The organism is Elusimicrobium sp. (assembly GCA_015062115.1).
Taxonomy (GTDB): Bacteria; Elusimicrobiota; Elusimicrobia; order Elusimicrobiales; family Elusimicrobiaceae; genus Avelusimicrobium.
In genome coordinates this window covers 1-115,343 of record SUVG01000001.1, presented here as the reverse complement: position 1 = coordinate 115,343, position 115,343 = coordinate 1, and the positions used below count along the sequence as shown (strand labels likewise).

Annotated in this window: 98 protein-coding genes, 2 tRNA genes and 2 pseudogenes (1 of these 102 running past the window's edge); 68 read left to right on the top strand and 34 right to left on the bottom strand. The window is 46.6% G+C overall.

Features of this window, described 5'->3' with window-relative positions; genetic code table 11:
- The 3 genes from E7027_00510 to E7027_00500 form a co-directional block, all read left to right on the top strand.
- Positions 1 to 619 carry the final stretch of an efflux RND transporter permease subunit gene (locus tag E7027_00510; protein MBE6420623.1) on the top strand. 2,507 nt of this gene lie to the left of the window's left edge, so only the last 619 of its 3,126 coding nucleotides appear in the window; the start codon falls outside the window, past its left edge; the stop codon is at positions 617 to 619.
- 114 nt (positions 620 to 733) lie between these two features.
- Positions 734 to 1,315 carry an inorganic diphosphatase gene (locus tag E7027_00505; protein MBE6420622.1) on the top strand — a complete coding sequence of 194 codons (582 nt, stop codon included), beginning with the start codon at positions 734 to 736 and terminating at the stop codon, positions 1,313 to 1,315.
- Positions 1,316 to 1,593: 278 nt separating this feature from the next.
- Positions 1,594 to 2,091, top strand: coding sequence for a prepilin-type N-terminal cleavage/methylation domain-containing protein (locus tag E7027_00500; protein MBE6420621.1), 498 nt, complete (start codon positions 1,594 to 1,596; stop codon positions 2,089 to 2,091).
- 41 nt (positions 2,092 to 2,132) lie between these two features.
- Here the strand turns inward: E7027_00500 and E7027_00495 are convergent, their stop codons facing one another.
- From E7027_00495 to E7027_00470, 6 genes are read right to left on the bottom strand one after another with little or no spacing between them, the layout of a single operon-like run.
- The gene (locus E7027_00495) at positions 2,133 to 3,041 is read right to left on the bottom strand and encodes an RluA family pseudouridine synthase (protein ID MBE6420620.1); all 909 of its coding nucleotides are present in this window, start codon (positions 3,039 to 3,041) and stop codon (positions 2,133 to 2,135) included.
- On the bottom strand, positions 3,034 to 3,822 hold the full coding sequence (gene lgt / locus E7027_00490; protein ID MBE6420619.1) for a prolipoprotein diacylglyceryl transferase: 789 nt from the start codon (positions 3,820 to 3,822) through the stop codon (positions 3,034 to 3,036). Before lgt ends, E7027_00495 begins: the two co-directional genes overlap by 8 nt.
- Complete coding sequence (locus tag E7027_00485; GenBank protein ID MBE6420618.1) at positions 3,823 to 4,431, bottom strand: MBL fold metallo-hydrolase; 609 nt, start codon at positions 4,429 to 4,431, stop codon at positions 3,823 to 3,825.
- Between the two features lie 7 nt (positions 4,432 to 4,438).
- Entirely contained in the window at positions 4,439 to 4,741 is a 303-nt protein-coding gene (locus E7027_00480; GenBank protein ID MBE6420617.1) for a hypothetical protein, read from the bottom strand.
- Positions 4,742 to 4,743: 2 nt separating this feature from the next.
- Positions 4,744 to 6,012: a phosphopyruvate hydratase gene (locus E7027_00475; protein ID MBE6420616.1), complete on the bottom strand. Its 1,269-nt coding sequence runs from the start codon at positions 6,010 to 6,012 to the stop codon at positions 4,744 to 4,746.
- 35 nt (positions 6,013 to 6,047) lie between these two features.
- Entirely contained in the window at positions 6,048 to 7,535 is a 1,488-nt protein-coding gene (locus E7027_00470) for a hypothetical protein (protein ID MBE6420615.1), read from the bottom strand.
- A gap of 133 nt (positions 7,536 to 7,668) precedes the next feature.
- Between E7027_00470 and rlmN the strand changes: the two genes are divergently transcribed.
- The 5 genes from rlmN to E7027_00445 are packed head-to-tail and all read left to right on the top strand — an operon-like array spanning position 7,669 to position 12,097.
- Positions 7,669 to 8,691: a 23S rRNA (adenine(2503)-C(2))-methyltransferase RlmN gene (gene rlmN / locus E7027_00465; GenBank protein MBE6420614.1), complete on the top strand. Its 1,023-nt coding sequence runs from the start codon at positions 7,669 to 7,671 to the stop codon at positions 8,689 to 8,691.
- Positions 8,692 to 8,700: 9 nt separating this feature from the next.
- A complete protein-coding gene (locus E7027_00460) occupies positions 8,701 to 9,138 on the top strand; it encodes a hypothetical protein (GenBank protein MBE6420613.1) in 438 nt (145 codons plus the stop codon).
- Positions 9,119 to 11,095, top strand: coding sequence for a 7-cyano-7-deazaguanine synthase QueC (queC, locus tag E7027_00455; GenBank protein MBE6420612.1), 1,977 nt, complete (start codon positions 9,119 to 9,121; stop codon positions 11,093 to 11,095). Before E7027_00460 ends, queC begins: the two co-directional genes overlap by 20 nt.
- 9 nt (positions 11,096 to 11,104) lie before the next feature.
- Positions 11,105 to 11,611, top strand: coding sequence for a hypothetical protein (locus E7027_00450; GenBank protein MBE6420611.1), 507 nt, complete (start codon positions 11,105 to 11,107; stop codon positions 11,609 to 11,611).
- A 9-nt stretch (positions 11,612 to 11,620) separates the two neighbouring features.
- Entirely contained in the window at positions 11,621 to 12,097 is a 477-nt protein-coding gene (locus E7027_00445) for a prepilin-type N-terminal cleavage/methylation domain-containing protein (GenBank protein ID MBE6420610.1), read from the top strand.
- A 48-nt stretch (positions 12,098 to 12,145) separates the two neighbouring features.
- Here E7027_00445 and E7027_00440 read toward each other — a convergent pair whose 3' ends face one another.
- From E7027_00440 to E7027_00430, 3 genes are all read right to left on the bottom strand, one after another.
- Complete coding sequence (locus tag E7027_00440) at positions 12,146 to 12,556, bottom strand: hypothetical protein (protein MBE6420609.1); 411 nt, start codon at positions 12,554 to 12,556, stop codon at positions 12,146 to 12,148.
- 133 nt (positions 12,557 to 12,689) lie between these two features.
- Positions 12,690 to 13,475, bottom strand: coding sequence for an inositol monophosphatase (locus E7027_00435; protein ID MBE6420608.1), 786 nt, complete (start codon positions 13,473 to 13,475; stop codon positions 12,690 to 12,692).
- Positions 13,472 to 14,962, bottom strand: a complete 1,491-nt coding sequence (locus E7027_00430) for a TM0106 family RecB-like putative nuclease (GenBank protein MBE6420607.1) — start codon at positions 14,960 to 14,962, stop codon at positions 13,472 to 13,474. The genes E7027_00435 and E7027_00430 overlap by 4 nt, the downstream gene beginning before the upstream one ends.
- 96 nt (positions 14,963 to 15,058) lie before the next feature.
- On the opposite strand from E7027_00430, the gene E7027_00425 reads away from it, so the two are divergent.
- Together E7027_00425 and def are read left to right on the top strand one after the other, a co-directional pair.
- Positions 15,059 to 15,532, top strand: coding sequence for a PTS sugar transporter subunit IIA (locus tag E7027_00425; GenBank protein ID MBE6420606.1), 474 nt, complete (start codon positions 15,059 to 15,061; stop codon positions 15,530 to 15,532).
- Positions 15,533 to 15,563: 31 nt separating this feature from the next.
- Positions 15,564 to 16,088: a peptide deformylase gene (def, locus tag E7027_00420; GenBank protein MBE6420605.1), complete on the top strand. Its 525-nt coding sequence runs from the start codon at positions 15,564 to 15,566 to the stop codon at positions 16,086 to 16,088.
- Between the two features lie 57 nt (positions 16,089 to 16,145).
- Here def and gpmA read toward each other — a convergent pair whose 3' ends face one another.
- Complete coding sequence (gpmA, locus tag E7027_00415) at positions 16,146 to 16,898, bottom strand: 2,3-diphosphoglycerate-dependent phosphoglycerate mutase (GenBank protein MBE6420604.1); 753 nt, start codon at positions 16,896 to 16,898, stop codon at positions 16,146 to 16,148.
- Between the two features lie 284 nt (positions 16,899 to 17,182).
- On the opposite strand from gpmA, the gene lysA reads away from it, so the two are divergent.
- From lysA to E7027_00370, 9 genes and pseudogenes are all read left to right on the top strand, one after another.
- Entirely contained in the window at positions 17,183 to 18,433 is a 1,251-nt protein-coding gene (gene lysA, locus E7027_00410; GenBank protein ID MBE6420603.1) for a diaminopimelate decarboxylase, read from the top strand.
- A gap of 8 nt (positions 18,434 to 18,441) precedes the next feature.
- Positions 18,442 to 19,170, top strand: a complete 729-nt coding sequence (locus tag E7027_00405) for an aspartate kinase (GenBank protein ID MBE6420602.1) — start codon at positions 18,442 to 18,444, stop codon at positions 19,168 to 19,170.
- A gap of 214 nt (positions 19,171 to 19,384) precedes the next feature.
- Entirely contained in the window at positions 19,385 to 20,509 is a 1,125-nt protein-coding gene (locus E7027_00400; protein ID MBE6420601.1) for a F420-0--gamma-glutamyl ligase, read from the top strand.
- 41 nt (positions 20,510 to 20,550) lie between these two features.
- Positions 20,551 to 20,793 carry a hypothetical protein gene (locus tag E7027_00395; GenBank protein ID MBE6420600.1) on the top strand — a complete coding sequence of 81 codons (243 nt, stop codon included), beginning with the start codon at positions 20,551 to 20,553 and terminating at the stop codon, positions 20,791 to 20,793.
- A 38-nt stretch (positions 20,794 to 20,831) separates the two neighbouring features.
- Positions 20,832 to 21,269, top strand: a complete 438-nt coding sequence (locus tag E7027_00390) for a hypothetical protein (GenBank protein ID MBE6420599.1) — start codon at positions 20,832 to 20,834, stop codon at positions 21,267 to 21,269.
- Positions 21,270 to 21,579: 310 nt separating this feature from the next.
- A complete protein-coding gene (locus E7027_00385; protein ID MBE6420598.1) occupies positions 21,580 to 30,621 on the top strand; it encodes an SDR family NAD(P)-dependent oxidoreductase in 9,042 nt (3,013 codons plus the stop codon).
- Positions 30,622 to 30,633: 12 nt separating this feature from the next.
- Entirely contained in the window at positions 30,634 to 31,263 is a 630-nt protein-coding gene (locus E7027_00380; protein MBE6420597.1) for a 4'-phosphopantetheinyl transferase superfamily protein, read from the top strand.
- Between the two features lie 58 nt (positions 31,264 to 31,321).
- Entirely contained in the window at positions 31,322 to 32,929 is a 1,608-nt protein-coding gene (locus E7027_00375) for an acyl-CoA carboxylase subunit beta (GenBank protein MBE6420596.1), read from the top strand.
- 276 nt (positions 32,930 to 33,205) lie between these two features.
- Positions 33,206 to 33,310: pseudogene (locus E7027_00370) on the top strand (prepilin-type N-terminal cleavage/methylation domain-containing protein).
- Positions 33,311 to 33,702: 392 nt separating this feature from the next.
- Here the strand turns inward: E7027_00370 and recG are convergent.
- Positions 33,703 to 35,799, bottom strand: coding sequence for an ATP-dependent DNA helicase RecG (gene recG / locus E7027_00365; protein MBE6420595.1), 2,097 nt, complete (start codon positions 35,797 to 35,799; stop codon positions 33,703 to 33,705).
- Positions 35,800 to 35,861: 62 nt separating this feature from the next.
- On the opposite strand from recG, the gene E7027_00360 reads away from it, so the two are divergent.
- Complete coding sequence (locus E7027_00360) at positions 35,862 to 36,545, top strand: hypothetical protein (GenBank protein MBE6420594.1); 684 nt, start codon at positions 35,862 to 35,864, stop codon at positions 36,543 to 36,545.
- A 59-nt stretch (positions 36,546 to 36,604) separates the two neighbouring features.
- Here the strand turns inward: E7027_00360 and E7027_00355 are convergent, their stop codons facing one another.
- The 4 genes from E7027_00355 to E7027_00340 form a co-directional block, all read right to left on the bottom strand.
- A complete protein-coding gene (locus tag E7027_00355; GenBank protein ID MBE6420593.1) occupies positions 36,605 to 38,314 on the bottom strand; it encodes a sigma-70 family RNA polymerase sigma factor in 1,710 nt (569 codons plus the stop codon).
- 16 nt (positions 38,315 to 38,330) lie between these two features.
- Positions 38,331 to 40,109 (bottom strand): DNA primase, encoded by a 1,779-nt coding sequence (gene dnaG / locus E7027_00350; protein ID MBE6420592.1) that lies wholly within the window; start codon positions 40,107 to 40,109, stop codon positions 38,331 to 38,333.
- A 46-nt stretch (positions 40,110 to 40,155) separates the two neighbouring features.
- Positions 40,156 to 40,350 carry a 30S ribosomal protein S21 gene (locus E7027_00345; protein ID MBE6420591.1) on the bottom strand — a complete coding sequence of 65 codons (195 nt, stop codon included), beginning with the start codon at positions 40,348 to 40,350 and terminating at the stop codon, positions 40,156 to 40,158.
- Positions 40,351 to 40,449: 99 nt separating this feature from the next.
- The gene (locus E7027_00340) at positions 40,450 to 40,785 is read right to left on the bottom strand and encodes a histidine triad nucleotide-binding protein (GenBank protein MBE6420590.1); all 336 of its coding nucleotides are present in this window, start codon (positions 40,783 to 40,785) and stop codon (positions 40,450 to 40,452) included.
- Between the two features lie 274 nt (positions 40,786 to 41,059).
- On the opposite strand from E7027_00340, the pseudogene E7027_00335 reads away from it, so the two are divergent.
- Positions 41,060 to 41,125, top strand: a pseudogene (locus E7027_00335) (prepilin-type N-terminal cleavage/methylation domain-containing protein).
- Between the two features lie 76 nt (positions 41,126 to 41,201).
- Here the strand turns inward: E7027_00335 and E7027_00330 are convergent.
- The 4 genes from E7027_00330 to E7027_00315 form a co-directional block, all read right to left on the bottom strand.
- On the bottom strand, positions 41,202 to 42,203 hold the full coding sequence (locus E7027_00330) for an SPFH/Band 7/PHB domain protein (protein MBE6420589.1): 1,002 nt from the start codon (positions 42,201 to 42,203) through the stop codon (positions 41,202 to 41,204).
- Between the two features lie 94 nt (positions 42,204 to 42,297).
- Positions 42,298 to 42,723, bottom strand: coding sequence for an NfeD family protein (locus E7027_00325; GenBank protein ID MBE6420588.1), 426 nt, complete (start codon positions 42,721 to 42,723; stop codon positions 42,298 to 42,300).
- A 15-nt stretch (positions 42,724 to 42,738) separates the two neighbouring features.
- The gene (locus E7027_00320; protein ID MBE6420587.1) at positions 42,739 to 43,584 is read right to left on the bottom strand and encodes a hypothetical protein; all 846 of its coding nucleotides are present in this window, start codon (positions 43,582 to 43,584) and stop codon (positions 42,739 to 42,741) included.
- A gap of 125 nt (positions 43,585 to 43,709) precedes the next feature.
- Positions 43,710 to 44,342 carry an OmpA family protein gene (locus E7027_00315; GenBank protein ID MBE6420586.1) on the bottom strand — a complete coding sequence of 211 codons (633 nt, stop codon included), beginning with the start codon at positions 44,340 to 44,342 and terminating at the stop codon, positions 43,710 to 43,712.
- 355 nt (positions 44,343 to 44,697) lie between these two features.
- On the opposite strand from E7027_00315, the gene E7027_00310 reads away from it, so the two are divergent.
- The 39 genes from E7027_00310 (at position 44,698) to rsmA (ending at position 94,030) form a co-directional block, all read left to right on the top strand.
- The gene (locus tag E7027_00310) at positions 44,698 to 45,333 is read left to right on the top strand and encodes a site-2 protease family protein (protein MBE6420585.1); all 636 of its coding nucleotides are present in this window, start codon (positions 44,698 to 44,700) and stop codon (positions 45,331 to 45,333) included.
- Positions 45,334 to 45,345: 12 nt separating this feature from the next.
- Complete coding sequence (gene trpS, locus E7027_00305) at positions 45,346 to 46,401, top strand: tryptophan--tRNA ligase (GenBank protein MBE6420584.1); 1,056 nt, start codon at positions 45,346 to 45,348, stop codon at positions 46,399 to 46,401.
- 15 nt (positions 46,402 to 46,416) lie between these two features.
- On the top strand, positions 46,417 to 47,175 hold the full coding sequence (locus E7027_00300) for a segregation/condensation protein A (GenBank protein MBE6420583.1): 759 nt from the start codon (positions 46,417 to 46,419) through the stop codon (positions 47,173 to 47,175).
- Between the two features lie 15 nt (positions 47,176 to 47,190).
- Positions 47,191 to 48,144 carry an SMC-Scp complex subunit ScpB gene (gene scpB, locus E7027_00295; GenBank protein ID MBE6420582.1) on the top strand — a complete coding sequence of 318 codons (954 nt, stop codon included), beginning with the start codon at positions 47,191 to 47,193 and terminating at the stop codon, positions 48,142 to 48,144.
- 1 nt (position 48,145) lies between these two features.
- Positions 48,146 to 49,594, top strand: coding sequence for a glycogen synthase (locus tag E7027_00290; GenBank protein MBE6420581.1), 1,449 nt, complete (start codon positions 48,146 to 48,148; stop codon positions 49,592 to 49,594).
- A 9-nt stretch (positions 49,595 to 49,603) separates the two neighbouring features.
- A complete protein-coding gene (locus E7027_00285) occupies positions 49,604 to 50,980 on the top strand; it encodes a hypothetical protein (protein MBE6420580.1) in 1,377 nt (458 codons plus the stop codon).
- 1 nt (position 50,981) lies between these two features.
- A complete protein-coding gene (locus E7027_00280; GenBank protein ID MBE6420579.1) occupies positions 50,982 to 51,773 on the top strand; it encodes a hypothetical protein in 792 nt (263 codons plus the stop codon).
- Entirely contained in the window at positions 51,758 to 52,921 is a 1,164-nt protein-coding gene (locus tag E7027_00275; GenBank protein MBE6420578.1) for a hypothetical protein, read from the top strand. The genes E7027_00280 and E7027_00275 overlap by 16 nt, the downstream gene beginning before the upstream one ends.
- Before the next feature lie 17 nt (positions 52,922 to 52,938).
- A complete protein-coding gene (locus E7027_00270) occupies positions 52,939 to 54,318 on the top strand; it encodes a S41 family peptidase (GenBank protein ID MBE6420577.1) in 1,380 nt (459 codons plus the stop codon).
- 3 nt (positions 54,319 to 54,321) lie between these two features.
- The gene (tsaD, locus tag E7027_00265) at positions 54,322 to 55,344 is read left to right on the top strand and encodes a tRNA (adenosine(37)-N6)-threonylcarbamoyltransferase complex transferase subunit TsaD (protein ID MBE6420576.1); all 1,023 of its coding nucleotides are present in this window, start codon (positions 54,322 to 54,324) and stop codon (positions 55,342 to 55,344) included.
- 8 nt (positions 55,345 to 55,352) lie between these two features.
- Positions 55,353 to 56,558 (top strand): extracellular solute-binding protein, encoded by a 1,206-nt coding sequence (locus E7027_00260; GenBank protein ID MBE6420575.1) that lies wholly within the window; start codon positions 55,353 to 55,355, stop codon positions 56,556 to 56,558.
- 2 nt (positions 56,559 to 56,560) lie between these two features.
- Entirely contained in the window at positions 56,561 to 58,114 is a 1,554-nt protein-coding gene (locus E7027_00255; GenBank protein MBE6420574.1) for a sensor domain-containing diguanylate cyclase, read from the top strand.
- A gap of 260 nt (positions 58,115 to 58,374) precedes the next feature.
- A complete protein-coding gene (locus E7027_00250; protein ID MBE6420573.1) occupies positions 58,375 to 62,757 on the top strand; it encodes a hypothetical protein in 4,383 nt (1,460 codons plus the stop codon).
- 80 nt (positions 62,758 to 62,837) lie between these two features.
- Positions 62,838 to 63,821: a UPF0164 family protein gene (locus tag E7027_00245; protein ID MBE6420572.1), complete on the top strand. Its 984-nt coding sequence runs from the start codon at positions 62,838 to 62,840 to the stop codon at positions 63,819 to 63,821.
- Positions 63,822 to 63,824: 3 nt separating this feature from the next.
- Entirely contained in the window at positions 63,825 to 64,004 is a 180-nt protein-coding gene (locus E7027_00240) for a hypothetical protein (protein ID MBE6420571.1), read from the top strand.
- Between the two features lie 26 nt (positions 64,005 to 64,030).
- The gene (locus E7027_00235; protein MBE6420570.1) at positions 64,031 to 64,252 is read left to right on the top strand and encodes a hypothetical protein; all 222 of its coding nucleotides are present in this window, start codon (positions 64,031 to 64,033) and stop codon (positions 64,250 to 64,252) included.
- Positions 64,253 to 64,263: 11 nt separating this feature from the next.
- Positions 64,264 to 64,749, top strand: coding sequence for a pilus assembly protein (locus tag E7027_00230; protein ID MBE6420569.1), 486 nt, complete (start codon positions 64,264 to 64,266; stop codon positions 64,747 to 64,749).
- 41 nt (positions 64,750 to 64,790) lie between these two features.
- On the top strand, positions 64,791 to 65,546 hold the full coding sequence (cpaB, locus tag E7027_00225; GenBank protein MBE6420568.1) for a Flp pilus assembly protein CpaB: 756 nt from the start codon (positions 64,791 to 64,793) through the stop codon (positions 65,544 to 65,546).
- 17 nt (positions 65,547 to 65,563) lie between these two features.
- Positions 65,564 to 66,307, top strand: a complete 744-nt coding sequence (locus E7027_00220) for a type II and III secretion system protein (GenBank protein MBE6420567.1) — start codon at positions 65,564 to 65,566, stop codon at positions 66,305 to 66,307.
- Between the two features lie 584 nt (positions 66,308 to 66,891).
- Positions 66,892 to 68,640, top strand: a complete 1,749-nt coding sequence (locus tag E7027_00215) for a CpaF family protein (GenBank protein MBE6420566.1) — start codon at positions 66,892 to 66,894, stop codon at positions 68,638 to 68,640.
- Between the two features lie 17 nt (positions 68,641 to 68,657).
- On the top strand, positions 68,658 to 70,277 hold the full coding sequence (locus tag E7027_00210; GenBank protein MBE6420565.1) for a hypothetical protein: 1,620 nt from the start codon (positions 68,658 to 68,660) through the stop codon (positions 70,275 to 70,277).
- Between the two features lie 3 nt (positions 70,278 to 70,280).
- The gene (locus tag E7027_00205; GenBank protein MBE6420564.1) at positions 70,281 to 71,171 is read left to right on the top strand and encodes a type II secretion system F family protein; all 891 of its coding nucleotides are present in this window, start codon (positions 70,281 to 70,283) and stop codon (positions 71,169 to 71,171) included.
- Between the two features lie 10 nt (positions 71,172 to 71,181).
- Positions 71,182 to 72,621, top strand: a complete 1,440-nt coding sequence (locus E7027_00200; GenBank protein ID MBE6420563.1) for a hypothetical protein — start codon at positions 71,182 to 71,184, stop codon at positions 72,619 to 72,621.
- Between the two features lie 13 nt (positions 72,622 to 72,634).
- Positions 72,635 to 73,744, top strand: coding sequence for a HAMP domain-containing protein (locus tag E7027_00195; protein ID MBE6420562.1), 1,110 nt, complete (start codon positions 72,635 to 72,637; stop codon positions 73,742 to 73,744).
- A gap of 28 nt (positions 73,745 to 73,772) precedes the next feature.
- Positions 73,773 to 74,042 (top strand): hypothetical protein, encoded by a 270-nt coding sequence (locus E7027_00190; protein ID MBE6420561.1) that lies wholly within the window; start codon positions 73,773 to 73,775, stop codon positions 74,040 to 74,042.
- Between the two features lie 13 nt (positions 74,043 to 74,055).
- Positions 74,056 to 75,003, top strand: a complete 948-nt coding sequence (locus E7027_00185; GenBank protein ID MBE6420560.1) for a hypothetical protein — start codon at positions 74,056 to 74,058, stop codon at positions 75,001 to 75,003.
- A gap of 102 nt (positions 75,004 to 75,105) precedes the next feature.
- Positions 75,106 to 77,034: a HAMP domain-containing protein gene (locus E7027_00180; GenBank protein ID MBE6420559.1), complete on the top strand. Its 1,929-nt coding sequence runs from the start codon at positions 75,106 to 75,108 to the stop codon at positions 77,032 to 77,034.
- Positions 77,018 to 78,139 (top strand): response regulator, encoded by a 1,122-nt coding sequence (locus E7027_00175; protein MBE6420558.1) that lies wholly within the window; start codon positions 77,018 to 77,020, stop codon positions 78,137 to 78,139. Before E7027_00180 ends, E7027_00175 begins: the two co-directional genes overlap by 17 nt.
- A 28-nt stretch (positions 78,140 to 78,167) precedes the next feature.
- Positions 78,168 to 78,857 carry a response regulator transcription factor gene (locus E7027_00170; protein ID MBE6420557.1) on the top strand — a complete coding sequence of 230 codons (690 nt, stop codon included), beginning with the start codon at positions 78,168 to 78,170 and terminating at the stop codon, positions 78,855 to 78,857.
- Between the two features lie 182 nt (positions 78,858 to 79,039).
- A complete protein-coding gene (locus E7027_00165) occupies positions 79,040 to 80,176 on the top strand; it encodes a hypothetical protein (protein MBE6420556.1) in 1,137 nt (378 codons plus the stop codon).
- On the top strand, positions 80,173 to 80,730 hold the full coding sequence (locus tag E7027_00160) for a hypothetical protein (protein MBE6420555.1): 558 nt from the start codon (positions 80,173 to 80,175) through the stop codon (positions 80,728 to 80,730). The genes E7027_00165 and E7027_00160 overlap by 4 nt, the downstream gene beginning before the upstream one ends.
- 181 nt (positions 80,731 to 80,911) lie before the next feature.
- The gene (locus E7027_00155; protein MBE6420554.1) at positions 80,912 to 82,507 is read left to right on the top strand and encodes a hypothetical protein; all 1,596 of its coding nucleotides are present in this window, start codon (positions 80,912 to 80,914) and stop codon (positions 82,505 to 82,507) included.
- 18 nt (positions 82,508 to 82,525) lie between these two features.
- Positions 82,526 to 84,109, top strand: a complete 1,584-nt coding sequence (locus E7027_00150; protein ID MBE6420553.1) for a hypothetical protein — start codon at positions 82,526 to 82,528, stop codon at positions 84,107 to 84,109.
- A gap of 9 nt (positions 84,110 to 84,118) precedes the next feature.
- Positions 84,119 to 84,385, top strand: coding sequence for a hypothetical protein (locus tag E7027_00145; protein MBE6420552.1), 267 nt, complete (start codon positions 84,119 to 84,121; stop codon positions 84,383 to 84,385).
- A gap of 14 nt (positions 84,386 to 84,399) precedes the next feature.
- Positions 84,400 to 85,914, top strand: coding sequence for a hypothetical protein (locus E7027_00140; GenBank protein MBE6420551.1), 1,515 nt, complete (start codon positions 84,400 to 84,402; stop codon positions 85,912 to 85,914).
- Between the two features lie 104 nt (positions 85,915 to 86,018).
- Positions 86,019 to 87,515 carry a hypothetical protein gene (locus tag E7027_00135; protein MBE6420550.1) on the top strand — a complete coding sequence of 499 codons (1,497 nt, stop codon included), beginning with the start codon at positions 86,019 to 86,021 and terminating at the stop codon, positions 87,513 to 87,515.
- A 223-nt stretch (positions 87,516 to 87,738) separates the two neighbouring features.
- Positions 87,739 to 91,419 (top strand): hypothetical protein, encoded by a 3,681-nt coding sequence (locus E7027_00130; GenBank protein MBE6420549.1) that lies wholly within the window; start codon positions 87,739 to 87,741, stop codon positions 91,417 to 91,419.
- Between the two features lie 145 nt (positions 91,420 to 91,564).
- Positions 91,565 to 93,256, top strand: coding sequence for a tetratricopeptide repeat protein (locus E7027_00125; protein MBE6420548.1), 1,692 nt, complete (start codon positions 91,565 to 91,567; stop codon positions 93,254 to 93,256).
- A 3-nt stretch (positions 93,257 to 93,259) separates the two neighbouring features.
- Positions 93,260 to 94,030 (top strand): ribosomal RNA small subunit methyltransferase A, encoded by a 771-nt coding sequence (rsmA, locus tag E7027_00120; GenBank protein ID MBE6420547.1) that lies wholly within the window; start codon positions 93,260 to 93,262, stop codon positions 94,028 to 94,030.
- Here rsmA and ftcD read toward each other — a convergent pair.
- Positions 94,025 to 94,990, bottom strand: coding sequence for a glutamate formimidoyltransferase (ftcD, locus tag E7027_00115; GenBank protein ID MBE6420546.1), 966 nt, complete (start codon positions 94,988 to 94,990; stop codon positions 94,025 to 94,027). The genes rsmA and ftcD overlap by 6 nt on opposite strands.
- Positions 94,991 to 95,134: 144 nt before the next feature.
- Here ftcD and E7027_00110 point away from each other — a divergent pair, with 144 nt between their 5' ends.
- Together E7027_00110 and E7027_00105 are read left to right on the top strand one after the other, a co-directional pair.
- A complete protein-coding gene (locus E7027_00110; GenBank protein ID MBE6420545.1) occupies positions 95,135 to 95,338 on the top strand; it encodes a cold-shock protein in 204 nt (67 codons plus the stop codon).
- Between the two features lie 64 nt (positions 95,339 to 95,402).
- Entirely contained in the window at positions 95,403 to 96,770 is a 1,368-nt protein-coding gene (locus tag E7027_00105) for an MATE family efflux transporter (GenBank protein ID MBE6420544.1), read from the top strand.
- A gap of 66 nt (positions 96,771 to 96,836) precedes the next feature.
- On the opposite strand, the gene E7027_00100 is transcribed toward E7027_00105, so the two are convergent.
- From E7027_00100 to E7027_00065, 8 genes are all read right to left on the bottom strand, one after another.
- On the bottom strand, positions 96,837 to 98,081 hold the full coding sequence (locus E7027_00100; GenBank protein ID MBE6420543.1) for a hypothetical protein: 1,245 nt from the start codon (positions 98,079 to 98,081) through the stop codon (positions 96,837 to 96,839).
- 147 nt (positions 98,082 to 98,228) lie between these two features.
- Positions 98,229 to 98,906 carry a hypothetical protein gene (locus tag E7027_00095; GenBank protein ID MBE6420542.1) on the bottom strand — a complete coding sequence of 226 codons (678 nt, stop codon included), beginning with the start codon at positions 98,904 to 98,906 and terminating at the stop codon, positions 98,229 to 98,231.
- 154 nt (positions 98,907 to 99,060) lie between these two features.
- Positions 99,061 to 99,501, bottom strand: coding sequence for a hypothetical protein (locus tag E7027_00090; protein MBE6420541.1), 441 nt, complete (start codon positions 99,499 to 99,501; stop codon positions 99,061 to 99,063).
- 10 nt (positions 99,502 to 99,511) lie between these two features.
- Positions 99,512 to 100,180: a hypothetical protein gene (locus E7027_00085; GenBank protein ID MBE6420540.1), complete on the bottom strand. Its 669-nt coding sequence runs from the start codon at positions 100,178 to 100,180 to the stop codon at positions 99,512 to 99,514.
- 1 nt (position 100,181) lies between these two features.
- Positions 100,182 to 100,943 carry a nucleotidyltransferase domain-containing protein gene (locus E7027_00080; GenBank protein ID MBE6420539.1) on the bottom strand — a complete coding sequence of 254 codons (762 nt, stop codon included), beginning with the start codon at positions 100,941 to 100,943 and terminating at the stop codon, positions 100,182 to 100,184.
- Between the two features lie 49 nt (positions 100,944 to 100,992).
- Complete coding sequence (locus E7027_00075) at positions 100,993 to 101,748, bottom strand: guanylyltransferase (protein ID MBE6420538.1); 756 nt, start codon at positions 101,746 to 101,748, stop codon at positions 100,993 to 100,995.
- Positions 101,745 to 102,206: an ATP-binding protein gene (locus E7027_00070; GenBank protein MBE6420537.1), complete on the bottom strand. Its 462-nt coding sequence runs from the start codon at positions 102,204 to 102,206 to the stop codon at positions 101,745 to 101,747. Before E7027_00070 ends, E7027_00075 begins: the two co-directional genes overlap by 4 nt.
- Positions 102,207 to 102,560: 354 nt before the next feature.
- Positions 102,561 to 103,175, bottom strand: coding sequence for a hypothetical protein (locus E7027_00065; protein ID MBE6420536.1), 615 nt, complete (start codon positions 103,173 to 103,175; stop codon positions 102,561 to 102,563).
- 331 nt (positions 103,176 to 103,506) lie between these two features.
- On the opposite strand from E7027_00065, the gene E7027_00060 reads away from it, so the two are divergent.
- Entirely contained in the window at positions 103,507 to 104,706 is a 1,200-nt protein-coding gene (locus tag E7027_00060; GenBank protein ID MBE6420535.1) for an RtcB family protein, read from the top strand.
- A 34-nt stretch (positions 104,707 to 104,740) separates the two neighbouring features.
- Positions 104,741 to 105,661 (top strand): WYL domain-containing protein, encoded by a 921-nt coding sequence (locus E7027_00055; protein ID MBE6420534.1) that lies wholly within the window; start codon positions 104,741 to 104,743, stop codon positions 105,659 to 105,661.
- Between the two features lie 315 nt (positions 105,662 to 105,976).
- Here the strand turns inward: E7027_00055 and E7027_00050 are convergent.
- From E7027_00050 to E7027_00040, 3 genes are all read right to left on the bottom strand, one after another.
- Positions 105,977 to 106,052 (bottom strand) — tRNA-Pro (locus E7027_00050).
- A 15-nt stretch (positions 106,053 to 106,067) separates the two neighbouring features.
- Positions 106,068 to 106,142, bottom strand: a tRNA-Pro gene (locus tag E7027_00045).
- A 40-nt stretch (positions 106,143 to 106,182) separates the two neighbouring features.
- A complete protein-coding gene (locus E7027_00040) occupies positions 106,183 to 106,521 on the bottom strand; it encodes a MerR family transcriptional regulator (protein ID MBE6420533.1) in 339 nt (112 codons plus the stop codon).
- A gap of 165 nt (positions 106,522 to 106,686) precedes the next feature.
- Between E7027_00040 and E7027_00035 the strand changes: the two genes are divergently transcribed.
- Positions 106,687 to 107,139 (top strand): prepilin-type N-terminal cleavage/methylation domain-containing protein, encoded by a 453-nt coding sequence (locus E7027_00035; protein MBE6420532.1) that lies wholly within the window; start codon positions 106,687 to 106,689, stop codon positions 107,137 to 107,139.
- A 60-nt stretch (positions 107,140 to 107,199) separates the two neighbouring features.
- Here E7027_00035 and adhE read toward each other — a convergent pair whose 3' ends face one another.
- Positions 107,200 to 109,845, bottom strand: a complete 2,646-nt coding sequence (adhE, locus tag E7027_00030; protein MBE6420531.1) for a bifunctional acetaldehyde-CoA/alcohol dehydrogenase — start codon at positions 109,843 to 109,845, stop codon at positions 107,200 to 107,202.
- Positions 109,846 to 109,989: 144 nt separating this feature from the next.
- Between adhE and E7027_00025 the strand changes: the two genes are divergently transcribed.
- Entirely contained in the window at positions 109,990 to 110,673 is a 684-nt protein-coding gene (locus tag E7027_00025; GenBank protein MBE6420530.1) for a redox-sensing transcriptional repressor Rex, read from the top strand.
- Positions 110,674 to 110,729: 56 nt separating this feature from the next.
- On the opposite strand, the gene dacB is transcribed toward E7027_00025, so the two are convergent.
- Together dacB and E7027_00015 are read right to left on the bottom strand one after the other, a co-directional pair.
- On the bottom strand, positions 110,730 to 112,193 hold the full coding sequence (dacB, locus tag E7027_00020) for a D-alanyl-D-alanine carboxypeptidase/D-alanyl-D-alanine-endopeptidase (GenBank protein ID MBE6420529.1): 1,464 nt from the start codon (positions 112,191 to 112,193) through the stop codon (positions 110,730 to 110,732).
- A gap of 45 nt (positions 112,194 to 112,238) precedes the next feature.
- Positions 112,239 to 113,849, bottom strand: coding sequence for a hypothetical protein (locus tag E7027_00015; GenBank protein ID MBE6420528.1), 1,611 nt, complete (start codon positions 113,847 to 113,849; stop codon positions 112,239 to 112,241).
- A 145-nt stretch (positions 113,850 to 113,994) separates the two neighbouring features.
- Between E7027_00015 and E7027_00010 the strand changes: the two genes are divergently transcribed.
- On the top strand, positions 113,995 to 115,053 hold the full coding sequence (locus tag E7027_00010; protein MBE6420527.1) for an aminopeptidase P family protein: 1,059 nt from the start codon (positions 113,995 to 113,997) through the stop codon (positions 115,051 to 115,053).
- 3 nt (positions 115,054 to 115,056) lie between these two features.
- Positions 115,057 to 115,343 (top strand): hypothetical protein (locus tag E7027_00005; GenBank protein MBE6420526.1); only part of this gene is annotated, 287 nt, incomplete at its 3' end.

The following is a 115,343-nucleotide window of genomic DNA, read 5'->3' as shown; positions in this document are numbered from 1 at the left end:
AACCGAGGAAATCTTAAAATCTCTGCCCGGCGATTATGCCTACGAGTGGAGCGGTATGAGTTACCAAGAAAAACAAAACAAAGGGCAAATTAACATTTTGATTATGTTGGCTATTTTGTTTGCGTATCTGTTCTTGGTAGCCCAGTACGAAAGTTGGACGATTCCCGTGCCGGTGTTGATGTCCGTAGTAGCGGCCGTAGCCGGCGGTATGCTGGGGCTGTGGATTACCAACCTGCCGATGAGTATTTATGCTCAATTAGGGTTGGTGCTTTTGGTAGGTTTATCTGCCAAAAACGCTATTTTAATTGTGGAGTTTGCCCGTGATGAACACTCCCAAGGTGCGTCTGTTTATGATGCGGCCATGGACGGGCTTTCCCAACGCTTTCGCCCCGTACTGATGACGGCATTTACCTTCATCTTGGGTATGATTCCCATGATTATTGCCACCGGTGCAGGTGCGGCCAGCCGCCGTGCTTTAGGGGTGCCGGTGTTCTACGGTATGCTTTTGGGTACCATGGCGGGGTTGTTTTTAATTCCGTTGTTCTACATCTTGGTACAAACCTTGGTAGAAAAATGGACGAACCGCCACCAAAAGAAAGAAGAAGCCCCGCAAAATTAGTGAATAGTTTATTTCCTTCCCCCGACTGTTAAAAGTTGGGGGAATTTTTATGTAGAGAAGGGCCTTGTTAAACTGCTATAATATTAAAGAACTTATAGGAAAAGAGAGGAAAAGATGTTTGGTAATAATTTTAACCCGTGGCACCATGTATCGCCCGGAAAAAAAGAAACCTTGCCCGATATTGTAAACGGCATTATTGAAATCCCGAAAGGTACCCGCGCTAAATACGAATTGGACAAAGAAAGCGGCCTGTTGCGCTTGGATCGCGTGCTTTATTCGTCCGTGTATTACCCCGCCAACTACGGTTTTATTCCGCGTACTTACGGGGCCGATAAAGACCCCTTGGATATTTTAATTTTATCCCAAGCCGAAGTGGTGCCGCTGTGCATTGTGCCGGCTAAAATCATCGGTGTTATGCGCATGTTGGATAACGGCGAAGCCGACGATAAAATCATTGCCGTGGCCCAAGGCGACCCCAATGTAAGCCACTATACCGACATTACCGAACTTCCGGAACATTTGCTCGTAGAAACCATGAGTTTCTTTGAAGACTACAAAAAGCTGGAAAACAAAACGGTAGTGGTGGAAAAGATTTTTGATAAAAAAACTGCTATCAAAATTCTGCAGGAAGCCTTTATCGCTTACGAAGAAAAATTTGTGAACTACAGCAACTTTTCGTCTTGCTGCGACAAATAAATTTTTCCGTTGAATTAAACCCCGACCGCTCAAATAAGCGGTCGGGGTTTTTAATTTGTTGAGTGGCAGAAAAAGAAAAAGTTGTTTTTTAATTGAAGAAAAAAGAGCAACATTTCTAAAACAGTGTGGCTCTCTCCGTCGAAAGAAGGCGGAAAAGAAGGGGTTTCTCGCCCAAGGCTTGACCCGTTTTTTTTTTTTCTTACAATGTACCTAATCGGCAGGCAGGGAGAATTGTAGTGTTGTTTGTTTGCCGAAAACTTATTTATAAGAGGTTTTGTATGAAAAAGGGTTTTACTTTGATAGAACTTTTAGTTGTAGTGTTAATCATTGGTATCTTGTCTTCGGTGGCATTACCACAGTATCAAAAAGCAGTGGATAAGGCGAAGTACTCTCAACTATTCGTGTTGGCAAAAGGCATTGCCGAAGCCCAGGAACTATATTATTTAGCAAATGGGAAATATGCAAAGGAGTGGGACGAATTGGATATTGCCTTGCCCAACAGTTTTGATAGTTATACTGCACCTTGGATTCGGGACACTTCTAAAAATCTGGCTTTATCATTAAATCCGGACCAGAGTCTCGCGGTGATTGCTCAAGATTCTTCTATGGGGGTAAATCTTGTGATTTATTATCAACATACAGGAGAAAATCTTGGCGGGGAACGGCAATGTCGTGCTATAAGAAGAGAAGAAAGAGGTAAAGGAATTTGTAAGAGTTTAGGTGGTGTTTATAAAGAGGAAAATTCAAGCAATGGTACTATTTACAGATTGCCTTAATAAAGAACTCCCCAAGTTTTGCACTTGGGGGGTTTTTGAAATTATTTCTTTTCGGTTACGCGGTGCCAGGCTCTCATAAAATCATCAGGCACCGGGGCTTCAAATTTTAACGCTTTGCCCGTTAACGGGTGGTTAAACTCAATGCGCCGTGCGTGGAGCATCAGGCGGTCTGCCGTGGCCCCTTTATAAAGCCAGTCTCCCAGGACGGGGTATCCCAACCAACTTAAATGTACGCGCAACTGATTGGTGCGGCCCGTTTTGGGGTAAAGTTCAATGTAAGTAAAGCCGTTTTTGCGTTCTAATACTTTATAACCGGTAATGGCTTCGCGCCCTACTTCGGAGGCTTTTATTTTCCCTCCTGCCACGCGCCCGATCGGCACATCAATGGTACCTTCATTGTCCGGCACTTCTCCGCAGGCAATGGAGTGGTAGGTTTTGTGTACTTCGCGGTTGGAGAAAAGCGCCACCATTTCGGCTTGGAACTCTTCGTTTTTGGCAATAACCATCACCCCGCTTGTTTCGCGGTCTAAACGGTGCACCAAGCCCGCGCGGGGCATGGAGGTATCAAACCCTTTGGGCGGGTTTGCCAAAATAACAGACACCAAAGTTTCTTCGGAAGAGAAGACCGTTTCGGGGTGTTCTTCCCAAATGGGGCTTTGCGGGTGTACCAGCATACCGGCCGGTTTGATGATGACAAAAAAATCTTTGGCATCGTGAATAATTAAATCTTTTAATTGGGTTTTGCTTCCGGCTTGGGGAAGTTCAATTTCCACCACTTCGCCTTCGGCAAGAGGCCAAGAGGGTTTTACCTTCTTCCCGTTGACGGTTACTTTGCCGTCTTTAATCAGTTTTTGCACGAGCGAACGCGAAAAGTTTTCCAGTTCGTCGGAAACGAAAATATCCAGTCGGCGGGAATAGCCTGTAAATACAACGGTCTTTTTTTCAGCCATTTTTGATATCCTTTTTTCTAAGCCACAACCACCCGCCAAATGCCAGTAGCGAAATGATGACGGCGATTGTTTGCGAGGGCGAAAGCCCTAAAATATAGGCTCCGCGGAAATCCCCGCGGAAGAATTCAATCACAAAGCGGAGCAAACTGTAACACGCCACATACATTAACAGAATAGAGCCTTTTTTGTGGGGCTTTTTGTACAGTTTGTGTAATAAAAAGAACAAAAGCAAATTGGCGGCACTTTCGTAAAGTTGCGTGGGGTGAAGGGGGACGCCTAAAAGTTCTTGCGGAACGAGCGATTTGGCATGGGTAAAAGAAACTCCCCACGGCATTTGGGTGGGTCTTCCGTAGCAACAACCCGCCAAAAAACACCCGATGCGCCCCAAGGCATGCCCCAACGGCAGGGCTACAATCATAAAGTCAGAAGTCTTCAGTACATCAAGCCCTTTCTTTTTCATATAGAAAATAAGGGAAAGAACCGACACAATCATGCCGCCGAAAAATACAAATCCGTAGCGAAAATCTTTGATAATCGCGGTCAATTTATCCGCCAACGAATCTCCCAACTGGTGCCAAGAAACGATAATAAACAGCAGTTTTGCCCCGATAATCGCCCCCATAAAAGCGATAAAAATGAGGTTCCAAAAAGTATCTTTATCCAAATTGATTTTTTTAAGGCGCGGCAACAGATAAAAAGCCGCCGCCATGTAGCCCAGCGCCGTCATCGCGCCGTAACTGGCCAATTCAAAAGAACCTATTTGAAAAAGTACCGGGTGCATTTACAGGGTTTCCTCATCACGGATTGCATTACGCATAAAAGGGTTTTTGATGCGTTCGTAGCCAATGGTGGAACTGCATTTCCCGCCGTAACTGTGCCCGGCGAAAATTTGCGTATCTTCCGGCAGTTTGGACAGGGCCAGCAAACTCTGGCGCATCTGGCGCGGATTGGAAGTGGGCAAATCTACGCGTCCGCAAGCCCCGGGGAAAAGAGTATCCCCCGTAAAAAGCGCATTGCCGATTTGGATACACACGCACCCGGCCGTATGCCCGGGAGTGGGGAGAATATCGATATGAAAAGGGCCCAAGTCAAAGGTTTGTTTGCCGCAGTAGGGGTGCAGGTATTGCGCATCTATACCGGATAAAAGGATATCCTTTTCTTCTATATATGCTTTTACCCCGGTGCGTTGCAGTAAATCTTGGGCAAATTTAACATGGTCGAAATGTCCGTGAGTAAAAAACACCGCCAAAAGATTTAATTTTTTCTCTTTCAAGGTGTGTTCCAAAAAATTCATGTCCCAAGCCGGATCAATAAGTAGTGCACTATCTCCTTGTGTAACCAGGTAAGTGCAGTTATCCATGGGCCCTAAATTGATGACTTCTATATTCATAAAATTCCTATTTTTTGGTTTGAAAACGAAACTCTATTTCGTTCGGTTTTAACATGTGGTATTGCACGCGAGCGGTTTTTTCTATCAGTTTGGGGTCTTGCTTTTCCAACTGTTCCATTTGCTCTTGCAACTGTTTGTATTCTTTTTCCAGTAAAAGCAGTTGTGCATTAAGTTTGTGCATTTCCCGTTTGTTGTGAATTAAACTATGAAAACTGCTCCCCAAAAAAAGAAGCACCACCGCTATGGCGATGACAGCCCATAGCAGTGGTTTTTTATTTTGAAGAATTGTCTTTTTTACTTTATTTGCCATGTTTACTTAAATGCTTTGCGTTGGGCGTAAAAGGCTTTGCCTTTTAACTCGTGCTCTATTTGTAGCAAACGGTTATATTTGGCTGTTCGCTCGGCCCGTGCAGGCGCACCCGTTTTAATGGCGCCGGCGTTGGTGGCAACGGCTAAATCGGCAATAAAGGTGTCCTCCGTTTCGCCGGATCGGTGCGATACAATGCAAGAATAACCGTGTTGTTTGGCCAAATTCATCACATCAATTGTTTCCGTAACCGTACCGATTTGGTTGACCTTGATTAAAATGGAGTTGGCGGCTTGTTGCTCAATCCCTTTTTGCAAACGCTTTAGGTTAGTAACGAATAAATCGTCCCCCACCAAATTGATTTGTTGCCCCAATTTTTGGGTAATTTGTTGCCAACCGTTCCAGTCGTCTTCCTGCAACGGGTCTTCTATCGATAAAATAGGATAGGCTTGGCACCACTTGGCATAAATATCCGTCAGTTGGGCGCTCGTATAAGTTTTGCCTTCAAAATGATAGTTCCCGTCTTTGAAAAACTCACTGGCGGCACAGTCCATAGCCAGGCACATATCCGGGTGAGCGGCTTTTTCGGCGGCGGATAAAATTGTTTTCAGTACCTCTTCGTGCCGGGTAATTTTAGGGGCGAAACCGCCTTCGTCCCCCACGGCAATAACCATACCTTGATTTTTTAGAACTTCACGCAAGGTGTGGTACGTTTCGCAGGCTTGCCCGAGTGCCGAAGAAAAGGTGTGGGCCGAGGTGGGCACAATCATAAATTCTTGCACATCTAAGCCCGAATCGGCATGCTTGCCCCCGTTGATGATATTAAGCATCGGGGTCGGCAACAGGAAATCTTTTTCGTTTAGTCCGTAAACCGCGCGGATATGCTCGTATAACGGACGGCGGGCGCTGTTTGCGCCTGCACGCAAAACGGCCATGGATACGGCCAGTGTGGCGTTGGCCCCCAGGTTCGATTTGTTTTCCGTTCCGTCCAAGGCAAGCATTTGATTGTCGATTTCGCGCACCTCAAACGGGTTCAAGCCTGCCAAACGCGCGGAAATTTTTTCCACATTGGCTACGGCTTTCAGGACGCCTTTTCCTTTGTAACGGGCCCCGCCGTCGCGCAGTTCCAAGGCTTCGTGAGAGCCGGTAGAGGCTCCGCTTGGTACCGAAGCGGTACCGGTGGTTTGATCATCTAACAGAACATCTGCCGCCACAGTCGGATAACCGCGGGAATCTAATATTTCCCGGGCTGTTATTTTTTTAATGCGAACCATAATACAACTACCCCCTTGGCCGCAAAATGCGGCCGTTAAACAATACTGTCTATTATTTTTTTACCTTCTTTGATGAGCACAGCCGGCAGTTTTTCGTCCATAGATTCCGCGTACATACGAATTAACCGTTCCGTACCGGAGGGGCGAATTGCCAGCCAACTGCCACCTTTTAAGATAAACTTAAACCCGTCCGTAGAGTCGATACGCCATACGGAGGTTTTGTGTATGGAAAGCGGAGGGCGAATATCAAGCCGTTCCATGATGCGGTTGATCTCCGTTTCCGTTTTGGGGATACTGACTTTTTGGTCAAAAAGTTGTTTGTATTTTTTGTAAAATTCTTTTCTAATTTGTTTAAGCGTTTTGCCTTCTACCGCCAACATATCCACCACCAATAAGCATGCCAAAAGGCCGTCCTTATCGGGAATATGGTTGGCAATAGCAAGCCCGCCGGATTCTTCCACGCCCATTACATATTGGCCCGTAATCATCAGTTCGGTAATGTACTTGAAACCTACCGGGGTTTCGCGTAACATAAGTCCGTTTGCCTTGGCTACTTGGTCGATGAGGTTGGAAGTAATAACGCTTCTACAGACGCGTCCTTTTAATTTTTTGTTGCGTACCAAGTGGTCTAAAAGCATGGGGGCAATTTCGTTGGGGGAAACCCAGTTTCCTTCGGCATCGATGAGTCCAAATTTGTCGCAATCCGGGTTGCAGGCAATCCCCAAGTGCATTTTTTTACCGGTAACCAGTTTTTTAAGTTCGGTTAAACTGACCGGCCCTGCATTGGGAACCGCTCCGCCGAAAAGGGCATCTTCCCCTTCGTGGATACCTTCTACGGTAATGCCGTATTTTTCCAAGAAATCGCGGAAATAGTTTTTAGCCGTACCGAAAAGCGGATCTACCGCAATTTTTAGTTTGGCTTTCTTGAGGGCTTTTACATCTAATAATTTTTCCAAGTGGGCAAAATAGGTTTTGCGTAAGTCTTTTGTTACGCTGACGGCCGCGTTAAGGGTGCCAAATTCCGTAGAAGAGGCTTTTAAGATTTGGGCACTCGGGGAAGGAATACGCTTTTCGATATCCTGCACGATTTCATTATTGGCAATACCGCCGTAATAAGAAATCCATTTTACCCCGTTTACATAGTATTCGGCCTCACTGCCGGTTACCACTACGGCACCGACGGCACACTCGTTGCGAACGGCCCACTCGGCCACCGGGGTCGGAAGCGGAAGTTCCGCCATTTTTACCGTAATGCCGTTTTGCACCAAAGCATTGGCGGCTACATAAGCCAACTGTTTGGACAAAAAGCGGGTATCAAACCCCACAAGTACGAGGGGTTTTTTGGGTTTTTTGCCTTGTTCTTGGCAGTATTTGCGGTACCCGGTACCTTCAAATCCATAAAAAGGATGTTCCAAAATATGTTCGGAAATCCCGTAAGCCAAACGTTGCACGGACTGGGCGGTTAGCCCGTCTGCAGTAACGGCCCGGAAGCCGGCTGTACTAAATTTAATATCTTCACTCATCGTGCAGGTATTATACTAAAAAAGAGGTTTTTTTTCATCTTTAGGTAAAAACTAATATAAAATAAAGGGAAAAAGGGTGTCAGCCCCCTTGGAAAATGGTAAAATAGAATAAACCCATTATGAGGAAAGAAGTATGAATTTTGAGTATGTAAAACAGTATATTAAAGATGCCGGCCTTCCCAATTTTCGCATTGCTCAAGTGAAAGATGCTATTTTCAAACGCGGCATTTCTTCGTGGGAAGAGGCTTCTTCTTTGCCGGCTGATTTGCGCGCCAATCTGCAAAAGGATCGCCCTATTTTATCTTTCAAAGTAAGTAAAATCGTCTGTTCCCAGCAGGACAGAGTGGCCAAAGCCCTGTTAACGCTCAAAGACGGTCTGCAAATTGAAACGGTTTTATTAAAACCGCAAGATACTTGGAGCGTGTGCGTATCCAGCCAAGTGGGTTGTCCGCTTCGCTGTTCGTTTTGCAGTACGGGGAAAATGGGTTTTAAGCGCGACTTAACACAGGAAGAAATTACCGACCAGGTACTTATGTGGTATCAGTATGTGCGTAAGGAAAAACTGGGCGAACGAATTTCCAGCGTGGTATTTATGGGTATGGGTGAACCGCTTTTGAACTACTTAAATGTCATCAAAGCCGCCCGCGATTTGTCCAACCCGGACTATCTGAACATCGGTGCCCGCCATATTTCGGTTTCCACCTCGGGTATTGCCGATAAATTCCATAAATTGGCGGTAGATTTACCCCAGGCCAATTTAGCCCTGTCCTTGCATAATGCCGACAATGCCGAACGCAGCCAAATTATGCCCGTTAACCGCCGCTTTGATTTGGACGATTTGAAAAAAGCCTTGGAAGAATACATTGCCATGACGGGCCGCCAAGTATTTTTGGAATACTCGGTTATCGAAAACATCAACAGCCGCCCGGAACACTTACGCAAATTGGCAGACTGGATTTATTCCATTAAAGACAATTATTTGTTGCATGTGAACTTGATTGCGTGTAACTTGGGCCGCGGCGAAAAGACAGATGATCGCGTAGTGAAAGATTTTGCGGCCGGTTTGAAGGCCATGGGTATCGGTGTAACGATTCGTAAAAGCATGGGAAATGATATCCTGGCGGCGTGCGGTCAATTAGCCTCACAAAAAAGATAGGAGAAAAAGATGAAAAAATTATTGCTTTTAACTTTTGCTTGCATCGGCTTGGGGGCCTGCGCCACCTTGGATCAAACCAATGTAGATTGGATTCCGATAGGGCCGGATTTTCCGGCTACCAAAGCCAAAGATGTAGAAATTATCGGGGGGAGAGAAGATGTTTCCCGCCCGTACGGAAATTTGGGCTTACTTCGTATCAAGAACCTTAAACCGGATCGCCAAACGTTGCTTATGGGAGTGGAAAAAGGCCGTAAAATTGCTGCTTCCAAAGGGGCTGATGCTATCCAAATCGGCCAATATAACAGTGCCGAGGACGGCGCAAGCGAACCGCGTGTAACGCTTATCATTTATGCCATCAAGTATGTAGATAACTTGACGGAAGAAGATGAAAAAGCCATTGAAGATTTCAAAGTACTGGGGATTTTGAATGAACGTTCTGATAGCTAAAAACAAAGAAGAATGTAGTGCTTGGAAGGGTGTGAGTGTTGTTTTTGATTTGCTTTGCGGCTCCACAACGGCTTGCGCTCTTTTGGAAAAAGGGAAAAGTGATATTTTGCTTTTCCCCGATGTGGAAGGTGCTGAAAAATTCGCTCGCGAACATACCGATTTTGAGGTGTTTTCCGAGTGGAAGATGTCGGTTCCGTTTCAACACGATTCTCCTTTTTTGGCCGGTAAATCTTCCGCCAAAAAACCGGGGCTTTTGGTCAGCGGTGCTTCTTTAGCGGCATTTGCCTGCCATAATTCTTCCGTCGTTTTTTTGGGTGGTTTTTGTAACTTTTTTAAGTTGGCTAAAGAATTGTCTCGTATCGGGCAAGATGTTTTGCTGATTCCTACTTCTTTGTTCACTTCTCCCGATGATGTGGAAGATGTTTTGTGTGCCGAAGCCATGAAAGATTATTTGCAAGGAATCGGTCTGCCGGAACGCGCCGTAAGCGAAATCGGCAATACCTTGCGTTTGAACGAATACATTGAACAGGGATCTAAAACGGCTGCCAAAGATGCGGCCTTGGCCTTCAAAATAAATTGTTTAGATTCCGTGCCGCAAATTTCTTTCAGCTCACAACAAACTTTTGCCGCTATTCATCAAGCGGGAACCCCGGCCCCGGATAATTGGATTATCCAAACGGCCCGCATGGCCGAGGCGGGGGTGTCCACCACTTCTTACACGCCGGGAGAAGCCACCCAATTGATGGCAAATGTTTCTTTAGGCCAGTTGGGTGATGAGCCTTTTGCCTCTGTACCGGTTCCCAATCCCGCTAAAAAGGAAACGGGAAAGACCGAAAGTAAATTGACCGGTTTTCTAAAAGGCGTTTCCAGTTCCGTGCAAGGAAAAGCCACCGAATTTCATGAGAAAATATCCTCCGCCGAAATGCAAGAGAAGGCGCAGGAAGCCAAATCTAAAATAAAAGGGTTCTTTTCCAATATTGTGCGTTCCGTCAAAGAGGAAAAAGAAGAGTTGGAACAGGCTTTTTTCCGCAAAAATCAATCTTCTGCACAAGCCGCGGAACCTGCCCCCGTTACGGACGACCCGTTGGACAATATTTTGAAAAAAACCGCCGATGAGAAACCGAGTGAGGAAAGCCTCCCTCAGGCCGAATCCGCGGTGAAAGAAACTCCTGCCCCTCAAGAAACTGTAGCGCCAGCACCCGCTTCCGTTAAACTGGCCGAAGAAACGGCGGCCCCCGTTAAGGAAGCTCCTGCAACGGCAAAGGCGGACTCGTTCGGCGGGAAAAAGAATAAAAAAGCCATCGTGCTCTTTTCGGGCGGGCTTGATTCCACTACCTGTTTATATTGGGCGATGTCCCAAGGCTACGAGTGTGAAGCCTTGACCGTGTCCTACGGGCAACGCCACGACCGGGAAGTATTGGCCGCACAAATGATTGCCCGCAACTTGGGAGTAAAACATCATTTGATTACTCTAAATTTGCCGTGGCTTGCCACGAGTTCTTTGGTAGATAAAAACCAAACCATCCCCGATGTCGCGGTAGAAGATATCCCGAAAAACGGCGTTCCCAGCACCTATGTGCCGGGGCGCAACCTGATGTTTTTGTCTATTGCCGGTTCTTTGTTGGATTCCGTCGGTGCAGAAGCGATTGTCGCCGGGCCGAACGCTATTGATTTCTCGGGTTACCCCGATTGCACCCCTGCTTTCTTTAAGGCGGCCGCCGATGCACTTAACCGTGGGACGGTAACGGGTGTGAACGAAGGAATTGAAGTATTGGCCCCTTTGATGCGCTTGTCCAAGGCGGAAATTGTTAAAATGGCCGCCCAATTAAAAGTGCCTTTTGAATTAACTTGGAGTTGCTATGCCGGTGGTCAAAAGCCGTGCGGACGTTGTGATTCATGCAAACTTCGTGCGAAAGGTTTTGAAGAAGCGGGTGTGCGTGACACCGCTTTAGATTAAGGAGATTTTATGAGAAAATTATTGTGGGTTTTTTTCTTATTATGCGTGGCCGGTAGCCTGTGGGCGGGGGAAGAACAAAAGCAAGATTCCTCTGCTGTTACCGCCGAACAAGTAAAAGCGGAAGAACCCGCCGCCGCTTTGCCTTCTGCCCAAAAGGAATTAACCCCGGCCGAACGAAAAAAACAAGCCAAAGAACGCCGCAAACAAATTAAGAAACTGGTAAAAGCCTATCGCAAAGCCTCTTCGGCGGAAAAACCGGCTATCAAAGCACAACTGACGGAATTGGTATCCGTGGCGGTTGACAATGGGTTGTCTTACATGAAGGACCGTATCGCCGCCGAACGGGCCAATTTGGATAATTGGGAAGCCAAAGTGAAAGAGCAAGAGGCTAATTTAGATGAAGTAAAAACTTTGCGGGTGGAAGATTTGTTATCCGGTGCCGCCGAAAAGAAACACAAAGCCGCCAAAAAGGCTTGGAAGAAACAACTTAAAGAAGCCAAAAAGAAAGTGAAATAGGGTAGTAATATGAAAGGGTTTACACTGATAGAATTATTGGTAGTAGTTTTAATTATTGGGATTTTGTCCGCTGTAGCCTTGCCCCAGTACACCAAGGCGGTAGAAAAATCCCGGGTGGCCCAAGTAGTTAATCTTTTGAAGGCGGCCAAAGATGCCGAAGAAGTGTATTATATGGCCAACGGAGTCTATACGAGCGATAAGGAAAATTTAGACATAGATTGGACGTGCCCGGACGGCTGGACTTGCCTTTTGCGCGGCGATTCGCGGGAGCCCGGTAACACCTACGATAAAATGTCTGCCCACCGCACCGGAAATACTAACTGGGGAATTATTTATTCCTTCCAGCACCGTTCCGATAATACGGCTCTTGCAAACAAATTATATTGTTGGGCCATAACCTCCGATGCAAAAGCCGTCAACTTATGTAAGAGTTTGGGGCCGCATCTTTCAACCAGTTCAGGATATGCCCGCTACACTATTCAGTAATATAATAAAAACTCCCCGGTTCTAATCCAGGGAGTTTTGTTCTATATTCTAATTAAAAAGACCGCTTGCTTCTAATGCGTTGAGGGCTTTGGTAATATCGCTTACTACTACTATCCACCGGCTGGTATTACCCGGCCCCGCACTACCGTAAATGGTAGTAATGTTGATGCCCTGTGCAAACAAGGTAGCCCCGATATCCCGTGCCAAACCCACACGGTTGGGTGCATCAACACAAATAGCATCTGTTTTTACGCTGGTAAAACCTGCTTTGGTCAGCGCGTGGCTGATTTCTTCGTTATAGTTCACAGCCAACCTTACCACTGCCGCGTCGTAGCGGACATCTTGCGAAATAGCAATGATATCCACATTTTCGCGCACAAACAGTTCTGCAAAGTTTTTAAGCGCTCCCGGTTCGTTAATTAAGAATACACTGTATTGTTTTACTACGTTAATAGCCATGCAAACCCCTTTTTCGTCATGACATTTACGTCTTTCTCTTTATTATATCAAACCTTGCGAAAGAAGGCCTGAAAAAAACGGATATCCCCCGATAAAGGGAAGGAATCTGTTGAAAAATGTTTACAAAGAACAGTTATTTAATGCTTTGGCGGATAATGCCCAGCATTTGCTTGTGAATCTTACCGTTGCTGGCAAGCAATTTGCTGCCATAGTCTTTTATTTTTTTGTATTTTTTCCCGTTGTAATCGGTAACTTTTCCGCCGGCTTCCTGCAAAATTAAAGTGCCGGCCGAGGCGTCCCACGGGTTCAAATTATCTTCCCAATATCCGTCTGCCCGTCCGGCGGCTACCCAACATAAATCAAGTGCGGCCGAGCCTAAGCGTCGTACATCATGGGAGGAGGTTAAGAAGAGAGAAAACCGGTTAATAAGTTCTTCCATGCGTTCAAAGCGGTTGTAAGGAAATCCCGTAATCAGTAGGGAATCTTCCAGTTTTTTGGTTTGGGAAACATGAATTTTTTTCCCGTTAAGGGTAGCCCCTTTCCCTTTTTGGGCGAAAAAGAGTTCGTTGGAAATCGGGTTAAAAACCCCGCCTAAAACAGGTTCGTTTTTATGAAAAAGGGCCAAAGAAATACTGCATTGCGGAAACCCGTGGGCAAAATTGGTAGTACCGTCGATAGGGTCTAATACCCAAGTGTATTCGGCCCCTGTGTTTTTAAGGTCATCTTCTTCGGCCAGGAAATCGTGCCCCGGAAAATTCTTGCGAATCAGGGAAAGGACGGCCTTTTGCACGGCTAAATCGGCCATGGTTACCAGGTTGGCTTTGCTTTTGAGTTCGTATCCCACCTTGCCGAAATGGCGGCGGATAATACGGGCGGCTACCTGTAAACACTCTTGTAAGACGGCGCGTTCTTTTTTCATTTTTTCAGTTCCAAAATTTTGGCAGCTTTTAATTTTTCTTCCAAGTCGAGCATGGCTTTGCAATCGTCTTCGTTGTACATCAGTACTTTATCCAAAAGTTCTTGATTGCCCGTTTTAAGCCAGTTGGTAAAATAGACCATGCTGTCCATGGCGCCGCAATCGTCCTGGCGCCAATTAAACCCGAAGGCCGGCGCGGCGGCTTTAAGCGAAAAGCTGGGGGCCGGCAAATAGAAGGCTTTATTAACGGCTACTTTTAAGTCGTAGCAGATATTGCAAAGGGCTTTTAATTTGGCGGCGTCCTGCGGGTTTTTGCCTGCCAGATTTTTCATCTTTTTTACTTCATATTCCGTCCAGTGATAAAGGGCGGTATGTTCAAAATCTTTTATATAATCGTAAAACTGTTCAAAAATTTTGATTTCTTCTTCCGGCGTTTTGGCTACAAAACTGACATATTTGTTTTCTTCTTTATCCCAAATACCGATTAGGTAGACAAAGGAAGCATTGTCTTTGGTAAAAGTTTCGGTGGCTTCGAAATCAAAATACAGATTGTATTTTTTAACGGGAGGCGGAAAATGGCCTGCTTCGCGCAGTACCGGCTTATTGTGCAAATATGCTTGTGCGTTATAATAAGAATCGGTTGCGTGCGGTTCTTCCAAGATGCCCTGCAATTTTTCCAAGCCTGCACGGGCCACATCGTCCGTATTATAAATTCCGTTAATTTTTAAGCATTGGCGCATTTCGGTATTAAGGCCGGGAAGCATCAACAAATCTTTGGTCTGGGCCATGAGTTTGTTGGCATATACGCGCCACGGTGCGGCTGCGGCCTTGGGCGGTTTATGCGCCTCGGGCTTGGCTTGCCCGTCGCGGATTGCACGCCAATAGGCCAGTTCGCGGGCCAGGCGTTCCCCATGATCCTGGTACAGAACATCTATGTGGCGGTTTTTTAAGAATACGCGTGTGCTTTCGGGGGTAAAGTTTTGTACGCGGCCCAAAATGCGGCTTAACAGACAGACTTGCAAAGCATAATGTTCCTTCAAGTCGTGTGCGCGTTTGAATTGAAAAATATGATAGTGATACTTGCCGAAGACACTTTTGCCTTGGTCGGCACGTACCAATAAGTTTACGCTTCCGTAGCAGTTTTCGGGCAGGTTCCATAAGACGGCGTTGGCAATAGCACTTTCGCCTTTGGCCATAGCGGAGAGTGTGTTTTTGAACCGTTCACTTTCATTTTCTCCCGCCACGAATATCACCCCCGGAAATTCTTTTTTTATCCACTCGTCCCGGGTGTTGCGGTCTGTGCGTATCTTTAGGTTTTCGTAGCGGTTTGTTTCGTGGACGGCTTCCTCGCGCGGGGCATGGAAGGAACACCAAATGCTAAAAGGGTCTTCCAATAGAGAAAACATCTTGGAAGCATTAAAATCTTGCTTGTCGGGGGTGCGTCCGTCCGAAAGTTTTTGAAACAAAAGTTGCAGGTCTTGTTCTGTCATCTTATTAGTATTCTATCTTTTTTGAAGGGGGAATAAAACCGTTTTTTCTGCCTTGCCAATATACATTGTTTTTTTGTAGCATACCATTTATTGCTTATGTTAGAACAGACACCATGTAAACAAGGATTTTGCGGGTTGGTATCGGCCGAACAAGTGTGGCTTCCCAAAGAAGTACCTTCCCAAGCGGAACTGATAATGCGCTTAGCGCAGTTGGCCTGCAAACATTTGCCCCAACTGAACGCGCAGGAAGTGGCCGAGCAAGTATTAAAGCGCGAGCAAGGCATCGGTACTACTTTGGAAACGGGGCTCGGTATTCCGCATGCTCGCGTAGAAGAACTGGAAGATTTTGCCGCAGCCTTTGCGGTGCTGCCCGCACCGCTTATTACCCCGACGGGGGCTTCGGTACGGGTGATGTTTTTGCTTTTGTCCCCTGCGCAAACGCCTTTTTTCTCCAAACATTTGCAACTTTTGGCATCACTGGCGGAAAAGTTTACCCACCCGTTTGTGGAAAAACTTTGCGCACAAAAGGACGCGAGCGCTGTGGCCGCTTTATTAAACGACCGTTCATAAAAGCAACGGCACAATATGATAAAATAGATTTATGGCTATCTTACGCATTACGAAATACGGAGAGGATATTCTCCGCCAAAAATTAAAACCCGTGGATTTTAAGACATTGGAACCTATTCTTCCGCAGTTATTAAAGGACATGGAGGAAACCTGTTTGGCGGTGCGCGGGGTAGGTTTGGCGGCTAACCAAATCGGTTTGGATTACCGCCTGGCACTTATTTTAATTCCGGAATCGGACGAAGAAGATGCCCCTTTGAAACGCTATGTGATTATCAATCCCGAAATCATTGAAAAAAGAGGGGAAAAACTGGAAGAAGAAGGTTGCCTTTCTTTGCCCGGTTTATGGGCCGAAGTAAAACGCGCCACGGATGTAACCATTAAATATACGGATGAACACGGAAAAGAACAGGTCAAGCGAGCGCGGGGTCTTTTGGCTAAAGCCTTCCAGCACGAAGTTGACCATTTAGACGGTAAAATGTTTGTAGATTTGGTGGATCCGAAACTAAAAACCGAGGTTAAAAAAGCCATCAAAAAACTTCGCCCCAATTGGAACTGAATTTTGAAAATTCACAAAACCGCGCAACGGATAATCCCCAAGCGCGGTTTTTTATTTTTAATTGCTTGCTTTGCCCTGATTTTCCACCATTTTTATTTTTTGTTCAATTTCTGCCGTGTTTCCCAAAAAATAATCTTTTTGCAGTTTTCCTTGCTCATCAAATTCCAACACATACGGCACGGCGGTGGGCAAGTTAAAACGGATAATTTCTTCGTCCGTCATTTGTTTAAGGTGCTTGATAATACCGCGCAGGCTGTTACCGTGCGCCACGATTAACAATTGGTCTGCCGATTGCAGTTTCGGGAAAATTTCCGCTTGCCAGTAAGGAACAATGCGTGCGACGGTGTCCTGCAGCGATTCTGTCAACGGAAGAAGCGCGGGGGAAACTGCCCAATATCTCGGGTCACGCGTAGGGGCCCGCGGGTCGTCCGGTTGTAAAGCCGGCGGCCGGATTGTATAACTTCTGCGCCACTTCCTTACTTGTTCTTCCCCATATTTTTGGGCGGTCTCCTGTTTGTTGAGTCCCTGTAAAGCCCCGTAATGCTTTTCATTAAGGCGCCACGATTTGTGAACGGGTAACCAATCTAAGTTCATCTGTTCCAATACCGAATTAAGAGTTTTTATCGCCCGTTTCAAATAAGATGTGTAAGTTATATTAAAAAGGAAGCCCTCGTCTTTAAGAATCTTTCCCGCCTGCCTGGCTTCCTGCGTGCCCTGCGCTGTTAAATCAACATCTGTCCAACCCGTAAAACGGTTTTCTAAATTCCAAGTGCTTTGCCCGTGGCGTAGCAGTACAATTTTTTTGTTCATATTTGTTTCCCCCTTTTAGTTAGTATGCTTGCCCAAAGTGTCATTTCCCTGCAGGAAAAAAGGTTATAAGATTGTTGCGCAAAGATTTTTATTTATGTTATACTAAGCGTATGGCAACACAATTATTCGTTAAACGCGTAAGCAAACAAAACAAGAGCAAAAAACACTCTTGCGCTTTTGCTTACAATTTTGCGGATAATTAAAGCCACCTAAAATTTATAAATTTGCATGACCTCCGCTTAATTGTAAGCGGAGGTTTTTTTATTGCAAAAGGAGAAAATACTATGTGCTTTCATTACCAAAACGGAGAACTTCGCGCGGAGGAAGTTTCCATCAAAAAAATAGCTGAACAAGTCGGTACGCCCTTTTATTGTTACTCTACGGAAAAATTGACCCGCAATTTTGACGCTTACCGCCGCGCACTGGCCGACGAAAACGCCACCATTTGTTACTCTGTAAAGGCCAACCCCAATCTAAGCGTGGTGGCTGCCTTGGCCCGCCTGGGGGGAGGGGCCGATGTGGTGTCGGCCGGGGAAATGTATGTGGCGTTGAAGGCGGGTATTCCGGCGGACAAAATTGTTTTTTCCGGTGTGGGGAAAACGCGGGAAGAATTGGCGGAAGCAATTAAAATGAATATTTTGCAAATCAATGCCGAATCCGAAGCCGAACTGGAACTCATCAACCGCTTGGCTGTAGAACAAGGCAAAAAAGCCAATGTGGCCCTGCGGGTAAACCCCGATGTAGATGCGTTGACCCATGTAAAAATTACAACGGGTAAAAAAGAAAATAAATTCGGGGTGGCTTGGGAAGAGGCCCTGTCGCTTTACCGCCGTGCCGCACAAATGGAAGGAGTGCGTATCGCGGGGATTGCGGTGCATATCGGCTCACAACTTTTAGATGTGGAACCTTTCCGTCTGGCATTTACCAAAATTGCTTCTATGGTACAAGAACTGGAAAAGGAAGGTATTGAAATTAGCAATATCGACTTAGGCGGCGGTATGGGAATTAACTATAATGTGGAACTCCCGCCCACCTGTGCGGCCTATGCGCAAGTGGTCAAAGAAACGCTCGGGCACCTGAATAAACATATTATTGTGGAGCCGGGGCGCTCTATTGTGGGAAACGCCGGTATTTTGGTTACGGAAGTGGTGTATAACAAAACCAACGGGGAAAAGAATTTTATTATTGTGGATGCGGGTATGAACGATTTGATTCGTCCGGCCTTATATGATGCGTGGCACACTATTTTGCCCGTTACCAAACACGGCACAGCCCCCATCATTGCCGATATCGTCGGCCCGATTTGCGAATCGGGAGATGTTTTTGCCCATGCGCGTATTATTGAGCCTACCCAAGCGGGCGAACTACTTGCTATAATGTGTGCTGGGGCTTATGGCGCGGCGATGTCTTCCATTTATAATTTCCGCCCGTTAGTGCCCGAAGTGATGGTTCGCGGCGGCGAGTTTGCCGTCGTGCGGAAGCGGACTTCTTACGAAGAGATGCTTTCCGGCCACGCGGTAGCTCCGTGGTTATAGGACAAAATATGAGACAAATTTGCATCATGAAATTTGGCGGCAATACGCTGGCCAACAAACAAAAACTTTTAATGGCGGCGGAATTGATTAAGTCCCGCTACGAGGATAATTATATTCCGGTGGTGGTGGCTTCCGCTAACGGGAATTTAACCGATGTTCTTTTAGACCATGCCTACAGCATTGCTCCCAATCCGGATAAACGGGAATTGGATATGCTGGTTACCACCGGGGAGCGTGTCAGCGTGGCCCTTCTTTCCATTGCTCTGCGTGCCCAAGGGGTACCGTCCGTATCTTTAACGGGTTCCCAAATCGGCCTTATTACTACCTGCACGCATACGGGGGCCGATATTCTGTCCCTTAAAGGAGACCGTTTGGTAAAAGAAGTGCAAGAAGGCCATGTGCCGATAGTGGCCGGTTTCCAAGGGATTGGCGAAAACAAAGAAATCACCACGCTTAAGCGCGGCGGATCCGATGTGTCGGCCGTGTTTTTGGCCGCTCAATTAGGGGCTGACCATGTAGAAATGGTAAAAGATGTGGACGGCGTTTATTCCGCAGACCCCAACAAAGACACAAAGGCCCAAAAATACGAAGTTTTAGATTTTGACGAAATGTATAAGTTGGCCTTGAACGGTGCCAATGTGCTCCACCCCGATGCTGTGCGCTTAGCCAAAGAAAAAGGGGTGGAAATTCGTATCGTGCATTATCAAACAGGTCAAACGGGTACCGTTATTAAATAGGAAGAAATATGAAACTGAAATGGAATATTACAGGATTTATTACCTTTCTTTTGTTGGGTAGTGTTATCTACCTTTGGGGGCCGGGAGTAAACGGTCTGGTTCGTGCCGCTTGTACGGTGGGTATGTACGGTGCGCTTTTTTTCGCTTGCTTTGTAGTGGTAAGCCAACAGAAGTAAAAATTTGAACGGTTGTTAACTTATATTCAGGAGTTTTTATGCGTTATAGTGGTGTTGTTTCCCGCGGTATTCGTATGCCGCTTATTAAAGAAGGAACCGATTTAGTACCCGTGATTGCCGAAACTTTATGGCAAGCCTCTCAGGAAGAAGGTTTTGTTTTTAAGCCGCGCGGGGTAGTGGGGGTAACCGAATCTTTGGTGGCCCGCAGCCAAGGGAATTTTGTAACACTGGACGATATCGCCGCCGATACAAAAGAACTTTTCCCGCAAGGCGATGTAACTATTTTCTCTCCTATTTTCAGCCGTAACCGTTTTTGGCCCATGCTTAAAGGTATCGTGCGCGGGATTCAGGGAAAAGTAAACATTGTATTTACCTTGCCTTCGGACGAAGTGGGAAATCCGTCCTGCCAAGATGCCTACGCCTATAAGGAAGGCATCTTTGGCGAAGACAGCGAGTACTTCCAATTTGTGCACCCGATTACGGGCGCCAATTATGCCAAATTATATAAGGATATCGACCCGGACAAGATTTCCGTTTCATTTGTGTGGGGCATTGATAATTTTATCCGCGAACGCAAGGCGCAAGGCGGGCAAGTGCTGGTATGTACGGTGCATAACCGCCATGTATATGCGCAAAAATTTCAAGAAGCCGGTTTTACGGTTCACACTTTAGCCGATATCTGTGCCAAACCGCGCCGCGAAGGAGCCGGCTATAACCCGGATTTCGGCTTGTTGGGTGCCAACTATTCCAACGAAGACCGCGTAAAACTTTTCCCGCGCGACTGCCGCACCTTTGTGGAACGCTTGCAAGCCGCTCTCAAAGAGAAAACGGCCGTGGATACGGAAGTGTTTATCTATGGGGACGGTGCCTATAAAGACCCTGCCACCGGTATTTGGGAATTGGCTGATCCTCTTGTAAGCCCTGCCGCTACGGAAGGTCTTGGCGGTATGCCGCATGAAACGAAATTAAAATCGTTGATTGACTCCGGTGCAGATGTTCGTAAGGCGGTGGAATCTAACACGGGCGGACAAGCCTTGGGAACGACTCCCCGCCGGTTGACCGATCTGTTGGGTTCCCTGTGCGACTTAACCAGCGGTTCCGGCGACAAGGGAACCCCGGTTATTTACATTACGGGTTATTTTGATAATTACTATACGGAATAATCAAAAAAGACTCCCCCGTTGAAAGGGCAAGGAAAAAGGCAGTGAAACACACTCAAAACAAATTGATATATGCTGCGGTAGCCGTTGTTATTTTGGGGTTTATTGCATGGGGTTGGTTTGTGAGGTGGTACCATGCCCACCCCGCAGCGGGAAGATTTGTGGTGTTGGTAATGGTATTGTGGGGGGTGTGGTTATGTTCCCGCTTTGTGCGTGTTTTGCCTTCGAAGCTTGCTTCCATCTTCAAAGATCCGTATACCCGTATTGACAGGGGAGATGACAACTAAACCACAAAGTATAATTAAAAATATGCTAATATAAGAGTATGGAAACTACAATCATTTTACAACTAATCGGCTTTACCGTTTGTTTTATTTTGTTGTTTGTCTTTACGGCCAAATACCGTGCGGCGCTTGCCCATGAAACGGATTTTGAACCCGCCGTGGAAGATTTAACCGTGGTAACCGTTTCCCAACCGCCGGCTTTCAAACCGCGTGCCTCTATTTTGCAATCGTTGCAAGGGGGGGCTTCTATGGATGTGGCGGACTTGAAGGAAAAAACGAAAGAGTTGCACTACCGCTTAGAAGAATTGAAAATGGCGCATGATAAATCAAACGGAGATTTGGCTAAACAGTTGGCCCGTATGGAACAACGTATCAGCACTTTTGAACAAGAATACATCACAAAATTGCAGCCGACTTTGCTTAGTTTGATTGAAGAATTGGAAAAAATGAAAGTGGCCGAAAGCCACCCGGAAGAATAGAAGCACCCTTTTTTGTTTTTGAAAACCGTCGCAAAAATAGCGACGGTTTTGCTTTTTATGAAAAACAAAGACAACCAAAAAAGCAAAAAGGAGGGTAAATTTGCAAAAAACGCCATCTGTTTGATTTGTTGTTTTAGACGAGAAGGCAAAAAAACAAGGTGAAAAATAGTAAAAACCTGACAGACTGAATTAAATTTTGTCAACCCTAATTACAAAAAAATGTTCCCAAAATTTGTTTGCTCCTGCTTAATTTAATAAAATATATCTATATAGTTGCAAATTGAAAAGAGGATTTGCAGCAGGAGATCAAATGAAAAATAAGAACCTGGAACCTATCGCCATTGTTGGTATTGGCGCTATTATGCCCGGAGCGTTAACGAAAGACGAATTCTGGAACAACATTAAAGAAGGTAAATATTGCATCACCGAAATCCCCGCATCTTATTGGGATTACAAATTGTTCTACAGTCCCGATCACAAAGCCGAAGATAAATTATATTCCAAAATCGGCGGTTTTATTCCCGAAACTTTCAAATTTAATTCCTTAAAATATCGTATCCCTCCGCAAATTGCCAAGCAAATGGATACCGTCCAACACTTAGCCATTGAAACGACCCGTATGGCGTTGGAAGATTCCGGCTACGATAAAAAAGAGTTTGACCATAACCGCACCGCGGTCATTATCGGCAACTCTATGGGCGGCATGAAGAACGAAATGTCCAACACTCGCTTGAACCGCCCGTTCTTGTATGAAATTTTGAAAAATACCACAACCTACAAATCTCTTTCTCCGGTAGACGCCCAAAAAATGATTGATGAAATTGACGCGGGCGTACGGGAAAAATTCACTCCCATTACCGAAGACTCCATGCCGGGTGAACTTGCCAACGTAATTCCCGGTCGTGTAGCCAACCTTTTTGATTTGCACGGTACTAACTTTGCCGTCGATGCCGCGTGTGCTACCTCTTTGGCCGCCATCGACCAAGCCGTCAATGGTCTTCGCATGGGCAATTTTGATATGGCTATTGCCGGCGGCGTGGATCAAATGATGTCTCCCTCCGCTTACATTAAATTCTGCAAAATCGGTGCCTTGTCCGAAACGGGTTCCTATCCTTTTGATGCCCGTGCCAACGGATTTGTAATGGCCGAAGGCGCCGGTATGGTTATTTTGAAACGCTTAAGCGATGCCGTAAAAGACGGAGACAGAGTGTATGCCGTCATTCGTGCGGTAGGTGCTTCTTCCGACGGAAAAGGAAAAGGGATTACCGCTCCTAACCCCAAAGGTCAAAAAATTGCCGTGGAAAAAGCCTTCGAACAACTCGACTATACCCCCGGCGAAGTAGGCCTGGTGGAAGCGCACGGCACCGGTACCCGCGTAGGTGATGCCGTGGAATTGGGCGCGCTGAACGAAATTTTTGCTCCGTATGCTAAGCCCGGTACCATTGGGCTTGGTAGTGTAAAAAGCCAAATCGGTCACGCCAAAGCCGCGGCCGGTATTGCTTCGTTAATCAAAACCTCGCTGGCCTTATATAATAAGGTATTGCCGCCCTCTGTCAATTTTGAAACCCCGAACCCCATTGTGGATTGGAGCACCTGCCCCTTCCGCGTGATTACCAAAACGCAGGATTGGACGACCGACAAAGTGCGCCGTGCCAATGTGTCTGCCTTCGGCTTCGGCGGAACCAACTTCCACGTGGCAATGGAAGAAATGAACGACGGTTTACTCAAGAAAACCGAAGAAACCCAAGTTTGCCAATGTGCTGTACCCGCTACCCCCAAACAGGAGAATGTAAACATGAGCAGCAACTATACCCTTCATGTGCCCGGTGAAAAAATTCAAGGTGATGTATTAACTTTTTCTGCCGACACAAAACAGGAACTTTTTAATGTATTGGATAAAGCCGTCGTGGCTATTCAATACGATCCCACCTACCTCCCCAGCATTTCTTACAAAAACCACATTGCCAAGCCCGCCAAATTTGCGGTAACCATCAATGTGGAAAGCCCGGAAAAATTGAAAGAAAAAATTGAATTTTTCAAGAAAACGGCCTCTTCTCAAGATGTGTGGGAACAGGAATCTTTGTATTTGCGCATGAAAGGTATTTATCCGTTTACTCCTTCCGAAATTAAACCCAAAGTCTGCTTTATGTTCCCCGGTCAAGGTTCCCAGTATGTGGACATGATGAAAGACTTGGCCACCAAATACAAAATCGTACAAGATACCTTTGACGAAGCCGACCGCTTATTGACGGATATTATTGGCCAAACCTTAACGGAAACCTTGTGGAGCAAACCCGGCGAAACCAAAGAACAAATTGCCGAACGCGAAGCCGCCATCAAGAGAACCGAAATGACCCAACCCGCCATGTTAACGGCCGACATCGCCATGATGCGCTTGTTGTCCTCCTTCGGCATTAAGCCGGATGTGGTAATGGGTCACAGTTTGGGTGAATATGCCGCGGCGGTGGCTGCCGGTATTTTTGACTTTGAAAACGGTTTGAAAGCCGTTTGCACCCGCGGAAAAGTGATGAGCGAAATCAGAGTAGAAGATAACGGTAAAATGGCTTCTATCGCCGCGACGGTGGAAAAAGTAGAACCCGAACTCGCCCGCGTGAACGGTTATGTGGCCGTAGCCAACAAAAACTGCCCCACCCAAACCGTAATTGCCGGTGCTTCCAAAGCGATTGATGATGCCATTAAAATGTTTACGGATATGGGTATCCAAGCGGTACAAATTCCGGTTTCTCACGCCTTCCACTCCGCCATCATCGAACCGGCCATGCCGCAGTATCGTGCTTTCTTAGATACGCTTCAGTTTAACTCCCCCAAAATGCCGATTACTACGAACGTAACGGCGGAATTCTACCCGAACGATCCGGAAAAAATCAAAGACTTAATGGTCACGCAGATTTCTCATTCCGTGGAGTGGATTAAACAACTTAAAACCACTTACGATTCCGGCGTACGCTTGTTTGTGGAATGCGGGCCGAAACGTGTGCTTTCCGCTTTGGCTTCCAACACTTTAGCCGATAAAAAAGACATCAAAGTGTTGGCTTCCAATCACCCCAAAAAAGGCGGCATTGTGGAATTTAACGACTTGTTCGCCAACTTGATTTCTTCCGGTATCGCTTTGGATTGGACGGGTACCGATATGTTTGGTAACAATGCCACTTACAACCCCGCTTTTACGGGTTGGGTAACCGGCAACGCTACCGCAGTAGAAAAAACCGAAGGTACCGTTAAAGCGAATACTCCGTGCGTGTGTCAAACCGCTCCGGCTCAAGGAGTGCCTGCCACTGCCAAAAATGTAGTTATCAGCGGTATTGCTGCCGGCGGGCCCGGTTCTTGGGATAAAATCTTCCGCGAAGGGGTGCTTGATGAAATTCTTTCCGGGCGCAATATGATTGAACCCGTGGATGCCGCTACCCAACAGAAACAAATTGATAAACATGTAGAGTTTGTCATCAAATCTAAAGACGGTAACCACCGCTTTGAACGCTTAACCTCTGCCAGCCAGGCCATTAAACTCTCGGCTAAAGGCGGTGCGTTTGATTTGGAAAAAGAATTTGGCTTGCCTGCTAAATGGGTGAAATCCATGGATCGCAGTTTCCAATTGGCGATTGCTGCAGGTATGCTTGCGCTCAAAGATGCGGGTATTCCGTTGGTGCTTTATTATAAACCCACTTCTACAGGTGGATATTTACCGGATCGTTGGGGTCTCCCTGCCGACATGATTGACGAAACCGGTGTAATCTTTACCTCTGCCTTCCCGGTAGCCAATAGCATGATGGGCGATTTGACCAAACGCGTACGCGGTCTTTTGAACAACAAAACCGCTCAGGAAGTACGCGCCTTCTGCGACAAATTTATTGCCCAAATTTCCGACCCGGCCTTAAAAGCCGAAATTGAAGCCTGGTATCAGGAAAACTTCAAAGATAAAGAAGTGGAACCCGAAGCCTTTACTTCCGAATTTATCTTAAAAACCATTATCATTGCCCACTCCCATTTCTGCCAATGGATTCGTGCCCGCGGGCCGGCTACTGCCATGAGTGCGGCTTGCGCCTCTACCGCCCAAGCCATTGCCGTGGCGCAGGACTGGATTAAGTTGGGCCGCTGCAAACGCGTAATCGTTATCAGTGCTGATGATATCACGAACGATAATGTGTCCGAATGGATTTTAACCGCCTTCTTGGCCTCCGGTGCCGCTACTACGGAAGCCGATGTAACCAAAGCCGCGCTTCCGTTTGACCGCCGCCGCAACGGTATGATTGTGGGTATGGGCGCCGTGTCTTTGATTGTGGAAGATGAAGCCGAAGTGTCCAAACGCGGTATGAAACCGCTTGCCAAGTTGTTATCTGCCGAAATTGCCAACAGTGGTTTCCATGTAACCCGCTTAGATGTGGGCCATGTGGCTCATGTAATGAATCGCCTGGTGGCTACGGCTGAAAAACAATACGGCCTTAACCGCTCGGATATTGCCAAACAACTCGTTTTCATTTCGCATGAAACTTATACGCCTGCCCGCGGCGGTTCTGCCAGTGCGGAAGCGTATGCGTTGAAATCTACCTTTGGTGCTGATGTAAGCAGTGTTATTGTCAGCAACACCAAAGGTTTCACCGGTCACTCTATGGGTGCCGGTTTGGAAGATGCCATTGCCGTGCGCTGTTTGAACACGGGCCTTGTGCCGCCGATTGCCAACTTCAAAGAAGCCGACCCCGAATTGGAAGGTATTACTTTGAGTAAAGGCGGTCATTACAACTTCAAATATGCCTTGCGCTTAGCCGCCGGTTTTGGTTCCCAATTAGGTATGACTTTATTAGAAAAAGCCTGGCAAGAAGGCGAACCGCGCATTGCGGATACCGCCAAACACGAAGCTTGGTTGAAAGAAATTTCCGGGCAAGAAGCCCCTGTCTTGGAAGTGGTACAAAACACCCTTCGTATCAAAGACAACTACAAACACGGTGTAAAACCGGCCTTGGTGATGGAAGGTTCCCAAGCGTTTGTAGATAAAGTGAAAGCGATTCCTGCCGCCCAACCTGCGGTTGCCGCGCCTGTGCAAGCGCCTGTAGCGGCTCCTGCTCCCGTGGTAGAAACCCCGGTTGTGACCCCTGTGGCCGCCCCCGCGCCTGTAGCGGCTCCCGCCAAAGCGCTCGACGAAGCCACGGTTACCAAAGAAGTAGTAACCATGGTTGGCGAAAAAACGGGCTATCCGGAAGATATGTTGGATATTGATTTGGACATGGAAGCCGATTTGGGTATTGATACGGTAAAACAAGCCGAACTGTTTGCTTCGTTGCGCGAACATTACGGTATTGTCCAACAAGACGGTATCCAATTAAAAGACTACCCGACGATTCGCCACTGCATCAACTTTGTACTTTCCAATGCGGGCGCTTCCGCCCCTGCGGCGGCCCCTGTAGTAACTCCTGCTCCCGTAGTAGAAACCCCGGTTGTGACCCCTGTGGCCGCCCCCGCGCCTGTAGCGGCTCCCGCCAAAGCGCTCGACGAAGCCACGGTTACCAAAGAAGTAGTAACCATGGTTGGCGAAAAAACGGGTTATCCGGAAGATATGCTGGAACTTGATTTGGATATGGAAGCTGACTTGGGCATTGATACGGTGAAACAAGCCGAATTGTTTGCCGCGATGCGCGAACATTACGGTATTGCCCAACAAGACGGTATCCAACTTAAAGACTACCCGACGATTCGCCACTGCATCAACTTTGTACTTTCCAATGCAGGTGCTTCCACCCCTGTAGCGGCTCCTGCCCCGGTAGTGGAAACTCCGGTTGTTTCTGCTCCTGTGGTAGCCCCCGCGCCTGTAGCGGCTCCCGCCAAAGCACTTGACGAAGCCGCGGTTACCAAAGAAGTAGTAACCATGGTAGCGGAAAAAACAGGTTATCCGGAAGATATGTTGGAACTTGATTTGGATATGGAAGCCGACCTGGGTATTGATACGGTGAAACAAGCCGAATTGTTTGCCGCAATGCGCGAACATTACGGTATTGCCCAACAAGACGGTATCCAATTAAAAGACTACCCGACGATTCGCCACTGCATCAACTTTGTACTTTCCAATGCGGGCGCTTCCGCCCCTGCGGCGGCGCCTGTAGTGGCTCCTGTTCCCGTAGTGGAAGCCCCGGTAGCGGCTCCCGCTCCTGTGGTGGAAGCCCCGATTGTTTCTACTCCCGTAGTAGAAACTCCTGTGGCGCAACCCGCTTCCGTAGCTGTAACGACTGCTACCTCTAAAGCATTAGATGAAGCCACGGTTACCAAAGAAGTAGTAACCATGGTAGCGGAAAAAACGGGCTATCCGGAAGATATGTTGGAACTTGATTTGGATATGGAAGCTGACTTGGGCATTGATACGGTGAAACAAGCCGAACTGTTTGCCGCGATGCGCGAACATTACGGTATTGCCCAACAAGACGGTATCCAACTCAAAGACTACCCGACGATTCGCCACTGCATCAACTTTGTGCTTTCCAATGCAGGTGCTTCTGCCCCTGCGGCGGCCCCTGTAGCGGCTCCCGCCCCTGTGGTGGAAACCCCGGTTGTTTCTGCTCCTGTAGTAGAAACTCCTGCGGTAACCCCGGTTGAAGAACCGGTTGCTCCCGCCTTGGCTAAAAAACCGGCTCATGTGGTAACCGAAGATCATATTTCCGCGCCGACTGTCGATGCGTTGGAAACCAACCCGACGGCTCCCATTGTGCGCCGCGAATCTTTGGCTGAACGCCCGGAACGCGAAGGGTACCAAGGCGAACATTGCCACGAAAAGAAACTCCGCTTTGTTACCACGGTAGCCGATGCACCGCTTGCTCAACGCGAAAACAGACGTTTGTCCAAAGACCGCACCATCTTATTATTTGCGGATAACTCGCAGTTGATTAAAGCCTACACGGAAGAATTTAAGGAATTGGGCGTAAAATACCATGTATTCACCACGCTCAAAACCCGTAGCAAAAATACCAGCATCGTGAACTGGGAATCTTACGAAGAAACCGAAGCTGCCTTGAAAGATTATGCGGCCGAAGATCCCAATGTGCAAGGTATTGTGTACTTGCTTGGGGCAACTGTCAAAAAGTTTGACAAAAAAGTGAGCCCGCATAACGAACTTACCAAGTATGTCATGCCGCTGTTCATTGCCTTGCGTGTTTTTGAAAAGGGCTTGGCCAATCGTGCCGATGCCGACACCTTCTTTGCCGTAAATACGAAAGTGGACGGTAACTTCGGTTACAGCACCAAAGACGAATTCAACCCCATCGTGGGCGCCTTGACGGGCGGTACATCTTGCTATCGCAAAGATGTATACGAACGCACCGGTGCTATCGGCAAGCTGATGGATTTTGAACCCACCGCCACTCCGGACGAAATGGCCCAAAAAACCATGGACGAAGTTCTCCACGGAGATATGCGCTTGTTAGTAGGCACAAAGGACAATGTCCGTTCTACGATTTTGTCCTTGCCGGTTCGCTTAAACAAGAGCAAAAAACATTTCGACTTGGCCGGTAAAACCATTATCTTCACGGGTTCCGGTCGCGGTATCGGGGCGATGCTCAGCCAAAAAATTGCTGCGCAGTATCACAGCAAAATCATTGTGCTAGACATCATTGAACTCCAAGAAAAAACACCGCTCTGGGCTTCTATGAACGAGGCTGAACTCGCGGCTCTTAAAAAACAAATCTGGGAAGATTTGAAAGCCGACCCGACCCAAAAAGCCACTCCGGTGCTTTTGGAACGCGCCTTTGGCCGTGTGAAAGATTCTATTACGCTTTACAACAACTTGCAAAAACTGCGCGAGTTGGGAAGTGAAGTGGAATACTACCACTGCGACGTGATGAACTCCTCCATGATGAAGGAAGTTTGCACGAAAATCAAAGCTAAAAACGGTCGTGTGGACGGGCTTATCCACTTTGCCGGTTTGGAACGCTCCAAACTTATTTACGATAAAGACCCGGCCGAATACTACCGCATCTTTGATGTAAAGGCCACCAGTTTTATCTCCTTCTTGGCAAATAACATTGTGCGTGATGACGGCTTCTTCGCCTTTGCCTCCTCTATTGCCGGAAAATACGGTAACTTGGGCCAAAGCGATTATGCCTCCGCCAACGATTATTTAGCCAAGTGTGCTTTGATGCTTTCCAACCAAGGTTATCGCGCTATCAGCATTGCCATGAGTGCTTACAAAAATGTAGGTATGGGTGTGCGTGCCGGCGTGGAAACTTTCTTGCGCTCCAACGGAGTTGACTTTGTAGACCCCGAAGACGGAATGCAAATTTTCTTGGATGAAATCGTCTATGGCCAAGTGCCGGAAATTGTACTTACCGGTTCTTTGGGCAGACTGGACTGGGACAAACAATTGAAAATTGATTGGGACGAAATCGGAGCCGAAGAAGAAAACGGCTCCGACGACGCCCCCCAAGGCCCCGCCGCTCCGGCCACGCCCGAAGTTACCCCGGCCGCACCCGTTCCCGCGGCTACGCCTGCGGTAAATGCGGTAAGTGCCACTCACTTCTTGGGAAATGTAACTTCCTTGCAAAAAGGGAGTGAAATTCACTTGGAAAAAGAATTTAACTTAGATTCCGACCCCTACCTGGCCGACCATGCCATCGAAGGTACCCCGTATGTGCCGGGTGTAATGGGCATTGAAACCTTTATGGAAACGGCTACCGCTTTGACGGGTAATGTTCCGCAAGGGTTGAAAGATGTTCACTTCTACTTGCCGATTAAGTTGTTGCGCAATCGCCCGCAGGCTGTGCGTGTTATCGGTAAAGCCGCCGGTAATGAAGCGGATATGGAAATCGAGTCCGACTTTATTAACAGCAAAGGGGTGAAAATGGGTAACACCCGCCGTCACTTTACGGCAAAAACCTTGGGTGCTTTTACCTCCACCTGGAACAGTGTAAAAGAAAATGCCATGGCCGGGATTCATGCTCCGTTTACGGTCAGCAAAGATGAAATTTACCAAAAGTATTTCCATGGCCCGTCCTTCCAAGTGCTTGCCGGTATTGTACGCGTAAATAAAGAAACCTCTTTAGCCGTGTACAACACCACTCCGCGCCCGCAATGGAACGATGGCCCGCGCACGCTTTTGGCTAACCCGATGCTTATTGAAGCCGCTTTCCAATGCTGCGGTTTCCAAGACATGAGCGTGGAACACAAAATGACCTTGCCCGACGGTATCGCCGAAGTGGCCGTGCTTAAGAACCAAGTACCGCCTGCCCAGTTGTATTTGTACGGGGTAAACCGCGGTAATACGGCTGATGGAAAAACTTTGCACGATGCCTATGTGTTTGATGCTAACGGCGAAGTGTGGGTGGAAATCCACGGTTATCAGGCCATCGGCCAGTAATCACGGGGCGAAATGCCTTATCAAGTAAAAGTTGTAGATTTATCCAGTCTGCCTCCGGCTGACGGTATTTTAAGCGAACGGGAAGGAGCGTTTTACCAAACGCTCCGTTTCCCCAAGCGGCGTACCGAGTGGCTTGGAGGCAGATTTGCGTTAAAAACCCTAGTGGCCCAAATTTTACAATTAACGGACTTGCATGAGATAGAAGTGCTCCCGCAGGCGGACGGTAAACCCACCTTGGCAGTACACGGGCAAGAAAGTCCGCTTTCCTTTAGCATTACCCACAGCCACGGATATGCGGTGGCTGCCGTCAGCCAAACTTATCCGCTAATCGGTATTGATTTGGAACGCATCGAAAAGCGTATTGATGCGTGGGCGAGAGATTTTTTTCACTCTTCCGAAATAACGGGAGAGGGGGAAGAATTTTTAACCGCGTTGTGGACACAAAAGGAAGCCTTGGTAAAACTGTTAGGTACCGGGCTCTCGTTAAATAGTTATGAGGTGCGGTGCGTAAACGGTTCCGCACAGTTTTTTGACCGTGCCGCACAAGTATATAACCGGTTGGGCTCCCCGGAAATTACATTAAAAACCGAGGGTTTAGTGCCCGGGTTTATGTTTTCCGTGGCGTTAGGCAAGCCCCGTTAAGCGGGCGCAAACCGTACATATTTAGTAAAATATAAGTAATACAGATTTTGGAGGGAGTATGATAGAACTTTTTGAGGACCCGAAACAGGACAAACCGTCCGCCCAACCCGCTCCGGCGAGTTTAGTGAAGTTCAGACAAATTTCCCAAGATGCCTTAAAAGGTGCCGGCGAAGCCCGCATCAAAGCCCAGAAAGATAAAGGCAAGATGACGGCCCGCGAACGCATTTCCTATTTATTGGATACAGACAGTTTTTTTGAAATGAAAAGCCTGATGGAAAGTTCCTGCAGCGACTTTGGTATCAAAGATAAACATATCAAAGGGGACGGAGTTATCACAGGGTTTGGCCGCATTAACGGCAGAGAAGTAGCCCTTTTCGCGCAAGATTTTACCCAATTGGGCGGATCCCTCGGTTTGGCTCATGCCCAAAAAATTGCTACCTTGATGGACCGCGCTTTAGAAGCCAAAATTCCGGTTATCGGTTTGTTTGATTCCGGCGGCGCGCGTATCCAGGAAGGGGTGGATAGCTTAAACGGATATGGCGAAATTTTTTATCGCAATGTAAAAGCCTCCGGCGTGATTCCGCAGATTTCCGTTATCTTGGGCCCCTGTGCGGGCGGTGCGGCGTATTCTCCAGCCCTTACGGACTTTATCTTTATGGTGGAAGGCATCAGCCATATGTTCATCACCGGCCCCGGTGCCGTAAAAGCCGCCACGGGCGAAGAAGTAGATTTTGATACCTTGGGCGGCAGCCAACCTCACAGCGAAAAAAGCGGTGTGTGCCAATTTGTGGCCAAGTCCGAGCAGGACTGCTTCCGCCAAGTGCGCGAACTTTTGTCTTTCCTACCGCAAAACTGCGAAGAAAATCCGCCGTTGGATACCACCAGCGACGAAATCAACCGCAGTGTACCCGTGTTGGAACGCGTATGCGAAATGGATCCGAAAAAGGCGTTCCGTATTCATCACATCATTTGGCGTTTGGCAGACGATTTCGGTTTCTTTGAAATTCACCAAAATTTTGCCAAGAACATTGTTACCGGTTTTATTCGCTTAGGCGGACAGGTGGTGGGTGTAGTCGCCAACAACCCGGCCTGCTTGGGCGGTGCTTTAGATTGTGACGCCAGCGACAAAGCCGCCCGCTTTATTCGCTTCTTAAATGCTTTTAATATTCCGCTTTTGACTTTAGTGGATACCGGCGGTTATTTGCCCGGTGTTGCCCAAGAACATGGCGGTATTATTCGCCACGGTGCGAAACTCTTATACGCCTATTCCGAAGCGGATATCCCGAAAGTAACCCTGGTACTTCGCAAAGCCTACGGCGGTGCGTATATTGCCATGGGTTCCAAATACTTGCGTGGGGACTTTAACTTTGCCTTCCCCAGTGCGGAAATTGCCGTAATGGGCCCGCGCGGCGCGGTGGAAATCTTGTATTCGCGCGACTTAAAAGCCGAGCAAGACCCCGCCAAAAAAGAAGAATTGAAACAAAAAATGACGCAGGAATATTCCGATAAGTTTGCCTCTCCCTATCAGGCGGCCACGAACGGTTCTATTGATGAAATTATTGAACCTTCCGAAGCCCGCGGAAAAATTATCCGTGCGTTCCAAGTGCTTAAAAACAAACGCGACCCAAAACACAAAAACCCGAAAAAAGGGAATATCCCGTTGTAATGAGCACGGTTCAAAATTTAAGGCCTCCCCAAAAGGGAGGCTTTTTATTTGTTTTTCTGCTGGCAGAAAAAGAAAGAGTTGTTTTTTAATTGAAGAAAAAAGAGCAACATTTCTAAAACAGTGTGGCTCTTTCCGTCGAAAGAGGGCGGAAAAAAGGGGAGCCCGGGCGCTGGGCCTTGACCCGTTTTTTTTTTTTCTTACAATGTACCTAATCGGCAGGCAGGAAGAATTGTAGTACTGTTTGTTTGCCGAAAACTTATTTATAAGAGGTTTTGTATGAAAAAGGGTTTTACTTTGATAGAACTTTTGGTCGTGGTGTTAATCATTGGTATCTTGTCGGCGGTGGCACTTCCGCAATATCAAAAGGCTGTTGCCAAAGCACGGTTTGCAGCAGAGGTTATACCGGCTGTTGATGCTTTTAAGAAGGGGAGTGATGCTTTTTTGCTTGAAAATGGGGGATATCCTTCCGAACAAGTAAATTTTGAGGATTATTCTACATTAGAAATGCCTGATTTGTCCAAAAGTAAGTTTTTTGTGTTTGATTCCGCTTATTGTGCTTCCCATGGCTGTCATTTTGGTTTATCCCATACGGATAATGACCCTATTTATCAAATTAGTGTGGTAAAACCTGCGACAAAGGGAGATTTTGAACAAGATGTAGAAAATGAGTGGGTCATGCGGTGTCACACCGTTTATACCGATTCCGGACGCTCATTTTGTAAATCATTGGAAGGGCAAGGTTGGAAAACCTTAGAACACGAATTTTAATTGTATTAACTTAAATCAATCAAGTGCCAGTTCTTTTCGTATAGTTCGGCTAATTTGCGGCGGAAAAGGGCGTGCTCGGGTTGGATAAGCCCCGGGTCGGCGGATAAAAGTTCGTCGCGGTCTTCAATGGCCCAGTAAAGGATATCGCGGTCTTTGAAAATATCGCCGGCCTTAAATTCCAGTTCCCCGCTTTGGCGTGTGCCTAAAATTTCACCCGGCCCGCGCAGTTGCATATCTCGCTCACCAATCTTAAAGCCGTCTCGCGTGGCACAAATAATGTCCACCCGTTCCTTGGCTACGCTTCCTGCGTGTTGGGGTACCAAAATGCAGTAACTTTCGTGTTCGCCTCGGCCTACACGGCCGCGCAACTGGTGCAAACTGGCCAGGCCAAATCGTTCGGCATTTTCAATCACCATAACTGTAGCATTTTTAACATCAATGCCTACCTCAATAACGGGGGTGGCTACCAAAATATCAAGTCGGTGTGCGGCAAAATCGGCCATGACACTTTCCTTTTCGGCTTGGCTCATTTGCCCGTGCAAAATGCCCAATCGGTGTGACGGAAATACTTTTTTTAATTTTTCAAATTCTTCGGTAACGGCCTTGGCGGAAATTTTTTCGCTTTCCTCAATTAAAGGGAAAACAATATAGGCTTGGCGTCCTTTTTCAACTTCTTCCCGCACGCGCGCGTAAGCCAGTTTGCTGGTGGCGGTTTCTGTTTGAATCGGCTGGCGGCCGGGGGGGAGTTCGCTTAAAGTGGAAACTTCCAAATCGCCGTAAAAAGCGAGGGCCAGGGTACGCGGGATTGGGGTGGCCGTCATAGTCAGCAAATCTAATTTGGCGGTTTTTTCCTTTAATTTACTGCGTTGTTTTACGCCGAAGCGGTGTTGCTCGTCAATAACGGCTAAACGCAAATTGTTAAATTTTACATCGTCTTGAATCACGGAGTGCGTGCCTACCAAGAGGTGCAAAGTTCCGTCGGCTAATTCTTTTAAGATTTTCTTTTTGGCGGCGGCTTTGGTGCTGGAAGTAAGCACCGCTATATTGACGGGGAGCCCTTTTAAGATGCGCTTAAAGGTAAGGTAGTGTTGTTCCGCTAAAATTTCCGTGGGAGCCATAAGCGCGGCCTGATAGCCGTTTTCCACAGCCAGTAACATGGCACACAACGCTACCACCGTTTTCCCGGAACCCACATCACCCTGCAACAGGCGGTTCATGGGGCGGGGGGAACATAAATCCTTAAAAATTTCGTTAATTACTTTCTTTTGGCTGTTGGTAAACTCAAAACCCAGTTGTTCGCGGAAAGGGGTTAATAAATTTTTTTTGATTTCGTAGGTGTAGTCCTTATCCAGAATTTTTGTTTGGGTGCGTTTGATACCCCAGGCCGTTGCCAAGAGTAAAAATTCCTCATAGGCAAGGCGTCTGCGTGCGCTTTCCAACTCGGCGATAGAGTTAGGGAAATGAATTGCTTTTAAGGCTTGAGGCGCACTTAAAAGTTTGCGTTTGGATAATAAAGAGGGGGGCAGAATTTCCGGCTCGCGTGCCAAAGAATCGGTTTGTAAAGCCTCGTGTACAAACAGGCGAAATTGCTTGTTTGTAAGTCCTTCCGTGAGGGAATAAATCGGCGTTAGGCGCCCCGCGTGCAAAGCGGTTAGGGCATCTTCGGCCGGGTATTGTTCGTCCACGGTTACTTTGTTGCCGAAAAAATTGCTTTTGTCGTCCCGTTTGCCGATTACCCATACTTCGCTGTTCATGCGGAAATCTTTTTTCAGTTGCCCGAACGGGTCAAACCGAAACGCGCGGTACATGCGTTTTTTGAACCAGGTACACTCTATTTGTTGGCCTTTTTCATCTTCCAAAAATGCTTTGAAAATCAGCACGCTGCGGGCAGGTATTTCCTGCGTGCGAAGTACGCGGCCTTTGAATACCACCAAGGCGTCCGAGTTATACTCATTGGGGGGCACTCCCAGTCGGCGGTCTTGATAGGTGCGGGGATAATAATGGAGCAAATCTTCCACCGTGGAAACTTCCAAACGGTCGAAAAGTTTTGCCTTCGCGGGCCCGATGCCTTTTAGGTACTGAATTTGAGTGCTGTTTACCATAGTGCTATACTCTTATTTTACAAATAATATATGCTACAATTAAAAAAAAGGAGGAAGAAAAAATGGATTTTGAAGTTATCTCCCGTCAAATCAGCGAGCATTTGCTCGGGGTGGGGCAAAGCAGTTTGAAAGTGTTTTGTTCGTTACTGATTGCACTGCTTATTTTGGTGTTGGGGCTCTATCTTTCCCGTTGGGTGGGGGCTTTTATTAAAAAAGTGCTGAACAAGATTTCGTTTGATGATAAAACCGCCAAATTGGGTATTAACGAACTGTGTTTGCGGTTCGGGTTGGGGAAGTCGCCCACCTATATTTTGGCGTTTGTGTTGGCCTGGGCGGTTATTTTTTATGCGATTGTCCTGGCGGCCGATGTGTTACACTTAACTGCCATACGCGACCTGTTTACCCGCTTTTTGGAATTTATCCCCACGCTTTTTGTGTCGGTGGTTATTTTGTTTGCCGGGTTGTTGTTCGGCAAGTTGGTGGGGAACATTGTTGAAAACTCGGCCAAAGCCAATAATTTAACGGGGGGATTTGTTATCTCCCGCTGTGTAAATGCGTTTATTGTGTTTTTCTGTGCGCTTTTGGCTATAGAAAACTTGGGCTTTGCCTCGCAGTTGGTAAGCACGGTGGTAACGATTATGTTGGCCTCTTTGGGGCTTGCGTTTGCGATTGGGGTAGGGTTAGGCTCCAAACCTTTGGTGGAAGAATTTTTACGCGGTATGTTTGCCGAAAAGAAAGAAAAATAATTTTTCCGCGAAAACATTTATAAAACACCCCCGCCAATTTGGCGGGGGTGTTTTTATTTTTACTCTTGGTAATCTTTGAGCATCTTGGTGCGGCTGGGGTGGCGCAGTTTGCGAATAGCCTTGGCTTCAATTTGGCGCACGCGTTCGCGCGTTACATTAAACATTTTACCCACTTCTTCCAAGGTGCGGGGATAGCCCGAATCAATCCCAAAGCGCAGGCTGATGATTTTGGCTTCGCGTTCGGATAAGGTAGCCAACACATCGGCCACTTCTTGCTTGCGCAGGAAATCCACCGCCGCGCTGGTGGGGTTCGGCCCGTTCTTATCCTCAATAAAATCTTCCAGGTTGGAATCCTCGTCTTCGCCAATCGGGGTAGAAAGGGAAATAGGATCTTGCATGATTTTGAGCACGCTTTTCACTTTTTCCACAGACAGGCGGAGCGTTTTGGAATAATCTTCCAAGGTGGGCTCGCGGCCGTGTTCTTGGCGGAATTTGTTGGTTACTTTAGTGAGTTTGGAAACCAACTCTTTCATGTGCACGGGAATACGAATCGTGTTGGCTTGGTCGGCAATAGCGCGGTTGATGCTTTGGCGAATCCACCACGTGGCATAAGTGGAAAACTTAAATCCGCGTTTGTATTCAAATTTTTCCACGGCTTTCATCAGCCCCAAGCCGCCTTCTTGAATAAGGTCGGAAAGTTCCAAATTAGAGTTCACATGTTTTTTGGCGATAGACACTACCAAACGCAAGTTGGCTTTGATGAGTTTTAATTTGTCTTGCAAAATCATATCTTCAAAAAACACGATGCGGTCATTGAAGGAGAGAAATTCTTTTTCCGTCATGGGCAACATTTCCACCATTTGTTCGTGGCGGCGTTTTACATCTTCAATGTTAGCCAACGCGCGTTCCAATTCGGGCAAGGTAAATTTGGTTTGTTTTTTGAATTCTTTTTCGGTAATTTTTTTGTGGGTAACCTTATAAACCAATTTTTTTACATCGGCATAAGCACCGAAGTATTCGTCAAAACGGTTCATGTCGCCGCGGGTTTCGTTCAAACGGTTGGCCAAGTTTTTGATTTTGTTGGTTAAGCGTTTGATTTTGTTTTGGTTTAAGTTTAATTTGGTAATGGTGGTTACCACTTCTTTTTGTTTGGCTTCCAGTTTTTCAATGTAATTGTTGCGTTTTTTATCGCTCAGTTCGCCTTCGCGCAGTTCCTTCATCAGTTTGGTGATTTCTTGTTCGCGTTTGCCGATAAAGGTGGCGGCGTCTTTGAGTTTTTTGCGCATGTTGTTGAGTTCGCGCGTGGTGCGTTTACCGCGGGGCATAAGCTCTTTGGTGGTCATTTCTTCTTGATCCACCAATTCTTCCCAGTTGCAAATTTCGCGCATGGTGATGGGCGATTCCAACACCAATTTGCGAAGTTCTTTTTCGCGTTCGCGGATATTGCGGGCCAGGGTAATTTCTTCATCGCGGGACAAAAGCGGCACTTTACCCATTTCGGAAAGATACATGCGAATAGAGTTGGAAATATCGGGACTGGCAGACCAATCTTCGCTTAAGGCTTCTTTTTCTTGGGCGGCGACGGATTTGAATTTTTTCTGATCCACCACTTGGATACCCAAATCGTCCAAAGTGCCCATTACGCCGTCAATATCTTCGGCGCTCATGTCTGCTGCTGCGATAGAGCGGTTTAGTTCCTCCAACGACAGAAAACCGCTTTCTTTACCTTCTTCCAATAAATCTTTTAACGCTTTATTTCCGGTTGCCATAATGTCCTCAACTGCCTTATTTTTTTAATTTGGTTTGCAACTGCATATATTCTTTGAAAATTTCCGGCGGCACGTTGCCTGCGCCTAATTTTTTCATTTGATGTTTTATTTCGTCCAGTCTTTTTTGCATACCGGCCTGCGCCAGTTTGGCCGTGCCCGCCGCAATATCGCGCTGGGGGTCAAAATCGGCCGGCGTTTGCAATAACGCCAATTTGAAAATTTCGTTTTTGCACTCGGGGGCTTTTAACACCGCCCGCTCGGGCAAGGTTTGGGCTTCGGGGTCTTCTTGGGCGCAAGTAAGTACCGCCTCAAAAGTTCTCCAAGCCAAGGGAGAGGAAAAATCTCTCGCCGTCAGGCCCGCACATAAAGCCGCATATTCGGGCGAGCGCATCAGCCAAGCGGTCAATTCTTCTTCCGCCGGGGTAGCCGGGGGGGAGTTAACCGGGGCCGCTTGCGGACGGCGCACAAAAGGGGTAACGGGCTTTCTAAGCCGTTCCAGTACCAGTTGCTCATCTACGCCGATATGTTCCGCCACATATTTGGCCCACTCGCGGCGGACGATTTCGTCCGGCTGTTTGGCGATGGTTTCCGCCAGTTCGCTGATAATGCGGGTTTTATCTTGCGCTTGCAACGGTTTTTCGTACATTTCCAGTTGCAACGCCGTGTGAAAGGCAATTAAATCTTGCCCTTGGTCTAAAATCTTTTCAAAAGCATCTTTGCCGTATTTGGCGATGTATTCGTCCGGGTCAAGGCCTTCGGGCAGAGAGGCCACCTGCACAAAAAGCCCGCGTTCAATCAAAATAAGCGCCCCGCGCAAAGCCGCTTTGATACCGGCGGCATCGGGGTCGAAAAGGACGGTTACATTGTCCGTATAGCGCTTGAGCAGGCGCGCGTGTTCCTCGGTTAAACTGGTGCCGAGCGGGGCTACCGTGTATTCCACTCCCGCCTGGTGGCAGGCAATTACATCCATGTAGCCTTCCAGCAGAACGGCTCTGCCTGCTTTGCGTATGGCCGGGCCTGCAAAATTGAGCCCGTAAAGAACATGGCTTTTGGTAAACAAAACCGTTTCGGGCGAGTTTAAGTATTTGGGTTCGCCTTCTCCCAAAATGCGTCCGCCGAAACCCACCGTATCGCCCCGTTGGTTGATGATGGGGAACATAAAGCGGTTGCGGTAATAGTCGCGCGGGCCGAATTGAGTGCCCACGCATAAACCCGCATCTTTCAAATCGGCTTCGCTGTATCCGGCGGCCTTGGCCGCACGGGCGATGTTGGTGGCATCGTTTTTGGCAAAACCCAATTCAAACTTTTGGCAGGTTTCTTTGGTTAAGTTCCGCCCCTTCGCGTACGCGCGCGCGAATTCGCCTCCGGCGGACATAAGTTCTTTATGGTAAAAAGACTTGGCAAAATCTAACAAATGGCGCAAATTGGCGCGGCGGTGTTCTTCCCCGGTCATGGGTTTGACGGGCTTGTATTCTACGCCTGCCATGTCGGCCAATTTTTCCAGGGCTTCGTTGAAAGAAAGCCCTTCCATTTTCATCAAAAACCCAAAGATATCGCCGCCTTCCTGGCAGCCGAAACAGTAGAAAAGCCCCTTTTCGCTACTGCAAGTGAAGGAAGGGGTCTTCTCTTTATGAAAAGGACAACAGGCCTTGTAGGTTTTACCCGCGCGTTTAAGACTCGGTACATATTGCCGGATAAATTCCACAATGTCTATTCTGTCTTTGATTGCTTCGATGATATTGTTGTTCACGCCGTCCCGCCGAAATGCGCTTGGATTAAAGGCAAAGAAGGCAATAGCCCGATACTTGCGTAAAGGACTATTGCCTGTGGTGCTTCTTTAATTAAAAACGTCTGCGTTTGGTGCGTCTGGCGCGGCGTTGGGCTTCCTGCGATTTGATTTTGCGTTTCACGCTCGGAGGCATGTACGTTTCGCGTCTTTTGATTTCTTTCAAAATGCCGTTTTTTTCGCATTCTCTTTTGAAGCGTTTTAAGGCTTCTTCCAAGTGTTCGGCATCTCTGACTTTTACGAAAACCATTACGAATTTCACCACCTTCTACAGCTAGTAGTTCAAAATAAAAAAGTAAAAAATTACCTTATAGATATTATACCTTATTTTGCGTATTTTGGCGCAAATTTACCCGGCCGGCCACATAAAACGACGCCCGGCCATTAAGTGAAAGTGCAGATGATCCACGCTTTGCCCGGCCCCTTTGCCGTTGTTGGTTACAAGGCGGAAGTCCTTGATGTTAAACTGTTTGGCCAGTTTTTGCGCCACTAACAGAATTTTGCCCAAGAGGAGCGCATCTTGTTCGTCCGCTTCCGATAAGCGCGCAATGTGTTTGCGCGGAATAATTAACAGGTGGGTGGGGGCTTGCGGGTTTAAGTCTTTGAAAGCCACCACTTCATCATCTTCGTAAACGAGTTGGGTGTTTACGGAGCCGTCGGCAATGCCACAAAAAATACAGTTCATACCGTTATTATACATATTTATGATTTCTTTGAGGAAGAAAACAAGGAAAGAAAGGTTTGCGCATTATGACAGAAAAGAAAAGGTGTTTTTTAATGGAAGAAAAAAGAGCAATATTTCTAAAACAGTGTGGCTACTCTCGTTGAAAGAGGGCGGAAAAGAAGGGGTTTGTCGCCCAAGGCTTGACCCGTTTTTTTTTTACAATGTACCTAATCGGCAGGTAGGAAGAATTAAAATGTTGTTTGCTTACCGAAAACTTATTTATAAGAGGTTTTGTATGAAAAAGGGTTTTACTTTGATAGAACTTTTGGTCGTGGTGTTAATCATTGGTATCTTGTCTGCTTATAGAGCGTATGAATTGTAACATATTAAAAACCCCCGCGGTAAGCGGGGGTTTTTAGTTAATAAATTACTATTTTTTATTTGCCGGCTTGTAAGGAGCCTGCACCGCCGGTTAAGTCTTTAATGGCAGCTACGGCACCGAGTACATTGCTAGCTTCGTAAGGCATGTAGATAACTTTGTTATCTTTGCCTTCGGTCATTTTAGAAAGCGCTTCAATGTATTTAAGTGAAATCATATAACTGGCCGGGTTGGAAGACTGCGCTACCGTGCTGGCTACGATTTTGACGGATTCCGCTTCCGCGTTGGCTACTTTAATTTTGGCTTCGGCGATACCTTCGGCTTCTAAAATAGCGGCTTGTTTCAACCCTTCGGCTTTTTTGATTTCCGCTTCGCGGATAGCTTCCGCTTTCAAAATTTGAGCGGTTTTGGTACCTTCCGCTTCGGTTACCATGGCGCGGCGGTCGCGTTCGGCTTTCATTTGTTTTTCCATGGCTTCGCGAATAGCTACCGGGGGGATAATGTCCTGCAATTCCACGCGGGTTACTTTTACACCCCATTTATTGGAGGCTTCGTCCAACACGCCTTGCAATTTGCTGTTGATGATTTCGCGGGAGTTGAGGGTTTGGTCCAAGTCCATTTCCCCGATGATGTTTCTTAAAGTGGTTTGCGTGATTTTTTCAATAGCCGTCGGTAACGATTCCACTTTGTAGGCCGCATCTAACGGAGAAGTAATTTGGAAATACAAAACGGCGTTGATTTCGATACCGGCGTTATCTTTGGTGATTACGCTTTGGCGGGCAAAGTCAAATACGATTTCGCGCATATCAATGGTATCTTTCATTTCGGTAAACGGAATCGTGCGGGTGTGGCCGGCTCCGTCCAAATATTCACGGCTGTTGCGCCATTCCATCAAGTGCGGTTTATCCATAATCGGTACAATCCAGTTGATACCGGGGTTCAAAACGGTTAAATATTTCCCGAACCGTTCAATAATCATCACTTGCCCTTGTTTTACTACCACAATCCCTTTGGCAATGATGACAATAACAAAGAAAAGAAATGCAATCAAAAATACCATACTTAATTCCGTCATTCCTTCCATAGTAATCACTCCTTATTAAAATTACGCCCGAAGGCGGCCCTGCTTACAAATCGTTTCTGCCAAGATTGGCTTATTTTTGTTTGACGGTTAAAGTGACTCCGTCCAATTTTTCCACCACACACACCGTTCCTACAGGCAGGGCGGTTTCGGCGGTGGCCTTCCAACTTTCGCCCGCTACTTTTACGCGTCCTTCGTTTTTAACGGGATCGATGGCAATTTCCACCAAGGCTTCTTTGCCCAGTACTTCTTCGGCCGGGGTGGTGATGTGTTCGGCTTTATCGTATAAATGGCGCAAGGCAAACGGGCGGATACCCACCCAGCATACGGCGGCTACCACCGTAAAAATAAGGGCTTGCACCCATAGCCCGAAACCCAGCCAGGCCATAAGCCCCGCACCTAAAAGGCCGATGCCCATGCACGCCAGGGAAAATTCCATGGTAAACACTTCGCCTACAAAACAACCCACGGCCAAAATTAAATAAATATAGTAGTTCATTTTGTCCCTCCCGAGTTAGCCTTTAATAATTTCCAAATATCTGCGCAGATACGCCAAGCGGCGTTCGTCGCGTACTTTGTTTAACGCATAAATCATGTTGGCAATAAAGCGCCGAACAATCAAGCGGGAAGTGAGCGGAGTGAAAAACTCCTTGTTCCACTCAATGTTGCGGTCTTTAATGTACTGGCGGCAATCGTTTTCCGTTAGAATTTTGCCGTTATCTAACGGATCAATAAAAATGGTTTCGTGGCGGACATAATCATGTAGGCAAACTAAAATACGGCCGGCCAAATCGATGAGCCCCATATCCAGACCGTAACGGTGCGCGATAGTGGCATAAAGGCAAGCCACGCACAGGCTGGAACCGCGCCCCTTCCTGAGGAAACGGGCAAAGGAAATATCTTTTACATCTAAATTGGTTTGCAACGCTTGATACCCGCGCAAGCGGAAAAAGTAATGCCCTAAAATAGCGGCAATTTCCGCATGGTTTTTTGCATTGAGCAGTGCCGGGCGTAAATCGCGGGCCATTTCATCGAGCGGGGCGGCAATATCGCCGCGGGCACAAATGGGACGGGTGAATTTGGAAAGCAGGGTGAGGCCTTCTTCCAAATCCGGATTGATTTTAGCGGAAAATCGCGTTAAGGCAGTGGCTAAATCTTCCCAGCAAATTTCTTCCAACGCGTCTAACACCGGGCGCGGCGCGGAAGTCTTAAATTCTTCTTCGATAAAAGACTGTACCTGAAGCGGGTTTTCTTTAATGGCCGCGGCCAACTCTCCCTTCAAAACAGGGCCGTATGTTTCCGACTCTGTTTCCAAGAGTTTGATAAGGGCTTTGAGTTTGGCATTTTCCAATGTGTGCATATATGTAAAAGAATAGCAAATTAAAGGGCGATTTTCCAATAATTTTTTGGGTTATTTTAAGGAGTGAAAAAATAAAAAAACGGGGTTTGTGGTAAACCCCGTTTTTTTGCGTAAGAAAAAGTGAATTAAAGGTCTTTTTCGTTAGCGGTAATGGAGAGCACTACGCGGCGGTTTTGGGCGCGGCCTTCAGCGGTGCTGTTGGACGCAATCGGGTTGGAAGACCCGTAGCCGACATAGGAAATGCTCAAGGTTTTAAGGCCGGTGCCCAACAAATAATCGTACACGGCTTTGGCGCGTTGTTGGGAAAGGGGGATGTTGATGGCATCGCCACCGGTGGAATCCGTATAACCTTGTACCACAATGCGGTTTTTGGGATATTTTTTGAGAACTCTGTTCAAGTCCGTCAGCGTTTGGCGGGAAGCATCGGTCAGTTCCGCGCTGCTGGTGGCGAACAAAATGTCGTTTTTCAAGTAAACTTGAATGCCCGCATCACTTTTTACCACTTCGGCAATGGCGGCAAGTTCTTTGGCTTGTTTATCATAATAGTTGCCCAAAGCACCGCCGGCAGTGGCCCCGGCCAAAGCACCGTAAATGGCACCTTGGTGGCTTTGTCCGCCGGTGTTGTTGGCAATGATAGCCCCGGTGATAGCTCCTACGGCAGCGCCGCCGGCGGCTCCCCAAGCGGTGTTTTTACCGGGGGTGGTGCAGGCCGTGGCCAAGAAGGCACAAGCCATGCAAATTAAAACCATTTTTTTCATGTTGTGTGTTCTCCTTTTTGAAAATTGGTTGCAATTATTTTACTTTTTTTAAGAGTTAAAAAAAAGATTTTATTTTGCAAGATCTTTTTTCCTGCAAACAAGAAGGCGGCTGAACAACCAGCCGCCTTTTTTTCGGTTCCGCTTTGCAAAAAGGATGCGCGCTTTTTGCAAAGTTCCTCTGTTTTTGTTTTGTTATCAATCTTAATTATTTTAATATAGTTAATTAAGATTAAGTATATTTTAATCAATTTATACTAAATATACAAGTCTTTGTTTTTCTTCGGCCCAAAAAGAAGGAAAAAATAAAAGGGGAAAGTGTGCAGGAATCGGTATAAATTAGTAGAATACAATATATATGGAAATTATCATTTTTTTGCCGGTTTTATTTTTTTCTATTGTCTTGCACGAATTTGCCCACGGTTATGCCGCCTATCGCATGGGGGATAACACCGCTTATTACAGCGGACGCTTAACCCTCAACCCCATTAAACATGTGGATCCTGTCGGCACGTTGGCAGTTCCTCTTTTTTGCTATATCATGGGTTTCCCGCTTTTTGGTTGGGCACGCCCCGTGCCCGTTAACCCGATGAAATTTCCTTCTCCCCGCCGCGATATGGGCAAAGTGGCTTTGGCCGGCCCGCTTACCAACTTGGCTTTGGCGATAGTGTGTGTGCTTGTGATGAAGGTTTTGCTGATATTTCGCCAACAGATTCCTTACTCCACGTTGGAAACCTTATTTAGTTTATTGCAGTACGGCATGACAATCAATGTGATATTGGCCGTTTTTAATTTAATGCCTATTGCTCCGTTGGACGGGGGCAGAATCGTGGCGGCATTACTGCCGTTAAAAGCCGCCTATATATACGATGCTTTTTTGGCACGGTGGGGTATGTGGGTGGTTATCGGTTTGGTAGCCACCGGCGCGGTGAAATATATTTTGTTTCCGCCGGCCTCTTTTATCGTAGGTTTATTTTCTAAATTTTTAATGTAATTACGAGGAATTATGACGAACGAAAAAATTGTACTTTCCGGTATGCGCCCTACGGGCAAACTCCATTTGGGCAACTATCACGGCGCCCTTAAAAATTGGGTTTCTCTGCAGGATAAATACAACTGCTTTTTCTTTGTGGCAGATTTACACTCTTTAACTACCGCGTATGACAAAACGCAAAACTTGGCGGCCAATTCGCAAGCCATGTTAATCGATTGGCTGACCGCCGGATTAGACCCGAAAAAATGCACCATTTTTATTCAGTCCGATGTTCCCCAAATCAGCGAACTTAACACCTTGCTCGGCATGGTAACACCCTTGGGGTGGCTGCTTAGAAACCCGACCTACAAAGAGCAAATCCAGGAACTCTTAAAACAAAAATATGCCGGACAACTGGACGATAAATCTTTGGGTGAAAAATTAAACTCTATCGCAGGAGACGAAGAAATTTCTTCGTTCGGTTTTTTGGGTTACCCGGTATTGATGTCTACGGATATTTTGATTCACAAATCGGCCCTTGTGCCCGTGGGAGAAGACCAAACCGCCCATGTGGAAATCGCACGCGATTTAGCCCGCCGCTTTGCCGAAATTTACGGCGAGCAGGTGTTTGTAGAACCCAAACCGCTCTACACCACGGTGGCAAGACTGCCCGGCATTGACGGGCGGAAAATGTCCAAATCTTACAACAACTCGATCGCTTTAGGGGAAGATTTGGATAGTGTGCGCAAAAAAGTGATGGCGATGTTTACCGACCCCAACAAGAAAAAAGCCAACGACCCCGCCAACCCCGACGGTTGTGTGGTGTTCGCCTTCCACAAGGTCTATAATCCCGATGCCGCCAAGCGTTGCGAAGAATGCAAAGCCGGTGCGCTTGGGTGTGTGGCCTGTAAAAAAGAATTATTTGCACTCATGGAACCCGAATTAAACGCTTTTGTGGAACGCCGTAAAATTTTTGCGGCAGATCAAGCCCTGTTGGATAAAATTGTAGCCGAAGGGAAAGAACGCGCCTGTGCTTCTGCCGCACAAACATTGGCGGAAGTAAAAAGAGTAATGAAAATTACAAAATAAAAGGAAAATTTATTTATGAACCCCGCCCCGATCAATGTTCGTATCAATGTGTTTGAAGGCCCGATGGACCTGTTGTTGCATTTGATCAAAAAAGACAACTTAGACATTTGCGATATCAACATTGCCGAAATCACCCAACAGTACCTGGACTACTTAAATGTAATGCAGGAACTCAACTTGGAAGTGGCGGGGGAATTTTTGGTCATGGCCAGTACGCTGATGCAAATTAAGGCCAAGACGCTGCTTCCCTCTCAGGCACCTACCACCGAGGACGAAGGCCCCAACCCGGCCAAGGAATTGATTGCCAAATTGGTGGAATATCAAAAGTATAAGGAAGCCAGCAAATTCTTAAACCAAAAGTTGGAAGAAAACAAAGACAAGTTCTACCGTTCCGCTCCCATTTTTGATGCAGGGGAAAAAGTAATCAATCTGCAAATGTTTGATTTGCTTGCCGCGGTAAAACGCGCCTTTGACCGTTTAGACGAACGCAAACGCATTGAACTTTTGAAAGTGGAAGAATTTCCTATCGAAGTAAAAATGCAAAAAGTGGTGGATATGTTTACTCACCGCACTTGGGTTTTGTTAGATGATATTTTTGTCGGGGAAACTAAAAAACGCGGGGTAATTACCTGCTTTATGGCCTTGTTGGAACTGATGAAAATTAAAAAATTGCTTGCCCGTCAAGACGAAAAAGAAGGGCAAATTCGCATTTACCTAAACCCCGAAAATAAAGACAAAGATTTCAAAACCCTGATGCACGGCGAAACCAATTAACCGCCGGGAGGATTTATGCAAAGCGAAGAAGTGTTACAAACAACCCCCGCCGCACCCGAAACCGAAGAAAACACGGCCCCCGTGGCGGATACTTTGTTGGAAACGGAAGATTTGAAAAAAATTATTGAAACGCTTTTGTTTATTACCGATCGGCCCATTAAGCCCACCCGCATTGCCGATGTGGTGGAAGCCGCCGATGCGCGCCGCGTGCGCGAAATTATCCAAGAACTCCAAGCCGAATATGTGCGCGACGGCCGTGCCGTGCAGATTGTGGAAATCGGCGGAGGTTTTCAAATGGCCACCAAGCCCGAATACGGCCGTTGGGTGCGTCGTTTATATAACGAAAAAATGACCACCAAACTTTCCAACGCCGCGCTTGAAACATTGGCTATTATCGCTTACAAACAGCCTATTACCCGCGCCGAAATGGAATCTATCCGCGGGGTAGATGTGGCCGGGCCGCTTGAACGCCTGTTGGAGCGTTCTTTGGTGCGTGTGGTCGGCAAAAAAGATACCATCGGCCGCCCGATGGTGTATGGCACGACCGACGAATTTTTGAGATTGTTTGGCTTAAATAAAATTTCCGAATTACCGGACTTGCAGGTTTTTGCCGCCAAACAATTACACGAAAAACAAGAAGATTTGCCGTTCGGCGATCCGCTCCCGCCGCTCGCGGAGCCGGCTATTATTCCGTTGGAAGAATTGGAAGGGGAAGAAAAACTGCAAGCGTTGGATTCTTCGGCCGATCCGTTCTTTACGCGCAATACCTACAACCGCGCCGATTTCTTTTCGGACGATTTGCTGTCCCAATCTTTGGGGCAGGAGGCCGAAGTATCTGCCGATAATGAAACCGCCGCGGCCGCACAAACGGAAGAAACGGAAAATTCTTCCGTTGTTGAAGTTGCCGTTGATAATCCAACCGAAACAGAAACATCTGTTCAAGCCGATTTAACCCAGGAGGAAAAATAATATGAATATCGTTTTAGCCGCCAGTGAGGCCTTCCCTTTTTGTAAGACGGGCGGGCTTGCCGATGTAGTGGGAGCCCTTTGCCAACAATTCGCTTCCCGCAAAGGAAATAAAGTGCTTCTTTTCCTGCCGCATTACCGCAATATCGTGCGGGTTTCTTCCTTGAAGGTAGTACCGGGGGTGTTTTTAATCCCGATCGGAGACCGCATTGAACAAGTTTCCCTTTCTTATGTAAATTGGGGAAATGTACTCGTTTTCTTCGTAGGAAACCGCAAGTATTTTGACCGTCCCTCTTTGTACCACACCAAAGAAGGAGAATATGCCGATAACGACGAGCGGTTTATCCTTTTTAACCGGGCCGTATTGGAAGGATGCAAATTCATCGGCTTCCGCCCCGATTTGATTCACTGCCACGATTGGCAAACAGGCCTTATCCCGGCTTACTTAAAAACCGTTTACAAATTGGACGCGTTCTATACCCGCACCCGCTGTTTATATACGATTCACAACATCGCTTATCAAGGGCATTACTCTTATTCCTCTTTCCGCAAAGCCGGTTTCCACCCGGTTGATTATACGCCCGAAAAGTTTGAATACTACGGCGGAATCAGTTTCTTAAAAAGCGGTTTGGTTTTTGCCGATAACATCAACACCGTCAGCCCGAACTACGCGCGCGAAGTTCAAAACGACCCGGCCATGGGTTTCGGTCTGGAAGGGCTTTTGCGCCACCGCAGTGCTAATTTCTGCGGTATTGTAAACGGAATTGATACCGAAGTGTGGGATCCGGAACTGGATCCCGTGCTTCCCGTCGGTTACGATGCCAGCGAATCGGCTAAAGGTAAATTGGCCGCCAAACTGGCCTTGCAACAACAATGTAAATTGGAACAAGACCCCGAAAAACCGCTTATCGGTATCGTGTCCCGCTTGGATTATCAAAAAGGATTGGATATCGTATTAGATTTGATTGAAAAATACAAAAATCGCGCTCAATTTGTCATTTTGGGTATGGGAGACCCCATGCTTGAAAAAGCCTACCAAAGTTTAGCGCGCAATAACCCCGGAAAAATCAGTTATAACGGACGATTGGACGAAGAACTGGCCCACCGTATCTATGCCGGTTCGGACTTATTCTTGATGCCTTCCCGTTTCGAGCCGTGCGGGCTTTCGCAACTGATTGCCATGCAATACGGTGCTTTGCCGATTGTTTCCAAAGTGGGGGGACTTGTAGATACGGTGCGTGGTTATCACCCCGGAAACGAAGAAACCGCTACCGGATTTTTCATTGAAAAATATAGCCAAAAAGGTATTTGCGAAACCTTGGAATTTGCGCTTAGCGTGTATAACAACCGCACGGTTTGGACTCGCCTGGTAAAAAATGCCATGCGTCAGGACTTGTCTTGGGATAAATCGGCCAAGGCCTATTTGGAATTGTACAGCAAAACGATTGTATAAGGAGTAGTGATGAAACTTTTTCAAAAAATTCTGTGCGCGGGGTTCTGCCTGCTTTTGGCGGGCGGACTTTTTGCGGGAGAAGTAAAAAATGTAATTTGGGTAATCGGCGACGGCATGGGCCCGGAGTTAATGGGTTTCTTTATGCAAGGGGTGCGCTACGGAAATGTGCCCGGCTATCCGGAGAAAATTTCTCATTTGGAAAAATTGACCCAAGAAGGACAAATGGGAGTATATTTCAATAACACTTACGATACCGTCGTAACCGATTCGGCCGCTTCCGCTACCCAAATGGCGACGGGGGCTTTTACTCGGCCGGGGGTCATCGGGAAAGATTTTAATGATGCGCCCGTTTCCACCCTGTTGGAAATTGCCAAAGAAAAGGGAAAATCTATCGGTGTAATTACCGATTCGTATGTTACGGACGCTACCCCGGCAGGCTTTTCCGCTCATGCTTCCAACCGCGGGGAAAAAAGGGAAATTGCCCGTCAGCAAATTGATTTGGGATTAGATGTTATCTCCGGAGGCGGACTTAAGTATTTTACCACCGGCGAAAATAAAGGACTTCTCAATTATGCCAAAAAGAAAGGTTATCAGGTAGCCCGCAATAAAAAAGAACTGGAACGAGTGCAAAAAGGAAAATTACTGGGGCTTTTTTCCGAAGAAGCGATGCCTTTGTCCATCGAAATGCAAAACTATACGCATTTGCCTTCTTTAACCGAGCAGGTAAAAAAATCGATTGAACTGTTGGAAAAAAACAAAAACGGTTTTGTACTGATGGTAGAAGCCGGGAAAATAGACTGGGCCGCCCACGCCAACGATGCCGGAAGTGTATGGGCGGAAATGAAGGTGCTTGATGAGGCCCTGGCCTATATCAAGAAATATGCGGACGAGCATCCGGGTACCCTTATTTATCTTAATGCCGATCACGACACCGGCCTCGGTGCGTTTACCTATCAACATTTAGGAAAAGAACAAGTCCAAAAGAAAACCGCCCAGGGTGAAGCGCTCTACAGCGGAGACATGGACTATGCTTCCTTTAAGCAGTATGAACTGTTTGAAAAACAAAAACGCAGTTTGCACTATGTGCAAGAAGAATTGAAACGGATTCCCGCCGAACAATTAACAGCCGAATTGGTACAGGAAAAATTAACGGAAGCCTTGGGATATCCCGTAGATGTCAGCGGGTTTGAAAACTTACAAGATATTCCGGGAGTGATGCGTCAGTTCGACCTTTCCCGCGGCCTTGTGTGGGCAACCCCCACTCACTCTTCCTCCATGCTTTTAAGCGTTGCTTACGGGCCGGAAGCGGACGAGTTTACCGGGGTGTATCACAATACCGATATGTTGCCCCGTATGCTAAAAGCGTTGGGTTGGGATAAAAAATAATATGGAAGAATTTTTTGAAGAAAAACCTGGCAAACAAAAAAATCAGGTAAAACATATTTTTCATTTGCATCGCCGTTTGTTTTTGCTGGTGCTGGCAGTAGCCGTATTGGGACAAAGTGTGTTGTTTGTCAGCACGCGTTTGAACCGTTATTATAAGGAATTGGAAAATTCCTTTAAGATTATTTTTACGGTAAACACCAAAACCACAAACGATACCTTAAACCAAATCGGGGAATCGTTGAACCAAAAAACGGATATCACGGGTGTGCGGTTGTTTTCTCCTCAAGACGGACTGGAAGCCGTCCGCAAACAAAACCCGCAACTGGCGGAATCGCTCCTGTTGATGGGTAAGGATAAAATGCCTCCCTATTTTGAAGTAAAGGTGAACTTCCGTGCGTTAAACAATATTCGTCCGTTTGTGGATAATTTATCTTCGGAATATCCGCTTTTGTCGGCCCGTTATAATGTCGAACACGCCGATATGATTTTTTATGTGGGGTTGTGTGCCAAACTGTTGCGCTTGGCGGTATCGTTTTCGTTACTGCTCTTTTTGGCTTTTATGTTTTTGGTCGAAGCCTACCCATCTCGCGAAAAACGTTCGCATTATGTGGGGGGCGCCGTATCGGGCATATTAGCCGCGTTGTGTGCGTGCCTGTTTTTTGCGGGGCTTGTGTATCCTACCGGTTTTTTGGCGGAAGCCTTTGCCCAGTTTACAAATCCTTTTCTGCAAATCTTACTGATAGCCTTTTGCGGACTTTTCGGGTGGACTTTATCTAAATGGCAAAAATTCTAACGGTTTTACTGGCTTTGTTTTTTTGTGCTTCGCCGCTTTTTTGCGACGAGGCCGCCGATCGTAAGCGTGAAATCGAACGCTTAAAAAAACAAGCCGCCCAAAAAGAAAGCGAACTAAAAAAATACCGCGAGCAGGAAAAGAAAATTTCGCGGGAAATGACCGCTTTGGAAGACCAACGCGTGCGGGCTCAACGCAAGAAAAATCAACTGGAGTCCGACATTTCCTATGTGGAACAAAACATTTTATCCATAGAAGAAAAACGCGCCGCTTTGGAGCGCAGTATGCCTATGTGGAAAGGGGTAGTGGAAGAAGAACTTTTGGCCCATTATTTTACACCCGCTTGCCCGGCCTGCCCCGGCGGGTACAGTTTGGAAGAAGAAATTTTTGTGGAGCGTATGATTACCCACAAAGCCGCTTTTGCCGCAAAACTTAAAAAAGAAAATAAAGAAGCCAAAGAGCGTATCCACTCGTTTGAAGAACGCAACCGTAACCTCTTGGCGCAAACTTCCAAAATCAAAGAAGAGCAAGCCGTTATTTCACAATCTTTTAATAAAAAGAAAAAAGATTTAGATGTTACCAAACGCAAAGTGGCCGCGGTTCGTAAAGAAATTAACGAGCTGAACAAATCGGCCCAGGAATTAAACAATTTGCTTGCGTCGTTTGAACGCAAAAGAAAGGCCGCCGCCCAAAAAGATTCGTCTTCCAAAACGGCGGGCAAAAAAACGGACGGGCCCAAAATTGATGTGCCGGCCCACAGTTTGCCTTGGCCCGTAAACGGAAAAGTAATCAGTAAATTCGGTAAAGAATACAGAGCCGATTTGAATACTTGGATTTTCCGTGATGGTATTAAAATTGCCGCTAAATACGGCGAGCCGGTTAAAACGGTGGCGGCGGGAAGCGTAATTTACGCGGGGCCGTTCCGTTCGTACGGAAACGTGGTGATTGTGGACCACAACAAAGGATTTTTCAGTATTTACGGATTCTTGAGCGAAATAAAAGTATCCGTGGGGGATAAACTCCCTGTGCAGGGCACCTTGGGCTTGGCCGGCAAGGATACGCAATCGTCGTCCGGAACCGGGCAAAGTGCGGTTTACTTCGAAATCCGCCAAGGGGCGACTGCCGTTAATCCGCAAAATTGGTTACAATAGAGGGATAGGAAAGGAATATGAAAACAGAAAAATTAAATCGTTTTGTTATTGTTGCCGCGGTGTTGTTTTTTGTCGGCACGCTTTTTCCGTATGCTTATGCGGCGGCGGATAACAGTTTGAAACAGTTGCGTACTTTTGTAGATGTGCTTGAATTTGTAAAAGAAAACTATGTAGAAAAAACCGATACCGATGTGTTGATTAAAGGTGCTATCAAAGGTGTCATCGGCGAATTGGACGACTTCTCCCAATACTTGGAACCGAAGGACTATAAGTCCCTTAAAAACGATACCCGGGGGGATTTCGGCGGGGTCGGCATGCGTCTTCAAAAAATAGATAATTTCGTAACCGTGGTTACGCCTATGCCGGGCACCCCCGCTTACAAAGCCGGAATCATGCCGGGAGACCGTATTTTGTTTGTAGACGATAAAGACTTGGCCGGTATGAATTTGGACGAAGCGGTGGAACTTATGCGAGGTTCCGTAGGAAGCAAAGTGAAATTAACGGCCAGCCGCAAAGACGAAAAAACCGGTAAATATGTAACTTTACCCGATTTCAAATTAAAACGCGAACAAATCGTTCCGCAAGTGGTTTATTACCGTATGTTAAAGGATAAAGTCGGCTATTTGTATTTAGTTGATTTTTCCGGCCACAGCACGGAAGAAGTCAAAAAAGCCATGACCGATTTAACCGAACAAGGCATGACTTCTTTGGTAGTAGATTTGCGCTTCAACCCCGGCGGATTGTTAACAGGCGCGGTGGATATTGCCAAATTGTTTTTGGGTGAAAATCAAATGATTGTGTACACCCAGGGCCGCAAACAAGACTATTACCAAGAGTTCAAAACTTCTTCCCAAGGGGAATATCCTTCTATCCCGATGGTTCTTTTGGTAAATGGGGCTTCTGCCAGTGCCAGCGAGATTGTGGCCGGGGCCTTGCAAGATAACGAACGTGCGGTGGTAATGGGTCAACGCACCTTCGGGAAAGCCAGCGTGCAACAAGTGCTTCCTTTGGCGGGAGGAGCGGGCCTTCGCTTAACAATTGCCAAATATTACACTCCTTCGGGCCGTTTGATTCAACGCGATTACCGCGATAAAACCAAAGCGGAAGAAGGCGGTATTATCCCCGATGTGGAAGTATTCATGGACGCAGATGAAGAGATAAAGATTTTCCACCAATATAATGATATCGTCTATACTCCCGGGAAAGAAGAACCGAAAATGGAATTTAACGAAAAAGACCCGGTGCTCGACCGTGCCCTGGAACTTTTGACGGGCAAAGTTTCTTTGGAAGAGGCTAAAAAACAAGCGGACAAAGAATCGATGGAACGGAAAGTAAAAGAACAAAATCCTGGGAAAGATACCACCCAACAAGCCCCAGAAAAAACAGAAGAAAAATAGTATATGAAAAAAGATTTTACCATTTTGGGTATAGAATCAACCTGCGACGAAACTTCCGCTTCTTTGCTTAAAGGCGGAAAGGAGATCGTTACCAATGTAATTTATTCCCAAATTGAAGAACATAAAAAATATCACGGAGTCGTGCCCGAGTTGGCCAGCCGCGCCCATGCGGCCAAAATCGCTACCGTAATTAACGAAGCCTTGGGCAAACACCCGCTTGATTATGTGGCCTTTGCCAGCGGCCCCGGGTTGCCCGGCGGACTTATGGTGGGGCGTGTGGCGGCGGAAACCCTTGCAAATTTCAAAAAAGTGCCTATAATAGGAGTGAACCACCTAGAGGGGCATATCTTTGCCTGCGAATTTGAAGGTTCCCAGGTTAAAGAGCGCCTGCAATTTCCTCTGGTGGCTTTGGTCGTTTCCGGCGGACATACGGAACTGTGGTATGTGAAGAATTACGGAGACTATAAAATTTTGGGCCGCACGCGGGACGATGCCGCCGGCGAAGCTTTCGATAAGGTAGCCAAATTGTTGGGGCTTGCCTATCCGGGCGGGCCGCAGGTATCCAAGCAGGCTTTGTCGGGTAAGCGCGATGCTATCCATTTTCCGCGTCCGCTGTTGCCCGGCACGTGGGAATTTTCGTTTAGCGGGATAAAAACTTCTGTCAGTTATTATCTGCGCGATCACCAAAATTTCAGTATTCCCGATGTGTGCGCCAGTTTTGAAGAAGCCATGGTGGACACTTTGGTAACCAAAACCCTGTGGGCCGCCAAAAAATATAAGGTAAAACATATTGCCGTCGGCGGCGGAGTGGCGGCCAATGCGCTCTTGCGCGAGCGTATGGAAAAAGAGGCAGGCAAGTTGGGGGTAACGGCTCATTTTGTAGACCGTAAATTATCTTCGGATAACGCCGCGATGATTGCCTTGGCTGCTTATAAAAAATTAGAACACGCGCAAAAAACCGGTCGTCCGGTAAAAAAGAATATCAATGTTGACCCCAATATGAAGGTTCGCAATTGGGATAAATAGGAGTTTTCATGATTTTGTGGGTAATGCCCGATTCGGGTGCCAGAACGAAGGAAGATTACGCAACTTTAGTATCTCTTTTCAAGCAGGAAAATCCGTCCGTTGATGTAACGGTGCGCGTATTTACGCGTAACGTGCTTTGGCGGCGCATGTTTACTATCAAGCACCCCACCCACGAAGAAGAAATTCCGGATTTGATTCAAGTTCCCCATTATTGGACGGCTCTGTTGGTGAAGGAAGATGTAGCCGAAAATCTCTCCCAGTTGGATCCGGGGCTTTCCCTTTCCAACTGTTTAGTTCCCTTAAAAAAACATTGTTACCAACCCGGCACCAAGGATATTTATTCCTATCCGTGGTGGTTTGATTTAAGTGCGCTTCACTATCGGGCCGATCATCTTAAGTTGGTTACCGCCAAGCCCGAAGAAGCCCTCTCCACCTGGAAGGGGCTGTTGGATACCTGCGAAGCCCTGCGCGAGAAATTCAAAGATGTTCCCGGTTACTACCCCATGCAAAATAGCGACTGGCGCGGTTCTCTTTCCATGCGCAATGCCTTGCCGTGTATTTGGGGGCGCGGGAGTGATTTGTTGTCGGCTGACCGCGGCACTACTTTGGTAGGCACCAAGCCGTTTAAGGAAGGTATCCGCGATTATGTCAATTTGGCACTAAACAACTATATGCCTATTTTGCGTGAGAGAGGCTCGCTGGGAACCATGGTTTCCGGCAAAGCCAGTATGATGATTTCCCGCAAACAGGGTATCGGCACTTTCAATTTGCGTAAAGGCCTTAAGGTACGCACCTTGCCGATTCCCGCCACGGGGGAATCTTCCGTTTCTTATTTGGCGGGCATGAACCTGTTTGTTAACAAACTTTCCCAGCACAAAAAAGATGCGCTTAAATTTATTAAATTCTGCGCCCGCCCGGATATTCAAGTAAAATATGCCGGCATGATAGATGCCTTCCCCGCTTTTGAAGAATCTTTCGAAAAGTTTATTTTCACTTCTTCCCAACGCCTGCAAACCTACAGCACCATTTTATCTTCCGCACGCACTTTGCCCAATGTAATTATCATGGGTACGATTATGGAAATTCTAAAGCGTGTGCTTGCCGTGTGTGCTACCCAAATCGTGGAAGAACGCTTTACGCAGGCCTCCCTGGATAGAGAACTGGATCTTACCGCCAAAGAAATAGAGTATTTGCTGTCCGTGTATGAGGGGTAATTATGTTAGATAAAAAATCTTATACGCTTTATAAATTTCATAAACAGTTAAACCAATCTTTCCAAAACAAACGCTCTCTTTTGGAGTGTGCTCTTTCCACACTTCGCAATTTGTTTAAGTTGGATCGCGTTTACTTTTTCGATTGGCAACAGGAACGCGCACTGCTGTCGCTTAAAATGATGTGCAAAAAGGAATACTGCATGGATATGCAGGAAGATATTTCCGTCTTGCACGAGCCTGCTTTTCTCCGCCAGTTGTTGCAAACCGGTATTGCCGAAACGACCGATTTAAGTTACCCCGCCATTTATGTTTTGCTTAAATGGCAACGCCCCGGGGTGGAATTAAAAGCGGGGGAGGTGCATAACTACATGCAGGAAAAAGTAGGGGTGCTGCGTTTGGAACGCTTCCGCAAAAACCGTGTGTTTACGGAAGAGGAAAAAGGTTTGATTAAAGATTTGGGGCTCGAAATTTCCCACAACCTGCGCAATACGGAAATTGACCAAGCCAAAAACCAACGCTTAAGCGTTTCCACTGCCCTTAACGATTTATCCACCATTTTTGCTTCTTCCCTTCGCCTGAACGACGGGTTGGAACTTATCTTAAAAGGAGTACAAAAGTATTTCCGTTTTGACAGAGTCCGCCTGTATTTAACCGATGCGGAAGGCAGCAAAATCAAATCGGTGCTTGGGGTAGATGTATCGGGTAAAGTAACCCACCAGGACGGTTCTTCCCTAAAGGAAGATGAAGACCAACTGCTAAAAGAAGTGTTTGATTCCGCCGCCACCTACCGCGCCATACGCAGTGTTATCTATATTCCCTTAAAAGTACAGCGCAACAAAGTGGGGTTTTTGACCTTTGACAATATTTTATCCCGCCGCAAAATCGGGTATTTAGATTTTATTTCCCTGCAACAATTTGCCTCGCAAATGGCTTTGGCTATTGACAATGCCCGCCTGTTCGAACGCGTGCAGGAACTTTCCAACTACGACGAACTGACCAAACTTCCCGTTCGCCGTTATTTTAACGAAAAATTTGCCGAAGAAATTTACCGTTCCAAACGGTTTGATTTAACCTTATCGTTGATGATTATGGACATTGACTGGTTCAAACAAATCAACGACGGTTACGGCCACCAAATCGGCGACTGGGCCTTAAAAGAAGTCAGCAAAGTAATTCGCACCAGTTTGCGCCAGACGGACGTTCCCTGCCGCTTTGGGGGGGACGAAATGGTCATCATGCTTCCGCGCACCACGGGGGAAGAGGCCAAAATTATTGCCAAACGCCTAAAGGATCGCATCGGGGCTATCACCTTACCCAGTCGCTACACGGAAGGAAAGGAAGTCCACCTGAGCATCAGCCAAGGGATAGCTTCCTTCCCGTTGGACGGCTCCACCCCGGACGAACTCCTGGAAAAGGCCGACAAAGCACTTTACATTGTTAAGCAAAACGGCCGCGGGCATTTTGCGGTGTATCGCGAAGTGGCCGACCAAGTGCAAGCCGCCGAAGAAGCCGAGCGCTTGGCCGAAGAAGCTAAGAAAAACGAAAATACTTTATAAGAGGAAACGAACCCCCGGGTATATAAGCCCGGGGCTTTGTTTTTTCTGTTTCTTCTCATCTTTTTCAAAGCCTTCAATTTCTATCCCGTTTGTTAAGACGAAAAAAACAGTTGACATTTGCCCCAAAAGTTGCAAAAATTTAAGAGTACTGTATCGGCGACTATTTCAAAACATCAAGTAGCGCGCCGCTTTGCGCGTATTTTTTTATACGGGCAGACGATTTGTAAAAAAATAATTTTAAGACGGGAAATTTCCCCAAAATGGATACTTACACAATGAACAAACTTAAAAGTTTACTACGGGTTTTACCGGGTAAAGCGGTCGTTCGTGCCGTTTTAGCCTTGTTGTTTGTGGCGGCCTCGTTGCCGCTTTTTGCCCAAACGGCCGAAGTGCGCTACGCGGGTGTGTTTTATGCAGATAGCCAAACGGATATAAAAGGGGTTTATTGTGATTATACAGACCCTTCTGGTGCCAAGCCGTATATCTTTACGCCTAGTAAGGATGCCGTTGGAAACCGTAGTTTTTATGTGGATACAGTGCAACCCTCTAACAACGGAAATAAAAATGATCCGTGGGCCAGTTCCGCGTTGATTGAATACGACCAACCCTACCCGTCGCCAACTGCTGTGAACAACTATCCCAACCATTGTTTGGCGTTATGTATGAATGTGGTCTGTACGAATAGACCCATGTCCCAAAGTACCTATTCCATTTCCTTCCCGCTCCAACAAATCAAGTTTGATGTGGTGAAATACTACAACAACAAAAACATTGCCAACCCGGAAGAATCTCCCGCGGTGCGTACGATTGACTTGTACCCCGATACTGAATCTTCTTCTGCTAAATGCGGTTCTTACCACTGTATCGGTTCCGGCTCCGGAAATCCTTGCTCCGGGGCTATGTATGAATGTTCCGAGGGTTCTGTATGTACCGCAAAAAAAGATGATGATGCTTCCTGTAAACTTGATAGTGACGATAAAACTTATAAGGGCATGAGCAGCAAAAAATGTTGGAAAGTAGGAGATACCAACAAAACAAGTTTGGGTGCTCCTTCTACTACTCTTTGCGGTGAATATGGCGAACACTGCATGGTTTTTGATCAGAACGGGACGGAATCCGGTGTTAATATCCCGTTCTGTGCCGCGTGGGACGGTTCTTACGAAATTGCCGGTGAATTTGGGAAATCTAACGGACAATTCGGTTTCCGCGCATCCGTAGCCACCGATTTCCCCGGGGATAATATTATTACCGATAAAATTGAATTTAACTCCATTATTGCTTACCCCGGCGAAAACCAAATTCCCATGCAGGTAGATGTAACCAATGTGCACACGGTGCGCAGTACCCCTACGGTGGTGGGGAACATCACCGCCGTTTCCGCCCAACCTTATACGTACGCCTATCGCCTCAGTAAAGATGCCGATGTGCGTATCGCCGTTTTTGATGCATCTACGGGCGACAATTTAGCGTATGGTTCTGCCAGTACCTCTAACCCCACCGGGGATAATGAGGCTATTGTGCGCACTTTGGTAGATTGGCAACCGCGCTTGGGCGAAGGCATGAAAGGGCAGGAAAAAGATGTCCAAATTACGGAATTTGACTCTTGGGACGGCCGCAACGATGACGGATTATTCTTGCCGGCCGGCAACTATGTGGTAACCATTCAAGCCAAAACGCAAGACGAATGGAATGGGGTAGATTTCTCTCGCGCCGTTACGCGCCAACTTTCTTTAGACCCCCTTAAATTGACGGACGTAGTAGCCACCGGGCTTAACAAAAAATCCACGGCGTATGCATCTATTGCCTATGTGCCGACCGAAGCCGCCAAAGTGTATTGGAATATTTATACTCCCGGTACTACCTTTAATGACACCTTAACCGATTCTTCCACCCAAACGGGTACGGCCCCGACTCCTACGGGTGGTGCCTTGGTATATAGCCAAGTGGAAGATCGCACGGCCCGCATGAACTTTACCAATCGTTGGGACGGTTTATGCGGTATCCAAACCGGTTGTACCCGCACCTATGCCAAAGGTGAAAAATTATCCGACGGAACGGCTTGTACCGCTGCTACCTGTACAGAAAGCTTTGCTTATGGTGCCCCCTTACCGGACGGCAACTATGTGTATGCCTTGTGGGCGGAAATTCCGTACAATGGTTCTTACAAAAATCGTGCCGGTAATGGTGGATCTTATCCCGCTTATACTCCCGGCGGCACTTGTGCTACCGGGCAAAACGCCAAATGCTTTACCGGTGTAAAAACCTTAAATTACGAAGTAGGCCAAATTGCCATTGAACGCGGAGCGGTAGATATTACCATTCAACCGGTCAGTTACTCTACGGTAGGCTCCAGCCCCACGGCCTATGGGTTGGATCCGTTCATCTTCAAATACTCTATTGTGCGTGATGCCACCGTGGTAGCCAAAGTGACCAACTCCGCCGGGGTGCCTGTAAAACACTTAACCCCCGAAGTTGGTATCACACAAGTAGCGCAACAAATGAACACTTTGTCTTGGGACGGCCGCGATGACCAAGGCCGCATGGTCGCTCCCGGTACCTACATGTTTAGAGTAGATACCAAAGATGCCATGTTCCCGGCTATTACCAATACTGCCTCGGCTGTTTTCCCGGTGGATATGTACCGCGTGGTAGATGTCAGCACTACGGATGTGTATGGCGATAGCGAAGCCAAAGCCACTATCACCTATTCGCTTTCCAAAGCGATGAACGTGCAAGTGAACATCTATAATAAAGATGTGGTCATTCCCAACTATAACGATTTAGTAGGCAAGCCCGCCTCTTGGCCTCCGGTCGTGTGTAACACTACGGATCATAATGTTTTTGCTACTAGCGGTGCAGTGGACCCTGCCAAGTGGGCTGCGAACGGTGGTGCTTGTATCTATGTAAACGATACTACTTTTACAAACTATCCTGGTACCGCCACCGACCCGATAAATGCGCGCCTGCAGCCGATTAAAACCTTTGAACGCTCCGCCTTGCGCGTGGGAGACGGTATCCCGGTGACGGAAGAATGGGACGCCCTGTACTTTAACAACCCCACTTCCACTAAAGGTACTTGTACCACCGCAACCGATATTACCACCTGCCCGTACGAAATGGTGCCGGACGGTCAATATCCGTTCTACATTTCGGCCCAGTCCGAAGAGCCTTTCAACCGCTATTATGCCAATCTCGGGGAGGGGAGTTATCTGCAAGGGGCGCCGTTCAAAACTCCCAGTGAAATTAAACAGCAAAACGGCCTGTATGCAACGGAAAAACCGACAGGTAAAATTAACGTAACGCGCGGCCCGGTGTACTTCTTGGACGGCTCTGTGGTAGTGTACCCCAATGCGCCGCAGTTGTTTAATGCTTCGTCCGGCCCGGTGTTTATCCCGCCGTACGAAATCAACTTCTCCGTTTCCCGTGCTTCTACGGTAGCGGTGGATATTATCGCGCTTGAGGGCGATATGTGCTACGATCAAGTAGGTACATTGACGGCCCGCAATGCGGCGGCCGGTGCGGTCTGCAAACACATTGATCCGGTAACCTTCATCAATACCAGCAATTTCGACCCCAACATTGCACGCAAAGTGTATTGGGACGGTACCGATAACAACGGTATGTATGTAAAACCCGGTGTTTATGAAGTGCGTTTAACCGCCAAAAACTACCCCGATAATACCTTGTACCAAGAAACGGTCAAGAGCATTACCGTTAATGCCGACCTCTTAAAAGTGTTTGACCTCTTGGAAGCCGACGGGTATGCCATTTCTCAACGCAATACGGATATGAAGATTGGTTATCAAATCTCCGTACCGATGAAAGTGGCTCTGCAAATTTTCAAACCGGGTACCACCATTTACAATTATCAAAAAGGTACCTTGCGTAACCCCACCACGGGTACGGAAGTACAAGATATCCGCGAAGTACTGGTACGCGCGATTGTGGGTATCCGCCCGGCCACCACGCTTATCGAAGAACTGTGGGACGGCCGCGATTATGCCCAACAAGAAGTACCGGACGGCACTTATCCCTTCCGCTTCGTAACGGCTTTAGACTCGGCCGATATCGACAGCGTAACGGGTGAAATCATCGGGGATTATCTCTCTACTGATGGTAGTGCCACCCAAGCCGATTGGAAAATCAATAAAGTGGCCGATACGTACGAGTATCAAAACTTGCACAAAGCCACCATCGCCATCGGCGACGGCAGATTTGTCTGCGAAGATTGGGAAAAGACGGTATTCTTCTATCCCAACCCGCTCAAAGATGCCAGCAAAGGTACTTTGGAAATTACCAAAATGCCGGTGCCGGGTACAGTGTCTATTAAGTTCTTCAACTTGGCGGGCGACTTGGTGCGCGACGGCGGCTACACCTGTGTAGATGCCAACAACTACCAAATCTCCATGGGGGACAGCTTAACCTTTAACCCGGATAACAACCCCGTCGGTTCTACACAGATGACGGCTGCTCAGTTGGCGGCCTTCCCCAACGTGCGTAATGCTGCCTTGCGTTGCCGCTGGGATAGAACCAACCAACACGGCAAAAGAGTGGCCCGCGGTGTGTACTTCGGCTTAGTGGACTTCAAAGCCTCCAACGGTCGCGAACATTGTCAAAAAGTAGTGAAGATTTTAGTACCGTAATAAAAAGGGGGGAGAAACCCTCCCCCCGGTTTGTTCCCCGCATTTGCGGGTAAAGCCGTAAAAAACAGAGAAATCTATTTATGAATATAAAATTAAAAGTTTTAACCGCTTGTTTAATGGTCGGTCTTTTGGGTGCCAATGCTTACGCCGGGATTGATTCCGATGCCGGTACTAATGCGGCGGCCTTCTTAAAGATTGATGCCGGCTCCCCCAGAGCCCAGGCCTTAGGTAATGCCTATGTGTCTATCGCGGACGGCCCGGAAGCTTTGTTCTGGAACCCGGCCGGGGCGGCTTCCGCCACTACGCGCGAACTCCAATTTTCTTACTTGGATTATTTGCAAGGTTATAAAGCCCGCACCTTGGCTTACTTGCAACCCATTGGTAAAACTATTATCGGGGTAACCGTAAACTATATGGATATGGACGGTTTCGATTTCCGCGATGATTACGGCCAACTCCAAAGCGAATCGGGCACTCCCGTGCGCAACTTTGTCGGGACAGTTTCTTTAGCCCGCGGTTTTTTTGGCCAAAAACTCCAAATCGGCGGTACGGCTAAATATATTACGGAACGCTTGTACAACGGTACCGACTATAACAATTACGACAATGTCGGCTTTGATGTGGGGGCGAAATTGCGCCTCGTCAATTGGCTCGGTTTGGGCGGTGCTTTGGTAAACATCGGCGATAAGGGCGAAATGCCGCGCGGCCTTCGCTTAGGTGCCGATATCAACACCCGCTTTTGGACGATTTCCGGCGAATACATGAAATACCGCGACGATAAAGCCCGTTATGGGGTAGGGTTGGAAGTGCATATCCCCGAAGATATGCTCCAAGTGGCCCGCTTTGACTTGCGCGTAGGTTATTATAGCCGCGAAGATACGGGTATCAACACCGAAGACTCTTGGGTTGATTCGGTCGGTTTGTCCGAAACCTCTAAAGTCTCTTTCGGTTTTGGTATTTACAGTTCCGAACTGTTCGGTTACGGCGCTTCTATTGACTATGCCGTCACCCCGTTCGGTGCTTTGGGAACTTCGCAACAAATTTCTCTTGCGATTCAGTTCTAATGTATGAAAAAAAGGATATGGTCGCTTAATAAAAAAGGTCAAACCGCAGTAGAGTATATTGTTGTGGCGGCGGGGCTTTTTTCGGCCATTATTTCCTTTTATGTGCTGTATTCGCATTTAGTGCCCCAACAGTTCGACCAAGGGGCCAAAGTAATTTTGATGGAATACGATGGTAGTAGATAGTTTTAAAAAAATTAGGAGGACTCATTATGAAGTTTATCGTTGCTTTGCAAAACAAAATGGACAGCGTAAAAGCGCAAGCTTTGAACTGCCTGAAAAGAAAAGAAGGCCAAAACACGATTGAATACGTGCTTATGCTCGTAGTAGTCGTGGGTGTGGCCGGCTTGGCTGGTGTGCTTATTAAAAAATTCATGCCGGATTTGTTTGAACAAGTCAAAGCCAAAATCACCGGTAGCATGAACGAAATGTAATTTGAGGCCTTATGAACTTTTGTAAGAAGCGTGGCGGGCAGGTTACTGCCGAGTTGATGCTCATATTACCGGTATTCATGTTGATGATTTTTTTCGTCCTTGAATACGGCAATATCGCCTATCACTCCATTATTGCTACCCACGCTTCTTACGAGTTCGCCCGAATCGGTTCGCTGGTAGCCGTTAAAAAACCCAGTGGCCGACCGGATAGAAATGTAATTAGTCAAAAAATAAATCAAGCCAAGCAAAAAGTGTTTGGCAGCCGGGCGGGAAGCATCGGGGTAAGCATAAAAGTGGAAACCACCGGAACAGACCCGATGTACAAAAGACACCGCCATGAAGATGTAATCGTTACGGTTACTTATCCCGTACGACTGATGTTCCCCGGTACCAGTTATATTTTGGCCAGCGAGCCCCGCCGGGAAGGTATAAGACGCGTAAAAACCAGCGCGCGTATGCCGATTGAAAAAGCGTATTTGAGTTCCGATACGAAATAGATTTGAATTATAAATTTGCAGGTAGTACTTAAGGAGACAAAATGAAGAACAGAGGAGTTTTACTGCCGTTACTAGTAGCCATTGCGGCTGCTGTTGTGTACGCAATGATTGTCAGCAGCGCGGAAAAGAAATTGAACGCGTCCAAAAACATCAAACAGGTGTTTGTACCTATTCGCGATATTAAAGAACGCGAAGTCATCAAGCGCGACTTTGTAAAACCCGTGCCCGTACCGGCCGCGTATTTGCAAAAAGATGCGTTTACTTACACCACCGATGCGGACTTCCGTGCCATTGAAAACGCGGTAGCGCGTATTCAAATCCCCAAAGGAAACCAAATTTCTAAATATGCCATCACCTCGTTGTCTCCCGAGGCGGGGCTTTCCAGCAAAATTCCGGTGCAGATGAGGGGCTTTCTTATTAAAGTTCCCGTGGAAACAGCCGGTATGATTAAGCCGGACGATAACATCGACGTCCTGCTTACCTTCGAAGCCCAAATGAAGAGCGGTACCCGCCAAAAAGTGACGGTAACCCTCCTGCAAAATGTAAAAGTGTTGGGCGTCGGTTCCGATTTGGGCCAAGGCTTAGATGCCAAAACTGCCAATGCCATGAAGAACAAAGAGGAAGATGCTGCCGCCTATTCCGATAGTTCTGCCTTGTCGTTGGCTCTTTCCCCGCGTGATGCGCAGTATTTGGCGCTTGCCCAAGCGGAAGGGGACATTTCGGTCATCTTGCGTTCTCACGGCGATGTGACCAACTACTTGATGGAAATTGCCACTTTTGAAAAATTATTTCAATAATTAGCACAGGAATAACCATGAACATAAAGTTGATTACAAAAGTTTCTTTAGCGGTACTTCTTTTAAGCGTGCTGTTGCCGTCCGGCGCGTGGGCCAAAAAAACGCGTTTGGTGGCGGTCAGCGCCGATGTGGTGGAAATCAGCGGAACCATGCAGAGCGTAAAGGGTTTCTCGTGGAACCAATTGTTCGATTTCGAAGAAGCCACCATCGAAGGTATTTTATCCTTGGGTGAATTTGAACGCAAAACCGCGGTTACGACCCGTCTTCGTTTGATGGAAACCGAAGGCCGCGCCCAAGTACTTTCCAACCCTAAAATCGTTACCGCTTCGGGTAACAGTGCTAAAATTACGGTCGGCGGTAAAATCCCGATACCAATTGTAAACAATCAGGGGGTCGGTTCCCAATTGGAAGAATACGGTATTTTGCTTAACGTTCTTCCCACTATTATCCCGGAACGCAACAACATTATCGATTTGCAAGTACAGTTGTCCGTCTCCACCGTGGACTATTCCAGAACGGTTGTAATCGGTACGGCTACGGCCCCTTCGTTTACCAACCGCGATTTGGAAACCCATGTGGAACTTAACAGCGGAGAAACGTTGGTAATCGGCGGGCTCAAGAGCAGTGCCCGCAACGTATCCGAAGACCGCGTACCCTTCTTAGGCCGCATTCCGCTTATCGGTCTGTTGTTCAAAAACAAAGACGTTACGGAAGAACAACGCTCGCTCTTCCTGTTCATCACGGTTGAAATCGTAGAATAGTTTACATTATGGCAGAAAACGAACTCCAAAAACCAGATTCAAAAATTATCGCGTTTTTCGGCCCGAAGGAAGGCGCCGGAAAAACGACGCTTGTGCTGAATTTGGCCCTCGGTTGGGCCGGGATTCAAAAAAGACCGGTACTCATCGTGCCGTTGGATCCGCTTGCGCGCGAAGAACATAATTTCTATTTGGATATTAAAAAACCCGTAACGGTGGTGGATATTTTGCAAACCTTGGGTAATACCAACATCGCCGTAGTGGGGGGACTTCTCCGCGGTAAAATTTCCATGTCCCAATGGGGCGTGGGGATTTTGCCTTTGGGAAGAACTCATACGCAGATTTCTTCTTTGAGTCCCAAAATTTTAATTCCTATTTTGTCGCGTCTGTCGCAAACTTTTGATATCTTTTTGGATGTCGATTCTTCTTTTGCCATGCAATCGTTCGCGTTTGACTTGGCCGATAAAGTGTTTTGGGTGTCCAACGCTACTCGTACACATCTAAATTCTACCGTACAACTTTTTAACGACTATAAAGAAAAACTTTATCCCATGGATCGGGTGAGTGTCATTTGTAACTCGTATGATATGCCCGGCTCTATTCCTTACGAAGAAGTAGAACGCTTTTATTCCTCGTTAGGGCGCGAAGTAGATGTATTCTTGCCGTGGGACGAAAATGTAATGGCCACTTCCAATCGCAAGGAAGTGGAAATTATCGTTAATCCTCAATCCGAGTGGGTGAAAGGGTTACGCTTGGTGTTAGCCAAAATACGCGATTTGAAACCCGCTCCCAAAGATTGGACGGCTTCCGTAACGGACGAAGAGTTTACGCAAGCGGCCAAAGATGTGTGGAGCCCTGTTCTGTTTGACGATGGTAAGACCGGGGCCGCCAACGACCATATCGGCGCGCCGGAAGAAGAAGCCGGAAAGACCAAAATGTCTTTCTGGGACGATTTGAAACAAAAAATCCACAAAGAAGTGGTTCATACCCTGGAAATCGAACATATCGTCATCAGCGACGAAAGTTCCGCCAGCGAACAAACCCGCAAACGGGTGGCCGCCATTGTGGACGATATTTTGCAAAAACAACCCAACCTGCAGTTTTCGCGTGACCAACGCGCCCGCTTTACTTCGGAATTGTTGGACGAAATTTTAGGGTTAGGGCCGCTGGAAGTCTTAATGCGCGACCCGGCCGTAACCGAAATTATGGTCAACGCCTTTGACAAAATTTTTATCGAACAAAAAGGTAAGTTGACCTTAACCAAATACAAATTTAGAAATAACGAACAAGTGGTACAGGTAATTAAGCGTATTGTGGCCCCGCTCGGCCGCCGTATTGACGAATCTGTACCGCTCGTGGACGCCCGTTTGAAAGACGGTTCCCGTGTAAACGCCATTATCGCGCCGCTTGCTGTATCCGGCCCGACACTGACGATTCGTCGTTTCTCCTCCAAACCTTTCGGGCCCGAAGATTACTACCGTTTCGGTACCATCAGCCCGGAATGTATGGAATTTATCAAAAAATGCGTTAAGATTCGCAAAAACATCATTGTTTGCGGTGGTACCGGTACCGGTAAAACCACTTTCTTAAACGCTATTTCCGGTTATATTTCCAATAACGAACGTATCATCACGGTAGAAGATACCGCGGAACTTCGTTTGCAACAACCGCACTGGGTTTCTTTGGAAAGCCGTCCGCCGAACGTGGAAGGCAAAGGGGCCATTACGATTCAGGATTTGGTAAAAAACTGTTTGCGTATGCGTCCTGACCGCATTGTAGTAGGGGAGTGCCGCGGCGGAGAAGCCTTGGACATGTTGCAAGCCATGAACACCGGTCACGAGGGTTCGTTGACCACTATTCACGCCAACACGCCGCGTGACGGTCTGTCCCGCTTGGAAGCCATGTGCATGCAAACCGGGGCCGATTTGCCGATTTTTGCTATTCGCGAAATGATTTCTTCCGCCGTTAACATGATTGTGCAGTTGTCCCGTTTCTCGGACGGTTCCCGTAAGGTAACCTATATTACCGAAATGCACGGGCAAAAAAATAACGAAATTCAATCTACCGATTTATTCCGTTATGTACAAACGGGTGTAGATGAAAACGGCAAAGTACAAGGGGTATTTGCTCCAACGGGTAATTTGCCGACTTTCTTTGAAGATTTCGCCGCCAAGGGCCAACCTGTACCCGAAGAAGTATTTACCAAAGGGGCGGTGCCGCTTGATGAAAACGGCGAACCGGATTTGAACGCGGTTAAACGCATGAAGGCGGCCCAACAGGAGGCTGCCGCCGCGCCGCAAACACCGCCGGCTCCGCCTGCTGCACCGAAGGCTTAATTTTTACGGGATTTTACATGACGAAAAAAATTCAACTGATTGTACTGGTACTTATGATGTTGGGCATTTTTGTGCCTGCCACATTGGACGCGCGTGCGTTAAATTCCAACGACCGCCGTCGTATTCAATGCGCGCAGGATAAAATGCGTATTTTGGCTGAATTTTTTGATGTCCAGTTGCCTGCAGATAAAAAAGTGTATCAGTTGCCCAATGTATGCGGCCCTTCCAAAAAAGAAATCCGCATGCCGGAGTGGTTTGGGGAAGAATTGCCCAAGTTGGAAGCCAACAAAGTAGTGTATGTGCCCAATGAAGGAACCTACAGCGAGGCTGATTTGTGGCGCCAGGCCTTTTCCAACATTTATCTGTATTTGGATCGTGCCGATAAGTCGTTAGACCCCAACCAACCTGTAGTGCTTGAACAACTTTCCCGCGGATATGTAGGGAACCGCATTAACTTGATGGCCACTTTAGACCGCTTGAATAAAGACTTGTCCCGCGGAAACAAGATGGTTATTATGAAAGACAGCCTGGGCGGTCGTGCGCGCGGTATGTTGGCTACCATGGAAATGATGAACAACGAATTTTTCAGTACGATTGAATCTTTTTCCAGCCCGCAGGCCGTAAGAGACAACAAATACCGTCAGTCCGTTATGGCGGTGGTAACGCTGGCGAACCACTTGTTCTCTCAATTTAGAACGAGCCCGATTCCCGTTTATCCGCCCAAACCGGAAATCTACAAAACCACGCCGGCCGATCGCGCTTTTAGTTTATTTTTAACGCTCCTTGGCTCCGCTTTGGCCGGGTTTGCCGTCTATTCGTTATTGGATAACAAACGCGAAGATATTTTGCGTTTGACGGCTGACTATAAACAAAAAAGCATGGCTTGGGCGGAAGACTTCAACCGCCAGTTCGTTACCATTGATGTAAAGTATATTGTATTCGGTACGATAGGCGTGTTTTCCCTGTTGGGGTTAGCCCTGGGGGTGATGACCGGCGGATTTGGCGGTGTGCTGGTATTTTTGTTGGTTGTATTTGGCGGGGCGGTGCTCAGTATCCGTATGCCTGCTGCCGTGCTGGATACCTTAAAAAAGAGCCGCGGTAAAAAAATCAATGCCCAACTGATGGATTCACTGATTTTGCTTTCCAACTCGTTGCGCTCCGGTATGGATATTGTGCAAGGGTTTGAAATGGTTTCTAGAGATATGTTACCGCCTATTTCCGACGAATTTGGTTTGGTGGTTAAAAACTATCAATTGGGTACTCCTTTTGAAAAAGCATTGGACGGCCTTTCCGAGCGTGTGGACAGCCGCATGCTTGCTTATATTATCAAGGCTATTATTATTCAGCGTCAGGTGGGGGGTAACTTAACCGTCATTTTCTCCCGCTTGGTGGAAAATATCCGCGAAGAAAGTAAACTGGAAGAAAAATTGCAAGCCATGACGGCTCAACAGAAAATCCAGTCTATCGTGGTCAGTATCATGCCGTTTGTAATGATGATTGTTATGTTTATCTTCAACCCCAGCCAAATGATTGGTTTCTATACCAGCCCGATCGGGATATTTGTGTTTATGTTCTGTATCATTTGGATTGCTATCGGTATGAAAGTGCTGAAGAAAATGGGTGAGGTGCGGGTATAGCGTATGAACAGTTTAGCATTTACTTTAGGGCTTAACCTGTTGTTATCAATCGGTATTTTTGCCGTATTTGTTGCCGTATTCGGTTTGTTGGCCCCCAAAGATAAAAAAGAAGAGATTGTGGACGTGGCCGTTCGCCGTTTCAAATCTACTTCCAGTTTTGCTCGCTTAAAACCGGAAGAAAAGATTATGGACCGTTTGGCCGTTTTCTGTTTGCAGAACTTCCATTTGGAAAAAAGTTTGGAAGAAATCCATATGCAGTTGGGAAGCCCGGATAATCCTCAGCCGGTGGATATCTTATACACTAAAATTATCGCTTCCTTGGCTATTCCGGCGGCAATTATGCTTCTGTTTCAGTCTATTTGGCCGGTTTTGTTGGTGCCGTTGTGCTTTAATGTGCCCGATGTTCTCTTGAAAAGCAAAATTCAGCAACGCCAAGCGGAAATTTTGGGTAACTTTTCTACCACGGTGGACTTAGCCGCGCTTATTATCGAATCCGGTTTGGACTATTTAACCGCTTTTGAAAGAATTATTAAAATTGCCAAAGAAAAAACAATTTTGGAAGAAGAATTGGAAAAAACAATCAATGAAATCAAACTGGGGTATTCGCGTCGCGAAGCGTTGGAACGTTTCTCGGCTCGTACCGGGGTGCAGGAAGTTCGTTCTTTGGTCGGTCTTATTATTCAGTCCGATGAACTTGGTACCAGTTTGGTAGATTTGCTCCGCAACTTCTCGTCGGACTTGCGCTCCCGCCGTTTAAGCCGTGCCGAAAAGTTGGCCGCGCAAGCCTCTACGAAGATGTTGTTCCCGATGTTTATGTTCATCTTCCCGACGATTTTTATTTTAATTTTAGCGCCAATGATTATGGGCCTTGTCAGTGGCGGTATGGGCTTTTAGAGGATAAATTATGAAAAGATATTTTACTTTAGTATTAGTTTGTATGCTCGCAGCCGTGTCGGTGCGCGCGGCGGCTACTTTCCGCAAGGAAGTACCGGTTCGTCAGCATGGAAAAATGGAAGGAATGCTCCTTGATTTGGGCAAAATTTCCATGGGGACACTGAACGATGTGGAAGAAAAGAAACAGTATCTTTCTACCGTTCAATTGGAAAAACAACGCATACAAAACTATACCTTGCGTATGGTATACGAAAACGCCTACCAACTGTATAAATTGGGCGATTATCAACGCGCGCAAGAAATGGCCCAAACCATTTTAAGCATCGATCCTAACTTCAAACAAGCGCAAACGCTTGCCCAACAGGCCCAACACATGGGTACTTACGGCACGATTTCGGAATCGCAGGTAGTGGAAGCCAAATTCCAAGAAACAATTCGCCTGTATGATAGCGGCCGCTTGGTAGAAGCCAACGATAAATTAAATGAAATTTTAACGATTCAACCCGGCAATTCCAAGGCCCAGGCCTGGAAACGCAAAATCGATTACGATATTGCCAAAGAATATTCCCGCCGCGGGGAAGTAGCCTACAAGGACGGCGATTATCAAAAAGCGTTGGACGCTTGGTACAATGCACTTTTGATGCGCAAAGACGACCCCGATTTGGTAGCCAAAATTTCCGAAACGGAAAACAAATTACGCAAACAAGAAGTAGAATCTTCCATGAAACAAGCCTTGGAATTTTACAATAAAGGTCAATATGTGGAAGCCTATGCCGTATTTGAACGAATTACCAAAATTCAACCCGGCGATGCGCGCGTGCAGAAGTATATGTCGCAATTGAAAAATGAAATTGCCGCCGGTTACTATAATGCCGGTAATCGCTCTTACAATGCCAATCGTTTTGACCAAGCCATTTCTTATTGGACTAACGCCAAGAAATGGGGGGCTGATTCTTCCAGCATGGACGGCCTTATCAAGCGTGCCCGCAATGCCAAAGAAAATCGCTTGCGCGTGAAAAAAGAAGAAGCCGAGCGTGCGCAAGAAGCCGCTAAACAAGCCGAAGAAAAAGCCAAAGAAGCCGAAGCCGCTGCCGAAAAAGCCGCCGAAGAGGCTGAATTGGAACCGATCGAAACTCTTACTGTAGAAGGAAATGTTCCCGGTATGGTGGGGAGCACGGTTATCCCCGGCGCAATCCCCGGTTCCACAACAGGAACAGTAGCAGGCGGTTTGGAAACGAACGAAACTTTACCCACTTTGGGTGGCACGATGACCCGTGTTTCCGCCGAAGCCAGTGCGGCTTCCCGCGCTAAATACATTGAAGGATTAGACGCTTTTAACCAGGACGATTACGAACGTGCCCGCCAAGCCTGGATTGTAGCCAAACAATTGGACCCGGGTAATACCGATGCCGACTTGGGTCTTCGCAAAGTGGAAGAGTTAATGAAATAAGAGGGGAAACAGTATGAAATTAACTTCCAAATGGTTTTTATGGTTCGTATTGGTAACGGTGTACGCCTCTATCATTGGCGGACTGTTCTATTACAACCTGTTCAAATTTGTTTTTGATAAAAAACTCCAAAACGAAATGGTGGAAATGGTTCGTTTCCGTGCGCCGGCTTTGGTGCAATGGTTAGCCTCTCGCCCCACCGGGGAAGCCACTTTCCGCGAAGCGGAAATTATGAAGAGCCTTATGCGTAACGACGACCGTGTGAAAAGTTTGATTTATCTGAACGCAAACACTACCGTTCGTTGGCACGAAAACACCAAGTTTTTGGGCATGACCGCCAAAGATTATAACAATACCGTCGGTTTTGATACCAATGCCGTTTCCCAAGCCTATCAGGATCGTTTGCCCAGAGCCTTGCTCTTCGGGGACGGTAACCACTACGATATGGCTATTCCGCTTTTGGCGAAGGATAATGTGATTGCGGGTATGATAAACCTGACTGTTTCCCGTGAAAGTGCCCGTAAACTGATTCACTCCTCCATGATTCGCTATGCCTTCGGGGCGTTTATTATGATTTTGTTAATCGGCGGCGTGTTGTATCTGTTCTTGTTGCTTAAAATTATTCGTCCGCTGGGCAGTTTGAAGGATAGTATAGAAGCCGTGTCACTTAACAACCTGGTTTTAGCGTTCCCGGAACGTCGGGACGAAATCGGTGAAGTGGCGGGGGCCGTTACCGGGTTACTCGGTAAGATTCGCGAGGATATTAAGAGTTTGGAAAATGTAGAAATCATGTCCTTGGAAAAAGAACAAAAATGGTGGAAAACCATTTTGGCCGTTACGGTGCCGAAAGGCTCCCGTGCGCTTGTTATCGACGAAAACAACAATATCCTTTACACCAATTTTGAGTTAAAAATGCCGGGCAAAGAAAAAGTCCACCTATTGGATATTTTTGACGGACGGCAACAGGAAATTATTCAAGTAGTAGGGGAAGCGCTGGAAAACCCGACCAAAGTGTTGCGTGGAAGCGTGCTGAATAAAGATGTAAAATGTCTGGTAAAAGCCGTTCAATTGCCGGACGATGCCGGTAAAAACCGTATTGTTTTGGTGTTGGAACCTGAAAAATAAAAGAGTTTGAGGAGATTTAGGAGAAAATATGAAAATAGAAATCAAAAAAATTAACCTTTCGACGGTCTTGTTTTCTGTCTTTCCGCTGGCAGTATTCGTGGTAATGCTGTTGAGTGCATGTGTGGAAATTTTTAACCCCGAAGCCGCCATTTCCTTCGCTTATATTATGGGGCTTATTATGCGTGCTATTCAAGGCACTTTGATTGCCTTGGTGTCTGCGGTATTTTTTGTGTTGGCCTACAACGCTTTTTGTGCCCTCGGTATCCGCGGCGTTCGTGTCGATTTGGAAGATAAATAAGGAGATATTTTTAATGAGAAAGATTCTTGCACTTTTTGTGTCGTGTGTGCTCGCGGGTTCTGCTTTTGCGGCGCCTGCCAAAAAAACCACGAAAGCCAAAGCCCAAACTCCGGCTAAAGTGGAATTCGTAATTGTGGAATCGGACGAATACGAAGCCGGTAAAGAAGATGTCCAATTGACTGCCGGTATTGCCGGTTTTTTGGGTGGGGAACCGTCTGTTACCAAGGTATCTTACAAAGAAGCGTTGGCCGACCCGAAATTGGCCAATATGGATTACAGTTTTCTGCCTCTTTATTTGGTTAAAAAGACGGACGATATCCGCACCAGATTGGAAAGACATATCCAAGCCGGTTATGCTATCGAAAGCGCCGATTTTATTGCGCTTCCCCGTCAAACCCGCCAAGGGGTTCACAACGGCAAAGAAGCCAAACCCGGCGTGATGGAAATTTTTGTTATGTCCCAATGCCCGTACGGGGTAATGGCCGAAAATTTAGTTCTTAAAGCCCAAAAAGACGGCAAATTGCCGAAAGATAAAGAAATCAAAATTCGCTATATCGTGGACTATTCCGCCGAAAGAGGTTTCTCCAGTTTGCACGGTTCTGCCGAGTGGGAAGAAAATATCCGCCAACTTTTAGTGGCTAAATATTACCCGAACAAATACTGGAAGTACTTGGAAATCCGCAACAAAGATTACCAATCCAGCCGTTGGGATAAAGCCCTGGAAGAAGCCGGTATCAATGCCAAAAAAATCATGAAGAAATTTGATACCGAAGGCATTGAACTTTTGAAAAAAGAAGCGGAATATACGAAAGCTTATTCCATCAATGCTTCCCCGTCTTTCTTGTGGGAAGGGAAAGTGTTGCTTAACTTCGGCACCGCTTCCGAAATTGACGGGTTTGGATTCTTAAACCCCAATGCTACCGAAGAAGGTGCGGCCCCTGTTCCGGCCGGCAGTTGCTAACCTTCCGGCAGATTGATATTTTCGGGGGCTGGGAAGGTATCCCGGCCCCCATTTTCAAAATTTCGCTTTCCGGCGGAGTTTTGAAATCAAAAAAACTTTGAAATGGCCCCTTCTTTAAGAGGGCATTTGCAAAATATGAAAAAGAAATTCAGCGGTTTATTTTTCAAAGCGGTTTTCGTGTTGAGCCTCATTTCTATTGTGCCGGTGCTTATCGTCGGCTATCATGTGATGAGTGCCAATAGCCGCATTTTGCAAAACGAAATCCTGCAACGCGAACAGAGCGTTGCCGGCCGTTTGTCTGCCGTAGCCCAGCAACACATTACCCGCATGGCCCAGTTGTTTTCTGTTTTTACCGATTTACATACCGATTTGGGCGGCCACCAATTTTTGAATAAAACCGATTTAGATTATCTCCGTGCGCGTAATTCTTCCATTTTTTATTTATCCGTTTTGAACCCGCAGGGGGAAGAACTTTTTTCGTCCGGCTCCCCGGCAGACAGCAAAGCTACTTATCAAGAAAATCTTCCCGCTATTTTGAAAACCTGCTACCTCCAAGGGAAAGATTATGTGGGGCGTGTATACCGCATGAAAAAGGGGCTGTTTGCGTTAATGGCTTTCCCGGTGCGCCAACATTTGGGAGATACCCGTATCGAAGGCGTTTTGGTGGTGGAAATGGATTTGGCGGAAATGGGGAAATCTCTTTCCCGTGCTTATCCGCTTGATATGAACGCAGTGGTGTCTTCTTCTACCGGAGAAGTGATTTCCTATAACGGGGCTCCCGGCGGGTTAGCCCTTTCCGAACAACCGGAACTTTCCGCTAAAGTAAAGGCTGTAAATGAACAATTAGGCGACCGTTTAAGCGGAGAAGTCACCCTGCAGAACGGCGAAAAAATTTTGGTTGCTACCGCTAATTTGCCTATGCCCGGTTGGCGCGTGTATGTGGATCAGCCGGCTAATTTGGCAACTAAACTTTTTGTGGAAAGCACGTTACACTCTTTGTGGGATTTGTTGTTTATTATTATCGGTATGGCGGCTTTTGTAGTGGGGGTAAGTTATTGGGTAATCGTGCCCATTACGCGCCCCTTGGAACGCTTGCGCCGCGCCGCTTTGGCCTTAAGAGAAAATGCCGATGTGGTGTTTACGAAAAACGATTTAGAAATTCCCAACAACGAAATCGGGGATTTGGCCACCGTGTTTTTGGAAACGGTAGAGGCTTTGCATGTGCGTCGCCAGGAAGTACTGTCGGCCCAACGCCAACTGGCGCAAGTCAATCAACGCTTGGAAAAAAGAGTGGAAGAACGCACCCGCGAATTAAAGCAAGCCACCGGGGAACTGGTAAAGGCCGAACGGCTGGCGGCTATCGGGCAAATGGCCTCTATTATCAGCCACGAAATTCGCAATCCGTTGGCGGTAATCAGTAATGCTACACGCTTAATTAAAATGCTGGTTACTTCGCCGGATCCGAAATTGGCCAAGCAATTCGGTATTATCGAAGCCGAGATTAAACAGGCTAACAGCATTATCAGCGAAGTATTGGGTTATGCCCGTTCGCGCGAACTTATTTTGTCCACGATTGATGTAAACAGTTATTTGCGTGATATCTTAAATTCCTATCCTATTTCCCGTCAAATTACCCTGAAAATGGATTTGGAATCGGAAACGGTGCGCATTAAAATCGATGCCGAAGAAATCAAACAGGCTTTAAGAAATGTAATTTCCAATGCCGTGGAAGCGATGGCCAACGGCGGAACCTTAACGGTAGGAACCCGTGTGGGACGCAGAGCCGTCTGCATTTTTGTGCAGGATACCGGCCCGGGGCTTAGTGAAGAAGTCCGCCGCAAAATGTTCGCCCCGTTCTTTACCACCAAGGCCCGCGGTACGGGGTTGGGCTTGGCGGTTGTGGGGAAAGCCATTGCCCGCCACAAAGGAAAACTGTTTATTAAAAGCGAACTCGGAAAAGGTACCTGCTTTCAAATTTATCTAAAAATTTATAAGAAAACCGGAGACACGAACTATGGAGAAGCAAGTTAAAATTTTAGTGGTTGACGACGATAACAACCTGCGAGAAACTTTGGTAGATTTGTTGGAAATCGAAGGCTACCGGGTATATCAGGCCGGGTCTGCCGCGGAATGTTTGGAAATTTGCGCCAGCGAATTTTTCAGCATTATCCTGATGGATTATAACTTGCCGGACGAAACGGGCTTGGAACTGATTCGCAAAATTCGTTCCTTTAACCAAGATACGCAAATTATCATGATTACGGCCTATGCTTCCTTAAACGCTATTATGGAAGCTATGCAGGAATCTGTGTATGATTTCTTGATTAAGCCGGTAGATTTTGATTACTTAAAACGCACCATTAACCGTGCGTTGGACAAGTATTTCCTGGAACAGGACAACAAAGAGTTGGTTGCCCAGTTAAAAACGCGCAACGAAGATTTGGACCGCTTAAATAACATGAAATCCAAATTCTTCTCTATTGTTTCGCATGACTTGTCCAATTCGCTTATGACGCTTAAAATGAGTTTTGATATGCTTAAAAAGAAACTCACGCCGGACGACGACCAGAAAAAGAAAATGATGTTTATGGACGAGTCCGTCAGTCAAATTGAGCATTTGATTAAAGATTTGGTAGATTGGGCTGCTATCGAAAAAGGAAAACTTCGTATTGAAAAAGTCCGTTTTGAATTAACCGAAAGTTTGAAGAAAACTGCGGAAATTTTCCGTGCCAAAGCCGCCAAGCGCAATATCCGCGTAACCTTTGAAAGTTGCGGGGCTTTGCCGGTGGTGGCGGATGAAAAGCGTATCCGGCAGGTAATTTCCAATATTTTGGAAAACGCCGTGCGCCACACACCCGATAACGGAACGATTGAAATTGTTGTTAGCAAAATAGATGAGAAAAATGCTAAAGTGTCGGTAGTGGATTCCGGTGACGGTATCGACCCCGAGCAAGCACCCCAATTGTTTACCAGCTTTACGCAGGTAGGCGCGATGGATCGCGTGGGGCGCTTGGGGCTTGGGTTGTCCATTGCCAAAGATATTATTATCAATCACGGCGGGCGGATTTGGGCACAGAGCGACGGCCTTGGAAAAGGCGCCTCGTTCAATTTCACATTGCCCGTTGCCAATTCTTAACATTTAACAACGCTAGGGGAGTATTGCCATGAATAAAAAGAAAAAAGTAACAGTACTTATTGCCGATGACCAAACCCTGTTTAGAGAAGGTATCCGCGATATCTTAAACGGCGAAAAATGGGTGGAAGTCGTGGGCGAAGCCGCCGATGGCTTGGAAGCCGTTGCCAAAGCCAAAAAGTTGAAACCCGATGTGGTGTTGATGGATATTAAATTGCCGAAAATAGACGGTATTAACGCCACCCGGCAGATTCGTCAGTCTTGCCCGGAAGTAAATGTGCTGATGCTTTCCAGTTTCGAAGACGAAGCCCATGTTCTTGATGCTATCCAAGCCGGGGCTAACGGTTATTTGTCCAAAATGTTACCGGCGGCGGAACTGGTTAACTCCATTAAAACTTTTACTACGGAAGGCCTCATGATTCCGCAACAACTGATGGGTAAATTGTTGCATGGTTTGCGCAAAATGGGCGATGGCGGTATGCCTTCTCAAGCTACCCTTACCAAAACGGAAATCAAAGTGATGGATTATTTGGGTAAAGGGCTTAGCAATAAAGAACTGGCCAAAGAACTGAATTGCAGCGTAAAAACCATTAAAAATCACTTGAACAGTGCCTTCCATAAACTGGGTGTAAGCAGCCGCACGGAAGCGGTTGTAAAAGCCATCGAAAAAGGGCTTATCTCTTCGGAAGGAACCGTTATCCCGGACGAAGACGGAGAATAACTTTATGCGCTTAAAAAGGCTGGCAATGCGTTTCTTGCGCGCGCAACGGGGGCAGGCGACCATCGAATATGTGTTGATGCTTGCCACTATTGTGGTTATTTTGTCGGCCTTTTTAACGGCGTTTCACACGCATATCGTGCGTTTCTTCTTTACTTTTGTCGGAATGTTGCTTACTCAGTGATATGAACAACTTTATAGCCAAAACCGTATGGAAACTGAAAGACCGCAAGGCGCAAATTTTGTTGCCTTCGGTTTTGTTGGCGCCCATTTTTATTTTGGTTATTTATTTGTTGTTCGAAATGGTAAAAGTATCCGTTACCAAAATTCGTGAACAGTTTGCGCTTGATAATGCGGCCTACTCCCAAATGTCAGCCGCCAGCACCTATTTGAACGCCGTGGCAATGACCAACGGGCCGCTCCCGTACCGCGTAATGAAGTTCTATGAGAACAGAAAAATAACTGCAACAAACACAGCTATAGAAAACGGTATGCCTCCGCAAATATCGGTGTTTGATATTTTTTATAAGGGGGGCGGTGTGCCCGCTATCGGCCCGGATTATGAAAGCGGACTAAACCCTCCGCCCGCGCCGGAGTCAAACGATTGGGGCGTTCAGTATTATGAAGGCCCGATGCTAAACGCAAATGCCAGCCGCAAAGATTGGCAAAAAGAGCAACCTAACATAAATATCTCCGGGGACGACCCTTTGCCGATTATCAGCGAAGAGTTGGTAAAAAACTATTATTTTACTCACCTGGGGGAATTTGCTACAGGGGCTATTGCAGACTACTTACAAACTTACTTGACGGTAGGAGATATTTACGGGGCACAGCGTTATTCGTTTGAACAAGTCAGTAAGAACGCCATTATGTACCGCGAAGCGTACTACCTAAATGTGCGTAACTGTAAACGGGCTGATTGCGCACGCCAAAGTGCTTCTAAAATAAGACAATTTATCAATTTACAAACGGTTCCCGTGGAACTCAACAAGATAATGGTGTATATTTCCGACTCTAACGGTCCGAACAGCGCGCACGGTGGTGCGCTTTCTTTACCTTTGGAATCCAAAGACTGGAATGGAAAACCGCTTTTCCAATTTGCTTATGTTGCGCCGTCTTCCCGCACAAAACTCCGCACGCTTTCGCGCGGGATTATGCTGAAGCAAAATTATAAATTGCCGGCTAACCACTTTAATATTAATTTGGAACAAAAATATAAGCCGTATGTCCGTAACGAGGTTGTTTTATCCTGCCCACGCAACAATAATAACTGCGTGTGGCCTAATCCGTTGCCTAAATACAGCGTAACCTTAAATCCATGATGAACAAAATAGCAAACTTTTTTTCTTTTATCCGTTGTTGCAAAGGGCAAGCCACTACCGAAGTGGTGCTCTTGTTTCCGGTTTTTCTTATTTTCATTTTGTTTATTATCAAAATTTTCGGGCTTTTGGTGTTGGATCAAAAATTGGAAGTAGCCATGTTCTATGCGGCGCGTCGTTTTCAATTGCAATCGCACGAAACCGACTATTACGCCGATACCTGGGACAGGCGTTTTTTGGAAAAAGACATCAAGAAAAAAGTGGAAGATTATTTGGGTTTTAATAACGAAGGTATGCGCAAATTTTTAAGTTTGCGCGAAATTAAGCTGGATATTAACCGCTCCGGTACCTGGACGAAAATGGTGCTTACGGCCCGCACAAAGGCGCCACGTATTCGTTTTTTGTGTAATTATAATAAAGACCGCGTTTGCGAACGCGATGAAAAATGCTTGAAAGGGTACAATTTCTTGTGCGAGTCGGGGGAAGAAATTACACTGACCCGCTATATAGGTAAAAACGAGCGCCCGGCACCTTATCAACGCCCCGAAGGCAAATAAAAAGGCTCTTTATAAGACCACCGCCCAGCGGTGGTCTTTTTTCATCTTTTTTCTGTTTTCCCTTGACAAAATCCTTTTTTCTGCCTATACTAAAATAGAAAGCAACTAAACTCTGTGTTTGAGGTACCCCCCGGGTACGGTCAACAAGGGTAGTTTTTATTATTATGTAAACGAGGTTTTTATGTTCAAATTGAAACCGGGAAATGTATTCCAAAAACTGAACAAAATGGATAAAAAGCAAGCCTACACCTGGGGTGCCATTGTGTTGGTTTGTTTTATTGCGCTTATCACGCTGGCTTCCTTTATGGGCAAAGCTGATGAAGCCTCTTTTGAAGATTTCAACACGCGCGGGTACGATTTGGCGCAAATGCCGTTTTTGAACGACGAAGCGGAAGAATATCTGCTTGCTTCCAAATACCCGGATATGAAGGACAATAACTCCACCCTGCTCTACTCCGCGGCGGAAAAAGAAGCCCGCCAGGAAGAAGATGCCGCCAAAGCAGAAACGGAATCTTCCGGCCAAAGTGAGGAAAGTTATTCCTCTGACGGGGGATATTCCCGCGGCGGTTATTCGGGTGGCGGTTATAGCGGCCGTGGCGGCGGGAGCGGGGCTCCTACCGAAATCGGTCAATTAGGTTCGGCCAGTATGGGCCGTGCGGGCGGCGGTGGTGTAAATGCCACTTGGGGTGCCCCTCGCGGGGACTTTTCCACCTTCAAAAGCCAAGACAAAGGTACCGAAACGCCCATGGCTCAACTGAAAAACAAAGATGCCCGCCGTGCTTTGGCTCAATTTGCCCAAACCAGCCGTGCGGCCGCAGGCTTGCGGGACGGCAAGGCCGCCAATGCCAAACGCGCGCTTATGGGGGGGCATATTGAAGGGAGCGAAGCGTTTACGGATAACGGCATTGATTTAAGCAAAGCACAAGGGTTAGCCATCGACCCGAACGGCGATTTTTCCTCCGATTTTAAAGGAATTGCTGATGCTGTGAAAGATGCTGCTAATGCCGCTAAAGATGCTAAAGACGAGTTTAAGGAAGAAGCCATGGATCCCTTGTTGCAACAACTTTTAAGTGGTCTTATTAACTTGGGTATGAACGCCCTTGGTAACTTAATAAACACCGGTATAGATGCCGCGAAAGGTGCAATCGCTGCCAATTCTGCCATGAAACAACAAGCCAATCAATTCGCCGACGAGTTATGGGGCGCAACGGATTGGAGCAAACTAACGCCCGATCAACAGTCTTATCTTAGTAATTTAGGGATTGGGGAAGCTGATTTGGCAGGCGGTCAATCTGTCGGTACAGTTTTTACTAATAAGAAAATGGGTACTTCTTCTAATCCCGGAAGTACGAGCACCCCTTCTGTGCAAACGGGTGATGCAGGAGGCAATAATGGCGGTGCTACCCCGGCCACTACCTCAGCGGAAGCCCCGGCCTCGGAACAACCGGCGCAACCTTCTCAAAGAGATTTGCGAAGGCAACAAAAGGCCTTCCGTTCTGGATATAGAGATCACTTGAAGACTAATACGAATTTGCCACAATCTCAGGAAATGTTTGCAGCAGGTGACGCCGCACGTGCTTCATATGGTGGCTTTCGCAGTAGTTACAATTCTACTGATCCTGAAACAGACCAATGGATGGAAGAAAGAAAAAATGAATTTTATAATTCGCTAGATCCAAAGTATAAAACCAATCAATATGATCAAGAAGCAGTTAGAGGATGTTATGTCTACAATAATAACCAAAGACAGGCTTGTTTGAATCGAGCTAAACTTTAATTTTTTAGGAGGGAATTTATGAATATCTTTAAGTGGATAACCAGCCGGGCCGGAATGGCCACCTCCACCGTACTAAAAGCGGTGGGGATGACCACGGTTGTCGGTGTGGCAGGGGTTGCTGCCCTGCAGTTTTTGGACTCTCCCGCGGATAACACTTCGTTTAATCCGGCGGGTGAGTACGACCCCGGCGAAGTGGTGTATGTTGCCGGTGGCAGTGCCGGTTCTTACGGCTCCGGCGGGTACTCTATGGATGGGTATGGTAGCGGAGAGGTTGCGTCTTCCATGCGTATTTCTTCCGCGCAAATCAACCGCTTGGATCGTTTAACCCAAACCGCTCCGGAAGGTGAGGTGGCGGAGGATATTGTCGCTCCCAGTGACCCTCGCGCCTATCAAATGGGTGCATCGGAAGGGTTGGGTATGAACGCCAACGCCGGGAACGAAGCCGAACTGCAGAATAACCCCATGGGCATGATGGGGGATATGATGTCTAACATTTCTAACATTACCCAAGGTGTTCAAGGGGCGGCGGCAGGTGCAGCCCCAGCACAGCAAGGGGCACCCGCAGGGGCGCCTGCTTTGGCTTCTGCGCAAAAGAATTGGAGCAAAGGAGCGGCCACGGGTGGTAACGGTGGCGGAAATTCGTTTAATTCCTCTTTTGTAGTGCAGGATAGCGGCAAGTCCGGCTCTGACAAAGCTTCCAATGTTACTCCCGGTCAGGCGGCTGATGTGATGAAGCAATTTCAAGGCCAAATGGCTTCTATCCACGACGGTATGCGTATGCGTTCGCAGTCTAATTTCGGTAACACGGAAGGGTTCTCCGGCTCTTGGGACGCTTCCGTAGCCAATGCTCGTACCTCTAAAGAAGCAAACGAACTGAAGTTTATTCGCAAACGCTCTGCCGATGCGGCCGCTAACAAACACCGCTCGGCGAACGAAGGAGCGCGCGCTTTCTTGGCAAGTACCAAAATTTCCGGCGGTATGCGTATTACCGGCGAAAATGTGACCACCGGCCAAGGGCAAGGCTCTACCGATGTTAATAACGAATATGAAACCAATCTGCGTGGTATTAAAGACTGGGCCGATGCACGCGATGCGTATGAAGAAAAACGTCAACAGAAATTAAATGAGTTGAAAGGTTGGTTCTGGGGTGCGGTGGCCATTGCCATTGCGGCTATGATTGCCATTCCGTATTTAAAGAGACTCCCTGCTCCTTGGGGTTGGATTGCCGCTGCTGCTATGGCTGTTGCCGCCTTGGCCGTAATCGTAGTTGGTTTTGTGAAGTGTATGAAATTCTTTAAGGAATTCGACGATTATGGTTTCAAGGGTTGGCCTGCGGCGATTACCATTTTATTGCCTATTTTGGCTGCCGGGGTAGGAATATCTTTTATCAAAAAGGTTTCTGATTGGATTATCAAGCAGATGGATAAGATTCTTGGTCTTGGTGAAAAAACAACAATTTTTGCGAAAGGTGCGGCGACAGGTGCAACTGCGGAAGCCGCTGCCGCTGGTGCGGCAGCTGCAAAATCGGCGGCACTTGCTGCTACGGCGGCCGGTGCCGGTACCGGTGCCGTAGTCGGTGGAGTAGGCGGAGCTATCGACTAAGGATAATCTATGCAAATCGGAAACTTAATTATTTATCCTTGGAATCGTAGAAATGCGATACCCAGAATAATTGCGATAGGGCTGTTCTTGGCGTGGGTAGCGTGGGGAATAACCATTTTCCACGAAGGAGAAGTAATTAACCAACGCTTGCAAGCCGTTCAACAAGAACAAATGCAAAAAGAAGAGCGTGCCCGTCGGCAAGCCGCGTATCAGTATGCGCAGGAACAAGCCAAACAGCAACATCGTACACAAAACGCGGTAGATGCGTTTCAATAAATGGGAGAAAAAATATGAAATGGTTTAATTTGCTAACCAGTAAAGCGGGAAAGATCGTCATGGGCTCCGGCCAATTGATGGTTGTTTCCGCCGTAGTGGGCATCGGGGCTACTACCCTTATGCACAACACCGCATCTAAAATGGCAGAAGAGCGGTTGGCCGCCCGTTCCCTTTCCGGCATTTCCAGCCAGTATCAGTATGACGGGTTACAACAACGCGGCGGTATGCTAACTTCTATCAATGTAGGCGGTGGGGAAAATTTAGCCACGGCCGAAGAAATTGCCGCCCGCGAAGGTTATGCCGACTTTGGTGCTTCCACCGCGGACGATGCGGAAGCCAATTTGGCTTATTCCATTGGAAATGCGGCACAATTTAACTCCACCGAGGGTTTCGGGCAGGATAAAGATGTGGATGTGTCCTTTTCCGGTACTCGCGCTTCCGGGGCTTCCGGCGGAAACGGAAATAATGCAGGCGGTGTTTACACAGCGGCGGCTCCTGCTCCTGCTCCTGCTTCGGCTCCCTCCGAAGCGGCCGATCGCCCGCAACTGGCTGCTGCTCCTATGGCTCGCAGTAATGCCTCGGGCGGAACTTCCGGCAATGTGTTCAATACGGCTTCCAATGCTTCCGGCTCTCGTTCCGGGGGGGCGGGTACTCCTTCTCCTACCAGAAGTTCCGGTGGTAGCGGATATCAATTTTCCGGGGCCATGCCGTCCGGCTCTTCCGCTATGGGGTTAGGAGGTTCTTCTTCCTCTTCCGGTTCTACCTTCATTGCGGGTAGCCGTAACGGAACGGTGGGAAACGGTACTCGTTCTAATAGAGAAAAAAACGAACTCAAAGATATTGCCAAACGCTCTGCGGATGCCGCAAGCAATGCACATCGCTCCGCCAACGAAGGCTCCCGTGCACTTTTGGCCAGTTATACGAAATCCGCTGGGATTGACGTAGAAGAAGCAAGCGAAATGGAAACGCCTTCTTCTTCCGATTTGGCTAACGACAATAAACGCAAATTGAAAGCCGTTGGCGATTGGGCCCAAAAACAAGATGAAAAGGCTAAAAAACAAGCCAAAGATCGCAAAACCTTAACTTGGATGTTCTTGGGGTTGATCGCGGCTACTTTGGCGGTAATTCCCAGTGCCTTCTTGCTTATTGCTAACGGACGCAGAATAATGGGTTTCGGTGGCATAGCCATGATTATTGCCGGTTGTTTATTAGTGGCGGGTGTAGTTGTTTTGGCTAGTTTGTTGATTGCCAAAGCCGCTAACTACACGAAAGAATATCAATCTACTTTCATAACGGTGGCCTCATATGTAGTGTCTGGGGCAGCATATGCAGCTATGGCTTACACTTTGGCAAAAGCCTTTACTTGTGCGATGCCTGGGAAAGACGGAAAGATTGCCTTGGACGGCTTCTTCAAACTGGCTGCCGGAGGTGCAAAGAAAGTTGGTATGATGGCAGGCGGAACTATTCTTACCAATGAAGTGACGAAAGGCATGTCCGGTGCCGGCGAAGAAAGCGCCGCTAAGAAATAACTGATAAAAACAGTTTAATCGGGGTGCCTGTACAAGGCACCCCTTTTTTCTAAAATCTAAAACCTTTGTGTTTTCCGTCTTTAGTTGTGCTACAATAACCTTATATGCCCGATAAATTACCCATTACTCCCACTTCCCAACCCCAGCCTGCCCCTGTGGCAGAGCCGAGTGTTTGGGAACAATTAAGAGCCCCTTTCCGTTCTAAAAAGGGGTGGATTGTGCTGGTGCTTTGTTTACTCCTTTTTTTGACGGGAGCAGTTATCCCGGTGGGTTCTATTCCGCTTTTACGAAACTTGGCTTATGCTATGGGGTACTCTCCCGATGAGGCCAAGGAAATGTCTTTGTTGCGGGCGCTTCTTTCTTGGCATGATCATTCCAAACAAGTTACCCCGGATGCTATCGACCCGGACGAAGTATCCGTTTTCAGTTCCGGGGCTGCTGCCCAAAATGGCGCGCGCGTAGGAGGGCCGGAAAACCGTTTAATCAATATTCAAGCCGTTAATTCTTCCCTCGCCCGCCGCGGCAAACGCGTGGACAAAGTGACCGGGGTGCATTATGTACCGGGTGATGAAGACGGCCTTCAATCTTCCAAAGTAAATATCACTAAAAGTAATGTTTCCGCGGGTACCGAGGCAAACGATACACGCCCGAGCGAAGTATTTTTCGGGGAAGATGCCTCTGCGGTGACGCGCGACCCCAAAGACGGATTCAACAGCTCTGCTACTCTTAAAAAAATTGCCAATACCAACATTGCAGGCGCGGGGGAAGACGATTGGTTTATGAAAATGGTGGAAAAAGCCAAACGCAAAGATGTAGATGTGGAATCTCTTACCAAAAATTTGGATATGGGCACCACCTTGGCGCGCTTGCCCGATTCGATGGAAGTGGGTAAATCTCGGGCTTACAAAGATATGTACTATGCCTATTTTATGGGTAATGCCGCGCGGCGTACAAATATCATTCCGTTAAAGAAAACATTGGCGTCCGCCGGATTTAGCGGGGCGGAAATGCCTAAGTCCGTATTTGATTCTTCCGGCTTTTCGGGGGTGGGGATTGATAAAGATGCCGTCGTTTCGGATATAGAAAATGTTAAACTCCGTATTGAAAACGAGAAATTATGCGAAGATGCCACCAAAACTTCCGGGGCCCGTATCGATGATACATTAAAAGCCGCCCGTACCAATATCAACAACTTGCCGGGCTCTTTCCCGAAAAACTGTGATGAAGTGTCGGGCAGTAGTTTTACCAATTCTTTGGGCAATATCCAAGAACAATGTAAGTTGATTGTAGAAGATTACGGCCAACTGGATACTTACTGCGGAGTAAAAATAAAACAACAGGGCGAAGCCTGTACAACTGTTAAACTAACCGATGCGTACGATACTTATTCGTCCTATTGCTTAGACGCCGCCAAAGAGTGCTCCTCTATAGAAGATCCGGCGGCAATGGATAAGTGTATGGCAGAGCGCAAAACGGGTGACCAGCATGTAACCGACGAATATGGGAAAAACATTAAAGATTTGGTGGAAAACAGTTTTGAAAAAGGTAGCGGATTCTTCCCGGAGGAAGACTGGGCAAACTCCAATATCTTTTTGCTGTAAAATTTTTCAAAATACCCCTTGAAAAATTCATATTTAATGCTATAATAAATGTAAGGACGTATTGTAAAGAAAGTTGTCACGAAGTGGGGGACCATCTTCGAACAACGGTTTCTTTATTATGATAAAGCAGTAAAAAACGGAAAGTTTCTCGACGAGAGGAATTTCCACAGGGGCCCGAAAAATCCCCGCAAACAAGTCGTTTTAAGTTAAATAGGAGGCACTTATGCCAGAGGAAAAAAAGAAGGATAGTTTTACCTTTAGCGATAAGATTAAGAACAGTAAACAACCCGGTTCTAAATCTTTTGCTAATCGTATTTCCTCCAAAGTAGGGAGCGACGGCAAGCCGAAACGCACGCTGTTCGAAAGAACCAAACGCGATGCGCCGTTTATCATTGCCGCTCTTATTGCCTTGCTTTTGTTGCCGTTTTTGTATAAGTATAGCGGCCAAGTAAGCGAAGAACAAATTGTCGCCCCTTCGGTGGAGGATAGCGCTTTCGACCCCGAACGCTACGGTTTTGATACGGTAGGTGGGGATCCGGAAGGGCAAATCGCCCAGTTGGCCGGCCGCGACCCGTTGAGTTTAATCAAAGGGTTCGGCGGGGTGGAAGAACCGGAATCTTACGATTCCATGGCTTCTTTTGACCGCAGCGGTTTGGAAGATCGCTCTTATTCCGACACCACGGAAGAAAGAAACACGACCAACATCTATAAACGCAATGCTCCGGCTCAAACGCGTGCCTCTTTCAAGCGTGCGGCAACCAAAATCGGCAAGCTTTCTTCTGCCGGGTTGACCGGCCGTGGCGGCGGTAAGTTGGGTGTAGGTATGTGGGGCGGTGGTTTGAAATCTGCGGCCAAACGCGTGAAAGCCGAAACCCCGAAAAGCAGCCCTAAACCGGTTTCTTTGCAACCCTTGACAGCTGCTGGCAAACCTTCCCGCTCGTATTTCGGGCAAAATGCCGCGGAACAAGCGCGTCGTTCTAAAGATGCCATGTCTAAAGCTAATGCCCTGCAAGCCTTGGCCGATGCCCAATTTAAGCCCATTGAACCGGGCAAAATCGGCGGCATCGCCGGTGGCGATTTAGGCGGCCCCGGTGGCGGAAACGGCAACTTGGAACGCAACTTTGCCTTCAACGGCAAAGAACCCTGGTGGTGGGACATGATGAAACGCCGCTCCCAAATGGAATGGGAGAAAAAATTCAACCATAAATGGGGTTGGATTGATTTCGGCGTGAAACTTGCCCAAAACTTTTTGGATCCGTTCCTCTCTTGTTTGATGACGGGTACGGACGACTGGTCTATGGGTAACATGTTTGGTGCTGTGGCCGGTTCCGGCGATGAAGATGAATGTGCCGGCTTAAATAAAGAAAAATGGAAAGTTCAGCATCCGGAAGTTCCGTTTAGCAAAGATGACTGCCGTGCGTTCTTCAAATATAAAGTTGAAGAAGGTATTAAAGACCCGTGGGAGGGTGGTAATGTGGCCGGAGCCAATATGGGATTTGTTTCCCAACGCATTGACTGCTTGAGCAATGGTTTGGGGGCCAAATTGGCAACTAAGTGGTTTGGCAAAGAAAACGGTAGCATTACGGAAGCAGATGACTGCGCCCGTGTAATGATGGACGGCCATTATAAAGCGGTCTATAGCGCTAGTAAAGCCAAAAAACGCCGCATTTTTACCTATGTGGTGGGTGTGCCTACCAAGGATATTGCTACCTACTATAGCGGACACTTGCAACCGGAGCAACAACGCGACAAACTTGTTATCGGTTTGTTTAAGGAAGGCGGAGAACTGAACCTTAATGCGGTTAACAGATCGGGTTTTGTGCCTCTGTTTGTGGAAAGTGTTGCTATTAAGACCAGAAAAGTTAAAAAGACTGAGGTTCAACAAGCCACGGTTAAAGATTCCTCCGACAATGAAACGGTTGATACCTCGATTCAAGCTGATGATAATGACGGTTTTAGTGAAACCGAAATCAACAGTTGGTTAGCTACTACCGAGAAGGGCACAAAATACATGACCTATGGTACTTTCTTGGAGAAATTGAGAAAAGGCAGAGCTGTTATTACCGATAGTTATGCGGACTATAACCAAAACTATGGTGCTACTCCGGAAACGAAGGAAATGCAGTTATCCTTCTCTTCCAAGAAAGGCAAAAAAGGAAAAGGCTGGATTTTAGGTGCGCGTTGTAACTACCCGTTAGCGAGAATTTCGTGCGACTACTATGCCAATGTCGGTGCGCAAGACGGTGCAACGGACGAAAAAGGCATTCCTTATGCGCATGTACTGTTTGCTAATGGTATGGCAGACCAAAAAGCATATGACAAAATGAAGAGCAAGTTTGTCATTACTTACAGCGTACAGGGTGAGGACGAAGCCTTTAGCAATGTCTCCAGCACCCAGAATACCGGTGAAAAAGGCCAAGTGTATGTGGTTCGCCACTATGATGTGAGACCTTTTGACCATGAACCGTATGCAGATAGAAAATTAGGGAAGAATCAAAGAAAGCGGATCGCTGATAGTGCAGGCAATGCCACAGGATTCCAAGTGATAGCGGATAGAATTCCTGAAAGCATTAAAGGAAAACGCTTGGTTATCAACTGGACGATTCGTCAGTGCAATAGCGTAGATGTGGACGGCGATAGCGTCAACCAAGGCGGTTGCCATAGCGGAACTTCCTATGATATTAAGTATGACGCCAATGGAAATGCAACCTCCGCCCCTGCTAAAGGGCAAAGCTTGCCCGGTATTCCGGTCAGCACTGCTACCTGTGTGTACAACGATAATACTACGTTGTCCTACTCGGTAGAGGAAAACAAATGTCCGAATGGCCCTGATACCAGTGAGGAATGCTGTCTAGAGAAACACCCTACCGGCTATAAATACGTAGACGGAAAATGCGTTCCGGAAAACAAAGGTGGCGGTGGAAAAGAGCCGACTCCTGAAAAGGCGTATTTGGCCAAGTATTTCTCTTGGGTTCCCCAGGACGCCTTTAGCAGAAAGCCGGCGGCTAATGGTGGTACCCCGGATGCCTTTGAAGGTGCCAAACTGTTGACTGTTGTGGAAAATGTTCCCCAAAAATGTGGAGGGGATGCCGGTGGGCGATACGCAGACTCTCCTTCTGCTACGGCCTTCGTTAAAGATGTCGTAACGAAATATAATGCTAAAGCCCAACAGGAAAACAAACCTCAATTGGCCGAAGTTGGAGAAAAAGTAACCTCCGGGGAGTTAGTGGACGCACTTAACATCGCTCAATCCGTAGGGGTTAGCACTGTGAACGGTGCTGCCGTATGTGCCTTGGGCCGTGCCATGGTATTAACTTCGTTGGATCCTCATTTAAAGAACGAGGTGAAACGTGCCGACGGAAAACCTTATCACAATGAATTGGGTGCCTTCTTGGCCTATATCCAACCGGAAGCGGCCTTGTACCCTGCTCAAATGATTGACGGTAAGGACGAATGTGATAAGCGTTTCATGGCTGTTCAGGAAAGTTCTTGCCAGGCTACTCCACAGTTAAGAGGAGAAAGAAAGTACCATCATAACAATTACTTCTGGAACGGTTCTGATGGATTGGCATACCAGAGATATAAGGACTCTCTTTCTGCGGCCATGGAAAGATATCCGCTTAAAGCCTTGGCACTGGACATTACGGAGAATTGTAGTGGCAAGAGCGGACAAGGTGCTTGCAGAAAACAGTATACTGCGCTCAGCAAAACCTTGTTAGTTGATGATTGCGAAAACTTGGCGGGTAGATCTTTAAATGTACAACATGTACTGGATTACGTGCAGGGTGCCTGTAAAGACGGGTTAGACTATAAGCCCTATGGTGCCGCCGGATCCGGTGCTGCTCAAAAAGCGAGTACTTCGCAATTGAATAGCGGAGACAATGCAGTTCCTCAGAAGTCGTAACAAATGTTTGAAACATACCCCCGGGGAAGCCCGGGGGTTTTTGTTTGTAAAAGTTGCAAGGTGTTTTTCTTTAGCCCGCATCGGGCTTTTCTACTAACCTTATTTCCCGTTTGCGAGGGCCGTTGCTTTTTTCTATCATATAACTATGGAAACACGGCGCATTTTGAGGCTTTTATTCGTAACGCTTTTCCTTTTGGGGGGAGTGTGCCGCGTACATGCATTTTTTCCGTTTTCCTTCGGTAAACAAGAACTTAAAACCGACTATTCCCAAACCGTGTGGGACCAAATCATGCGCGACCAAGCCCGCACCGATATCCGCCGAGGTATGGGTGAAATGTCCCAAGCCCGCTACCAGGAAGCGTCCAACAGTTTTGCCAAGGCCATTGTTAAAAACACCAAAGACCCGCTAGGGTATTTGCTTTTGGGGGCCTCTCTTTATTGGGCGGGCAAAGTGGACGATGCTATTAGCGAATACAAGGAAGCCCTCCGCCACGACCCGCACAACCCCATGGCTTACCAACTGTTGGGCATTGCCGCCGGTTGGAAGGGCGATGTCCCCTTGGCGCAGGACTACTTTTTGAAGGCTAACCGTTTAGACCCCAATAAAGCCGATACCCAAATGAATTTAGGTTCTACTTATGCCGTTCAACACAACCGCGAAAAGGCCCTGGAACATTTCCGCCGCGCTACGGAACTGGCTCCGCGCGAGCCGTTGTATCATTATCAGTTGGGTACGCTCTATGAATCATTGGGGCGTGATGCCCAGGCCGAAAAAGCCTTTAGAAAGGCCTTGCGCCTGTTTCCCGCATACGAAGATGCACAACTCAGTTTAGGTGCTTTGTACGAGAAAATGGGCCAAACGGACGAAGCCCTTAAGTACTACAAAAAAGCCGTCCGCACCAAACCCGGCGATTATGTGGCACGCCTGCGCTATGCTTTTTTACTCGTGCGTAACGGCCGGGAAAATACCGCGCGGGAAGTGATAGAGGAAGCCTTTTCCGTTTCCCGTTTTAAGGAGGAGGGCCTAGCCTTAAATGCCGTGTACCGCGCCAGCGGACGGACGGCTCAGGCTTTTGAAAACCAAATTGAAAAATTTAAGGAAAGTTTGCTAAAGGTATCTCCTTCTAAACCGATTCAGGTGGAAGTTTCGTTGGAATACGAGCCTGTTGCCCAACCGCAAAACGCTACTACTCCGCAAAGCAGGTTTGAACAAGCCTACGAAAAAATGCGTGCGGCAGATCCCTTGGATAATACGGGGGAAAACAAAATGGCTTTTAAGCGTATGTTCACCTTGCCGGCAGGGGATAGAAATACCCGCGCGGAACAAGCGGAAAATTTTGCGCAGGGTATCCGCCAAGCATTACAGCAAAGTGCCGGGAAATATCAGGTAAATTTATCCATGCAAGGGCGCACGCCGGATTATGCCTCTCCGTCCGCTCTTACCCAACACACCACCACTGCCCCCAAAGCCGTGTACGACCCGCGCATTGTAGGCAACGATATGGGCTTGTGGGTGATGGGGCGGACTTGGATTAAGTTTGTACAAGAAGCACAAGAAGAATTGGCGGAAAATTTGTCCGCTTGCAAAAAAGGGAACACATGCCTGCTCTTGGAAGGCTTGGCCTCTTTGGCGAGCGGAGACGGATACGGCGCTCAAGCAGCCTTTGAAAAAGCCTCTCTTTCCTACCCTGCCGATGCCTTGCCTTTAGTGGGTTTGGGAACGGCTTTTGTGGTAAACGGGGACGATGCTTCGGCGGCGGAATCTTATAAAAAAGCCTTGGCAGTTAACCCGAATAATAAGACGGCAAAAAGAAATCTAAAAATTTTGGAAGATTAACTTATGCAAAAATACGGACAACATTTTTTAATCAGCGAAAGCGTAATTGCTCAAATTATTGATGCGGCCTTGATTCTAAAACGCCAAAATTTGGTGGAAATCGGCCCGGGAAAGGGGGCTTTAACCGCGCGCCTTATCGAGCGCGGCCAAAAAGGTTTTACCTTGGTAGAAATCGACCCGGAAATGGTGGCTTATCTAAAAGACCATTTGCCGAAGGACGCGGAAATAAAAATCGTGCAAGGGAACTTTTTAGCGTTTGATTTGGCTTCTCTGCCACAAGTGCCGACGGAGTTTGTCAGCAATTTGCCCTATATTGATGCCGCGGATATTTTGGATAAAGTGCTTGGTTACCCTTATTTTGAAACGGCGGTTTTTATGTTCCAAAAAGAACAAGCCCAACGCATACGCGCCAAGGCGGGAGAAGAATTTTACGGCCCGTTAAGTATTTTCAGCCAACTGCGCGCCTGGGTGAATCCTATTTGCAAAGTGGGAAAAGGTTGCTTTAATCCTCCGCCGAAAGTAGAAAGTATGGTGCTGGCGTTTGAAAAGAAAAAAGAAACGCCGTTTCCCACAACGCAAAGTTGGCAGAACTTTCGCAAAGCAGTACTTTCCGCGTTCGCACATAAACGCAAGACGGTGTTTAATTCTTTGTCTCTTTGCGGCTATGAAAAAGAAAAAATAACGGCGGCTTTGGAATTTCTGCGCTTACCGCTTACCGTGCGTGCGGAACAAATACCCGCCGAAAAATATGTGGACTTGGCCTCTCGGTTATAAAAGTTTGCTTAGTTTATTTTCCAAAATTCGCTCCTCGGCCACAAAGGGGCGAATTTTATTTAGACTTAACTTTTCTACAGCCAGGCGGATAAGGCGGGAAGAATCGGTTTCCTGCGGGGCGTAAAATTTCCCGGCTTGCAAAAAAGCCTCTCGCGGAGCTAGGCCAATCAGTTCACCGGCGGTTGCAGTCAACCCGCGTTTGCGTGCTTCTAACGAGCAGGCTTGCCACACTTGGGCAAGGCCCGTGGTTCGAAAATCGGTTAAATTAAAAGATACTTGTGCCGCGTGGTATTCGGGCATTAGCCAGCCGATGGCTTTTACGGCAGGCAGGCCTCCGTTTTTTTCGCGCAGGACGGCTGCTATTTCTTTGGCGAGGGATACTTCTTGTGTGTTTAAGGATATATTAAACGCAATCAAAAAATTACGCGCCCCGATAACACTTGCGCCCGTGCGGGAAATTTCCAGGGAATAAACGGCGGGGCCGTAGTCGGGGGGAAGGGCCGGGAGTTTAGCAGGTAAACTTTCGTATTCGCCTTGGCGGATAAAGGCCAGGTTTTTGCGCAAAGGGGAAGAGGCATTTTTTTCGTACAGATAAACGGGAATATTCAGTTTTGAGCCTACTTGGCGCGCCAACATATCTGCCCAAAGGGCCGTTTCTTCAAGCGTTATATTTGTTATGGGAACAAGCGGGCATACATCTACCGAGCCCAGGCGCGGGTGGGCGCCGTGTTGCGTGCGCATATCCAAATGTTTTTGGCAAGAAGCAAAAAGAGCCAAACAGGCTTTAACTACTTCTTCGGGTTCGCCTGCTAAAGTAAGGACGGTGCGGTTGGCATCGGGGTTGGAATCCAAATGCAAAATTCGGGCACGAGACCCTGCCACCGCTTCTTTTGCGATTTGTGAAACAAGCGGTAGATTTTTCCCTTCGGAAAAGTTAGCAATAGCCTCGATAATTTGCATAAAAGTATTATAGTTTTTTCCCTGAAAAAAAGCGTAAAAATTTTTCAAAACATTTGTGTTATTTGGAGTTATTTATTGTATAATAACTATAGGTACTTATTAAGTTTAAGCACCTGATTATTAGAAAAAGGAAGTATTTGTAAAATGCCTAAAGGAAAAGTAAAATGGTTTAACGACCAAAAAGGTTACGGTTTCGTAACCCCCGAAGATGGTTCTAAAGATCTCTTTGTTCACTATCAAGAAATTCAAGGCGACGGTTTCAAAACCTTGGCCGAAGGTCAAGAAGTGGAATTCGAAGTCGTAGAATCCGAAAAAGGCCCGAAAGCCGTTAAAGTAGTAAAACTTTAATTTTTAGGGTTTTTAACCACCGGGGCATTTGCTCCGGTGGTTTTTGTTTGCACAGGAAATAAAAATGACGAAAGCAAAATACCCGCAGGCTTCGTTGCGTGAACTGTGGTTTTTATCTTATCCGCTGATTATTACCATGGGTGCCCAAGTGGTGATGCAATTTGTGGATAGAATGTTTTTGGCTTGGCATTCGCACGAGGCTTTGGCGGCTTGCGTACCGGCAGGAGCGCTCGCCATGACTTTTGCCTCCATGTTTATGGGTCTTGCCAGTTATACCAGCGTTTTTATTTCCCAGTATTATGCACAAAAAAAATATGCTTCCGTAACGGTTTCCTTATGGCAGGGGGTCTTTTTGGCGGGGGTATCGGCCCTACTCCTTGCCGTATTAACCCCGGCGGGTAATGCGCTTATCGGTGCTTTCGGGCATGAATCTTCCGTCCGAGCGTTGGAAATAAAATACTTTTCCATTTTGAATATCTTTGGCGGGGTAGCGGTTGTAAATAATGCTTTGGGAGCCTTTTTCAGCGGGCGGGGACGAACGAAAGTTCCTATGTGGGCCGCTGTATTCGGAAATTTGATAAACATGGGGCTTGACTATGTAATGATTTTCGGGAAACTGGGTTTCCCCGAAATGGGTATCGCCGGGGCGGCCTGGGCCACGGTAATCAGTATGGTTATGACAACGATTATGTTTGCCACGCTTATTTTTTCGGGTAAACTTCGAAAAGAATACAAAGTGGCTAAACTGGCCGGTTTTTATAAGCCTATTTTTTCGCGACTTCTTCGTTTTGGGCTTCCCAACGGCTTCGGTTTTTTGATGGATGTGGTGTCTTTTACATTGTTTACATTTATGGTGGGGAGCATAGATACCCTTTCCCTTCAAGCCAGCAACATCGTTATGTCCATGCAACCTGTGGTGTTTATGGTAATTTTGGGTTTGGGAATCGGGATTCAAATTTTGGTCAGTAAGTACCAGGGATTAAGACGGCCTGATTTGAGCGTAAAAGTGGTAAAAAATGCGTGTAAAATCGGTTATGCGTATGCTTTATCTGTCGGGGTATTATTCTTCTTTGGTGCGCCGATTTTGGTAGGGCTGTTTATCCCGGCGGGCAGCCCCGATGCCGCTTTGATTGCCCAAAAGACTTACCCCTTGATGAAACTGGTTAGTTTCTTTGTAATTTGTGATGCTACTTACTTGATTTTCGGCGAAGCAATCCGCGGGGCAGGGGATACCAAATTCTATATGTACGTAATGCTTTTCTGTGCGTGGGGGCTACTTGTACCGGGTACTTGGTTTATCGTGTACAAGTTGCATTTGTCCGTTTTTTGGGTGTGGAGTTGGCTTACCTTTTATGCGGGCATCACGGCGGTGCTGATGATGTGGCGGTTTTTGCGGGGTAAATGGAAAAGTATTGTGGTAACGGCTGGATAAATTAAAAATAGTATAAAAAGGCACTTCGCAAGAAGTGCCTTTTTTGTAGAGTTATAAGCAGGAAAGTTAATAATGGCTGTTGTCTTCCTTTGCCGGGTTAAATTCAATTTTTATCCAGGCATCTGCCCCGACATCTTTGGCTAAAGTTCTGGATACGGCGCCTTCGTTGGGCAGATGTGCCTGAGGATACATTTGCTCAAACAAGGTGCTGCGGGTGGTGAGTTGCAAGTGTTCTTCCCCGGGAAAGGCAATGTATTGGTTTTGAAGCACGGTTTTGGAAGTAATACTTGCTACATATAAGTTTTTTTCCACTCCTTCTAATCTCTTGGCCACAGAGAACGGAAAGTTAAGCGAGCCTTGTTCCAAGCCGGTGTGGAGAATGATAAGTGCATCGGGGTGTTTTTCTCTGACGGCCTGTAATTTTTCTTGGAACATTTTTCCTTCCATGGCCGATGCCTCTAACGAATACTCCCAAGGCCTGTTGAAGGGAATTCCACTTCCGTTGTTTCCTTGCATATTCCCTGTGAATTGACTAAAAATGTCGGATCGTTTCATACCGATAATACTAATATCGTGGTAATAAGCATTTTGCCAAAGAGGTTCATACCCTTTCCGATAATACTTGCTTTCGGTGATAGAGGCATCGAGTTTGGTTGTCCATACAACGCCGTCTTCCAGGTAAGAGGAAAGCAAGATGATTTCTCTCTCGGGCATTTGCTGGCGTAAGGCTGTTAAAAAGTCGGAAAAACCGTCTATAGTGGACGGATTGTGATAAAAACCCATTCCCACACATAATACATCGGTGGACGCGGGAATTTGTTTGGCCAACCACTCAGCGGAAGTTTCCGTGGCCGTGGGTGAAACCGCAGTGGCCTTTACTCTGTTAAGAATTTCCGGTACATGGGGGTTTCTGGCCAAAATGGTGTTGGCATAAAGAATATATTTGCGGTTATGTTCCGCAGTGATAAAATCTTCATTATTTTTTAATACCACTGCTTCCTTCCCCTTATTTAAGTAGGGCTGAGGGTGTGTTTTTTGAATTTGGGCTAACTCGTCTTCGGGGAGGAAAGTTCTATCTGTCGGTAGTGTAATGCCGGGAACTTGCAATCCTTGCTTAACCAGATTTTCCCGTACCTGCGAAGCGGCCCTCGCCGTCGTATTGGCGCGGCTGCTTAATACGGGGGTTACGCTTTTTGCGCTGGGCGCGGGGCCAACGAGTCCCTTCCCGATATTTTTTAACCATTTAACCGGGGTTTGGGCCTGTAAAGGTAAAACCGTGAAGAAAAGCAGAATTAAGCAAAGTTTTTTCATAAGCGGGTCCTTATTCATATTTTAGGAGAAAAATAAGAAAAAACAAGGATTAAAGGGCCTATAAACTTTTTGGGCCTAAAAATAAAAAGAGAGTAAAAAATAACCCTGTGCTTTGGCGCAGGGTTATTTTGAAATTTTACCAACTTATTAGTTCCAAGGTTTCACAGAGGGATCCAAGTAAATTTCGTCTAAATCAAGGAACTTTACAAAAGCCTGTTCCATGGTGTTAGCTTGTTCTTCAGGATCTTTGTTCTCGTCCCAAGAAAAACCTTTTTTGGTTTTGGTAATATCGTTTTTATGTACAAAATAAATGCTTCCCGAGAAAGCCTCCGCAAATTTGGGAAGGAAAACTTCTTGGCAGGCATTACCCGAGCAAGCCGTGGCTGCGTTCATGAAAACTTCCAAGTTGGACAGATTGTTGACCCACTCGATATTGGTGTTTGTGGAATCTTCGTAAATATCCAACATAACGGGGATATAACTGATGCTATGAAAACGGTTGATTCTGGCAGCCAAATTATCAAGGTAGGGCACCATGGTTTTTGATTTTTCACAATCACTTTTAAGCAATACTACTGCCAAATATTCTTGGTCATAGGCCGGGTTAAGAATAGACAGGGCATTTTTGTTTTGGGAGTCGCGTTCTATCATTAAATCTTCACTTCCCGTAAGGGTTTTGAAAGTGGCACTTTCCCATTCTTGAGTGGCAATTAACTCTTCTTCAATCTCTTCGGAGATAGGAAGGTCTAATGTTCCGTCCATGGCACAACCCGAGATGGTCAATATCCCGAACATAGCCACGAATAATACAACCAGTTTTTTCATGCAGTTCTCCTTTGTCGTGGTAACCTAAAAGTACAAAATAGGCCTTTCTAGTAGTATCTTAAAAATAGTGTTTTTCGTCAATAGGCCATTAGACCTAGGGCCCCTTGGGCCCCCACGGGAAAAATATGACGAAGACAGAAGCAAACCAAAAAATTTAATAATTCCCTTTTTGGCATTGCAGGCAGGTAATACCGTTTGCTCGCCACATATCTACAACACTTTGGCGGTCATCTACGGTAAAAAGGATTTGTTTGCCCTGTGCTTTTAGAGAATTTAGTATATCTTGTTTTACATCGCAGTCCGGGCGTTGGTCATTATCAGCACGCATGAGGAGGGGGCCAAAAGGAATTTCGTGCCAAGCAAGCCAAGTTTCCGTTACTTTGCGAAATCTTTCCTGCCGGCCTGATACCAAGATAATTTCAAACTTTCCGCTCTCATATAGGGCGCGGTAGAGCGCAACAACAGGCAAGTTGGGCAAATCTTCTTCCATTTTTGCGTTAAAATTCTTCCAATCAGGGATTTCTTGTTTAAGGAAATCTTCCCGTCCGTTCAAGTTGGCTAGAGTACCGTCTATATCAAATAAAATTGTTTTCATAATATTAATTTTATTCATCTTCTTTATTGTGAAGTCCTTTTTTAAGATCTTTAAAGGAAATTTTAAGAGGTTGGTTTTTGCTGTCAACACATTCAATATCACAGAAATCCAACCAACCCTCTATTTTTAGTCCCGTTCCGTCCTCTAATCTGATGAGTACATCAGGTATTTGTTGATATTCTTCTTCCTGTCCGAAAGAGTGCTTGTGCACTGGAAACTCCACCGCTTTAATAGTTTTGCCTGTACAAGGGGAAAAAATCACATTTCCGTTCACATTGGCAGAATTGATATCCCAAGTGGCATCCGGGGATATTTTATTTACATCTGCGTAAACGGTGTTGTCTAGTTCCAAAATCAAAATTTCCAACCGTCTTCCGTCATTTAGTTCTATTACAATAGGCTCATCCACTTCCGCTATACGATAGAACATAAGATCTTTTGGAATGTTTGAGAATTCGGCTTTTTCTTTGGCTTGTTTTTCCGAAAGAACTTTCTCTAATTGAAGAAAAGCTAATTCCTCTACTCCTTCTCTGTCATGGTCATAGTCCCGTCCTAAAATTTTAATGCTTTTTATCTTTTTCCCAATAATATTTAGTTTTGAAAAAAAGTCTTTTATTTGTTTCTCCGTAGAAAGACGGGTAGACTCTTGTTTCCATAAAAGAATATTATAATGTGTCATTTTATTGTCCCATGACCGTTTTATAAAAGAAGTTTGATAAAGGCACAGTATCTTTTACCAAGTCCGGTAAACTGTTGGCGAAATTGGTATAGTAGGCTAGTTGTTCTTCTATCCACCGGTTGATAAGTGCGGGGGAGTCTATAACCCCCAGTTCTGTTCCTTTCTTTTTATCCTCAATCAAGTGGTTTAAGAAGTCCCATATAAGGGAATCTTTGCGGAACACTTCCTTTAGGTTATCCATTTCTATGGGAGGCGGGGTTTGCTGTTGTTCTATCCAACGGCAAGCTGCCAAGGTGCGCAAAATATACAAATACTTTTTGAGTTTGGGTTTTTCCCTGTCGGCATAGGCTTTGTAATTATTTTCAGCCAGTCCCACATACGAAAATAGCAGTGCTTTCGGATTGTAGAACTCTTGGGCAAGTGCTTTGAGCGTTTCAAATTCTTTGCTTTGTTTATAGACAATAGGGCTTTGTATCCACTCATATAAGGACATATTCCCCTTGATAAGCAAAAGCAAAGTCTTTTTCAGTTCCCACCCGGCAAAATCTAACAAATTATGTTCTTCCATTTTCACGATATTATCTGCTTGTTTTGAAACTGAAAAATACCACTCGGGGCGGTGATAATACAAAAAGCGGACATCATAATCGCTGTCTTGCGATGCGAACCCCCACGCACGGCTTCCCGATTCCACCGCGTGAAAGATTTTGATATGGTGCTCTTTTTCCAGTTCTTCTAATTTTTTAATGATGCTTTTTTTCATGGTTTTATTATCAAGGTTTTATATCGTATTATTTGGTAGAAAAAATGCTTTAAGTAAGTTGTTTGATAACGAACTTTCGGTATTCTTCTCCAACGGGCAAATCGTAATTTTCCACCAACTGCTTGCGTTTGCTTTGCTGCAAAGTATTTGTAGCAGGGTTAAAACCTTCTTTGGCGGTTTCTTTCCAGTACACGGCGCTTCCGTACAATTGCCATTTGGGGATATCTTTTAACTCCATGCCAAAGTGAGTAAGTAAATGTACTTTGTCTCGAAAGGGCAAATTGCGTAAGTAGTCGGCGGCTTCTTGCGGGGTTTTACCCGAGGCCACCAACTTATAGTAACAGTGAGCAAGAACGGAATTTCTGCCGGAGTCCGCCTGCCGCCATGCAAAATAATCTTGTACGGCGTCCAAATCGGGCAAGGCAATCATGCGGCAATCAAAAATAGCGGTTTGACCGATTTGACGGGAAAAATGCACACTCGTTTCGGCGGCCAATATAGAATTGTACTTCCGCACCTTACGGCCAAATTTATCCGCATGGGTTTGGAACAAAAGCGAAATTTCGTCACTTTCATTATAAGCGTAGGATATTTGAAAGTATCCGTTCATGAGATATTTTATGGTGTTAATGACGGCGTCTCTAAAACGAATATCAAAGGGCTTATCCAAAACCATGTCTTTTTTGGTTAATTTCGTAAATCCTTTGCCGTCTAATCGGGCTACCATAAAAGAATCAGCAGGGATAACCTGATCTAAAGATTGCTCAAATTTCCTCATTTTTTTATCAAATTCGTCAAATTTCATAAAGTTTCGTCCCAGTTACTGATTATAAATTCATTGTTTTCAATTTTTACATAATACAACGCATCAAAACCTTCTGTTGATGTCGGTTGTTCAAGGCGCTTGGCGGTGGCTAATAAGCCCTTCAGCGGCACATGGGCTTTGCCAAGGCGTTTATCATTGCGGACACTGCACTCGGCCACTGCGGAGCGGAAGTATATGCCTACAGTTTTATATCCGCTTTTTTGGGCCAAATCTATATATTTTTGGCGTTCCTTTTGTGTAGGGTTGGTGTTGTCTATTACGCAGTTGCGCCCCGTTTGAAGGGTATTTTGCAAGGCAATTCGTTCTTTGTTGCGTGTGTTTAGTTGATCTAAACTAATGTAAACACAATTTGTCAAAACCGTGTGCGCAAAGGTGCTTTTTCCGCTTGCCTGTATGCCCATTAAGATAAAAAGGGTTTTGCGGCTCTTGCTAAACATATATATAGTGTACTTTTTATTTTTAGAAAGGGGTGTTAAGTAGTAACTCAGCCTGCCTTTGGGCCAAACCCGAGCACTTATAGGAGTGCTGTTCCCCATGGCTCGGGTTCGGGCAAGTACCCGATATGCCGTCAGGCAGAACTGCCAATACCTAACACCCCTTAGGTTAAAGGTGAACTAAAAATGCCTCACACGCTTATCCAAGCCGTGTCTGTCGGCAAGTCTAGCTCGCCTTTACTAAACCGGAGCCGGCTGTACAGACCGGCATCGCAGGTTTTTTACCTTTTGGGTAGAAAGCGTTTCGTACTGTAGGTTTTATCTCCACGCTTTGCTACTCATATATCTATCATAACATTAGTACGCGACAACAGTAGGTCGCAATAAAAAATCTTCTATGATTTTAGAACGCCTTACTATCGTGTTATCCATACTGCCCTCTTTTTCTGCCCTTTCCAAACCCGACAATATGGCTTGATAGAATTGGCTTACCAATTCTTTTTTGGAAATTAAAATATCGCACACAATGGGAGTTTCTCCTGTTTTTTTATAAGTTTCATAGGTTTTGGGGTTATCTATCCATTTGTTTTTTTCTTTATCATAGTAATACTCGTATGTCGTGAGCATACTAAAACGCCCCTCGTTATCTGTTTCCCATTGAGAATAAAAACGCAGCATTTGGTTGGGGCCTTCCGGGTCTATAAGTAAAATAGATTCTTTGCAATTTAAGCAAATGCTTTCCAACCAAAACAGTGTGTCATTGGTTTGATTTTCTGATAGCATTACTTCAAATCCACAGATTTTTTTGTCCGCATGCAAGTTGAGTATAATACTGTCGGTAAAGTGGCAGGGGGAAATTGTAAATTGGGATATTTTTTTGGGTATATTTTTTAATATCCTTTTTTTATAATTTTTGTGGTTACTGATATTGGCCCCTACGAAACCATTGCTTATAATTGTCAGTTCTCTCATAAATGTTCTCTTCAAGTAAATTATTATAGCCTAGCAAATCGTTGCGACAACAGTAGGTCGTAAAGAATTTTAAAAATTATTTTTTAATGCGACCATAGGTTGTCGCGTAAGTGTGCTATCCTATTGCTATCAGGGTATGAATTAACGGATGCTGCCATTGGCAGTCTTGAACACCCGTGTCTCTGCCCTTGGCTGATATTTTGACAGCAGAAAGCCGCCCTAGCTGCTAAGGAATGGAGGATGCTGGGTTTTGTCCCCAGAGTGGCGCCCTCCCAAAATATTGGCCATATATAATCACAAATTTATTATTTTCATTAAAAGAGGAAAAATTATGGAACATTTAGCAGAAAATATTTTATCTTGGTGCAAAAATTTAGAGCCTGCGGCTATGCAACAGGTACAAAACTTATCTAAACACCCTTGTTTGGTGGGCAATGTGTGCTTGATGCCGGATGCCCATTGTGGTTATGGTATGCCTATCGGCGGAGTCGTGGCTTTGGACAATGCGATTTCCCCGAATATGGTTGGTGTGGATATCGGGTGCGGAATGTTGGCCGTACAGACAAGTCTTACGGATATTACGCGCGACAAAGTGCAGGCCATTGTAGATAAAATCTACGAGCGCGTGCCTGTCGGTTTTGAGCATCACAAAGAAGCCCAGGAAAATCCGCTTTTTCAAGATTTAGCCCGTTGGAATAAGACGGAAGTGTGTAAGCGGGAGTTTTTCTCCGCCCAAAAGCAGATTGGCACTTTGGGAGGGGGAAACCACTTTATAGAAGTTCAGCGCGGAAGTGACGGTCATATTTGGTTTATGATTCACAGCGGTAGCCGTAACCTTGGGAAACAGGTGGCCGAGTATTATAACGACAAAGCCGTTAAACTCTGCACCCTATTTAAGCAGGAGGCCCTTGCTAAGCAAGATTTGGCATTTTTGCCCATTGGTACCCGTGAGGCGGGCGATTATATTAACGAAATGAAACTCTGTTTAGATTTTGCCTTTGAGAACCGCAAAATGATTGCGGCATCTATCAAAAAGGTGTTTGCAGAAGAATTTCCTCAGGTAGAATTTGTGCAGGAAATCAATATCCACCATAACTACGCCGCCGTAGAAGAACACTATAACCGCAAAGTATGGGTACACCGCAAAGGTGCGACTTTAGCAACTGCGAATACGACCGGTATTATACCGGGCTCTCAGGGAACGAGCTCCTACATTGTACAGGGCTTAGGAAACGAGAGTTCTTTGCAATCTTGTTCCCACGGGGCCGGGCGGTGTATGTCTCGCAAAAAAGCTATTCAGGATTTAAGATTGGAAGCGGAACAGGAGATTCTCAACCGTCAAGGCATTGTGCATCGCATGAACGAGCAGGCTTTGTTGGACGAAGCCCCCAGCGCGTATAAGAACATTGATGAAGTAATGGAAAACCAGAAAGACTTGGTTAAAATCTTGGTAAAACTAAGTCCGTTGGGGGTAGTGAAGGCCTCCAACGAGCCCAAACCTTGGCAAAAGAAAGCAAAGAAGGATAAATAATGCTTTAATATACAAAACATACCAAGGGGGCTTTATGCTAGGGGATACATTAAATAAAATCAGCCGTCTCATGTATATTTTAGGTGAGTTTGATAAGGGTGAAGTATATTTGGCAGATATCGCCGAAGAGCTAATGGTAAATGTCCGTACGATTCAGCGTGATATTAAGATTTTGGAGAGTGCGGGTTTCCCAATCGCCAACCCGAGTAAAGGGGAGTACTCTTTTGTAGAGGGGTATTCTCTGCAAAAACTGCAATTAAGCGCCAAAGAAGCCGCTATGTTGGCTCTTTTATCCAGCATTGCGGGGAGTTTAGGGGGAGCCTTCCAAGAAACCTATGTAAGCCTTAGAAACCGCATTTTGGAGAACGATAAAACAAACCCGTTTTATATTAAACTCCCCAAAGGACAGGCCTTTTTGGACGATAGCCATAGCAAGTTAATAGAAAAAGCTATTAAAAAATCGGAAAAACTGACGATTGTGTATGATAAGTCTAAACTGTCGGGAAAAGATATATCCCCGCTTAAAATTGCTTGGTTCGACGGTTTTTGGTACTTGCTAGCTTTAGGGAAAGATGAGAAAATCTTAAAACTTCGTTTGGATAAAATTAAAAACCTTACCCCAACAGGTATTTTATTCAAGCGGCCTAAAAAAGTAGAAAAGATTTTAGAAGAAAGTGCTTCTGTATGGTTTGAAGATAACCGTGATAAACGGGTGGAGTTGGCGGTTGCACCGGAAGTGGCCTCTTATTTTGAAAAGAAGGAGTATTTCCCCCGACAGAAAGTGCTTAAAAAGTCCGGCAAAGACGGACTGGTTTTGGAGTGTTTTGCGGGTAAATATGAAGAGATCTTACCCACTATTTTGGCCTGGATACCGCATATTACAGTACAAGAGCCGAAAGAACTAAAAGATTTAGTAGCCGGGAAGATAGCGGCATACAACGGGAAAATAAAGTAGAGCCCCCGTTTTCCTATTTTATTTTGAATAGGTTTTTGCTAGTTTAATCACAGGAGTAAAAATGGAATATATATTACTTATATTATTGTTTGTATTTGTTGGCCTGATATTGACATATACGTTGCGTAAACGTCAGGTTGCAGTAGTGTGGGCTTTTTGGGTTAGTTTTGGAATCCAAATGATATATCAATTTGCATTTTATTCATATCGATTTCACAGAATGTGGACAGATATAAAGACCTTTTTGGGCTAGTTCGTATTGGAACGGTTTGATATCGTTAAAAAAAGGCACTTCGTAAGAAGTGCCTTTTCAAATGGTCGGGGCGACTGGATTCGAACCAGCGACCTCACGGTCCCGAACCGTGCGCGCTACCATCTGCGCTACGCCCCGTAAATAATTTTCAAATGGTCGGGAAGGCGGGAATCGAACCCGCGATCTCTCGCACCCCAAGCGAGCGCTCTACCTCTGAGCCACTCCCCGAAAAAGAGCAGTCAAAATCGACTACCCATATATTTTATCATTATTTTAGCAACTCTTCCAGTGTTTCTTTTATTTCGGTTAAAAGTTTAATATCGGTGCGGGGTTTTTTCTCGTCGGAAGAACTCGGTAATTGATATTTGTTTAATTGCTTTTTCGCGCCTTCCAATGTAAGTTTATGTTTATAAATTAAATCTTTAATTTTAAGAATCGTATAAACATCTTGTTTGGTGTAGCGGCGGTGTCCGCTTTCCAGGCGAATAGGGCGAATTAAATTAAACTCGGCTTCCCAGTAGCGCACGGAATATTCCGGCACCCCGGTAATGCGTTTTACATCGCCGATAGAAAAATAATCTTGTTGTTCAATTTCTTCTAGTCCCATAAATCTATTATAGTAAATTTGTTTCTTTTTGGGGCCGTAAAAGAAGGGGTTTGTCGTCGAGGGCTTGACCCGTTTTTTTTTTTTCTTACAATGTACCTAATCGGCAGACAGAAAGAATTAAAATGTTGTTTGCTTGCCGAAAAACTTATTTATAAGAGGTTTTGTATGAAAAAGGGTTTTACTTTGATAGAACTTTTGGTCGTAGTGTTAATCATTGGTATCTTATCTGCGGTGGCTTTGCCGCAGTACACCAAAGCCGTTCAAAAAGCCAGAGCTGTGGAAGCCATTACTATACTAAAGTCTTTGACGGACGCGCAGGAAATCTACTATATGGAAAATGGAGAATATACTACGGTGTTGGAGGATCTGAGTATTGATGTGCCCGAACAGACAGACGATTATAATTTTGCCTGTCCTGAGAGCCATCGTTCTTGTTTTGCCCACGGACAACATGGAAATGCTACCTTTGAGTTTTATTTAAAAAACGCCGATGGCAATCTTACTTACCGCGGGAAACATTGGTGTTTGGCTTCCTCTGCTGAAAATCATGCTTTTTGTAAAACCTTTGGTCCTTTGGACTGGAGCTCAACAACAATAGGCTATTACCTGATAAACTAAAAAGAGTTAAGCATTAAAAAACCCCCGCTCTTGTGAGCGGGGGGGGTGTGTTAAAGCAACTTATTTACCGGAGTGCTTTACGGGTTCGCCGTAGTAGGCTTTCAGGTACAAGTCCTTAATTTCGCTGATGAGCGGATAGCGGGCGTTACCGCCGGTGCATTGGTCGTCAAAAGCGAGTTCGGAAAGTTTGTCCAAGTTGGCCAAGAATTCTTTTTCCGGGATACCGTATTCTTTGATAGATTTGGGGATGTTGAGGTCTGCTTTCAACTGTTCCACCATATCAATGAGTTCTTGCACTTTGGCATCTTTATCGTCACCCAATTTGTTGTTGGGGCGGATAAAGTCCACGATTTTGGCATAGCGTCCTTTCACGAACGGATATTTGTATTGCGGGAACAAACCTTGTTTGGTGGGTTTGTCGGTCGCGTTAAATTCAATTACGTAAGAAAGGAGCAACGCATTGGCCAAACCGTGCGGAATGTGGTACATAGCACCCAATTTGTGCGCCATGGAGTGGGAAAGACCCAAGAACGCGTTGGCGAAGGCCATACCGGCGATGGTGGCGGCATAGTGCATTTTTTCGCGGGCGTTGATGTCTTGGGCACCTTTATCGTAGGAGTTCTTTAAGTATTTGAACACCAAGCGGATAGCTTCCAAGGCTTGACCTTCCGTAAAGTTGGTAGAGAACACGGAAGTGTAGGCTTCAATGGCGTGGGTCAATACGTCCAAACCGGAGAAGGCCGTTAAAGATTTAGGCATACCGAGTACAAATTCCGGGTCGATAATAGCCATGTCGGGGGTTAAAGCGTAGTCCGTAATGGCGTATTTAGTGTCGGTTTTTTCGTCAGTGATGATGGTGAACGGCGTTACTTCGGAACCGGTACCGGAAGTGGTCGGGATAGCAACCATGGTGGCTTTGCGGCCCAAGTCCGGAGCGGCGTAAATGCGTTTGCGGATATCCATAAAGCGCATGGCGATATCTTCAAAGCTGGTTTCCGGGTTTTCGTACATAAGCCATACCATTTTGGCTTCGTCCATAGCGGAACCACCGCCGAGGGCGATAATCATATCCGGTTGCCAGGAATTGGCAATAGCCAAGGCTTCGTTTACGTTCGTGATGTTCGGATCGGGAAGAACGTTGGAGAAAATGCGGTATTTGATATCCAAGCTTTCAAGTACATCAGCTACGGTGCGTACATGGCCCAATTGTTCCATGGTTTTATCCGTGATGATGTAAGCGCGTTGTTTGCCTTTGAGTTCCGCTAAAGCTTGAGACAAGGCACCGCGTTTGAAGTAGATTTTGGACGGTACTTTGTACCAGTACATATTTTCGCGGCGTTCCGCGACGGATTTCACGTTCATAAGGTGTTTTACTCCGATGTTTTCGCTGACCGAGTTACCGCCCCAAGAACCGCAACCTAAGGTGAGGGAGGGGGCGAGTTTGAAGTTGTACACATCGCCGATGGCGCCTTGAGAAGAAGGAATGTTGATCAAGGTGCGGGCGGTGGGCATATCTTGGAAAGCCGTGATGTGTTCTTCGTTAGATTCGTTGGTGTAGAGCACAGAGGTGTGACCGGCGCCGCCAAACAAGATAAGAGAACGGGCCAATTCTACAGCGTGGGCGAAATCTTTGGCACGGTAGAAACCCAACACCGGGGAAAGTTTTTCCCAAGCGAATACTTCTTCCGTGCAGACTTTTTCGGCTTCCGCGATTAAAATTTTGGTCCCGGCGGGAACTTTGATGCCGGCCATTTCGGCGATTTTCATCGCGCTTTGGCCTACGATGTTGGCATTGAGTTTGCCGTTTACTACAATGGTTTCCGCCAATTTTTTGCGGTCTTTACCGGTTACAAAGTGGCAACCGCGGGCGATAAATTCGGCTTTTACTTCATCGTAAACTTCATCTTCAACCACAACGGATTGTTCGGAAGCGCAAATCATACCGTTATCAAACGTTTTGCTGATGATGATGGAGCTGACAGCCATTTTAATATCGGCGGTAGCATCAATAACGGCCGGGGTGTTCCCCGCGCCTACGCCGAGAGCCGGTTTACCGGAGGAGTAAGCGGCTTTTACCATGCCGGGGCCGCCGGTGGCTAAAATAAGGTTAATTTGGGGGTGGTGCATCAAGGCGTTGGAAAGAGCCATGGTAGGTTCTTCAATCCAACCGATGATGCCTTCCGGAGCGCCGGCTTCCACCGCGGCTTTAAGTACGATTTTGGCCGCTTCGATGGTGCATTTTTTAGCACGCGGGTGCGGAGAAAATACGATACCGTTACGGGTTTTCAAAGCGAGCAAACTTTTGAAAATAGCCGTAGAGGTCGGGTTGGTGGTGGGAATTACCCCGGCAATTACGCCAATGGGTTCGGCAACGCGGCGGTAACCGAAGGCGTCATCATCGGAAAGAACACCGCAGGTTTTGGTGTCTTTGTATTGGTTGTAAATATATTCGGAGGCAAATTGGTTTTTGATTACCTTATCTTCCATTACACCCATGCCGCTTTCTTCTACGGCCATTTTGGATAACGGAATACGATTCTGCGCGGCGGCAATAGCGGCAGCGCGGAAAATTTTATCTACTTGTTCTTGCGTATAGGTTGCATAAATGCGTTGCGCGGCTTTTACGGTATCGACGATTTTATCCAACATGGACATATCTTCTTTGGTCGTGTCGGCCGGCGCGGTTACTTTCTTTTTTTCCGCCATAATTTTATTCTCCTTTGTAAGTGCAAAATAACTAATATAGATATTTTGATATCTATATTTTATATTTTCGCGTTTTTGATGTCAACATTTATCTCGTAAAGCGGTTTGTGAAATAAGTTGACATATTTTTTATAAAAAGTTATTATGGATATTGGAATATCCACAAGTTTACTGCTAAAAGGAGGCCCCATGGGCTTGTCTTCCCGTCGTAAAGAAATCAGCACGCAAACAATTCGCCGTCTGCCGCAGTATTTGCGTATTTTCTACAATCTGCACGCTTACGGGCGGGAATTGGTGTCCTCCACCACTTTGGCGGAAGAAACCCACCTTCTCCCCATTGTAATAAAAAAGGACTTGCAAGCGGTAGGTGTTCCCAGTAAACTGCGTGCCGGGTTCAAAGTGGCGGGAGCCATTGAGGTAATAGAAGAATTTTTAGGTTGGAACAACCTGAATAAAGCATTTCTCGTAGGGGTAGGTCATTTGGGGGCGGCTTTGCTGGGGTTTGACGGATTTAAGAATCACGGCCTGGAGATTGTGGCCGCGTTTGACACCCACCCGGAAAAAGTAGGAAACAAAGTGCATGGAATTCCCGTATATCATACGGCGCAACTGGCGGGGGTAATTGAAGAGAAAAACCTGAAAATAGCCGTTTTAACGGTGCCGGCCACTTCGGCTCAAGGGATTACGGATACACTGATTAAGGCGGGTATCAAAGCCATTTGGAATTTTGCTCCCGTTAATTTGGCCGTTCCTGCTGATGTGGTGGTGCAGAAAGAAGATATTTCTTCGGGACTTGCCGAGTTATGTGCCAAGTTAAAAAGCAAATAATTTTTGATTATTTTTCCTTAATAAAAAACCCGCTTTTCAGCGGGTTTTTTATTGGGTTATTTTTCCAAAAGTAATAATTGTTTAATAATGTCTTCATGGATGCGCAAGAGAGCCTCGTTCTTGCTGGCCAAATTGTTAGCTATAAATACAAAAGCAACTAAATTTCCGTTTTTATCTTTCACATAACCTGCTGCCGCTTTTACGCTGTCAATGGTTCCGCCTTTTACGCGCACGGTTTCCACCTTTTTAAGCGGTTTTAAGAAGCGGCGCAACAAAAGTAAATCTCCGCGGTCGTTGGGGGTGGCTAAAGAATCGTAATAATAGGAAAAGTGCGGGCTTTTCGTCATGAATATCAATGTATTTAAAAGAGTGCGGGGGGTTAACAAATTGTCACGCGCCAGGCCGCTTCCGTCATAAAGCACGGTGTCGTTTTTGCCTGCTAATTTATTTTTTTCAATGAATTTATTAAGTTCGTTTAATCCGTTTTGAAGGCTTCCTTTTTTGCCCGCATAAACGGCTAAATTCCTTAGTAACATATCGGCATACAGGTTGAAACTGCGTCTGTTCACTACCCATACAATGTCTTTCAGTTCGGGCGAATAATAGGTATGCAAACGGTGTAAAACTGTATAATCGGGGGCCGTTTGGGTGGAGAGCGATTTTCCGCCTACGGCAATCCCTTCCGCGCGTAAGGCTTCGCGCAAGGCTTGCAGGGTAAATAATGCCGCGTCCGGCAAGGCTCCTTTAATGGAAAAGCCGAAAAGATTGGTGGGAATCGTGCCGAAAATTTTAATTTCATATTGACCCGGAGCCCCGTAGGCATAGGCATTATCTTTTTTAGATTTTCCGTCGGTAGTTACAAAACTGGTAAGCGTAAGGCCCGGAATTTCCGGTTCCGTGCCCGACACTTCGGCAGGTTTATTCGCAAACGGTTGGGGTTTGAAATGAATTTGAAAAGAGTTATCGTTAAAGCAAAGCGGGCTGGCCGGCGCGGCATAGTAGTTACCCATATTCTCCCAATTTACCTTCGGGCTGACGGACGGGCCTTCAAATAACGAAATATCCGCCACCAAATCTCCCTCTACGCGGGTAATACCGGCCTTTTTGACGGCTTGTGCCCACTTTTTGGCAACAATTTCCCACTTTTCACCCCCTACAGCGCGCGTGGAACCTAGAGTGGGGTCGCCTCCGCCTTGTATATATAAGTTTCCGTGCAAAGTTCCTTTGGAATCGGGCAATGCGGTGGCATACAGGTTGGTTTCAAAACGGTGGTGCGGGCCCCATGTTTCCAGCGCGGCGGCGGTGGTGATAAGTTTAAGCGTGGAGGCCGGGGTCAAGCGTGTATCGGCCAGAACGGAAAAAATCGGTTCTTGCGTATTGTCTGCATACGCGGCCAAACCACCCCATAAGGCTCCGTTGAGTACGGGATGTTTCAAACGGTTTTCCACATAAGAAGCAGTATCCGTTGCCTGTAAAAACAGGGGGGAAAAGAGAAAAAGGAAAAATAAGGTTTTTTTCATAATGGAAAAATCACCCCGCGAGTGGCGGGGTGTGATATAAGCAGATTAGTTAAACCACGGATACCATTTATCACGGTCCCGGATATTGATTAACAACGCAACGGCCAATAAGTCGCGCGCGTTAAGGGCTTGGGGTTTATCCAAGTAACAAGTAAAACGGTCAAATGCCCCGCAGGCATTTTCAATAGTGCCCGTGCTATCCATTTGGCCCTGGATTTTATAATCTGCCCGTAACATACCCCATAAATGTCCGCAGGCTTTGCGGGCCAACGCGCGCCAAGCGGAAGATTCCGTTAGGCTGGCTTGCAGGTTGCCTTCCCGGTTAAACATCTGCCATTGACGGCAAAAGGAAAAGCGTTTGCGTGTAACAACCAAGACATCTTTGGAACGGGCAAAATAAATTTCATAGCGTTCTTGAGTAAAGCCGAATCCTTTTTGTAACACAATGGCGGCTTTTTTGCCTTTGCGGTCAAAGAGGGTAATTTCCCTTAATACCAATTGCGACCATACCACCCCGCAGAAGAAAATGGTAAGCCCCAGCGGAATTAAGAGTGAACAGGCCGAGTAAATAGTGTTGTATGCAAAAGCGGAAAGCGGCAAGAGCCCGCTGTTTTCCCCTAAACCGGTAACGGCCAAAATAAGGAACGTAAGCACGATTAAAAAAGACCCCGTAAAGAGAAATAAACTATCCCAACGGGAAGAAAGAGAAATAAGCACATTTCCCTGATTATCCCGCGCGCGGAAAATAAGCGACGGGGTACCGTACAACCGACGGAAACGAATCGGGAACAGAGAGTTGGGGTTGGCGGGTGTGTTATCTTGGCGGGTGGGGATAAAGAAACGGACGATGAGTGCCCCGGCCAAGAGAACTCCAAACAACATCAACAGGAAAACAAAAATATCAAATCCGCGGCCCAACTGGCGCACATAGGGCGGCATATTTTTGGATAAAAGCGTTTTGACTTTTAATTTGGATAAATTCTTTCTAAAAGCGGAAGGTTTTTGGGGCGCTTCGGCTTTTACGGATTCTTTTTCTTCGGGGGCTTGTGCGGAAAGGGTTTCTTCCTGCACATCGGGTAAGGCGGCGATATCGTAAGCCTTGGGCGATTTGAGATCCATTTCCATAATCGGCAATTCGGGCGCTTGTTCGGCGGGTTTTTCTTTTTGAACCGGAGAAATGAACGAAAAAATCAAATCGGTTTCCGCATAGGTTAAGTCTTTGGCCAAAATGGAATAGGCTTTGGAGTTAATCAAAAAATAGCCGGCACCGAAATCATTTTTAGGGGTAAAAAAATTGATGTAGAAGAAAGGCTCCCCGGTAGAAAATTCAATGCGTTTGATTTCTTCTCCGGTGTAAGAGTTGCCCACCACCTGCATTTTTTTGCGTTTGACATCGGCCAAATCTTCACTGATTTTTTTCTCAATGCAGGTTTCGGTGGTGCAGGAAATGGTTTTAATATCAATGCGGGAAGAATTTTTTTCAATGGAAAGTACACTGCCTTGCGGGGTGGTTTTAGCTTGTTTCCACCCGGCGGGCATATCCATGGTAAATGCGCCGTCTTGAGACGAAAAACCGGCCGCGAACCCTGCTCCCGGGGCCAGCATCAGTAAACCCAAAACAAACAGCGTTATGTTGCGCAAAAGATAATGTGCCATATAGCATTATTATAGTAAATTCTGGGCCGATTTTAACGACTGGTCTTGCTACGCGCGCGAAAACCATGTAATTGTCGTTGAGACTTAACCCTAAAATTGTTATGATATAGTTGTATATATATTTGCTATTTGCAGAGGTGAAATTATGGCAGAAAAAAGTTTTATGAATGAACGCTTTGCCGCCTTGCGTAAAATTTTACGCAAAAATAAATTGGACGGTTTTATCGTAACCAACAACTTGGATCAATTTTATTTAACCAATTTCTTTTTTTATCCGAACGAAGCCGTCTTTTTAGTTCACAAAAAAGGCGTTACCTGCTATACGCGTGAATTGTATGTAGAGCCGTTTGGTAAATATGCGCCTTCCTTGGAAGTGGTTGCCAGCGATAACCGTGTGGTTTCCGCTATCGAAAAAGCCCGCAAGTTGGGCTTGGCCCGTCCCGGTTTTGACGCCGCCAAAGAATCGTATGTTTCCGGCGGATTGTTGCGTGCAAGCGGATTTGTGGAAGCCGGCAGTTTCATTACCACTTTGCGCGAAAACAAAGATGCCAATGAGTTGAAAGTATTGCGCGAATCTAACAGAATTGCCTATTTAACTTACGAATATATCAAACCCCGCATCAAAACGGGCATGACCGAATTTGAAGTGGCATCCGAAATGGAACGCTTTATGCGCGCTCACGGAGCCACCACTACTTCCTTTTACACCATGGTGGCGTTTGGCGAAAACGCCGCCAATCCTCATCACGAAACAAGCGCCCGCAAACTTAAAGCCGAAGATGCGGTGTTAATGGATTTCGGCTGCGTGTATAAAGGGTACTGTTCCGATATTACCCGCAGTTGGTGGCACGGTAAAAAAGAGCCCGCCGAATATACCAAAATTTGGAAAATCGTAGATAAAGCCCGCAAAGCCGGCATCAAAGCCGTGGGTATCGGGGTGCCTGCTAAACAAGTGGATGCCACTTCCCGCGGTATCATCAATGCCGCCGGTTACGGAGATTATTTTACGCATGGTACCGGGCATGGTGTGGGGATAGAAGTTCACGAGGATCCTTACAACAACCAAACCTCCTCCGCTATTTTGGCGGAAGGGAATATTGTAACGGTAGAACCGGGTATTTATCTTCCCGGTAAATATGGTGTGCGCTTGGAAGATACCATGGCCGTTACCAAAACCGGTGCTAAAATTTTAACGAAGAAATAAAGTATGGCAAGGCAAGATTTATCCTCTAAAAGAATGGCAGATTTCCGCCGGGTGCTTAAACAGGCCGGGCTGGACGGATATATTACCCTGTCCCCTTTGGAACAGCGTTATTTGTCCGGCATTGAACTTTCCGCCGGGGAAGCGGTCTTTTTGATTACTCCCAAAAAAGCCTACTGCATCACTAAAAAATTGATTGTCAGCAAAATGACACCTGCCGCCGCCTTTTTGAAAACGGAAGATGTCCCTTTCGGCGGTATGTTGGACGGGGCTTTGGCCAAAGAAGAAATTGG

Bases quoted from the DNA above. Each gene is read 5' to 3' on its own strand.
- E7027_00505 (MBE6420622.1), top strand. From the start codon at position 734: ATGTTTGGTAATAATTTTAACCCGTGGCACCATGTATCGCCCGGAAAA.
- E7027_00500 (MBE6420621.1), top strand. From the start codon at position 1,594: ATGAAAAAGGGTTTTACTTTGATAGAACTTTTAGTTGTAGTGTTAATC.
- E7027_00495 (MBE6420620.1), bottom strand. From the start codon at position 3,041: ATGGCTGAAAAAAAGACCGTTGTATTTACAGGCTATTCCCGCCGACTG.
- lgt (MBE6420619.1), bottom strand. From the start codon at position 3,822: ATGCACCCGGTACTTTTTCAAATAGGTTCTTTTGAATTGGCCAGTTAC.
- E7027_00485 (MBE6420618.1), bottom strand. From the start codon at position 4,431: ATGAATATAGAAGTCATCAATTTAGGGCCCATGGATAACTGCACTTAC.
- E7027_00480 (MBE6420617.1), bottom strand. From the start codon at position 4,741: ATGGCAAATAAAGTAAAAAAGACAATTCTTCAAAATAAAAAACCACTG.
- E7027_00475 (MBE6420616.1), bottom strand. From the start codon at position 6,012: ATGGTTCGCATTAAAAAAATAACAGCCCGGGAAATATTAGATTCCCGC.
- E7027_00470 (MBE6420615.1), bottom strand. From the start codon at position 7,535: ATGAGTGAAGATATTAAATTTAGTACAGCCGGCTTCCGGGCCGTTACT.
- rlmN (MBE6420614.1), top strand. From the start codon at position 7,669: ATGAATTTTGAGTATGTAAAACAGTATATTAAAGATGCCGGCCTTCCC.
- E7027_00460 (MBE6420613.1), top strand. From the start codon at position 8,701: ATGAAAAAATTATTGCTTTTAACTTTTGCTTGCATCGGCTTGGGGGCC.
- queC (MBE6420612.1), top strand. From the start codon at position 9,119: ATGAACGTTCTGATAGCTAAAAACAAAGAAGAATGTAGTGCTTGGAAG.
- E7027_00450 (MBE6420611.1), top strand. From the start codon at position 11,105: ATGAGAAAATTATTGTGGGTTTTTTTCTTATTATGCGTGGCCGGTAGC.
- E7027_00445 (MBE6420610.1), top strand. From the start codon at position 11,621: ATGAAAGGGTTTACACTGATAGAATTATTGGTAGTAGTTTTAATTATT.
- E7027_00440 (MBE6420609.1), bottom strand. From the start codon at position 12,556: ATGGCTATTAACGTAGTAAAACAATACAGTGTATTCTTAATTAACGAA.
- E7027_00435 (MBE6420608.1), bottom strand. From the start codon at position 13,475: ATGAAAAAAGAACGCGCCGTCTTACAAGAGTGTTTACAGGTAGCCGCC.
- E7027_00430 (MBE6420607.1), bottom strand. From the start codon at position 14,962: ATGACAGAACAAGACCTGCAACTTTTGTTTCAAAAACTTTCGGACGGA.
- E7027_00425 (MBE6420606.1), top strand. From the start codon at position 15,059: ATGTTAGAACAGACACCATGTAAACAAGGATTTTGCGGGTTGGTATCG.
- def (MBE6420605.1), top strand. From the start codon at position 15,564: ATGGCTATCTTACGCATTACGAAATACGGAGAGGATATTCTCCGCCAA.
- gpmA (MBE6420604.1), bottom strand. From the start codon at position 16,898: ATGAACAAAAAAATTGTACTGCTACGCCACGGGCAAAGCACTTGGAAT.
- lysA (MBE6420603.1), top strand. From the start codon at position 17,183: ATGTGCTTTCATTACCAAAACGGAGAACTTCGCGCGGAGGAAGTTTCC.
- E7027_00405 (MBE6420602.1), top strand. From the start codon at position 18,442: ATGAGACAAATTTGCATCATGAAATTTGGCGGCAATACGCTGGCCAAC.
- E7027_00400 (MBE6420601.1), top strand. From the start codon at position 19,385: ATGCGTTATAGTGGTGTTGTTTCCCGCGGTATTCGTATGCCGCTTATT.
- E7027_00390 (MBE6420599.1), top strand. From the start codon at position 20,832: ATGGAAACTACAATCATTTTACAACTAATCGGCTTTACCGTTTGTTTT.
- E7027_00385 (MBE6420598.1), top strand. From the start codon at position 21,580: ATGAAAAATAAGAACCTGGAACCTATCGCCATTGTTGGTATTGGCGCT.
- E7027_00380 (MBE6420597.1), top strand. From the start codon at position 30,634: ATGCCTTATCAAGTAAAAGTTGTAGATTTATCCAGTCTGCCTCCGGCT.
- E7027_00375 (MBE6420596.1), top strand. From the start codon at position 31,322: ATGATAGAACTTTTTGAGGACCCGAAACAGGACAAACCGTCCGCCCAA.
- recG (MBE6420595.1), bottom strand. From the start codon at position 35,799: ATGGTAAACAGCACTCAAATTCAGTACCTAAAAGGCATCGGGCCCGCG.
- E7027_00360 (MBE6420594.1), top strand. From the start codon at position 35,862: ATGGATTTTGAAGTTATCTCCCGTCAAATCAGCGAGCATTTGCTCGGG.
- E7027_00355 (MBE6420593.1), bottom strand. From the start codon at position 38,314: ATGGCAACCGGAAATAAAGCGTTAAAAGATTTATTGGAAGAAGGTAAA.
- E7027_00345 (MBE6420591.1), bottom strand. From the start codon at position 40,350: ATGGTTTTCGTAAAAGTCAGAGATGCCGAACACTTGGAAGAAGCCTTA.
- E7027_00340 (MBE6420590.1), bottom strand. From the start codon at position 40,785: ATGAACTGTATTTTTTGTGGCATTGCCGACGGCTCCGTAAACACCCAA.
- E7027_00330 (MBE6420589.1), bottom strand. From the start codon at position 42,203: ATGGTATTTTTGATTGCATTTCTTTTCTTTGTTATTGTCATCATTGCC.
- E7027_00325 (MBE6420588.1), bottom strand. From the start codon at position 42,723: ATGAACTACTATATTTATTTAATTTTGGCCGTGGGTTGTTTTGTAGGC.
- E7027_00320 (MBE6420587.1), bottom strand. From the start codon at position 43,584: ATGCACACATTGGAAAATGCCAAACTCAAAGCCCTTATCAAACTCTTG.
- E7027_00315 (MBE6420586.1), bottom strand. From the start codon at position 44,342: ATGAAAAAAATGGTTTTAATTTGCATGGCTTGTGCCTTCTTGGCCACG.
- E7027_00310 (MBE6420585.1), top strand. From the start codon at position 44,698: ATGGAAATTATCATTTTTTTGCCGGTTTTATTTTTTTCTATTGTCTTG.
- trpS (MBE6420584.1), top strand. From the start codon at position 45,346: ATGACGAACGAAAAAATTGTACTTTCCGGTATGCGCCCTACGGGCAAA.
- E7027_00300 (MBE6420583.1), top strand. From the start codon at position 46,417: ATGAACCCCGCCCCGATCAATGTTCGTATCAATGTGTTTGAAGGCCCG.
- scpB (MBE6420582.1), top strand. From the start codon at position 47,191: ATGCAAAGCGAAGAAGTGTTACAAACAACCCCCGCCGCACCCGAAACC.
- E7027_00290 (MBE6420581.1), top strand. From the start codon at position 48,146: ATGAATATCGTTTTAGCCGCCAGTGAGGCCTTCCCTTTTTGTAAGACG.
- E7027_00285 (MBE6420580.1), top strand. From the start codon at position 49,604: ATGAAACTTTTTCAAAAAATTCTGTGCGCGGGGTTCTGCCTGCTTTTG.
- E7027_00280 (MBE6420579.1), top strand. From the start codon at position 50,982: ATGGAAGAATTTTTTGAAGAAAAACCTGGCAAACAAAAAAATCAGGTA.
- E7027_00275 (MBE6420578.1), top strand. From the start codon at position 51,758: ATGGCAAAAATTCTAACGGTTTTACTGGCTTTGTTTTTTTGTGCTTCG.
- E7027_00270 (MBE6420577.1), top strand. From the start codon at position 52,939: ATGAAAACAGAAAAATTAAATCGTTTTGTTATTGTTGCCGCGGTGTTG.
- tsaD (MBE6420576.1), top strand. From the start codon at position 54,322: ATGAAAAAAGATTTTACCATTTTGGGTATAGAATCAACCTGCGACGAA.
- E7027_00260 (MBE6420575.1), top strand. From the start codon at position 55,353: ATGATTTTGTGGGTAATGCCCGATTCGGGTGCCAGAACGAAGGAAGAT.
- E7027_00255 (MBE6420574.1), top strand. From the start codon at position 56,561: ATGTTAGATAAAAAATCTTATACGCTTTATAAATTTCATAAACAGTTA.
- E7027_00250 (MBE6420573.1), top strand. From the start codon at position 58,375: ATGGATACTTACACAATGAACAAACTTAAAAGTTTACTACGGGTTTTA.
- E7027_00245 (MBE6420572.1), top strand. From the start codon at position 62,838: ATGAATATAAAATTAAAAGTTTTAACCGCTTGTTTAATGGTCGGTCTT.
- E7027_00240 (MBE6420571.1), top strand. From the start codon at position 63,825: ATGAAAAAAAGGATATGGTCGCTTAATAAAAAAGGTCAAACCGCAGTA.
- E7027_00235 (MBE6420570.1), top strand. From the start codon at position 64,031: ATGAAGTTTATCGTTGCTTTGCAAAACAAAATGGACAGCGTAAAAGCG.
- E7027_00230 (MBE6420569.1), top strand. From the start codon at position 64,264: ATGAACTTTTGTAAGAAGCGTGGCGGGCAGGTTACTGCCGAGTTGATG.
- cpaB (MBE6420568.1), top strand. From the start codon at position 64,791: ATGAAGAACAGAGGAGTTTTACTGCCGTTACTAGTAGCCATTGCGGCT.
- E7027_00220 (MBE6420567.1), top strand. From the start codon at position 65,564: ATGAACATAAAGTTGATTACAAAAGTTTCTTTAGCGGTACTTCTTTTA.
- E7027_00215 (MBE6420566.1), top strand. From the start codon at position 66,892: ATGCCCGGCTCTATTCCTTACGAAGAAGTAGAACGCTTTTATTCCTCG.
- E7027_00210 (MBE6420565.1), top strand. From the start codon at position 68,658: ATGACGAAAAAAATTCAACTGATTGTACTGGTACTTATGATGTTGGGC.
- E7027_00205 (MBE6420564.1), top strand. From the start codon at position 70,281: ATGAACAGTTTAGCATTTACTTTAGGGCTTAACCTGTTGTTATCAATC.
- E7027_00200 (MBE6420563.1), top strand. From the start codon at position 71,182: ATGAAAAGATATTTTACTTTAGTATTAGTTTGTATGCTCGCAGCCGTG.
- E7027_00195 (MBE6420562.1), top strand. From the start codon at position 72,635: ATGAAATTAACTTCCAAATGGTTTTTATGGTTCGTATTGGTAACGGTG.
- E7027_00190 (MBE6420561.1), top strand. From the start codon at position 73,773: ATGAAAATAGAAATCAAAAAAATTAACCTTTCGACGGTCTTGTTTTCT.
- E7027_00185 (MBE6420560.1), top strand. From the start codon at position 74,056: ATGAGAAAGATTCTTGCACTTTTTGTGTCGTGTGTGCTCGCGGGTTCT.
- E7027_00180 (MBE6420559.1), top strand. From the start codon at position 75,106: ATGGCCCCTTCTTTAAGAGGGCATTTGCAAAATATGAAAAAGAAATTC.
- E7027_00175 (MBE6420558.1), top strand. From the start codon at position 77,018: ATGGAGAAGCAAGTTAAAATTTTAGTGGTTGACGACGATAACAACCTG.
- E7027_00170 (MBE6420557.1), top strand. From the start codon at position 78,168: ATGAATAAAAAGAAAAAAGTAACAGTACTTATTGCCGATGACCAAACC.
- E7027_00165 (MBE6420556.1), top strand. From the start codon at position 79,040: ATGAACAACTTTATAGCCAAAACCGTATGGAAACTGAAAGACCGCAAG.
- E7027_00160 (MBE6420555.1), top strand. From the start codon at position 80,173: ATGATGAACAAAATAGCAAACTTTTTTTCTTTTATCCGTTGTTGCAAA.
- E7027_00155 (MBE6420554.1), top strand. From the start codon at position 80,912: ATGTTCAAATTGAAACCGGGAAATGTATTCCAAAAACTGAACAAAATG.
- E7027_00150 (MBE6420553.1), top strand. From the start codon at position 82,526: ATGAATATCTTTAAGTGGATAACCAGCCGGGCCGGAATGGCCACCTCC.
- E7027_00145 (MBE6420552.1), top strand. From the start codon at position 84,119: ATGCAAATCGGAAACTTAATTATTTATCCTTGGAATCGTAGAAATGCG.
- E7027_00140 (MBE6420551.1), top strand. From the start codon at position 84,400: ATGAAATGGTTTAATTTGCTAACCAGTAAAGCGGGAAAGATCGTCATG.
- E7027_00135 (MBE6420550.1), top strand. From the start codon at position 86,019: ATGCCCGATAAATTACCCATTACTCCCACTTCCCAACCCCAGCCTGCC.
- E7027_00130 (MBE6420549.1), top strand. From the start codon at position 87,739: ATGCCAGAGGAAAAAAAGAAGGATAGTTTTACCTTTAGCGATAAGATT.
- E7027_00125 (MBE6420548.1), top strand. From the start codon at position 91,565: ATGGAAACACGGCGCATTTTGAGGCTTTTATTCGTAACGCTTTTCCTT.
- rsmA (MBE6420547.1), top strand. From the start codon at position 93,260: ATGCAAAAATACGGACAACATTTTTTAATCAGCGAAAGCGTAATTGCT.
- ftcD (MBE6420546.1), bottom strand. From the start codon at position 94,990: ATGCAAATTATCGAGGCTATTGCTAACTTTTCCGAAGGGAAAAATCTA.
- E7027_00110 (MBE6420545.1), top strand. From the start codon at position 95,135: ATGCCTAAAGGAAAAGTAAAATGGTTTAACGACCAAAAAGGTTACGGT.
- E7027_00105 (MBE6420544.1), top strand. From the start codon at position 95,403: ATGACGAAAGCAAAATACCCGCAGGCTTCGTTGCGTGAACTGTGGTTT.
- E7027_00100 (MBE6420543.1), bottom strand. From the start codon at position 98,081: ATGAAAAAACTTTGCTTAATTCTGCTTTTCTTCACGGTTTTACCTTTA.
- E7027_00095 (MBE6420542.1), bottom strand. From the start codon at position 98,906: ATGAAAAAACTGGTTGTATTATTCGTGGCTATGTTCGGGATATTGACC.
- E7027_00090 (MBE6420541.1), bottom strand. From the start codon at position 99,501: ATGAAAACAATTTTATTTGATATAGACGGTACTCTAGCCAACTTGAAC.
- E7027_00085 (MBE6420540.1), bottom strand. From the start codon at position 100,180: ATGACACATTATAATATTCTTTTATGGAAACAAGAGTCTACCCGTCTT.
- E7027_00080 (MBE6420539.1), bottom strand. From the start codon at position 100,943: ATGAAAAAAAGCATCATTAAAAAATTAGAAGAACTGGAAAAAGAGCAC.
- E7027_00075 (MBE6420538.1), bottom strand. From the start codon at position 101,748: ATGAAATTTGACGAATTTGATAAAAAAATGAGGAAATTTGAGCAATCT.
- E7027_00070 (MBE6420537.1), bottom strand. From the start codon at position 102,206: ATGTTTAGCAAGAGCCGCAAAACCCTTTTTATCTTAATGGGCATACAG.
- E7027_00065 (MBE6420536.1), bottom strand. From the start codon at position 103,175: ATGAGAGAACTGACAATTATAAGCAATGGTTTCGTAGGGGCCAATATC.
- E7027_00060 (MBE6420535.1), top strand. From the start codon at position 103,507: ATGGAACATTTAGCAGAAAATATTTTATCTTGGTGCAAAAATTTAGAG.
- E7027_00055 (MBE6420534.1), top strand. From the start codon at position 104,741: ATGCTAGGGGATACATTAAATAAAATCAGCCGTCTCATGTATATTTTA.
- E7027_00040 (MBE6420533.1), bottom strand. From the start codon at position 106,521: ATGGGACTAGAAGAAATTGAACAACAAGATTATTTTTCTATCGGCGAT.
- E7027_00035 (MBE6420532.1), top strand. From the start codon at position 106,687: ATGAAAAAGGGTTTTACTTTGATAGAACTTTTGGTCGTAGTGTTAATC.
- adhE (MBE6420531.1), bottom strand. From the start codon at position 109,845: ATGGCGGAAAAAAAGAAAGTAACCGCGCCGGCCGACACGACCAAAGAA.
- E7027_00025 (MBE6420530.1), top strand. From the start codon at position 109,990: ATGGATATTGGAATATCCACAAGTTTACTGCTAAAAGGAGGCCCCATG.
- dacB (MBE6420529.1), bottom strand. From the start codon at position 112,193: ATGAAAAAAACCTTATTTTTCCTTTTTCTCTTTTCCCCCCTGTTTTTA.
- E7027_00015 (MBE6420528.1), bottom strand. From the start codon at position 113,849: ATGGCACATTATCTTTTGCGCAACATAACGCTGTTTGTTTTGGGTTTA.
- E7027_00010 (MBE6420527.1), top strand. From the start codon at position 113,995: ATGGCAGAAAAAAGTTTTATGAATGAACGCTTTGCCGCCTTGCGTAAA.